The 113,148-nt window shown below is 70.6% G+C and carries 102 protein-coding genes (2 of these 102 only partly in view); 41 read left to right on the top strand and 61 right to left on the bottom strand.

What is annotated here, in order from left to right:
- The 3 genes from OHA58_RS28085 to OHA58_RS28075 form a co-directional block, all read left to right on the top strand.
- Positions 1 to 3,087, top strand: the 3' portion of a protein-coding gene (locus tag OHA58_RS28085) for a DUF6531 domain-containing protein (RefSeq protein WP_405482223.1). The gene continues 921 nt to the left of window position 1, outside the view; the window shows 3,087 of its 4,008 coding nt (coding positions 922–4,008); its start codon lies off the left edge, out of view; it ends in the stop codon at positions 3,085 to 3,087.
- Positions 3,087 to 3,572, top strand: a complete 486-nt coding sequence (locus OHA58_RS28080) for a hypothetical protein (protein ID WP_405482222.1) — start codon at positions 3,087 to 3,089, stop codon at positions 3,570 to 3,572. The genes OHA58_RS28085 and OHA58_RS28080 overlap by 1 nt, the downstream gene beginning before the upstream one ends.
- 66 nt (positions 3,573 to 3,638) lie before the next feature.
- Positions 3,639 to 3,950 (top strand): hypothetical protein, encoded by a 312-nt coding sequence (locus tag OHA58_RS28075; RefSeq protein WP_405482221.1) that lies wholly within the window; start codon positions 3,639 to 3,641, stop codon positions 3,948 to 3,950.
- Between the two features lie 97 nt (positions 3,951 to 4,047).
- On the opposite strand, the gene OHA58_RS28070 is transcribed toward OHA58_RS28075, so the two are convergent.
- The 5 genes from OHA58_RS28070 to OHA58_RS28050 form a co-directional block, all read right to left on the bottom strand.
- Positions 4,048 to 4,818, bottom strand: coding sequence for an MBL fold metallo-hydrolase (locus OHA58_RS28070; protein ID WP_405482220.1), 771 nt, complete (start codon positions 4,816 to 4,818; stop codon positions 4,048 to 4,050).
- A 40-nt stretch (positions 4,819 to 4,858) separates the two neighbouring features.
- The gene (locus OHA58_RS28065; RefSeq protein ID WP_405482218.1) at positions 4,859 to 5,473 is read right to left on the bottom strand and encodes a TIGR03086 family metal-binding protein; all 615 of its coding nucleotides are present in this window, start codon (positions 5,471 to 5,473) and stop codon (positions 4,859 to 4,861) included.
- 179 nt (positions 5,474 to 5,652) lie between these two features.
- The gene (locus OHA58_RS28060) at positions 5,653 to 7,047 is read right to left on the bottom strand and encodes a S28 family serine protease (RefSeq protein WP_405482216.1); all 1,395 of its coding nucleotides are present in this window, start codon (positions 7,045 to 7,047) and stop codon (positions 5,653 to 5,655) included.
- A gap of 54 nt (positions 7,048 to 7,101) precedes the next feature.
- Complete coding sequence (locus OHA58_RS28055) at positions 7,102 to 8,265, bottom strand: hypothetical protein (protein ID WP_405482215.1); 1,164 nt, start codon at positions 8,263 to 8,265, stop codon at positions 7,102 to 7,104.
- Positions 8,262 to 9,212, bottom strand: coding sequence for a 5-dehydro-4-deoxyglucarate dehydratase (locus OHA58_RS28050; RefSeq protein WP_405482214.1), 951 nt, complete (start codon positions 9,210 to 9,212; stop codon positions 8,262 to 8,264). The genes OHA58_RS28055 and OHA58_RS28050 overlap by 4 nt, the downstream gene beginning before the upstream one ends.
- A gap of 230 nt (positions 9,213 to 9,442) precedes the next feature.
- Here OHA58_RS28050 and OHA58_RS28045 point away from each other — a divergent pair, with 230 nt between their 5' ends.
- Complete coding sequence (locus tag OHA58_RS28045) at positions 9,443 to 10,252, top strand: NAD-dependent epimerase/dehydratase family protein (RefSeq protein ID WP_405482213.1); 810 nt, start codon at positions 9,443 to 9,445, stop codon at positions 10,250 to 10,252.
- 9 nt (positions 10,253 to 10,261) lie between these two features.
- Here the strand turns inward: OHA58_RS28045 and lysA are convergent, their stop codons facing one another.
- The gene (gene lysA / locus OHA58_RS28040) at positions 10,262 to 11,602 is read right to left on the bottom strand and encodes a diaminopimelate decarboxylase (protein ID WP_405482211.1); all 1,341 of its coding nucleotides are present in this window, start codon (positions 11,600 to 11,602) and stop codon (positions 10,262 to 10,264) included.
- Between the two features lie 14 nt (positions 11,603 to 11,616).
- Positions 11,617 to 11,919, bottom strand: coding sequence for an SAV_915 family protein (locus OHA58_RS28035; RefSeq protein WP_405482210.1), 303 nt, complete (start codon positions 11,917 to 11,919; stop codon positions 11,617 to 11,619).
- Positions 11,920 to 12,349: 430 nt separating this feature from the next.
- Here OHA58_RS28035 and OHA58_RS28030 point away from each other — a divergent pair, with 430 nt between their 5' ends.
- From OHA58_RS28030 to OHA58_RS28005, 6 genes are all read left to right on the top strand, one after another.
- Complete coding sequence (locus tag OHA58_RS28030) at positions 12,350 to 13,111, top strand: DeoR/GlpR family DNA-binding transcription regulator (RefSeq protein ID WP_405482208.1); 762 nt, start codon at positions 12,350 to 12,352, stop codon at positions 13,109 to 13,111.
- Between the two features lie 86 nt (positions 13,112 to 13,197).
- Positions 13,198 to 14,568: an ABC transporter substrate-binding protein gene (locus tag OHA58_RS28025; RefSeq protein ID WP_405482207.1), complete on the top strand. Its 1,371-nt coding sequence runs from the start codon at positions 13,198 to 13,200 to the stop codon at positions 14,566 to 14,568.
- Positions 14,565 to 15,500 (top strand): carbohydrate ABC transporter permease, encoded by a 936-nt coding sequence (locus tag OHA58_RS28020; RefSeq protein ID WP_375995572.1) that lies wholly within the window; start codon positions 14,565 to 14,567, stop codon positions 15,498 to 15,500. Before OHA58_RS28025 ends, OHA58_RS28020 begins: the two co-directional genes overlap by 4 nt.
- On the top strand, positions 15,497 to 16,327 hold the full coding sequence (locus OHA58_RS28015) for a carbohydrate ABC transporter permease (RefSeq protein ID WP_405482205.1): 831 nt from the start codon (positions 15,497 to 15,499) through the stop codon (positions 16,325 to 16,327). Before OHA58_RS28020 ends, OHA58_RS28015 begins: the two co-directional genes overlap by 4 nt.
- Entirely contained in the window at positions 16,324 to 17,313 is a 990-nt protein-coding gene (locus OHA58_RS28010) for a zinc-dependent alcohol dehydrogenase family protein (protein WP_405482203.1), read from the top strand. The genes OHA58_RS28015 and OHA58_RS28010 overlap by 4 nt, the downstream gene beginning before the upstream one ends.
- A 73-nt stretch (positions 17,314 to 17,386) precedes the next feature.
- Positions 17,387 to 18,616 carry a TerD family protein gene (locus OHA58_RS28005; protein WP_405485214.1) on the top strand — a complete coding sequence of 410 codons (1,230 nt, stop codon included), beginning with the start codon at positions 17,387 to 17,389 and terminating at the stop codon, positions 18,614 to 18,616.
- Positions 18,617 to 18,838: 222 nt separating this feature from the next.
- On the opposite strand, the gene OHA58_RS28000 is transcribed toward OHA58_RS28005, so the two are convergent.
- The 3 genes from OHA58_RS28000 to OHA58_RS27990 all read right to left on the bottom strand — a co-directional run bounded on the left by OHA58_RS28000 (position 18,839) and on the right by OHA58_RS27990 (position 20,939).
- Entirely contained in the window at positions 18,839 to 19,066 is a 228-nt protein-coding gene (locus tag OHA58_RS28000) for a CarD family transcriptional regulator (protein WP_116502770.1), read from the bottom strand.
- Between the two features lie 141 nt (positions 19,067 to 19,207).
- The gene (locus OHA58_RS27995) at positions 19,208 to 20,227 is read right to left on the bottom strand and encodes a 1-aminocyclopropane-1-carboxylate deaminase (RefSeq protein ID WP_405482200.1); all 1,020 of its coding nucleotides are present in this window, start codon (positions 20,225 to 20,227) and stop codon (positions 19,208 to 19,210) included.
- 61 nt (positions 20,228 to 20,288) lie between these two features.
- On the bottom strand, positions 20,289 to 20,939 hold the full coding sequence (locus OHA58_RS27990) for a GntR family transcriptional regulator (protein WP_405482199.1): 651 nt from the start codon (positions 20,937 to 20,939) through the stop codon (positions 20,289 to 20,291).
- Between the two features lie 168 nt (positions 20,940 to 21,107).
- Between OHA58_RS27990 and OHA58_RS27985 the strand changes: the two genes are divergently transcribed.
- Positions 21,108 to 22,004, top strand: a complete 897-nt coding sequence (locus tag OHA58_RS27985; protein WP_405482197.1) for a serine/threonine-protein kinase — start codon at positions 21,108 to 21,110, stop codon at positions 22,002 to 22,004.
- A gap of 64 nt (positions 22,005 to 22,068) precedes the next feature.
- On the opposite strand, the gene OHA58_RS27980 is transcribed toward OHA58_RS27985, so the two are convergent.
- Positions 22,069 to 23,535, bottom strand: a complete 1,467-nt coding sequence (locus OHA58_RS27980) for an alkaline phosphatase PhoX (RefSeq protein ID WP_405482195.1) — start codon at positions 23,533 to 23,535, stop codon at positions 22,069 to 22,071.
- 231 nt (positions 23,536 to 23,766) lie between these two features.
- A complete protein-coding gene (locus OHA58_RS27975; protein WP_405482193.1) occupies positions 23,767 to 25,209 on the bottom strand; it encodes a hypothetical protein in 1,443 nt (480 codons plus the stop codon).
- Between the two features lie 216 nt (positions 25,210 to 25,425).
- Between OHA58_RS27975 and OHA58_RS27970 the strand changes: the two genes are divergently transcribed.
- Positions 25,426 to 27,249, top strand: a complete 1,824-nt coding sequence (locus OHA58_RS27970; RefSeq protein ID WP_405482191.1) for an endonuclease/exonuclease/phosphatase family protein — start codon at positions 25,426 to 25,428, stop codon at positions 27,247 to 27,249.
- Between the two features lie 72 nt (positions 27,250 to 27,321).
- Here the strand turns inward: OHA58_RS27970 and OHA58_RS27965 are convergent, their stop codons facing one another.
- Entirely contained in the window at positions 27,322 to 28,065 is a 744-nt protein-coding gene (locus OHA58_RS27965; RefSeq protein ID WP_405482190.1) for an SRPBCC domain-containing protein, read from the bottom strand.
- A 21-nt stretch (positions 28,066 to 28,086) separates the two neighbouring features.
- Complete coding sequence (locus tag OHA58_RS27960; RefSeq protein WP_405482189.1) at positions 28,087 to 28,698, bottom strand: ArsR/SmtB family transcription factor; 612 nt, start codon at positions 28,696 to 28,698, stop codon at positions 28,087 to 28,089.
- 315 nt (positions 28,699 to 29,013) lie between these two features.
- On the opposite strand from OHA58_RS27960, the gene OHA58_RS27955 reads away from it, so the two are divergent.
- The 4 genes from OHA58_RS27955 (at position 29,014) to OHA58_RS27940 (ending at position 32,334) form a co-directional block, all read left to right on the top strand.
- Entirely contained in the window at positions 29,014 to 29,553 is a 540-nt protein-coding gene (locus tag OHA58_RS27955) for a hypothetical protein (RefSeq protein WP_405482187.1), read from the top strand.
- Between the two features lie 66 nt (positions 29,554 to 29,619).
- Positions 29,620 to 30,465 (top strand): DUF4097 family beta strand repeat-containing protein, encoded by an 846-nt coding sequence (locus OHA58_RS27950; protein WP_405482185.1) that lies wholly within the window; start codon positions 29,620 to 29,622, stop codon positions 30,463 to 30,465.
- 67 nt (positions 30,466 to 30,532) lie between these two features.
- Positions 30,533 to 31,543 (top strand): ATP-binding cassette domain-containing protein, encoded by a 1,011-nt coding sequence (locus OHA58_RS27945; RefSeq protein WP_405482183.1) that lies wholly within the window; start codon positions 30,533 to 30,535, stop codon positions 31,541 to 31,543.
- Positions 31,540 to 32,334: an ABC transporter permease gene (locus tag OHA58_RS27940; protein WP_227294048.1), complete on the top strand. Its 795-nt coding sequence runs from the start codon at positions 31,540 to 31,542 to the stop codon at positions 32,332 to 32,334. The genes OHA58_RS27945 and OHA58_RS27940 overlap by 4 nt, the downstream gene beginning before the upstream one ends.
- A 46-nt stretch (positions 32,335 to 32,380) precedes the next feature.
- Here the strand turns inward: OHA58_RS27940 and OHA58_RS27935 are convergent, their stop codons facing one another.
- The gene (locus OHA58_RS27935; protein WP_405482181.1) at positions 32,381 to 32,650 is read right to left on the bottom strand and encodes a hypothetical protein; all 270 of its coding nucleotides are present in this window, start codon (positions 32,648 to 32,650) and stop codon (positions 32,381 to 32,383) included.
- 208 nt (positions 32,651 to 32,858) lie between these two features.
- Between OHA58_RS27935 and dapA the strand changes: the two genes are divergently transcribed.
- Positions 32,859 to 33,761, top strand: a complete 903-nt coding sequence (gene dapA, locus OHA58_RS27930; RefSeq protein WP_405482180.1) for a 4-hydroxy-tetrahydrodipicolinate synthase — start codon at positions 32,859 to 32,861, stop codon at positions 33,759 to 33,761.
- Positions 33,762 to 33,771: 10 nt separating this feature from the next.
- Here the strand turns inward: dapA and OHA58_RS27925 are convergent, their stop codons facing one another.
- The 5 genes from OHA58_RS27925 to OHA58_RS27905 all read right to left on the bottom strand — a co-directional run bounded on the left by OHA58_RS27925 (position 33,772) and on the right by OHA58_RS27905 (position 37,756).
- Positions 33,772 to 35,007, bottom strand: coding sequence for a WD40 repeat domain-containing protein (locus tag OHA58_RS27925; protein ID WP_405482179.1), 1,236 nt, complete (start codon positions 35,005 to 35,007; stop codon positions 33,772 to 33,774).
- Positions 35,004 to 35,564 carry a SigE family RNA polymerase sigma factor gene (locus tag OHA58_RS27920; protein ID WP_405485212.1) on the bottom strand — a complete coding sequence of 187 codons (561 nt, stop codon included), beginning with the start codon at positions 35,562 to 35,564 and terminating at the stop codon, positions 35,004 to 35,006. Before OHA58_RS27920 ends, OHA58_RS27925 begins: the two co-directional genes overlap by 4 nt.
- Positions 35,565 to 35,774: 210 nt before the next feature.
- A complete protein-coding gene (dapD, locus tag OHA58_RS27915; RefSeq protein ID WP_116502754.1) occupies positions 35,775 to 36,776 on the bottom strand; it encodes a 2,3,4,5-tetrahydropyridine-2,6-dicarboxylate N-succinyltransferase in 1,002 nt (333 codons plus the stop codon).
- 54 nt (positions 36,777 to 36,830) lie between these two features.
- On the bottom strand, positions 36,831 to 37,436 hold the full coding sequence (locus tag OHA58_RS27910) for a TetR/AcrR family transcriptional regulator (protein WP_405482177.1): 606 nt from the start codon (positions 37,434 to 37,436) through the stop codon (positions 36,831 to 36,833).
- A complete protein-coding gene (locus OHA58_RS27905) occupies positions 37,436 to 37,756 on the bottom strand; it encodes a multidrug efflux SMR transporter (RefSeq protein ID WP_116502752.1) in 321 nt (106 codons plus the stop codon). The genes OHA58_RS27910 and OHA58_RS27905 overlap by 1 nt, the downstream gene beginning before the upstream one ends.
- A 112-nt stretch (positions 37,757 to 37,868) precedes the next feature.
- Between OHA58_RS27905 and OHA58_RS27900 the strand changes: the two genes are divergently transcribed.
- Complete coding sequence (locus OHA58_RS27900) at positions 37,869 to 38,948, top strand: oxidoreductase (protein ID WP_405482175.1); 1,080 nt, start codon at positions 37,869 to 37,871, stop codon at positions 38,946 to 38,948.
- Positions 38,949 to 39,026: 78 nt separating this feature from the next.
- Here the strand turns inward: OHA58_RS27900 and OHA58_RS27895 are convergent, their stop codons facing one another.
- The 9 genes from OHA58_RS27895 to OHA58_RS27855 all read right to left on the bottom strand — a co-directional run bounded on the left by OHA58_RS27895 (position 39,027) and on the right by OHA58_RS27855 (position 47,167).
- Positions 39,027 to 40,421 carry a hypothetical protein gene (locus OHA58_RS27895; protein ID WP_405482173.1) on the bottom strand — a complete coding sequence of 465 codons (1,395 nt, stop codon included), beginning with the start codon at positions 40,419 to 40,421 and terminating at the stop codon, positions 39,027 to 39,029.
- A 159-nt stretch (positions 40,422 to 40,580) separates the two neighbouring features.
- Positions 40,581 to 40,913 carry a metal-sulfur cluster assembly factor gene (locus tag OHA58_RS27890; RefSeq protein WP_100592412.1) on the bottom strand — a complete coding sequence of 111 codons (333 nt, stop codon included), beginning with the start codon at positions 40,911 to 40,913 and terminating at the stop codon, positions 40,581 to 40,583.
- Positions 40,910 to 41,371 carry a Fe-S cluster assembly sulfur transfer protein SufU gene (gene sufU, locus OHA58_RS27885; protein ID WP_100592411.1) on the bottom strand — a complete coding sequence of 154 codons (462 nt, stop codon included), beginning with the start codon at positions 41,369 to 41,371 and terminating at the stop codon, positions 40,910 to 40,912. The genes OHA58_RS27890 and sufU overlap by 4 nt, the downstream gene beginning before the upstream one ends.
- A 16-nt stretch (positions 41,372 to 41,387) precedes the next feature.
- Positions 41,388 to 42,644, bottom strand: coding sequence for a cysteine desulfurase (locus OHA58_RS27880; protein WP_100592410.1), 1,257 nt, complete (start codon positions 42,642 to 42,644; stop codon positions 41,388 to 41,390).
- The gene (sufC, locus tag OHA58_RS27875) at positions 42,641 to 43,405 is read right to left on the bottom strand and encodes a Fe-S cluster assembly ATPase SufC (protein WP_405482170.1); all 765 of its coding nucleotides are present in this window, start codon (positions 43,403 to 43,405) and stop codon (positions 42,641 to 42,643) included. Before sufC ends, OHA58_RS27880 begins: the two co-directional genes overlap by 4 nt.
- Before the next feature lie 7 nt (positions 43,406 to 43,412).
- Complete coding sequence (locus OHA58_RS27870; protein WP_405482169.1) at positions 43,413 to 43,745, bottom strand: non-heme iron oxygenase ferredoxin subunit; 333 nt, start codon at positions 43,743 to 43,745, stop codon at positions 43,413 to 43,415.
- Positions 43,745 to 44,923, bottom strand: a complete 1,179-nt coding sequence (gene sufD, locus OHA58_RS27865; protein ID WP_405482168.1) for a Fe-S cluster assembly protein SufD — start codon at positions 44,921 to 44,923, stop codon at positions 43,745 to 43,747. The genes OHA58_RS27870 and sufD overlap by 1 nt, the downstream gene beginning before the upstream one ends.
- 61 nt (positions 44,924 to 44,984) lie before the next feature.
- Positions 44,985 to 46,409: a Fe-S cluster assembly protein SufB gene (sufB, locus tag OHA58_RS27860; protein WP_405482167.1), complete on the bottom strand. Its 1,425-nt coding sequence runs from the start codon at positions 46,407 to 46,409 to the stop codon at positions 44,985 to 44,987.
- Complete coding sequence (locus tag OHA58_RS27855; protein WP_405482166.1) at positions 46,406 to 47,167, bottom strand: helix-turn-helix transcriptional regulator; 762 nt, start codon at positions 47,165 to 47,167, stop codon at positions 46,406 to 46,408. Before OHA58_RS27855 ends, sufB begins: the two co-directional genes overlap by 4 nt.
- 172 nt (positions 47,168 to 47,339) lie before the next feature.
- Here OHA58_RS27855 and OHA58_RS27850 point away from each other — a divergent pair, with 172 nt between their 5' ends.
- The 4 genes from OHA58_RS27850 to OHA58_RS27835 are packed head-to-tail and all read left to right on the top strand — an operon-like array spanning position 47,340 to position 50,963.
- Complete coding sequence (locus OHA58_RS27850) at positions 47,340 to 48,134, top strand: aminoglycoside N(3)-acetyltransferase (RefSeq protein WP_405482164.1); 795 nt, start codon at positions 47,340 to 47,342, stop codon at positions 48,132 to 48,134.
- Positions 48,135 to 48,189: 55 nt separating this feature from the next.
- Positions 48,190 to 49,113, top strand: a complete 924-nt coding sequence (locus tag OHA58_RS27845) for an ABC transporter ATP-binding protein (RefSeq protein ID WP_405482163.1) — start codon at positions 48,190 to 48,192, stop codon at positions 49,111 to 49,113.
- Positions 49,110 to 49,880, top strand: a complete 771-nt coding sequence (locus OHA58_RS27840; RefSeq protein WP_405482162.1) for an ABC transporter permease — start codon at positions 49,110 to 49,112, stop codon at positions 49,878 to 49,880. The genes OHA58_RS27845 and OHA58_RS27840 overlap by 4 nt, the downstream gene beginning before the upstream one ends.
- Before the next feature lie 57 nt (positions 49,881 to 49,937).
- Positions 49,938 to 50,963, top strand: a complete 1,026-nt coding sequence (locus OHA58_RS27835; protein ID WP_405482161.1) for a COX15/CtaA family protein — start codon at positions 49,938 to 49,940, stop codon at positions 50,961 to 50,963.
- A gap of 22 nt (positions 50,964 to 50,985) precedes the next feature.
- On the opposite strand, the gene OHA58_RS27830 is transcribed toward OHA58_RS27835, so the two are convergent.
- From OHA58_RS27830 to OHA58_RS27820, 3 genes are all read right to left on the bottom strand, one after another.
- Complete coding sequence (locus tag OHA58_RS27830) at positions 50,986 to 52,116, bottom strand: amidohydrolase family protein (RefSeq protein WP_405482160.1); 1,131 nt, start codon at positions 52,114 to 52,116, stop codon at positions 50,986 to 50,988.
- Positions 52,117 to 52,211: 95 nt separating this feature from the next.
- Positions 52,212 to 52,553: a hypothetical protein gene (locus tag OHA58_RS27825; RefSeq protein WP_405482158.1), complete on the bottom strand. Its 342-nt coding sequence runs from the start codon at positions 52,551 to 52,553 to the stop codon at positions 52,212 to 52,214.
- Positions 52,554 to 52,648: 95 nt separating this feature from the next.
- On the bottom strand, positions 52,649 to 53,602 hold the full coding sequence (locus OHA58_RS27820) for a heme o synthase (RefSeq protein WP_326713584.1): 954 nt from the start codon (positions 53,600 to 53,602) through the stop codon (positions 52,649 to 52,651).
- A 312-nt stretch (positions 53,603 to 53,914) separates the two neighbouring features.
- On the opposite strand from OHA58_RS27820, the gene tkt reads away from it, so the two are divergent.
- Genes tkt through pgl form a run of 5 tightly spaced genes read left to right on the top strand, consistent with a single transcriptional unit; the run spans position 53,915 to position 60,568 of the window.
- Entirely contained in the window at positions 53,915 to 56,017 is a 2,103-nt protein-coding gene (gene tkt / locus OHA58_RS27815; protein ID WP_405482156.1) for a transketolase, read from the top strand.
- A gap of 34 nt (positions 56,018 to 56,051) precedes the next feature.
- On the top strand, positions 56,052 to 57,170 hold the full coding sequence (gene tal, locus OHA58_RS27810) for a transaldolase (protein ID WP_405482154.1): 1,119 nt from the start codon (positions 56,052 to 56,054) through the stop codon (positions 57,168 to 57,170).
- A 4-nt stretch (positions 57,171 to 57,174) separates the two neighbouring features.
- Positions 57,175 to 58,707, top strand: coding sequence for a glucose-6-phosphate dehydrogenase (gene zwf, locus OHA58_RS27805; RefSeq protein ID WP_405482153.1), 1,533 nt, complete (start codon positions 57,175 to 57,177; stop codon positions 58,705 to 58,707).
- Positions 58,704 to 59,789 carry a glucose-6-phosphate dehydrogenase assembly protein OpcA gene (opcA, locus tag OHA58_RS27800; protein WP_405482152.1) on the top strand — a complete coding sequence of 362 codons (1,086 nt, stop codon included), beginning with the start codon at positions 58,704 to 58,706 and terminating at the stop codon, positions 59,787 to 59,789. Before zwf ends, opcA begins: the two co-directional genes overlap by 4 nt.
- On the top strand, positions 59,789 to 60,568 hold the full coding sequence (pgl, locus tag OHA58_RS27795; RefSeq protein WP_405482151.1) for a 6-phosphogluconolactonase: 780 nt from the start codon (positions 59,789 to 59,791) through the stop codon (positions 60,566 to 60,568). Before opcA ends, pgl begins: the two co-directional genes overlap by 1 nt.
- A 126-nt stretch (positions 60,569 to 60,694) precedes the next feature.
- On the opposite strand, the gene OHA58_RS27790 is transcribed toward pgl, so the two are convergent.
- The 5 genes from OHA58_RS27790 to OHA58_RS27770 all read right to left on the bottom strand — a co-directional run bounded on the left by OHA58_RS27790 (position 60,695) and on the right by OHA58_RS27770 (position 67,604).
- Positions 60,695 to 61,618, bottom strand: a complete 924-nt coding sequence (locus OHA58_RS27790; protein WP_405482149.1) for a carbohydrate ABC transporter permease — start codon at positions 61,616 to 61,618, stop codon at positions 60,695 to 60,697.
- Positions 61,615 to 62,991: an ABC transporter permease subunit gene (locus OHA58_RS27785; RefSeq protein WP_405482147.1), complete on the bottom strand. Its 1,377-nt coding sequence runs from the start codon at positions 62,989 to 62,991 to the stop codon at positions 61,615 to 61,617. The genes OHA58_RS27790 and OHA58_RS27785 overlap by 4 nt, the downstream gene beginning before the upstream one ends.
- Positions 62,992 to 62,996: 5 nt before the next feature.
- Complete coding sequence (locus OHA58_RS27780; protein ID WP_405482146.1) at positions 62,997 to 64,319, bottom strand: ABC transporter substrate-binding protein; 1,323 nt, start codon at positions 64,317 to 64,319, stop codon at positions 62,997 to 62,999.
- 72 nt (positions 64,320 to 64,391) lie between these two features.
- On the bottom strand, positions 64,392 to 66,059 hold the full coding sequence (locus tag OHA58_RS27775) for a glycoside hydrolase family 13 protein (RefSeq protein ID WP_405482145.1): 1,668 nt from the start codon (positions 66,057 to 66,059) through the stop codon (positions 64,392 to 64,394).
- A gap of 270 nt (positions 66,060 to 66,329) precedes the next feature.
- Entirely contained in the window at positions 66,330 to 67,604 is a 1,275-nt protein-coding gene (locus tag OHA58_RS27770; protein WP_405482144.1) for an ABC transporter substrate-binding protein, read from the bottom strand.
- Positions 67,605 to 67,728: 124 nt separating this feature from the next.
- Here OHA58_RS27770 and OHA58_RS27765 point away from each other — a divergent pair, with 124 nt between their 5' ends.
- The 3 genes from OHA58_RS27765 (at position 67,729) to OHA58_RS27755 (ending at position 71,430) form a co-directional block, all read left to right on the top strand.
- Entirely contained in the window at positions 67,729 to 68,244 is a 516-nt protein-coding gene (locus tag OHA58_RS27765) for a PadR family transcriptional regulator (RefSeq protein WP_405482142.1), read from the top strand.
- Entirely contained in the window at positions 68,241 to 68,999 is a 759-nt protein-coding gene (locus tag OHA58_RS27760) for an ABC transporter ATP-binding protein (RefSeq protein ID WP_405482140.1), read from the top strand. The genes OHA58_RS27765 and OHA58_RS27760 overlap by 4 nt, the downstream gene beginning before the upstream one ends.
- Before the next feature lie 136 nt (positions 69,000 to 69,135).
- The gene (locus OHA58_RS27755; RefSeq protein WP_405482139.1) at positions 69,136 to 71,430 is read left to right on the top strand and encodes an ABC transporter permease; all 2,295 of its coding nucleotides are present in this window, start codon (positions 69,136 to 69,138) and stop codon (positions 71,428 to 71,430) included.
- A gap of 33 nt (positions 71,431 to 71,463) precedes the next feature.
- Here the strand turns inward: OHA58_RS27755 and OHA58_RS27750 are convergent, their stop codons facing one another.
- The 12 genes from OHA58_RS27750 to uvrC all read right to left on the bottom strand — a co-directional run bounded on the left by OHA58_RS27750 (position 71,464) and on the right by uvrC (position 86,481).
- Positions 71,464 to 71,949, bottom strand: coding sequence for a DUF2087 domain-containing protein (locus OHA58_RS27750; protein ID WP_405482138.1), 486 nt, complete (start codon positions 71,947 to 71,949; stop codon positions 71,464 to 71,466).
- Between the two features lie 88 nt (positions 71,950 to 72,037).
- Positions 72,038 to 73,687 (bottom strand): glucose-6-phosphate isomerase, encoded by a 1,650-nt coding sequence (gene pgi / locus OHA58_RS27745; RefSeq protein WP_405482137.1) that lies wholly within the window; start codon positions 73,685 to 73,687, stop codon positions 72,038 to 72,040.
- 156 nt (positions 73,688 to 73,843) lie between these two features.
- On the bottom strand, positions 73,844 to 74,179 hold the full coding sequence (locus OHA58_RS27740) for an RNA polymerase-binding protein RbpA (protein ID WP_003976875.1): 336 nt from the start codon (positions 74,177 to 74,179) through the stop codon (positions 73,844 to 73,846).
- Between the two features lie 204 nt (positions 74,180 to 74,383).
- Positions 74,384 to 74,614 carry a preprotein translocase subunit SecG gene (gene secG / locus OHA58_RS27735; RefSeq protein WP_362905724.1) on the bottom strand — a complete coding sequence of 77 codons (231 nt, stop codon included), beginning with the start codon at positions 74,612 to 74,614 and terminating at the stop codon, positions 74,384 to 74,386.
- A gap of 269 nt (positions 74,615 to 74,883) precedes the next feature.
- A complete protein-coding gene (gene tpiA / locus OHA58_RS27730) occupies positions 74,884 to 75,660 on the bottom strand; it encodes a triose-phosphate isomerase (RefSeq protein WP_405482134.1) in 777 nt (258 codons plus the stop codon).
- Between the two features lie 5 nt (positions 75,661 to 75,665).
- Positions 75,666 to 76,877 carry a phosphoglycerate kinase gene (locus OHA58_RS27725; protein ID WP_405482133.1) on the bottom strand — a complete coding sequence of 404 codons (1,212 nt, stop codon included), beginning with the start codon at positions 76,875 to 76,877 and terminating at the stop codon, positions 75,666 to 75,668.
- A gap of 107 nt (positions 76,878 to 76,984) precedes the next feature.
- Complete coding sequence (gene gap / locus OHA58_RS27720; protein WP_116502732.1) at positions 76,985 to 77,995, bottom strand: type I glyceraldehyde-3-phosphate dehydrogenase; 1,011 nt, start codon at positions 77,993 to 77,995, stop codon at positions 76,985 to 76,987.
- A 236-nt stretch (positions 77,996 to 78,231) separates the two neighbouring features.
- Positions 78,232 to 81,192, bottom strand: coding sequence for a M14 family zinc carboxypeptidase (locus tag OHA58_RS27715; protein ID WP_405482132.1), 2,961 nt, complete (start codon positions 81,190 to 81,192; stop codon positions 78,232 to 78,234).
- A 243-nt stretch (positions 81,193 to 81,435) separates the two neighbouring features.
- Positions 81,436 to 82,425, bottom strand: a complete 990-nt coding sequence (gene whiA, locus OHA58_RS27710; protein WP_100592386.1) for a DNA-binding protein WhiA — start codon at positions 82,423 to 82,425, stop codon at positions 81,436 to 81,438.
- Positions 82,416 to 83,453: a uridine diphosphate-N-acetylglucosamine-binding protein YvcK gene (gene yvcK, locus OHA58_RS27705; RefSeq protein WP_405482131.1), complete on the bottom strand. Its 1,038-nt coding sequence runs from the start codon at positions 83,451 to 83,453 to the stop codon at positions 82,416 to 82,418. The genes whiA and yvcK overlap by 10 nt, the downstream gene beginning before the upstream one ends.
- Positions 83,450 to 84,445 (bottom strand): RNase adapter RapZ, encoded by a 996-nt coding sequence (rapZ, locus tag OHA58_RS27700; protein ID WP_405482130.1) that lies wholly within the window; start codon positions 84,443 to 84,445, stop codon positions 83,450 to 83,452. The genes yvcK and rapZ overlap by 4 nt, the downstream gene beginning before the upstream one ends.
- Positions 84,442 to 86,481, bottom strand: coding sequence for an excinuclease ABC subunit UvrC (uvrC, locus tag OHA58_RS27695; RefSeq protein WP_405482129.1), 2,040 nt, complete (start codon positions 86,479 to 86,481; stop codon positions 84,442 to 84,444). Before uvrC ends, rapZ begins: the two co-directional genes overlap by 4 nt.
- A gap of 199 nt (positions 86,482 to 86,680) precedes the next feature.
- On the opposite strand from uvrC, the gene OHA58_RS27690 reads away from it, so the two are divergent.
- Positions 86,681 to 87,631 (top strand): hypothetical protein, encoded by a 951-nt coding sequence (locus OHA58_RS27690; protein ID WP_405482128.1) that lies wholly within the window; start codon positions 86,681 to 86,683, stop codon positions 87,629 to 87,631.
- Between the two features lie 35 nt (positions 87,632 to 87,666).
- On the opposite strand, the gene OHA58_RS27685 is transcribed toward OHA58_RS27690, so the two are convergent.
- Entirely contained in the window at positions 87,667 to 88,092 is a 426-nt protein-coding gene (locus OHA58_RS27685) for a Rieske 2Fe-2S domain-containing protein (RefSeq protein ID WP_405482126.1), read from the bottom strand.
- 356 nt (positions 88,093 to 88,448) lie between these two features.
- Between OHA58_RS27685 and OHA58_RS27680 the strand changes: the two genes are divergently transcribed.
- A complete protein-coding gene (locus OHA58_RS27680; RefSeq protein ID WP_405482125.1) occupies positions 88,449 to 89,492 on the top strand; it encodes a LacI family DNA-binding transcriptional regulator in 1,044 nt (347 codons plus the stop codon).
- Between the two features lie 164 nt (positions 89,493 to 89,656).
- Here the strand turns inward: OHA58_RS27680 and OHA58_RS27675 are convergent, their stop codons facing one another.
- The gene (locus OHA58_RS27675) at positions 89,657 to 91,036 is read right to left on the bottom strand and encodes a glycoside hydrolase family 32 protein (protein WP_405485210.1); all 1,380 of its coding nucleotides are present in this window, start codon (positions 91,034 to 91,036) and stop codon (positions 89,657 to 89,659) included.
- Positions 91,037 to 91,218: 182 nt separating this feature from the next.
- Between OHA58_RS27675 and OHA58_RS27670 the strand changes: the two genes are divergently transcribed.
- Together OHA58_RS27670 and OHA58_RS27665 are read left to right on the top strand one after the other, a co-directional pair.
- Positions 91,219 to 92,991 carry an oligosaccharide MFS transporter gene (locus OHA58_RS27670; RefSeq protein ID WP_405482123.1) on the top strand — a complete coding sequence of 591 codons (1,773 nt, stop codon included), beginning with the start codon at positions 91,219 to 91,221 and terminating at the stop codon, positions 92,989 to 92,991.
- An 84-nt stretch (positions 92,992 to 93,075) separates the two neighbouring features.
- Positions 93,076 to 94,002, top strand: coding sequence for a carbohydrate kinase (locus OHA58_RS27665; RefSeq protein ID WP_405482122.1), 927 nt, complete (start codon positions 93,076 to 93,078; stop codon positions 94,000 to 94,002).
- A 42-nt stretch (positions 94,003 to 94,044) separates the two neighbouring features.
- On the opposite strand, the gene OHA58_RS27660 is transcribed toward OHA58_RS27665, so the two are convergent.
- Positions 94,045 to 94,908: a helix-turn-helix domain-containing protein gene (locus OHA58_RS27660; protein WP_405482121.1), complete on the bottom strand. Its 864-nt coding sequence runs from the start codon at positions 94,906 to 94,908 to the stop codon at positions 94,045 to 94,047.
- Positions 94,909 to 95,009: 101 nt separating this feature from the next.
- Here OHA58_RS27660 and OHA58_RS27655 point away from each other — a divergent pair, with 101 nt between their 5' ends.
- Complete coding sequence (locus OHA58_RS27655; RefSeq protein ID WP_405482119.1) at positions 95,010 to 95,591, top strand: YceI family protein; 582 nt, start codon at positions 95,010 to 95,012, stop codon at positions 95,589 to 95,591.
- Positions 95,592 to 95,669: 78 nt separating this feature from the next.
- Here the strand turns inward: OHA58_RS27655 and uvrA are convergent, their stop codons facing one another.
- A complete protein-coding gene (gene uvrA / locus OHA58_RS27650) occupies positions 95,670 to 98,723 on the bottom strand; it encodes an excinuclease ABC subunit UvrA (RefSeq protein WP_405482118.1) in 3,054 nt (1,017 codons plus the stop codon).
- 221 nt (positions 98,724 to 98,944) lie between these two features.
- Here uvrA and OHA58_RS27645 point away from each other — a divergent pair, with 221 nt between their 5' ends.
- Both OHA58_RS27645 and OHA58_RS27640 read left to right on the top strand, forming a co-directional pair.
- Positions 98,945 to 99,634 carry a maleylpyruvate isomerase family mycothiol-dependent enzyme gene (locus tag OHA58_RS27645; protein WP_405482116.1) on the top strand — a complete coding sequence of 230 codons (690 nt, stop codon included), beginning with the start codon at positions 98,945 to 98,947 and terminating at the stop codon, positions 99,632 to 99,634.
- A gap of 9 nt (positions 99,635 to 99,643) precedes the next feature.
- The gene (locus OHA58_RS27640; protein ID WP_405482115.1) at positions 99,644 to 100,300 is read left to right on the top strand and encodes an MBL fold metallo-hydrolase; all 657 of its coding nucleotides are present in this window, start codon (positions 99,644 to 99,646) and stop codon (positions 100,298 to 100,300) included.
- A 58-nt stretch (positions 100,301 to 100,358) separates the two neighbouring features.
- Here OHA58_RS27640 and aroQ read toward each other — a convergent pair whose 3' ends face one another.
- The 7 genes from aroQ to OHA58_RS27605 all read right to left on the bottom strand — a co-directional run bounded on the left by aroQ (position 100,359) and on the right by OHA58_RS27605 (position 109,268).
- Positions 100,359 to 100,832 carry a type II 3-dehydroquinate dehydratase gene (aroQ, locus tag OHA58_RS27635; protein ID WP_405482114.1) on the bottom strand — a complete coding sequence of 158 codons (474 nt, stop codon included), beginning with the start codon at positions 100,830 to 100,832 and terminating at the stop codon, positions 100,359 to 100,361.
- Positions 100,833 to 100,917: 85 nt separating this feature from the next.
- Positions 100,918 to 102,018, bottom strand: coding sequence for a calcium:proton antiporter (locus OHA58_RS27630; RefSeq protein ID WP_405482112.1), 1,101 nt, complete (start codon positions 102,016 to 102,018; stop codon positions 100,918 to 100,920).
- A 183-nt stretch (positions 102,019 to 102,201) separates the two neighbouring features.
- Positions 102,202 to 103,218 carry a TerC family protein gene (locus OHA58_RS27625; RefSeq protein WP_405482111.1) on the bottom strand — a complete coding sequence of 339 codons (1,017 nt, stop codon included), beginning with the start codon at positions 103,216 to 103,218 and terminating at the stop codon, positions 102,202 to 102,204.
- A 243-nt stretch (positions 103,219 to 103,461) separates the two neighbouring features.
- Positions 103,462 to 105,444: a TerD family protein gene (locus OHA58_RS27620; protein WP_405482110.1), complete on the bottom strand. Its 1,983-nt coding sequence runs from the start codon at positions 105,442 to 105,444 to the stop codon at positions 103,462 to 103,464.
- Between the two features lie 48 nt (positions 105,445 to 105,492).
- Positions 105,493 to 106,095, bottom strand: a complete 603-nt coding sequence (locus tag OHA58_RS27615) for a TerD family protein (RefSeq protein WP_227294093.1) — start codon at positions 106,093 to 106,095, stop codon at positions 105,493 to 105,495.
- 178 nt (positions 106,096 to 106,273) lie between these two features.
- Entirely contained in the window at positions 106,274 to 108,421 is a 2,148-nt protein-coding gene (uvrB, locus tag OHA58_RS27610) for an excinuclease ABC subunit UvrB (RefSeq protein ID WP_405482109.1), read from the bottom strand.
- Between the two features lie 40 nt (positions 108,422 to 108,461).
- The gene (locus OHA58_RS27605; protein ID WP_405485207.1) at positions 108,462 to 109,268 is read right to left on the bottom strand and encodes an MHYT domain-containing protein; all 807 of its coding nucleotides are present in this window, start codon (positions 109,266 to 109,268) and stop codon (positions 108,462 to 108,464) included.
- A gap of 303 nt (positions 109,269 to 109,571) precedes the next feature.
- On the opposite strand from OHA58_RS27605, the gene OHA58_RS27600 reads away from it, so the two are divergent.
- The 3 genes from OHA58_RS27600 (at position 109,572) to OHA58_RS27590 (ending at position 112,555) form a co-directional block, all read left to right on the top strand.
- Positions 109,572 to 110,447, top strand: coding sequence for a glycerophosphodiester phosphodiesterase (locus tag OHA58_RS27600; RefSeq protein ID WP_405482107.1), 876 nt, complete (start codon positions 109,572 to 109,574; stop codon positions 110,445 to 110,447).
- An 80-nt stretch (positions 110,448 to 110,527) separates the two neighbouring features.
- Positions 110,528 to 111,112, top strand: coding sequence for a methylated-DNA--[protein]-cysteine S-methyltransferase (locus OHA58_RS27595; RefSeq protein WP_405482106.1), 585 nt, complete (start codon positions 110,528 to 110,530; stop codon positions 111,110 to 111,112).
- Positions 111,113 to 111,280: 168 nt separating this feature from the next.
- Positions 111,281 to 112,555, top strand: a complete 1,275-nt coding sequence (locus OHA58_RS27590; RefSeq protein WP_405485205.1) for an MFS transporter — start codon at positions 111,281 to 111,283, stop codon at positions 112,553 to 112,555.
- A 48-nt stretch (positions 112,556 to 112,603) separates the two neighbouring features.
- On the opposite strand, the gene OHA58_RS27585 is transcribed toward OHA58_RS27590, so the two are convergent.
- Positions 112,604 to 112,969, bottom strand: coding sequence for a cupin domain-containing protein (locus OHA58_RS27585; protein WP_382511843.1), 366 nt, complete (start codon positions 112,967 to 112,969; stop codon positions 112,604 to 112,606).
- A 150-nt stretch (positions 112,970 to 113,119) separates the two neighbouring features.
- Between OHA58_RS27585 and OHA58_RS27580 the strand changes: the two genes are divergently transcribed.
- Positions 113,120 to 113,148 carry the beginning of a GlsB/YeaQ/YmgE family stress response membrane protein gene (locus tag OHA58_RS27580; protein ID WP_366119540.1) on the top strand. The gene runs 271 nt beyond the window's last position, so only the first 29 of its 300 coding nucleotides appear in the window; the start codon lies at positions 113,120 to 113,122; its stop codon lies beyond the right edge, outside the window.

Genomic DNA, 113,148 nt, shown 5'->3' with positions numbered 1-113,148 from the left:
GGCATGCGCATCGACGTGGAGCGTGACGGCGAGGGCATCCCCGTCGGCCTGCGCCACTCCGGCGGCTACTACGTCGCCGTGGACACGGACGGCCCGCGCATCACGGCCCTGCGCCTGCTGGACCACGCTCCCGACGCGTACGCAGCCGACGCCTCCCGTGAGGGCGGCACGACCGTCATGCGCTACGGCTACGACGAAGCGGGCAACCTCACCGAGGTCATCAACTCCAGCGATCTGCCTCTGCGGTTCGAGTACGACGACCAGGGCCGGATCACCAAGTGGACCGACCGCAACGGGACATGGTTCTCGTACGAGTACGACGAGCGCGGCCGGGTCGTCCGGACCGAGGGCATCGACGGGATCCTCTCGGGGACGCTGACGTACGACGACGCGGCGTCCACGACGAAGTACACCGACTCCCTCGGCCACGTCTCCACCCACCGCCACAACGCGGAGGGGATGGTCGTCGAGGAGACCGACCCGCTCGGCCACACCACCCGCACCCAGTGGGACGAACGCGGCGACAAACGGCTCAGCGTCACCGACCCCCTGGGCCGCACCACCCGGTACACCTACGACGAAGCCGGGAACCTGACGCACGTCGCCCTCCCGGACGGCTCGTCGGCACAGGCTGCCTACAACGGCTTGGGCCTGCCGACGGAGGTCGTCGAGCGGGGCGGCGCGACCTGGCGGCACACGTACGACGCACGCGGCAACCTGCTCACGACCACGGACCCGCTCGGCGCCGAGACCCGCCACGCCTATGACGAGTCGGGCCACCTGACCACGCTCACGAACGCGCTCGGCGACGCCCGCACCGTCAACGTGAACGCGGCCGGTCTCCCTATATCCCTCACCGACGAGCTGGGCCACACGACAACCGTCCGCCGGGACACCTTCGGCCACGTCGTGGAGGCGACGGACCCCCTCGGCCACAGCACTCGCATGGTCTGGACGGTCGAGGGCAAGCCGGGGTGGCGCGAACACCCCGACGGTACGCGCGAGTCGTGGACCTGGGACGGCGAAGGCAACCTCCTCGCCCACACGGACCAGGCGGGCAACACCACGCACCACTCCCCCGCCGCCTTCGACGTCCCCGCCACCCGCACCGACCCCGACGGCGCGGCATACGCGTTCACCCATGACACCGAACTCCGCCTCACCTCCGTCACAAACCCACAGGGCCTCACCTGGTCATACACCTATGACGAGGCAGGGCGGCTCATCGGCGAGTCGGACTTCAACGGCCGCACCCTCACCTACACCCACGACGGGGCGGGAGCCCTGCGCTCGCGCACCAACGGCGCGGGCGAGACACTGCGCTTCACGCGGGACACGCTGGGCCGGATCACGGAACAGCTCGACGACACGGGCGTCGCCACGTCCTACACGTACGGCCCGGACGGCCAACTGACCCGGGCGACCAACCCCGACGCCGACGTCACCATCGAACGCGACGCGCTCGGCCGCACGCTGACGGAAACCGTCAACGGCCGCGTGAGCACATACACATACGACGCCCTCGGCCGCCGCGCTCGCCGCACAACGCCGTCCGGTCTGGCTTCGCATTGGACGTACGACGCGGCGGGCCGACCGCTCGGGCTCCGCTCAGCCGCCGGACAGTTGTCCTTCACCTACGACGCGGCGGGCCGCGAGACGGAACGTCGTATCGGCACAGGCGTCACCCTCTCCCAAACCTGGGACACGACCGACCGCCTCACGGCCCAGTCCCTGGGGGCTCCCGACGCGACGGATGCCCGCCGCCTGCTCCAGCACCGCACCTACGCCTACCGCGCCGACGGCTACCTGACCGAGATCCGCGAACTCACCTCAGCGACAAGGAAGTTCGATCTCGACCCGCTAGGCAGGGTCACGGGCGTACGCGCCCACGGCTGGACGGAAACGTACGCCTATGACACAACGGGCAACCTCACCCACGCCACGGCCCCGGCCCACGAGGTGCCCGGCGGCCGCGAGTTCGAGGGCACACTGATCCGCCGCGCGGGCAGCACCAGGTACGAACACGACGCGCAGGGCCGACTCGTCCACAAGACCCGCAAGCTGCTCAACGGTCAGCGGCGGACCTGGACGTACACCTGGAACGCGGAGGACCGGCTCACCGAGGCGACCACCCCGGACGGCGAGCGCTGGCGCTATGCGTACGACCCCCTGGGCCGGCGCATATCCAAGTCTCTTCTGAACGACGACGGTTCAGAGACATCCCGTACTGATTTCGCCTGGGACGACACCCGTCTCGCGGAACAGACAACCCCCAACGGCCGTGCCACCACCTGGGACTACGCCCCGGGCACCCACCGGCCGCTAACCCAGACCGACCACCGGCCGACGCTCGGCACCCCCGGAACGTCCTTCCTCGCCCAACTGGCCGAAGACACATCGGCCGACCACGCCACCCGCTTCCACGCGATCGTCACGGACCCGGTCGGCACTCCGACGGAACTCGTTACCGCCGACGGGCAGGTGTCCTGGCAGCACCGCACCACGCTCTGGGGGACCCTCCTCCCCGGCCCCGCGGACGACTCGGACTCCGCGGAGTGCCCACTCGGCTTCCCCGGCCAGTACGCCGACCTTGAAACCGGGCTGAACTACAACTACTTCCGCTACTACGACGCCGAGACGGCCCGGTATCTCAGTCAGGATCCTCTCGGCCTGTCCCCGGGACCCAACCCCGTCGCGTACGTCTCCTCTCCTCACACATGGTCCGACGCACTCGGCCTGGCCCCGTACAACATCCACGCCTCAGTGGCGTTCCAGGACTGGGGCACCAAGGGCGCCCACATTCACGTCGGTAATAATGAGGTGCGTATCTTCCCGGACGACAACGGGGGCATCGGTGCTGAGCCGATCAGGCTCAAATCCGGCACCGCCAGCGAGCGGGACGTTCAGAAGATACTGGCCGAGATCAATTCCAACCAGTCCCTTCGGAACGACATCATCAGCAAGGCGACATCGGCACGCAACAGCATGAACAAGGGAGAGTTCGGCATGTCCCAGAACAGGGCGGCCGAGATGCACTTCCTCGTCAAGAACCTCGAGAAGATGAACAAAGGATCAGGGGCCCCATAATGCCGGAAGTCGAGTTCTACGTGGACGCCACGCTGCGGAAGCGAATTCTTGACGTCCCCCTGAGCGCCTCACCCAAGGCGTGGGAAGACAGTCTGGGCGAGGACTTCCTGGACGACGTGCAGAAATCAAGAATGCGCCGCGACTACGGACTCGTCGAAATCTCCTTTGTCAGGCGTAATGAACGCTGGGAGAGCACCACGGTGTCGCTGCAGATTCATCGCTTGGCGCGCGGCATCGAAGGGCTCGTTCCGCTGCCACTCAGGCAAGCCTATGGAGAATTCTCGGAATCCTTGAAGTTTGAGGCCTTCCGGATTGAGCTCGAACGACGAGGCGGAGCCTTGGAGGACATCACAGATGTCCCCAGAGGGGACTTCATCCACTACCGGGAAAGCAACACAACTTCCTCGGTTTACGTTGCGAAGAAATCGCCACTCGGCGACGCGAAGAACGACGCCCTGTGGTCGATCGTCTTGACTCGGGACTAGCCGAAGTTCAGCCGTAGCCAAAATTTCTCGCCTAGCTCGCCAGCGCCGATTAAGGAAAAACAGAAATTGACTGATGGATTCCTTCTCGCCGCAGGGTCGGACGGCACCTCGCCGGTCATGCTCGTCGTCTTCCTGCTGGGTGGCCTCGCCGCCCTGTGGTGCGGTGTGAACTGGGCGTTTGACATCCGTGGCATCACGACCCGGAGATCCGAACGGATTCTCCGGAAGAACGCGGACACCTGGGCGGCCATGGGCCGTCTCGACGCGTCCCCGACCATCTTCGGCACGCCCGGCTATCTCCGTTTCCTGGGCGCGCTCATGGCACTCGCCGGGCTGCTCATGCTTCTCGCCACGTACGCGCTGTGGCATCTGGGATGAAATTCCGTGTGCCGGTGGCGCCGACCGGGGTGATCTGCTCGCCGTAGAGCACGCCGTATCCGCGCTCGTGCCGTGCGGGCGGCGCACAGGTGATTCGTCAGCGCTTCCGACGGAGGCGGAGAACGTCTCCCTCGCGGGCCTGCGACGTCCGGCCGCCGAAGACCGCCGCAGCGCGGGCCGTCGCCGCCTCGGCGGTGAGCGTGGGGCCGACATGGGTGATCACCAGCTCCCCGACGCCCGCCGCCCTCGCGACGGCCCCCGCGTCCTCCGGGGTCAGATGGACCGGCTCACCGTCCCGCTGCCGGTCGATGTCGGCCTCGCACAGGAACAGGTCGGCGCCTGCGGCGAGTTCGGTCAGCTCGGGGCAAGGGCCGGTGTCCCCGGAGTAGGCGAAGACCACACCCTCGTACTCGGCGCGCAGTCCGTACGCCTCCACTCCCCCGTGCGCGACGCGCCTGCTCTCCAGTACCAGGCCGCCGCCCAGGTCTGCCCGGTGTCCGTCGCCCAGGTCGCGGAAGTCGAAGACCGCCGCGAGCTGCGACGGGTCGTCGCTTCCGAAGAACCCGGCCAGCCTCCGCGCGCAACCCGCAGGGGCGTGGACCGGCAGGGGCGCGGGCACGGTGAGGCCGCCGTCACCGATGCCGGCCTCCGCCGCGATGAGGTCGGCCCAGTGGTCGGAGTGCAGGTGCGAGATCCAGACAGCGGTCAGCGCCTCCGGGGTGGTGTGCCGCTGAAGTGCGGCGAACGTGCCGGGGCCCGCGTCCACCCAGACCCGTACGTCCCCTGCCGCCAGGAGGTATCCGGAGCAGGGGTGTCCGGGCCGCGGGTGGGGCGATGCGGTGCCGAGGACGGTGAGAGTGAGCGCCATCCGGGCACCCTACGGTGCGCGCCGAGTGGGTGGACGGGGTTCAGGGAGCGGGCCTCCACTGCGGTTCGCGGCCGCTCAGCCCCACGACCCGGTCCAGAAGCGGCGCCTCGTCCGGGACGGGGACCACGGGGCCGAAGATGGGCGGGCGGTCCGGGCCCGTGGCCTGGGCGAGGAACGCCTGGGCGGCGTTCAGGGCGGCCTCGTCGGGGGCGTACTCCTGGCCCGTGGCCCTCGCCAGGTCCCAGCCGTGCACGACCAGTTCGTCCAGGGCGACGAGGCCCGCCACCCCGCCGGGCAGGTCGACGCCGCCCGCGCGGGTCATGCCCTGCCAGGCCTGCGGGTCGCGCCACGTCTCCGCGAGTTCGTCGAGCGCCTTGGCCAGCGTGTCGCGCCAGCCGTCCGTGATGTCGGGCAGGGACGCTCCGGGGTTCGTGTCGGTCGTCGGGCCCAGGTCCTTGCGCCCGGCGTCGCGGAAGGCGACGGTCAGTCCGAGGACGTGCCCGAGCAGGTTGTGCACCGCGTACTCCGGACACGGGGTGGCAAGGCCCAGCTGGTCCTCGCCCACGCCGTCCGCCAGGCGCGCGATGAGGCGGGTCTGGGGGCCGAAGTCCACCATCGGGACGGCCGGGCCGGTCTGATCGGTCGCGTCGGTCATGCGGGGCTCCTCACGTACGGACAGGTGTGACCTGTGCGGGGTCTATATGAGAGGTAGACCCCGGCCCCGGCCGGAAATCATCGCCGCCCCGCCCCAAGGCGTCCGCACGATTCCGCGACCGGGACCCTAGAGCCACGCTGACCTGCCATGACTCCCACTGCACGGGTCTTTCGGGACGCCTACTGCACGCCGGCCCAGCGCTTGACGGTGGCGATCGCCTCGGCCTGCTCGGCGGCGGGCAGCTTGGCGATGGACGCGCCGTGGTTGGAGCCGGGCACGACGTAGCGGTACGAGTCGTGCCTGCTCGGGGTGAACTTCTCGGCGCTCCACGGGTCGTTCTGCCCGTACACGAACATCATCCGCTCGCCGCGCGTCCTGACCCACTTGTCGACGCCGGAGATCGCGGAGCCGTCGTAGGTGCCGCGCATCGCGGCGGGCAGGACCGAGTTGGGCTGGTAGATGTCCGGGTAGTGGCGGACGTCCTTGAGGTGCTTGAACTTGAGGTCGGCCCAGCCGAGTTGGGTGGCGGCCTGCCGGTAGTAGGGCCCGGTGCCGTTCGTGCCGAGGGTCTCATCCTGGTAGACGCTGAAGCCGTGCCCCTTCGACCAGGTGTAGAGCTCGTCGTCGGTGGCCTTCTTGGCGTCGGGCACGGTCGGGCAGTCGTCGATCGTGCCGCTCTGCCAGAAGTTCCACACCTGGTCGAGCACGGCGAACTCGTAGGCCCTGTCGGTGGTTCCGAGGGTCTCCTCGAACGTGTCACCGGCCGCCGCCGCGTCGGCTTCGAACTTGGGGATGAGGGTGTCGCGGCGCACCAGCATCTCTCGCTGCACGGCGTTCAGGGCGGCACGGCACTCGGGCGTGCCGACGGTCTTGAAGAAGTCCTCGTAGCCGCTGTCGTCGTTGTTGTTCGCGTCGTTCGGCGCGACGAAGGCGACGACCGCGTCGAGGTCGTCCGGGTAGAACCGCTCGTGGTACGTGGCGGTCATGCCGCCCTTGCTGCCGCCCGTGCCGAGCCACTTGCCCTTCTCGATGGTGCGCAGGGCCTGCGTGACACGGTGCTCGTCGCCGGCCTCCTGCCAGACCGTGAGCTTGGACCAGTCGTCGCCCGCCGCGCCCTTGGGGCGGGACTCGGCGAAGTAGCGGTGCTCGATGGAGACCTGGTTGGCGTCGAGCAGCTTGGTGATCTCGCGGGTGCTGGAGGAGAGCGTGTAGCCGCCGGTGTAGAAGACGGTGGGCTTGGCGGCCGCCTTGTGCCAGAGCGTGAGGCGCTGCGTGAACGTGCCGGCCTTCGGGTTGCTGTGGTCGACCGGCTGCGCGTACGTGAGCGTATAGAAGGGGTAGCCCTCCTTGTCGGTCACCGAGACGACCGACATGCCCGGGATGGCCGCCAACTGGGCCTGGATGTCCTCCTGTTCGGCGACGGCACCGGCCACGTCCCCCTGCGCCGCCGCCGCGGGAACCGTCCCGCCGAGCACCGCCGCGCCCGCCATCACCCCCGCGCACAGCAGCGCGGCTGCCCCCTGACTCCGAACCTGTCTGCGACCCTGGCCCCGCCCCTGGTTACGCACGCGCACCTCGTGTCCCCTCCGTAGGAAGCGTCGATTGTGGTGCGCGGATGGTAACCGCTTTCAGGCGAGGTCCGACAGGCCCTCCGCGATCAGCTTCAGATCGCTGTCCGACGCCAACCCCGCGTGATAGAGCCGCAGTTCGTTCGCACCCAGCTCGGCCGCGTGCCGGGCGTCGGCGGCGAGCGTGCCGGGGCTGCCGCCCATCCCGGCGACCACGGTGAGGTTGGCGGCCACCACTCCCCTGCCCTGAGCGGCGAAGGGAGCTATCAGTTCCGCGCCGCCCGTGCACGGCACGACCACGCCGTCCGCGACCGCGAGGATGTGCGCCGGGTCCACGCCCGCGTTCGCCCCGCAGTGGTACGACGCCGGGTCGGCGTGCAGCAGGATGCGGAAACCGTCCGGGGCCTGCGCACGGACCGCGGCGACTGCGTCCTCCTGGAGGCTACGGGCGACGCCGTCGCGCCACGCGCGCGTGCCCGCCGCCGCGCGCGCCCCGAGCAGCTTCTCCACTGCCGCCCAGCCACCGTCCGGGGTGCCGTGCCCGCGCCACAGGGGTTCGAGCGCGCGCCGGACGTCGGCCGCCAACCCCTCGACGTCCAGGCCCTGTCGGCCGTATCCGTCGCGGCACGACGGGCAGAAGCAGAGCGACATCAGGTACTGGCCCGCTTCCCCCAGACCGACGCCCGCGGTCTTGTCGTGGGCGTGCAGATGCGCGAGCCCGTACCAGCCGAGGGATTCGAGTTCGGTGCCCTTCGCGCCGGGCCGCACGGCCGCCTCCGCCGCCAGGTCGACGAGGTACGCGCGCGTGGCGGGCTGTGCGATGCAGGGGGCCCACGGGTAGCGGTCGCCGTAGGCGTTGACGACGGAGGTGTTCGGGCTTTCCGCACCCAGGCGGGAGTTGTGGGCGAGGACGACCCAGGTGTGGACGTCGAGCCCGGCGCCCGCGAGCGCGTCGGCGGCCTGCCCGAAGGCGTCGCCGGGTGCCCAGTCCCCCGCCTCGTACGGCCGCAGGTCCCGTCCCTGCCAGCGGTCGCCCGGCGGGTAGAGGACCGCGGCGTGTTCGGCCGTCACGACGCGGTGGCTCGGGTGACGGGGGGTCAGGGCGCGGGTGGAGTGGTAGGCGGAGGCCAGGGTGACCTGCTGGACGCCGAGGCCGGCGATGCGGCCGGCGGCTTCGGGGTCGCCGTTGACGTCCCAGGGGTAGACGAAGGCGGATGCCCTCACGCCTGGTCCCCCGTCTCCGCCAGGAGCGCGCGGCCGCGCTCGACGATGCCGGCGAGCCGCTTGACGTGCTCGTCGGTGGGCTCGTGCAGGGGCGGGCGGACCTCGCCGACGTCGAGGCCGGTCAGCCGGACGCCGGCCTTGACGAGGGAGACGGCGTAGCCGCGGCCCTCGTTGCGGAGTTCGACGAGTGGCCGGTAGAAGCCGTCGAGGAGGCGGTTGGCGGTGGCGTCGTCGCCGGTGCGCAGGGCCGTGTGGAAGGCGAGGGCGATGTCGGGCGCGAAGCAGAACACGGCGGACGAGTAGAGGCCGATGCCGATGCCTCGGTAGGCGAGGCCGGTGAGTTCGGCGGTGGGCAGGCCGTTGAAGTAGAGGAAGTCGGTGAGTCCCTCGGCGCGTACGGCGCTGATGGTGCGCTGGAGGAGGTCGAGGTCGCCGAGGCCGTCCTTGAGACCGAGGATCTTCGGGTGGCGGGCGAGGGCGACGACGGTCGCGGGCGTGAACACCGCGTTGTCGCGCTGGTAGACGATGACCTCCAGGGAGGTCGCGTCGGCCAGCTCGGAGTAGTGGCGCAGCAGGCCCTCCTGGCCGGCGACCACGAGGTAGGGCGGCATCGCGAGGAGCCCGTCGGCGCCGGCTTCCTCGGCGAGGCGCGCGTAGCGCACAGCGAGGGCCGTGCCGTACCCGGCGCCCCCGACGACCGGCACCCGTCCCGCGGTCTCCTCGACGGCCGCGGCCACGCACGCCTGGAACTCCTCGGGGGTCAGGGCGTGGAACTCGCCCGTTCCGCAGCACGCGAAGACCGCGGCGGCCCCGGCCTCGACGCCCTGGCGCACATGGGTGCGGAAGGTGTCGAGGTCGAGGGTGCCGTCGGATCCGAAGGCGGTGACCGGGAAGAACAGCGGCCCGCTGGGGATGCTGAGTCGAGCGGCGAGAGGGGCTGACGTCACGGGCTCTCCCTTGGCGTGCACGGTTCTGATTTACGTCTATATTTCTGAACGCGCTCACGCTAATCCGCCCCCAGGGCGTGGGTCAAGCACGCTAACTCCCATCCTGGCAGCGGATTTCGAGCCTCCGCGGGAGACTTGACTGCGCCCGGCGGCAATCCTTAGCGTGTCCACGGATGTGAATACCGTGCATGAATACGGCCATCTGGCTGACTATTCGAGGAGACTCCCGCATGCCCGCTCCCCGCACCGTCCTGCTCACCGGAGCCGCCGGCGGCCTCGGCACCCTGATGCGCGGACTGCTTCCGGCCTACGGCTACGAGCTGCGCCTCCTAGACGCCCGGCCGATCGAGGGCGAGCCGGACGCGATCACGGCCGACCTCGCCGACCGGGACGCCCTGCGCGAGGCCGTGCGCGGCGTCGACGCGATCGTCCATCTCGCGGGCATCTCCCTGGAGTCCACCTTCGACAAGATCCTCAAGGCGAACATCGAAGGGCTCTACAACCTCTACGAGGCCGCGCGTGAGGAAGGCGTGCGCCGCATCGTGTTCGCCTCGTCGAACCACGCGATCGGCTACACGCCCCGCCCCACGGACAGTGACCCCCGCGTGCCCGTCGACACGCCCCGCCGCCCCGACACCTACTACGGCCTGTCGAAGTCGTTCGGCGAGGACCTCGCGCAGTTCTACTGGGACAAGTTCGGCCAGGAGACCGTGTCCGTGCGCATCGGGTCGTGCTTCATGGAGCCGACGAACGTACGGATGATGTCCGTGTGGCTGAGCCCGGGCGACGGCGCGAGGCTCTTCGACGCCGCGATCAGGGCCGAGGGCGTCGGGCACACCGTCGTCTACGGCTCGTCCGACAACACCCGCGTGTGGTGGGACCTGTCCTCCGCGCGGGCGCTCGGTTACGAACCGCAGGACGACTCGGAGCAGTTCGCAAAGAAGCTGCTCGCCGAGTTCGGCGAGCTGGACCCGGAGAACCCCGACCACACGCGGATGGGCGGGCACTTCGTGACGAACCCGCCCGTCTGGCCGTACTGAGGCGGCGGTTCAGAGCCCTACGTCGCGGCTCCTGAGGTCCTCGGCCGACTCGCGGCGCACCAGGAGCCTGGCCCGCCCGTCCGCCACGGCGACGACGGGCGGCCGTCCGACCAGGTTGTAGCCGGACGCCATCGACAGGTGGTAGGCGCCCGCCACGGGCACGGCGAGGAGGTCCCCGGGCCGTACGTCGTCCGGCAGCGGCACGTCCGAGGCCAGGACGTCGCCCGCCTCGCAGTGCCGGCCGACGACCGTGAAGGGGCGCATGGCCGCCGTGGAGCGCCTGCCGACGAGGCGGGGCGCGTAACGGACGCCGTAGAGCGCGGGCCTCGGGTTGTCGCTCATGCCTCCGTCGACGGCGACGAAGACGCGGGCGCCGGTGCGCTTCACGGCGAGCACCCGGTACAGGGCCACGCCCGCGCGGGCGACGACGGCGCGGCCCGGCTCGACGGCGAGGCGCGGCACGGGAAGGTCCGACTGGGCGCAGGCGTCGGCGAGTTCGCGGCGCACGCGGCGGGCCAGCTCCGGCACGTCGAGCGGGTGCTCGCCCGGCCGGTGGGCGACCGCGTGGCCGCCGCCGATGTCGAGTTCGGGCAGGGTGATCCCGTGCCGGTCGCGGATGCGGGCCATCAGGCCGACGAGGTGCCGCACTGCGACGACGTACGGCTTCACGGTGTCGATCTGCGAGCCGATGTGGCACTGCAGTCCGGTCAGCTCGAGCCCCGGCTGCTCGGCGAGGCGTGTCACGGCGTGCATCGCGGAGCCGTCGGCGATGGACAGGCCGAACTTCTGGTCGTCCGTCCCGGTGCGGATCGCGGCATGCCCGCCCGCGGCGACGCCCGGCACGACGCGCGCCATGACGCGCTGCCGGGTGCCCTGGGGGACGTACGCGGCGAGGCGGGCGATCTCGGAGGTCGAGTCGACGACGATGCGCCCCACGCCGTGCCGCAGGGCCGCGCGCAGGTCTTCGGGGCTCTTGGCGTTGCCGTGGAAGACGATCCGCTCGGGCGGCAGGCCCGCGATGACGGCGAGTTCCAGCTCGCCCGCCGAGCACACGTCGAGCCCGAGGCCCTCCTCGTGGACCCAGTGGACCATCGCGCGGCACAGGAAGGCCTTGGCCGCGTAGAGGACGTCGGCGCCGGGGAAGGCGCTGCGGTAGGCGCGGCAGCGTTCACGCACGTCCGTCTCGTCGAGTACGTAGACGGGGGTGCCGAACTGCTCGGCCACATCGAGGAGTTCGACCCCGGAGACGGTCGGGTCGCCGTGCGGGCCCCGGACGGTGGTGGCGGGCCAGACGGAGAGATCGTCCGGCGCCTGGGCCGGGATGGCGGTGGCTACGGTCGTGACGGCCATGTGGACCGGCCCCTTCAGCCGCGGTGGCCGGCGGGCGCGGCCGCCGGGCGCGGGTCGACGGTGAGCTCGGTGACGCCCACCGGTCCCGTGAGGGCCCGCAGGGCGGGTTCGGCGAGCCTGATCCACGGCTGGCCGGGGCCGAGCACGTCGACGAGGAGGCGCTCGCTGGTGAAGCCGACGGCGGTGCGGCCGCCGCACGCGGTACGGAAGAGGCGGGTCGCGCAGGGCCCGGGTCCCGGCCGGACGGGGACGAACAGGGGTCCGGCCGGGGTGGGTTCGCAGGGCTCGGCGTCGTCGGCTTCGATGCGGTCGTTCACGGCTGCTCCTGGGTGGTGACAGAAGAGTGCTGACGGAAGCGTGCTGACGAAAGAGTGCTTCGGCAGTGACGTTATGCCCGCCCGCCCCCACTCCGGCCCCGCCGATGACGCACTGTTGACGCCTTCTCGGCACTCCTTGACGCAAAGCGAACGCGGCAGGCGGGCAGCGAACGGGCGGCCGCGGCGCCCCGAACGGGCATCGCCGTGCCCGCTTGCGCACACCGCCCCAGGTCCGCGGCGGGCAGGCGCCGGTGTGAACGGGCACAGACGGGCAGCATCGGACCGGTAACGAACCTGGTCACGGCCGCGGGCCCGCTGTACAAATTTCCCAGAGTCACCGCACGGGCCCGAACGGGCGGCGGGACCGGACACCGGGCAGGCCCCCACGGCCCGCAACGCACAGCCAGAACCGCACAGAGAGGTGCACAGCATGAGCGCGGAGGAACGCCAGCGGGAGATCGTGCGCGCCGCACGCCGCAGCGGCTCCGTCGACGTCACCGTGCTCGCGGCCGAACTCGGCGTCGCGAAGGAGACCGTGCGGCGCGACCTGCGGGCCCTGGAGGACCACGGCCTGGTGCGGCGCACGCACGGCGGCGCCTATCCCGTGGAGAGCGCCGGGTTCGAGACGACGCTCGCCTTCCGCACCACCATGCACGTCCCGGAGAAGCGCCGGATCGCCGCCGCGGCGGCCGAGCTGCTCGGGGACGCGGAGACCGTCTTCGTCGACGAGGGGTTCACGCCCCAGCTCATCGCCGAGGCCCTGCCGCGGGACCGGCAGCTCACCGTGGTCACCGCGTCGCTGGCCACGGCGGGCGCACTCGCCGAGGCGGAGAACACGACGGTGCTGCTGCTCGGCGGCAGGGTGCGGTCCGGCACGCTGGCCACGGTCGACCACTGGACGACGAAGATGCTCGCCGGGTTCGTGATCGACCTGGCGTTCATCGGCGCCAACGGCATCTCGCGCGAGCACGGCCTGACCACGCCCGACCCCGCGGTCAGCGAGGTCAAGGCGCAGGCCGTGCGGGCCTCCCGGCGCACGGTGTTCGCGGGTGTGCACACCAAGTTCGGGGCGGTCAGCTTCTGCCGGTTCGCGCCGGTCTCCTCGCTGGAGGCGATCGTGACCAGCACGCAGCTGCCCGCGTCCGAGGCTCACCGCTATGCGTTGCAGGGGCCCCAGGTCATCCGCGTCTGACACCCCTGCCTGCGTACGCCGACGGGTTCCGCACACCCCGGCGTACCCCTTTCCTCACCATTTGCCTCATACGTTCAGGAGCATTCATGCGAACCCAGAGCCGACGGAGGCCGCGCGCGCTGTGCGCCGCGGCCGCCGCAGGGACGCTGCTCGCCCCGCTGCTCTCCGGCTGCTGGGCCGGTGCCGGCGGGACCGGCTCGGGCGGTGACTCCATCAACGTCCTGATGGTGAACAACCCGCAGATGACCGAGTTGCAGAAGCTGACCGCCGCGCACTTCACCAAGGAGACCGGCATCAAGGTGAACTTCACCGTCCTGCCGGAGAACGACGTCCGCGACAAGATCAGCCAGGACTTCGCCAACCAGGCGGGCCAGTACGACGTCGCGACGCTGAGCAACTACGAGATACCGATCTACGCCCGCAACGGCTGGCTGCACGAGCTCGGTTCGTACGCGCGCAAGGACACCGCGTACGACGAGCGGGACATCCTCAAGCCGATGCGCGAGTCGCTCACCGGGGACGACGGGAAGCTCTACGGCCAGCCGTTCTACGGCGAGTCGTCCTTCCTCATGTACCGCAAGGACGTCTTCGCCAAGAAGGGCCTGCGCATGCCCGCGCACCCCACCTGGCAGCAGGTCGCCGACCTCGCCGCGAAGGCGGACGGCGCCGAGCCCGGGATGAAGGGCATCTGTCTGCGCGGCCTGCCCGGCTGGGGCGAGCTCATGGCGCCGCTGACGACGGTGGTGAACACCTTCGGAGGCACCTGGTTCGACAAGAACTGGAAGGCGCAGCTGACCTCGCCCGGGTTCGAGAAGGCGACCCGCTTCTACGTGGACCTCGTCCGCAAGCACGGCGAGTCCGGAGCGGCCCAGTCCGGCTACGCGGAGTGCCTCAACAACCTCACCCAGGGCAAGACGGCCATGTGGTACGACGCCACGGCCGCCGCCGGTTCGCTCGAATCGGCGAAGTCCCCGGTCAAGGGCAAGATCGGCTACGTATCCGCGCCGGTCGAGAGAACGGAGAGCTCGGGCTGGCTCTACACCTGGGCCTGGGGGGTGCAGCACGCCTCACGCAACCCCGACAAGGCGTGGAAGTTCGTCTCCTGGGCGTCGGGCAAGGGTTACGAGAACCTGGTCGGCCGGCAGATCGGCTGGTCGAACGTGCCGGCCGGCAAGCGCGCCTCGACGTACACCAACCCGGAGTACCGCAAGGAGGCCGCCGCCTTCCAGGACGTGACGCGCGCGGCCATCGAAGGGGCCCGCCCCCGCGACCCGGGCGTCCAGCCGCGGCCCGCGCCCGGCATCCAGTTCGTCGGCATCCCCGAGTTCACCGATCTCGGCACCAAGGTCTCGCAGGAGATCAGCGCGGCCATCGCCGGACGTCAGTCGGTCGACACGGCCCTGAGCAAGTCCCAGAAGCTCGCCGACGAGATCGCGAAGGAGTACGAGGGACGATGACCGCGACCACGACCGTTCCCGTCGCCCACGCGCGCGTGGGCACCGCCAAGTCCCCCGGCCGGCTGCGCGCCTGGGCCACCAGGGCCCCGCTCCTGCCCGCCCTCGTGTTCATGATCGTGGTGACCCAGCTGCCCTTCGTGGCGACGCTGGTGATCTCGTTCTTCGACTGGAACGCCCTGTATCCGGACGCCCGCCGCTTCACCTGGTTCGCCAACTACGGCGAGGTGCTCACCGACCCGGACCTGCGCAAGTCCGTCCTGACGACCATCCTGCTGACCGCGACGGTCGTCATCGTGAGCCTGGTCGTCGGACTCGGCCTCGCGCTGCTCCTCGACCGGAAGTTCCGCGGCCGCGGCCTCGTGCGCACGCTCCTCATCGCGCCGTTCCTGCTGGTCCCCGTCGCTGCCGCGCTGCTGTGGAAGCACGTCCTGTACAACCCCGAGTACGGGCTCCTCAACGGCCTGCTGCACTACGTCGGCGGCCCCCAGCCCGACTGGATCTCCAACACCCCGCTGCTCGCCGTCGAGACGGCCCTGGTGTGGCAGTGGACGCCGTTCATGATGCTGATCCTGCTCGCGGGCCTGCAGTCGCGCTCTCCCGAACTCATCGAGGCGGCCCGGATGGACGGCGCGGGCAACTGGCAGGTCTTCCGGTATCTGACGCTGCCCCACCTGCGCCGCTACCTCGAGCTGGGCGCCCTGCTCGGCTCGGTGTACATCGTGCAGAACTTCGACGCCGTCTTCACGATCACCTCGGGCGGCCTCGGCACCGCCAACCTGCCGTACACCGTCTACCAGAGCTTCTACCAGGCCCACGAGAACGGCCTCGCGTCGGCCGCCGGCGTCCTGGTCGTCATCGGCTCGATCATCATCGCGACGTTCGCGCTGCGCGTGGTGTCGTCGCTGTTCCGCGAGGAGGCGTCCCGCGCATGAATCTCCGTCCACCGCGTGTGAAAGGGCTCGGGCTCGTCGCCTGGCTCGCCGGCATCCTGTTCTTCCTGCCCATCGCCTGGATGGTGCTGACGTCCTTCCACTCGGAGGAGAACGCCGCCACCAACCCGCCCTCGTTCGCGGCGTCCCTCACCCTCGACGGCTACCGCGACTTCTTCGGCACGGCGGGCGGCGCGAGCCCGTGGCCCGCGCTCGTCAACTCGACGGTGGCCTCGCTCGCCTCGACGCTGTTCGTGCTGGTCCTGGCCCTGCCGGCCGCGTACGCGCTGTCGATCCGGCCCGTGAAGAAGTGGACCGACGTCCTGTTCTTCTTCCTGTCGACGAAGATGCTCCCCGTCGTGGCGGGCCTCCTGCCGATCTACCTGTTCGCCAAGAACGCCGGGATGCTCGACAACATCTGGCTCCTGGTCATCCTCTACACCTCGATGAATCTGCCGATCGCGGTGTGGATGATGCAGTCGTTCCTCGCCGAGGTGCCGATCGCGGTCATCGAGGCCGCGCGGATCGACGGGGCGCGCCTGCCGACCCTCCTCGCGCGCGTGGTGGCCCCCATCGCCATGCCGGGCATCGCCGCGACGGCGCTGATCTGCTTCATCTTCAGCTGGAACGAACTCCTCTTCGCGCGCGTGCTCAGCGGTGTCGTCGCGCAGACCGCGCCCGTCTTCCTGACCGGCTTCATCACGAGCCAGGGCCTGTTCCTGGCGAAGGTGTGCGCCGCGTCCCTCGTTGTCTCCCTGCCGGTACTCGCCGCGGGATTCGCCGCCCAGGACAAACTGGTCCAGGGCCTGTCGTTGGGAGCTGTGAAATGAAGGCCGCCGTCATCGAGTCCGTCGGCAAGGCAGTGGTCACGGAGGTCCCCGACCCCACGCCAGGACCGCGCGACGTCGTCGTGGAGGTCGCGGCGTGCGGGCTGTGCGGCACCGATCTGCACATCCTCCAGGGCGAGTTCGCGCCGACCCTGCCGGTGGTGCCCGGTCATGAGTTCGCGGGCGTGGTCGTCGGCCTCGGGCGTGACGTGCGCGAGGTGTCGGTCGGCGACCGCGTCGCCGTCGACCCGTCCCTCTACTGCTACGAGTGCCGCTACTGCCGCTCGGGCCACAACAACCTCTGCGAGCGGTGGGCCGCGATCGGCGTCACCACCGCGGGCGGCGCCGCCCAGTACGCCGTCGCGCCCGTGGCCAACTGCGTACGCCTCCCCGACCACGTCCGCACCGAGGACGCGGCCCTCATCGAGCCCCTGTCGTGCGCCGTACGCGGCTACGACGTACTGAACTCGCGCCTCGGCTCCCATGTGCTGATCTACGGCTCCGGGACGATGGGCCTAATGATGCTGGAGCTCGCCAAGCGGACCGGCGCCGCGAGCGTCGACGTCGTGGACCTGAACGCGGACCGGCTCGCCACCGCCCGGAAGCTGGGCGTCTCGGGGTCCGGGGGATACGCGGACGAGCTCGACCGGCCGCAGGGCTGGGACGTCGTCATCGACGCGACGGGCAACGCGGGCGCGATCCAGGACGGTCTGGAGCGGGTCGCGAAGGCGGGGACGTTCCTCCAGTTCGGCGTCGCGGACTACGCCACGCGCGTGTCCATCGATCCGTACCGGATCTACAACCAGGAGATCACCATCACCGGCTCGATGGCCGTCCTGCACAGCTACGAGCGGGCCGCCGAGCTGTTCGCGGGCGGTGTCCTCGACCCGGACGTGTTCATCAGCGACCGGCTGCCCCTCGACGCGTATCCGCAGGCGCTCGACCAGTTCGCGTCCGGGGTGGGGCGCAAGATCGTGGTGGTGCCCTGAGCCATCGGTGCGAAGTCATCGGCAGGTAAGGGAACGGCAAAGCGGTATCGCTCGTTACCCCGGCATGACCGCTATGACCCCCGGCTCGAACATCCCGCTGTCCACCGCCCGCGTGGCGGTGGACGTCGCCGCCCCGGTACGGCTCGACGTCTCGGGCCTGCTGCTCACCGCCGACGGCAAGGTGCGTTCCGACGACGACTTCATCTTCTACAACCAGCCCTCGGGCCCGGGCGTGAGCTACCGCTCGGGCGGCGGCACGGCACCGGACGCGATCGTGGTGGACACGGCCGCCGTGCCGCCGGGCATCGAGAAGATCGTCGTCACCGCGAGCCCGGACGCGGCCGGCCAGACCTTCCAGGGCATCGAGCCCACGGCCACGATCAGGGGCGTCGACGACGGCTCCGTGCTCGCCACGTTCACGCCGCCGCAGCTCGGCACCGAGACGGCCCTCGTGATCGTCGAGATCTACCTGCGCAACGGCGCGTGGAAGGTGCGCGCGGTGGGCCAGGGCTATGCGAACGGCCTGGCGGGCATCGCCACGGACTTCGGCGTGAGCGTCGAGGAGCCCGCGGCCCCGGCCCCGGCCCCCGCGCCGGTACAGCCCGCACAGCCCGTGCAGGCCATGCCCGCGCCGACGGCTCCCCCGGTCGACCCGCGCGTGGCGCCGCCCGCGCCGGCCCCCGCGGTTCCGGCCGCCGCGCCCGCGGCCCCCGCTCCGGGCGCCGGGAAGATCAATCTGGACAAGGGGCGCGTCAGCCTCCAGAAGAACCAGACAGTGTCCCTGGTCAAGGGCGGGCAGCCGCTGCTCTCGCAGGTCAAGATGGGTCTCGGCTGGGAGCCCGCGTTCCGCGGCAAGGACATCGACCTGGACGCGTCGGTCATCGCCTTCGGCCCCCAGCGCAACCACGTGGACAGCTGCTACTTCGGCAAGCTCTCGATCGTGAACGGCGCGATCAAGCACTCCGGCGACAACCTCACGGGCGAGGGCGGCGGGGACGACGAGGTCATCGTCGTCGACCTGGGCCGGCTCCCGCAGGACGTGACGGGCCTGGTGTTCACGGTCAACTCGTTCTCGGGCCAGAAGTTCACCGAGGTCGCCAAGGCGTACTGCCGCCTCATCGACGCGGCGACGGGCGAGGAGCTGGTCCGCTTCGACCTGACGAACGCGGAGGCGCAGACGGGCGTGATGATGGCGAAGCTGATCCGCCAGTTCTCCGGCGAGTGGGACATGACGGCCATGGGCGACTTCGTGAAGTCGCGGACGGTACGCGGCATGGTCAAGCCGGCGGCACAGGCGCTCTGAGAAGGGCCTGCGGCACAGGCTCCCCGAGGACGACGGTCCCTCGCTCATGCGAGCGAGGGGTTGCCACCGGGATCCGGGGCGTCACGAGGGGTGACGGGCGGATACGACAGAGGCGGCCGGCGGCACGGGTTCCCGTGCTGCCGGCCGCCTCATGGCGTCAGCCTCCGAAGCCGTGGACACGACCCCCGAATCCAGGGCGCCGGTTCCGAAGAGTCGGATACGTCAGAGCTTGGACAGCTTGGAGAACGGGCTCAGGAATCGGCCCTGCTGCCCGGCGAAGTCGATGAGCACGGCTTCGTCGCCCTCGACCCCGATGATCCTGCCGAGGCCGTACTGATCATGGGAAACGCGGTCGCCCACGGCGAACTGCTCGACCGGCGGAGCGGGCTTTGCCGGAACGTTGAAGGGGCTGCCCGGAAGGTGGCGGCGCGTACTGGGGGGCCTTGTCATTCAACGAGTATGCGCCCCGCGCACCCACGGACACCACGCCTACGTCCTCACACTTCGGTGACGATGTCCGTGAAACACCCCTCGCGACCTGCGCTCACCTGCGCCTGAGCCCTCCGGAACGGGGTATTGCAGCGACACAGATCACTGGAACAACGCGCTGTAGGCGTTCAGGGCGGGCTGGCCGCCGAGGTGGGCGTACAGGACGGTCGCGTCGGGGCCGATCTCGCCCCGGGCCACCAGGTCGATCATCCCGGCCATCGACTTTCCCTCGTACACGGGATCGGTCACCATGCCCTCGGTGCGGGCGGCCAGCCGCATCGCGTCGAGGGTGACCTGGTCGGGGACCCCGTACGTCCCCGCGTGATAGCGCTCGTCGAGCTCGACGTCGTCCTCCGTCAGCTCCCTCCGTACGCCGATGAGCCGGGCCGTGCCCCGGGCGATCCGCAGGATCTGCTCGCGAGTGCGGCCCGGCTCGGCGGAGGCGTCGATGCCGAGGATGCGGCGGGGGCGGCCGCCGGACTCGACGAGCGCCGCGCATCCCGCGATCATCCCCGCCTGGGTCGACCCGGTGACCGAGCAGACCACGACGGTGTCGAAGAAGACGCCCAGCTCCTGTTCCTGTTCGGCCAGTTCGAAGGCCCACTGGGCGAACCCCAGGCCGCCGAGACGGTGTTCGGAGCATCCGGCGGGGATCGCGTACGGGCGGCCGCCCGCCTCCTCCACCTCGCGGACCGCCTGCTCCCAGCTCTCCTTGACGCCGATGCCGAACCCGGCCCGCACCAGGCGCACCTCCGCGCCCGCGAGCCGGGAGATGAGGATGTTGCCGACCTTGTCGTAGACGGAGTCGGGCCACTCGACCCAACTCTCCTGCACGAGAACGCACTTGAGCCCCGCGCGAGCCGCGACGGCCGCGACCTGGCGGGTGTGGTTGGACTGCACCCCGCCGATCGACACGAGCGTGTCGCAGCCCTGCGCGAGCGCGTCCGCGACCAGGTACTCCAGCTTGCGGGTCTTGTTCCCGCCGTAGGCGATCCCGGAGTTGCAGTCCTCCCGTTTGGCCCAGAGGGCGGCCCCGCCGAGGTGCGCGGTGAGCCGGTCCAGCGGGTGCACGGGCGAGGGGCCGAAGAGCAGGGGGTAGCGCTCGTACGCGTCGATCGTCACGGGACCTCCCGGGGTCGGTTCAGGGTCGCGGGTGCGGGGACCCGCCTTGCGTGCCGGCCGGCTACGCCTCCTCGTCGGCCAGTTCCTCCAGTACGCGCCAGATCTCCGTCGTGACCCGCACCGCGCCCGTCACGTCCCCCGCGGCGCAGGCGTCGATGAGGCGGGCGTGCGGCTCGGCCGAGCCGCACGCGGCGCCCTGGCCGAAGCGGCGCCGCTCCAGGCGGCGGATGAGGGGCGTGTAGCGGGCGACGGTGTCGGCCGCGGCGCGGTTGCCCGAGGCGCGGACCGGGACGCCGTGCAGTTCGTCGTCCGCGCGCAGGGCCGCGTCCACGTCACCGGCCGCGACGGCGGCGGCGAACCGCCGGTTGGCCTCGCGCATCGCGTCGGTGTCGGCGCGGGTGAGGCGGGGCACGGCGGTGCGGACGGCGAGCTCGTGCATGGCGCGTACGACGGCGGCCGCGTCCCGGACGTCGGCCGCCACCAGGGGGGTGACCCTGGTGTGGCTCTGCGGCTTGGTCTCCAGGAGCCCCTCGTCCACGAGCCGTGAGAACGCCGCGCGGACCGGCGCGCGGGACAGGCCGAGGAGTTCGGCGAGATCCGCGTCACGCACGACCGCGCCGGGCGCGATGTCCCCGCCGACGATGGCGTCACGGATCGCGGTGCACGCCTGGTCTCTGAGGAGGGTGCGCTGCACCCGTCGGATGGCCGCCATGAACTGAAATGTTAGATACCAATGGCGTTCGCGGGAACCCCCCGGTGGCTGCCTGGCGTCGCAGTGATCGTCGGCGGCTCTCGGCGGCCCGGGGCTTCCGGGCGTCCCTGCCCGCCGGCGGCGAGCCGCGGTACCGCTGTTCGAAGCCGTACAGGAGGATGGCGTTCCATGGTGCGTCTCGCGGATTACCGCCTCGTCAGTCAGCTCGGTGACAGCGGCACGGGGACCGCCCACCTGGCGCGCTCCCCCGCGGGCCAGGTCGTGGTGGTCAAGACGGTGCGGGAGCCTCTCGCCGCCGAGCCGCTGTTCAGGGCGCGGTACCGGTGGGAGACGGAGGCGGCGCGGGCCGTGCGGGGGCCCTTCACGGCGGCGGTGCTCGACGCCGATCCCGAGGCGGCGATGCCCTGGCTCGCGGCCGAGTTCTGCGTGGGCCCCTCGCTGTCCGAGGCGGTGGCGGCACTCGGCCTCCCGGACCCGGGTGCTCTCGCCGCGATCGGCGCCTCGCTCGCCGGGGCGCTCACGGCGATCCACGCGACGGGGCTCGTGCACGGCGATCTCAAGCCGGCGAACGTCGTCGTGACGCCGGCCGGGGTCAAGGTCATCGACTTCGGTGTCGCGAAGGCGGCGGTCCCGGGTGGCGGGACGCCCGGCATCGGCGAACCGGCCGCCGAAGCGGTCGGCTCCCCCGGCTTCATGGCGCCCGAGCAGATCACCCACGCCGTCCCGGCCGGCGCGCCCGCGGACGTGTTCGCGCTCGGCGCGCTGCTCGGCCTCTGCGCGACGGGCCGCAATCCGCACGGCGCGGGCAACGCCCCGCACGTCATCCACCGCACACTGCACGAGCCGCCGGACCTCGTCGGCGTCCCGGACCAGGAGTGGGAGGCGTTCCTCGCCCGCTGCCTGGCAAAGTCCCCGTACGCCCGTCCGACGGTCCCCGAAGTCCTGGCGTGGTGCGTCGCGCGGGCGACCCCGTATCCCTGGTGGGAGCAGGAGGAGGTCGCGGCTCTCATCCACGTGCACGAGGAGTCGCTCGCGGAGCGGCTGTCGGCACAGGAGCAGGACTGACCCGGAACGACCGCGGCCGGCGCGCACGACAGGTACGTGCGCGCCGGCCGGAGGGTGAACGCGCTCAGTTCGAGCGCTGGCGCTTCCACGGCCCCGTGATGGCGAGCATGATGCCCGGGGTCTGGATGTTCGCGTACAGGGTGTGGCCGTCGGGCGAGAACGTCACACCGGTGAACTCGCTGTACTCCGGCTCCGCTTCGGTGCCGATGTTCAGCTCGTTGCGCGCGATCGGGTACGTGCGTCCGCTGTCGGTCGCGCCGAACAGGTGCTGAATGCCGTTGCCGTCCTCGGCGATGACGAGGCCGCCGTACGGGGACACCGTGATGTTGTCCGGGCCGTCGAAGGCGCCGTCCTTGGACGGGTCCGCGTTCACGCCGAGCAGGACCTTGAGCGTCAGGGTGCGGCGCTTGGGGTCGTAGAACCAGACCTGTCCGTCGTGCTGGACGGGGCTCTCCTCACGGGCGAACGAGGAGACGATGTACGTGCCGCCGTCGGCCCACCACATGCCTTCGAGCTTGCGGGCGCGGGTGACCTCACCGTCGGCGAACTGCTTGCGCACCGAGACGGTCTTGGCGTCGCGGTCCGGGACGTCGACCCAGTCCACGCCGTAGACCGTACCGATCTGCGTGGCGCGGGACAGGTCGTCGACGAAGCGGCCGCCGGAGTCGAAGCACTTGGTGGCCTGGAGGACGCCCGCGTCGGCGGCGAGCGTACGGAGCTTGCCGCGGCCGTGCTGGAAGCCCTGCGGCGGGGTCCAGCGGTAGAGCAGGCCGTTGGGCTTCGACGCGTCCTCGGTGAGGTAGGCGTGGCCACGCTTGGGGTCGATGACGACGGCCTCGTGCGCGTACCGGCCGAAGGCCTTGATCGGCTGCGGGGCGCGGTTGGCGCGCCGGTCCGCGGGGTCGACCTCGAAGACGTAGCCGTGGTCCTTGGTCATGCCGTTGGTGCCGGCCTTGTCCTCGGTCTCCTCGCAGGTCAGCCAGGTGTCCCAAGGGGTGCGCCCGCCCGCGCAGTTGGTGGCGGTGCCGGCGATGCCGACCCACTCGGCGACCTGTCCGTCGCGGCGGACCTCGACGACCGTGCAGCCACCGGCGGCAGCCGGGTCGTAGACGAGACCCTCGGTGAGCGGGACCGGGTGCGCGGCCTGGGTGCGGGGGCCGCCGATCTCGTGGTTGTTGACGAGCAGCGTGGCGCCGCGCGGCCCGTCGAAAGTGGCGGTGCCGTCGTGGTTGGACGGGGTGGACTCGCCGGACTCCAGGGTCGTCTTCCCCGTGTACGTGATGACGCGGTACGAGAATCCGGCGGGCAGCGCGAGCAGGCCCTTCGGGTCGTCGACGAGCGGGCCGTAGCCGACACCGTGGTGGTGCCCGTCGTGGCCCTCGTGGCCCTCGGTGTGGGCGATGTCCCCGTATTCACCTTCGGCGGCCAGCGCACCGGGAGCGGTGGCGAGCGCGCCGACGGTGCCGGCCAGGGCGATGCCCGCGCCCGTGGCGGCGGAGCGTCTCGTGAAGTCCCTGCGGGTGAGCGACATGGTGTCTCCTGTGACCGGATGGCTGTGGCGGTGGAGCGGGCTGTGATGCTGTTTCGGCCACACGGTCCCTGCCATGCCTGAACGGCGGCTGAACTCCGCACGACGTCGGCAGAGCGAACACGTTCACGGTCGTCGGCGGGCGGGGCGGAGGGTGGGTGAGACGGGCGGTACGCGAAAGGGGGCGGGGCGCCCTCGCGCCCCGCCCCCTCCCTGTCCCGGCGTCGTTGTCCGCTATCCGCCCTGCGCGGAACGCGCCTTGAACGCCGCCTTGCGGGCCTCCTTGGCCACCTTCTTGTCGGGGTGCAGACGTCCCATCGCCTCCAGGACGTCCGCCGTCGCCGGGTGGTCCACCTTCCACGCCGCCGCGAAGAACCCGCGGTGCTGCGCCGCAAGCCCCTCGACCAGGCCCTGGAGTTCGTCGGAGTTGCCCTCAAGGGCGAGCTGCGCGGCGATCGTGTCGACGGTGAGCCAGAAGATCAGGGACTCCGGCGGCGCGGGCACGTCGCCCACCCCGTGCTCGGCGAGCCAGACCCGCGCGAGACCGCCCAGCTCCGCGTCGTCGAGGACCTCCCTGAGCGCCGGCTCCGCCTCGCCGCCCACGAGGGACAGCGCCTGCTGGCAGCGCAGCCGCCGCAGCGGCGCCCCCGCGTCCGCACCGCGCGCCGCGGCCAGCAACTCCCGTGCCGCCACGAGCGGTTGGCGTCGGGCGAGCCACTGCTCGATCTCGGCCTGCGCCGCGGCCTGCGGGAACGACGACGTGCCGTCGAGCAGCGTGTCCGCGCCCTTGTCCGCGAGGTCGCCAACGACCGGCGCGTCGAGACCGGCGTCGATCATGCGCGCGCGGACGCCGTAGAGCCCGAGCGGGGTGAGCCGCACCATGCCGTACCGCGTGACGTCCGAGTCGTCGAAGGCGTCGGGCTCGGTGCCCCCTTCGCCCTCCTCGATCTCCGCCATCAGCGCCTCGTCGACCGGCTGGAACTCGACGAGTCCCACCGGGACGAGCAGCCGGAACTGGTCGTCCAGCTTCAGCATCGCGTCCGACACCTGCTCCAGGACGTCGTCCGTGGGCTCGCCCATGTCGTCGGGCACGATCATCGACGCGGCGAGGGCGGGCAGCGGGACGGGCTCGTCGGCCGGGCCGCCCTCGGAGGCGGTCAGGAGATAGAGGTTGCCGAGGACGCCCTCGAGGAACTCGGCCTCCGCCTCGGGGTCCCAGTCGAGCTGCGAGAAGTCGACCTCGCCGGTCTCCTCCAGGACGTCGACGAGGTCGTCGAGGTCCGGAACGCTCGCGTCGGCGAGCGCGGTGTCCAGGGCGCCGAGCCAGAGGGCGAGGATGTCCTGCGGGCTGCCGGAGGCGACGACGGCGAGGTCCTCGCCCGCGGCGACGGTGCCCTCCTCCTCGTCCACGATCTCCACGAGCCCGGTGTCGACCGCGGCCCGCCAGGCCTCGCTCGCGTCCGCGGCCCCGTCGGCATCGGCGGCGAGCCCCAGTTCGAGCGCCGCGGCGGGCAGCTGTTCGTCGACGAGTTCGCCGCCCGCGCCGACCCGGGTCGTGGGTCCCGCCCAGCGGGCGAGCCGCACCGCGCGGGAGAGCAGCGGGGTGGCGAGGGCGTCGCGCGCGAGCTCCGCTTCGGAGCGCAGCCTCGCCGGCGGCAGGGGGGAGCTGTCTGACATCGCCTTGTTCTCCTCCGGACGTGTTGTGCGACCGCTCAGCCTAGACGGATTTGGCAGCATGCCGCCCGGTTCATGTACCCGTCAGGAACCGTACACCGCTGAAACCTTGACAACTCCCCTTGCTCCACAAGACATTTACGCGCGTAGAAGAGCACGGAGCGGCCCGCTCGCTCCACCCTCGTCCCGGCGCATCACGCACGTCCCCGGAGGGACCCCTTGCCGAGCAAGAACTCGTCGCGCCTCGCCGCGCTGACCGTCGCCGCCGTCTGCTCCACCGTCTCCGCCGTCGTCCTCACCTCGCCCGCGCATGCGGACGCGATACGCATCCATGACATCCAGGGCGTGACCCGGACGTCCCCGCTGGCCGGGAAACAGGTCACGGACGTGGCCGGTGTGGTCACGGGCGTCAGAACCTACGGCTCGTCCAAGGGCTTCTGGATCCAGGACACGGCGCCCGACGACGACCCCGCCACGAGCGAGGGCGTCTTCGTCTTCACCAGCTCGGCCCCGAAGGCCGCCGCCGGCGACGCGGTGACGGTCTCGGGCACGGTCTCGGAGTACGTCCCCGGCGGCGCCTCGTCGGGCAACCAGTCCGTCACGGAGATCACCAAGCCGACGGTCACGGTCGTCTCGTCGGGCAACGCGCTTCCGGCCGCCACCGTCATCGACGCGAAGTCGGTCCCCGCCGCGTACGCCCCGGCCGGCGACCCGGCGGCGAACGGCTCGGTCAACGCGCTGCCGCTCCGCCCGGCGCAGTACGCCCTCGACCTCTACGAGTCCCTCGAGGGCATGAACGCGCGGATCGGCTCGTCCCGCGTCGTCACCGCCTCGGACGCCTACGCCGAGCTGTGGGTGACGGTGAAGCCGCACGAGCACCCCACCCGCCGCGGCGGCACCGTCTACGGCTCGTACGACTCCCAGAACACCGGCCGCCTCCAGGTCCAGTCCCTGGGCACGGTCGCCGACTTCCCGAAGGCGAACGTCGGGGACACCCTGGCCGGGACGACCGAAGGCCCCCTGGACTACACCCAGTTCGGCGGTTACACGCTGGTCGCGCGGGAGCTCGGCACCCTGGACAAGGGGGGCCTGGAGCGGGAGACGACGCGGAAGCAGAAGCGCAGCGAGCTGGCCGTGGCCACGTACAACGTCGAGAACCTGGACCCGGCCGACGGCACGTTCGCCGCGCACGCGGCCGCGATCGTCGACCACCTCCAGTCGCCCGACGTCGTGTCCCTGGAGGAGATCCAGGACAACAACGGCGCGAAGGACGACGGCACGGTCGCCGCGGACGTCACGGTGAACAAGCTGATCGACGCGATCGTCGCCGCCGGCGGCCCGAAGTACGACTGGCGCTCCGTCGACCCGGTCAACGACCAGGATGGCGGCGAGCCCGGCGGCAACATCCGCCAGGTGTTCCTCTTCAACCCCGAGCGCGTCTCGTTCACCGACCGCGCGGGCGGCGACTCCACGACCCCCGTGGGCGTGACCGGGACGCACGGCCGGGCGGCGCTGACCGCGTCCCCGGGCCGGATCGCCCCGGCCGACGATGCGTGGAAGAACAGCCGCAAGCCGCTCGCGGGCGAGTTCGTCTTCCGCGGGAAGACCGTCTTCGTCATCGCCAACCACTTCACGTCCAAGGGCGGCGACCAGGGCCTGACGGCGCAGTACCAGCCGCCGGCGCGCAGCTCGGAGACCCAGCGCCACGCGCAGGCGGACGCGGTGAACGGCTTCGTGAAGGAGATCCTCAAGGCGCAGAAGAACGCCGCCGTCGTCACGCTCGGCGACATCAACGACTTCGAGTTCTCCGGCACGGCGCAGCGCCTGGAGGACGGCGGCGCCCTGTGGTCGGCGATCAAGTCCCTGCCGAGGAGCGAGCGTTACACGTACGACTACCAGGGCAACAGCCAGGTCCTCGACCAGATCCTGATCAGCCCGTCGATCCGGCACGACGACTTCGCGTACGACAGCGTGCACGTCAACAGCGAGTTCAACGACCAGATCAGCGACCACGACCCGCAGGTGCTGCGGTTCCGTCCGTAGCACCTGCGGGCGCGTCCACAGCACCGGTGGGCCTGTCCGCAGCACCCGCGGGTTGTCCGGCGGGCGGGGTCGTCAGGCGAAGACCCCGTCCAGCCAGCCGCGCCAGGCCGTCTCGTCCTGCGCGGCGTCGGCGTCCGGCGCGAAGTCGTGGACGACGATGCCGACGGGCGCGCCCCAGCGGCCGCGGCCGAAGACGCGGTACATGGCGTCGTCGGTGCGCAGGCCGATGAAGTACGGGTTGCGGTAGTCGAGTACGGCTTCCAGGGTCTCGCCGCCGGGGCCCCGGACTCGCAGCTTGGTGCCCTCGGCGGCGTCGTCGGGCAGGCCGAGGGCGCGGCCGACGGCGGCGAGGGCCTCGGGGTTCGCCGACGCGGCGGGCCCGTCGAACATGGCGAAGGCGACGGGGCGGCCCGCGAAGTGCGTCAGGTACTGGCGCAGCGTGTGCAGGTAGAAGTCGGTGTGCTTGTCGGCGCCGTCGTAGTAGTCGTCCCAGTTGTCGACGAAGATCCCGCTGTGGACGTAGCGGACCCAGGCGCGGCTGCCGCCGTCGCGGGCCTCGATGACATGGTCCAGCTGGTTGAGGGTCTGGAACGGGGGCAGCGCTTCCGGGTCGTCCGAGCGGGCGGTGAGCCGGTGCTCCGGGTCCCAGGCGGTGATCGTGGCGCCGTGTGGGCCGCGGCCGCCCTCCTTCGGCTCGTACTCCATCGGCCACAGCCAGCCGCCGGTGCCCGAGGTGAGTGCCTCCCAGACCTGCTCGGGGGTGGCGTCGACCTCGAACTCGCGGGCGATCTCGAATTCCCTGGGTTCGTTCGTCATGGCGGTAACTCCTTGGTGCGGTCAGTCTTCGAGGGGCGGTAGGGGCTGCGGATCCTTCACCGAGGGATGCACGGCGATCACCACCCGGTGGTCGCGGCCGCCCTCGGCGGATCCGTCGTGGTATTTGCGGACGAGCGCGCCGACCCCTTGGGTCAGTTCCTCGATGAACGCGGCCCGGTCCGCGGCGGACGCGAACCTGACCTCGCCGTCGAGCGCGTAGGTGGCCAGGCGCTTCTTCGCCTTGGCGGCCCCGGTGAGCAGCGCTCCCACGTCCTGTACGAGACGTGCCGCGACGGCGAGCAGCCAGCGTGCGGAGAGCTGGTCGCGGGCCCGGTCCGGGTCGGGCCGCACGGCGCCGAGCGCGACCGGTGAGATCACGTACGAGGCGGCCGTGGCCCGCATCAGGCGCTCGGTGACATTGCCCTTGCGCCGCTCCCCCGCCAACTCGACCAGGCCGTGCTTCTCCAGCGCCTTGAGGTGGTAGTTCACCTTCTGGCGCGGCAGGCCGACCTTGGGGGCGAGCATCGCGGCGGATGCGGGTCCGGTGGCCAGCTCCGCGAGCAGCCGGGCCCTGATCGGGTCGAGGGAGACCGCGGCTGCCGCCGGGTCCTCGATCACGGTGACGTCCAACATGACCCCACCGTCCCACCGAAAACTTTTTTTGTCCAGGCGAGTCGATTGTTCGGCGAGTCGAGGAAGTCGAGGAAGGGGACCACTTGCCCTGGCATGGACTGGCATGGACAGGCCCCGGTGACACCACGTGGCACCGCATGGCACCACATGGCACCACCAGAGGCGCAAGAGCGGACGAGGTTCCACGTGGCACCGCATTGACACAACTCGATGTCACCACGTTTTCGCAGGTCAGAGCCGACTGGTCAACCCTGAAGCGCATTCGCTTTCCTCACGCGCTTGCGCATGGCGCCAAAGTGGTGCCACTATGACGTCATGGACCTCACGCCGTATGTCGACAACCTCCGCCGCGAACTCGCGGTGGCCGCCGAAGCCGGCGGCGAAGAAGCCCGCGAGCTGGCCGAGCGGCTCACCGCTCCCCTGGAGTCGGCGACCCGCCTGACGATGCTCAACGTGCTCTCCGCCGCGATGGACGAGATCACCCGTGAACTCGCCCCCGGCTCGGTCGACGTACGGCTGCGCGGGCTCGACCCGGACTTCGTCGTGACGCGGCCGCCGGCCGAGGAGGCGTACGAGGACAGGAGCGGGCCCGCCGAGCCGCTCAAGGCCCCGGCCCCGGCGCCCGCCGACGGAGACGACGGTGGCACCGCCCGCGTCAATCTGCGCCTGCCCGCCCATCTCAAGACGCGCGCCGAGGAGGCCGCGGGCCGCGAGGGCCTGTCGGTCAACGCGTGGCTGGTACGAGCCGTGTCGGCCGCGGTCGACGGCGGCACCCCGTCACGTACACCGGGAAGCGCCCAAGCCACCCGCACCACCCGCACCGTCGGACAGAGCTTCACGGGCTGGGTGCGCTAGCCGCGCATCCCGCCCGCCCGAATTCACCCGGAACTTCACCCTGAGACCCAAGAGGACGGGACAGCCATGCCTTCTTTCGACACGCCCCAGCCGATCTCGGTCATCGCCAACGTGGCCGCCGGTTCCATCCAGTTCTCCGCGAGCGACCGCCTCGACACGGTCGTGGAGATGCGGCCCCGCGACCCGAAGAAGGACAAGGACGTGCGGGTCGCCGAGCAGACCGAGGTCACCTACGCGAACGGCGTGCTGACCATCAGGACACCCAAGGGGCGCTACCTCGTCGGGCCCACCGGCAGCGTCGACGTGACGGTCGAGCTGCCCACCGGCTCCCGCATCGACACGACCGGCTCCTGGACCCAGGTGCTCGGCGAGGGCCGGCTCGGCGAGGTCCGCGTGAAGACGTCGTCGGGTGACGTCCGCCTGGACGCGACGGGCCCGCTCCAGCTGACCGCGTCGCACGGCTCGATCACCGTGGACCGGGTCGAGGGCCTGGCCGAGATCACCACCAGCTCCGGCAGCCTGCGCGTCGGTGTCGTGGACGGCCCGGCCGTCCTGAAGAACTCGCACGGCTCCACGACCGTCGGCACCGCGATCGGCGATCTGCGGGTGAGTGGCGCCAACGGCGACATCGACATCCGGCGCGCCGAGAGCTCGGTCACCGCGACCACCGCCCACGGCACTCTGCGCGTGGGCGACGTGGCCCGTGGCACCGTCCAGCTGGAGACCTCCTACGGCGCCATCGACGTCGGCATCCGCGAGGGCACGGCCGCCTGGCTCGACGCCGGCTCGGGCAACGGACAGGTGCGCAACACGCTCACCGCGTCCGACAGCCCGGAGAAGAGCGAGGAAACGGTCGAGGTCCGCGCCCGGACCAAGTTCGGCAACATCGACATCCGCCGCGCCCGGGCCTGACCGCCCCAAACCCCTTATGCCACACACCACTTCACCCGCTCACCACGCCTTCGAATGGGAGGGCCCCATGCCTTCATCTGTCATGACCACGTCCAGGTCGGGCAACGGTCAGCAGCCGCCCGCCGCCGTCTCCACCGTCGGTCTGCGCAAGTCGTACGGCGACAAGACCGTCCTCGACGGCATCGACCTGCACATCCCGACCGGCACCGTGTTCGCCCTGCTCGGCCCGAACGGCGCCGGCAAGACCACCGCCGTGCAGATCCTGTCCACGCTCATCTCCGCCGACGGCGGCCAGGCCCAGGTCGCGGGCCACGACATCGCCACGTCACCGGACGGCGTACGCGCCGCGATCGGTGTCACCGGGCAGTTCTCCGCCGTCGACGGCCTGATCACCGGCGAGGAGAACATGCTCCTCATGGCCGACCTGCACCACCTCCCCAAGTCCGAGGGGCGGCGCGTCGCCGCCGAACTCCTCGAGCGGTTCGACCTCACCGGCGCAGCGAAGAAGCCCGCCTCCACCTACTCCGGCGGTATGAAGCGCCGCCTCGACATCGCCATGACGCTGGTCGGCAACCCGCGGATCATCTTCCTCGACGAACCCACCACCGGCCTCGACCCCCGCGCCCGCCACAACATGTGGGGCATCATCCGCGCACTGGTCTCCGACGGCGTCACCGTCTTCCTCACCACCCAGTACCTGGACGAGGCCGACGAACTCGCCGACCGCATCGCCGTGCTCAACGACGGCAAGATCGCCGCCGAGGGCAGCGCCGAGGAACTCAAGCGGCTCATCCCCGGCGGACACATCCGGCTCCGCTTCACCGACCCGGACGCCTACCGGTCCGCCGCCCTCTCACTGCGCGAGGCCCACCGGGACGACGAGGCCCTCGCGCTGCAGATCCCCAGCGACGGCAGCCAGCGCGAGCTGCGCTCCATCCTCGACTGGCTGGACTCGGTCGGCATCGAGGCGGACGAGCTGACCGTGCACACCCCCGACCTCGACGACGTGTTCTTCGCCCTCACCGGCAGCGCCACCGTCCCCAACCAGCCCAACCAGCCCAAGGAGGAAGCCCGATGAGCTCCCTGTCCCTCGCCGTGCGCGACTCTTCCACGATGCTGCGCCGCAACCTGCTGCACGCGCGGCGCTACCCCTCCATGACGCTGAATCTGCTGCTGACGCCCGTCGTGCTGCTGCTGCTCTTCGTCTACATCTTCGGCGACGTGATGAGCGCCGGCATCAGCGGCGGCGGCGCCGACCGCTCCGCGTACATCGCGTATCTCGTCCCGGGCATCCTGATGCTGACCATCGGCGGCACCACGATCGGCAGCGCGGTGTCCGTCTCCATGGACATGACCGAGGGCATCATCGCCCGCTTCCGCACGATGGCGATCCATCGCGGATCGGTGCTCATCGGGCACGTCGTCGGCAGTGTTCTGCAGTGCGTGATGAGCGTGGTGCTCGTCGGGGCCGTCGCCGTGGCCATCGGATTCCGCTCCACGGATGCCACCGCCCTGGAGTGGATCCTGGCGGTCGGACTGCTGGCGCTCGTCTCCCTGGCGCTCACCTGGATCGCGGTCGGCATGGGCCTGTCCAGCCCGAACGCCGAGGCGGCCAGCAACAACGCGATGCCGCTGATGGTCCTGCCGCTCCTGTCCAGCGCGTTCGTGCCGGTCGACGCGATGCCGGGCTGGTTCCAGCCGATCGCCGAGTACCAGCCGTTCACCCCGGCCATCGAGACCCTGCGCGGACTGCTCCTCGGCACCGAGATCGGCAACAACGGGTGGCTGGCCGTGGTCTGGTGCGTGGCACTGGCCGTGCTCGGCTACACCTGGTCGCGCTCGCTCTTCAACAACACCGGTAAGCGCTGATCAACAGCACCACCGCTCTTTGACACCGCACACGAGGGCGGGGCGTTCACTCACCGGCAGGGAGTGAACGCCCCGCCCTACTGCTGTCCGCCGAGCCGCGCGCGGCGCTGCGCTCCGCCTCGGCGAGGATCGCGTACCGGTCGGCCACGATCGCCTCCGCGTCGGCCACCGCCCGTTCGGCGGCGAGGCGGCGCCCGGCATGTGAGTGCGGGTCCGGCGCGGGGTGCCTGCGGCGCCACCAGACGTCACACGCGGCGTAGCTGCCACTCGCACAGATCAGCAGAGGAACGGCGAGGGCCAGGACGATGTCACGCACCACGGGATCCTTATACGTTTAATACGTCTACGCATACGTGCAACTTCTTCCTGATAACTCGGAATCCCGGCGCCCTTTCTGAAGGTCGCCCCTCGGCCAATATCCCGTCGGAACTCGGCCACGCACCCCCGACTGCTCAGCAAGGCTTGCCACTACCTCGTAGAAGAATTAAGTGGAGCTGCGCGGTCGGGGCGCCGAGACTGCGCATATGAGCCTCGCGAACTCCCCGCACCCGCCCTTCGGCCGCGCCCTGTGTGCCATGGTCACGCCGTTCGCCGACGACGGCGCCCTTGACCTGGACGGCGCCCAGCGCCTGGCGGCCCACCTGGTCGCCGAGGGGTGCGAGGGACTCGTCCTGTCCGGCACCACCGGCGAGTCCCCCACGACGTCGGACGACGAGAAGGCCGCGCTCGTGCGAGCCGTGAAGGACGCGGTCGGGGAGCGGGTCCCCGTCGTCGCGGGCGTCGGCACCGCGGACACCCGGCACACCGTGGAGCTTGCCGCCGGGGCCGAAAAGGCGGGCGCGGACGGCCTGTTGGTCGTCAGCCCGTACTACAGCCGCCCGCCGCAGGACGCCCTGGAGGCGCACTTCCGCGAGATCGCGGACGCGTCGGGACTGCCGGTGATGCTGTACGACATCCCGGGCCGCACCGGCACGCGCATCGAACCGGACACCCTGATCCGGCTCGCGTCCCACCCCCGGATCGTGGCCGTCAAGGACTGCGCGTACGACATGCTCGGCACACAGAAGGTGCTCGGCGCGACCGGTCTCGCGTACTACGCGGGCTGCGAGGAGTTCGCGCTCCCGCTGTACGCGGTGGGCGGGGCGGGCTTCGTGTCGACGGTCGCGAACGTGGCGCCGCGTGCGCTGCGGGCCGTCCTGGACTCGTTCGACGCGGGCGACACCCGGGGGGCGGCCCGGCGCCAGCAACTGGCCGCCCCCCTCGTGGAGTTGATGATGGCGTCAGGCCTGCCGGGCACGGTCACCGCGAAGGCGCTGCTCGGCGCGCTCGGCCTGCCCGGCGGCCCGGTCCGCGCACCGCTGAGGCCCGCGGGCCTGAAAGAGGCCCGCAGGCTGCTCGCGGAGCACGAGCGGCTGGTGGCCGCCTGACCCGGCTTCCCTAGCGGGCGGCGAAGATCGGTGTCCAGCGGCCGTCCGCGCCGTCGTTTCCCTTGCGGGAGCCGCTCAGCGGAACGGTCTTGTCGCTGCCGATCGTGACGAGCACGAGCCCGTTGTGGAACTCGTTCGCGCCCTTCTCGATGTCCCAGGCGATGAGCCGCTTGTTGTCGACCCAGGCGAGCAGCTGCTGGCCGCGGATCCTGTGGAGGTGCTTGCCGGAGTACGGGTCGTTGATCCAGGAGGCCGTCGTCTTGGCACCGCCCGCGAAGTCGCCCGCGGCGAGCTTGCCATCCGGGGAAAGGCCCGCCTCGACGGCCCAGTGCAGGTGCTTCTCGTTCGCGGGCTTGCCGACCTCGTTGCCCTTGAAGTCGTAGTACTGCATGTGGGGTGCCGAGGTGAGCCCGGAGTAGACCAGCTTGCCGTCCTGGCTGAAGCCGAAGTCCTGGCGGGCGTTGATGTCAACGCCGAAGCCCCCCTCGGCGGACGGGACCTCGACCTCGTTCCAGGAGCCGTCGCCGGAACCGACGTCGAGGACGTAGAAGCCGGTCCGGGCCGAGTTGCTCATGTCCGGCATCCAGTCGTTCTTCTTGCCGTCGCCGTCCGCGTCGTAGTCCGCCCGGAGCCGCAGGTCGGGGTTCTTGCTGTACGTCGTCGCGACCAGCTTGCTGCCGTCCGGCGAGAACTCGACGCCCGCGACGGCATGGTCGACCGGGATCCAGCGCTCGACCTCGCCGGTGAGCAGGTTGAGCAGACCGATGCGCTTGGCGGGCAGGTCCTGCTCCAGTACGGCGGCGGTGCGCATGCCGGGGGCGACGTCGAGGAAGGACCACTTGGTGGTCTTCACGTACTTGCCGGTCTTCTGGTTCAGCAAGTGGTACGTGCGCCGGGAGACGCCGCGGTCGGCGGTCTCCTTGACGGTGGCCTGGGTGTAGTACGCGGCCAGCGCGGTGTTCCCCGCGGCGATCAGGTCGCGCGGCGGCGTCTGGTCCGGGTGGGCGATGATGTCGCTGCCGTCCGCCTGGCTGGCGAGCTGCGGCTGGTCCCGGCCGTCGTTCATGGCCGGCACGGCCACCCCGACGGCGACGGCGACCGCTGTGGCCAGGGCGGCGCCGGCGAACGTGCCGTTCCTGCGGCGACGACGCGCGGCGAGGACCCGGTTCGCGAAGTCGGGCGGCGCGGTCGTGGCGTCGGCGGCCTGCTCGTGCAGGGCGTCGCGGACGAGCTGGTCCATGTTCACGGACGTACCTCCACAGGCAAGAAGTCACGGGACTCGAGCTGTTCACCGTCGGCGGCGGTGACGAGCGTGGACAGCTCCGGCGCGAGGGCGCGCAGCTTGGCGAGCGAGCGGTGCGTGGTGGACCGCACGGTCCCCACCGAACAGCCGAGAATCCGGGCCACATCGGCCTCGGGCAGGTCCTCGAAGTAGCGCAGTACGAGGACGGTGCGCTGGCGCGCGGTGAGCCGGGCGAGGGCGCCCCGCATGACGAGACGCAGATCGATCGCGCTCGCGCCGTCCGCCGCGGCAGTGCCCTCCGGCAGTTCGGGGACGCTCAGTTCGCGCCTCGGCCACTTCAGGCGCCAGCGGCTGACCTGCTGCCGGTAGAGAATCTGGCGCACATACGCTTCGGGTTCGTCGATGCGCCGCCACCGCCCCGCGGCCTTGATCAGCGCGTTCTGCAGCAGATCCTCGGCCGCGTGCCGGTCGCCGCCGCTGAGCAGCACCGCCGTCTTGAGCAGCGCACTCGACCTGCTCGTCACGAACTCCCGGAAGCTCTCTTGCTCTTCCGAATCCATCGTCACCTTCAGTTCCTCGGGGATCCCCCCGTTCCCGGGACCCGCTACTCCTTGGGACGCGCGTGGCTGCGCCCCGCTATGCCTGTGCCGGGCCATGTACTTATCGCCCGGCCGGCCCTTCCCCCGAGCCCGTCCGCCCCCGGCCGGGCCCAAAAGCCGAGCGCCCTTCCCCGGTCCGGGGAAGGGCGCTCGGCGAACCGCAGCTGAAGATCAGTTGTGGCTGTGCAGAACCTCGTTCAGGCCGCCCCACACCGCGTTGTTCGGGCGGGCCTCGACGGCGCCGGTGACCGAGTTGCGGCGGAAGAGGATGTTCGAGGCGCCGGACAGGTCGCGGGCCTTGACGATCTCGCCGTCGGGCATCGTGACGCGCGTACCGGCGGTGACGTAGAGACCGGCCTCGACGACGCACTCGTCGCCGAGGGCGATGCCGACGCCCGCCTCCGCGCCGACGAGGCAGCGCTCGCCGATCGTGATGCGGACGTTGCCGCCGCCGGAGAGCGTGCCCATGGTGGAGGCGCCGCCGCCGATGTCGGAGCCGTTGCCGACGACGACGCCGGCGGAGATGCGGCCCTCGACCATCGACGTGCCGAGCGTGCCGGCGTTGAAGTTGACGAAGCCCTCGTGCATGACGGTGGTGCCCTCGGCGAGGTGCGCGCCGAGGCGGACGCGGTCGGCGTCGGCGATGCGGACGCCCTTCGGCGCGACGTAGTCCGTCATGCGGGGGAACTTGTCGATGGACGTCACGGCGAGGTGCAGGCCCTCGGCGCGGGCGTTGAGGCGGACCTTCTCGACGTCGTCGACGGCGACCGGGCCGAGCGAGGTCCAGGCGACGTTGGCGAGGAGGCCGAAGACGCCGTCCAGGTTCTGCCCGTGCGGCTTGACCAGCCGGTGGGACAGCAGGTGGAGGCGCAGGTAGGCGTCGTGCGCGTCGAGCGGCTTGTCGTCGAGCGAGGCGATGACCGTGCGCACGGCGACGGTCTCCACACCGCGGCGGGCGTCGGTGCCGATGGCCTTCGCGGCGCCCTCGCCGAGCAGCTCGGCGGCGCGCTCGGCGGAGAGCCGCTCGGTGCCGGCCGGGCCCGGCTCGTCCTGGAGGGACGGGGCGGGGAACCAGGTGTCGAGGACGGTGCCGTCGGCGGTGAGCGTGGCGAGGCCTGCGGCGACGGCGCCGGTGGTGCGCTGAGCGGTGGTGCTGGCGGGAGAGTCAGACATGGGTGAAACCTAACCGGAGGTGCGCCGCGGGGGCGAACCGGTACGGCCGGTGTCTCAGGTGCCGGGCGCCCCACGCTCCCCCGACGGGTCGGCCGCGGCGCCGTCCGCGTCGTCGCCGGGGGCTCCGTCGATGACCCGCGCGAGCATGTCGCGCGCGTACTCCTCCTCGTAGACGGCGTCCGTGAGCAGCACCTGGAGGCAGATTCCGTCCATCAGGGCGACCAGCGCGCGGGCCGTGACCGGGTCGGTGCGGCGCGCGAGCTCGTCGGCGACACCTGCGCACCACTCGGCGGCGACGGGCCGCAGCGCGGGCCTGCGCAGGGCGGCGAGATACAGCTCGTACTCGAGCTCGACGGCGGTGCGTTCACCGGCGAGCCACTCGCCGAGGACCGCGGCGAGCCCGGCGGCGAGCGCGGAGCGCGGCGCCTCGAAGACGTCGCTGCCGGCCACGACCTTCGCGAACCCTTCATTGGTCTGGCGAAGTGCGGCGACCAGCAGTTCGTCGAGGGTCTTGAAGTGATAGGTCGTCGAGCCGAGCGGCACGTCGGCCTCGGCGGCGACGCTGCGGTGGCTGAGCCCGCCAATGCCCTTCTCGCCCACCACGCGGATCGCGGCGTCGATGATGCGCTGCCGCCGTTCGGGGTCGTAGCGCCGCGCCATCAGTGGGCGCCGCCCAGGTTGAGCAGCACCACGCCGCCGATGACGAGGGCGATGCCCGCGAGCCGGGCCGCGGTCATCGCCTCGCCGAGGAAGAGCATGCCTATCCCGGCGATGACGGCCGTGCCGACGCCGGCCCAGATCGCGTACGCGGTCCCGACCTGCACGGTCTTCAGCGTCTGGGCGAGCAGCGCGAACGCGATCAGATAGCCGGAGACGGTGATCAGGGAGGGCCAGAGCCTGCTGAATCCCTCGCTGTACTTCATGGCGGTGGTGGCGGCCACTTCCGCCGCGATGGCGCCGGAGAGCAGTACGTATCCCATGTGTACGAGTGTACGCAACGTTGTGTACGGCCGTACATAGCGCGGTCGGGCTATGGTGTCGCGATCACTGTGGGGGGCCACAGGGACGAACTACTCCCGGGAGTGCGGCGAGATGACGGACATGTGGGGACAGGGGCCGGGTCAGGGACCCGGATACGGACCGGGCGGCTACGGCTGGGGCGGTGCGTGGACCCCGCCGCCGCCCCCGCCGCAGCCGGGCGTCATCCCGCTCGCCCCGCTCGGCGTCGACCGGATACTCGGCGGCGCCTTCACCACGATGCGCCGCCACGCGAAGCCGCTGTTCGGCACCGTCCTCATCGTGTACGCGGTGCTCGCCGCGCTCATGGCGGGCGCGCTGGCGCTCGCCTACGCGGCCGTCTCCGACGACGTACGGGCGCTCCTGGACCGGCACAGCGAGTTCGAGTGGAGCCACGCGCGGCCGGTGTTCACCGCGTTCGGCGTGGTGTGGGCCGTCGGCATGCTGGCGCTCACGGTCAGCACGGCGTTCATCCAGTCCGCGTGCACCGTGGTGCTGCGCGAGGCGGTGCTCGGCCGTCCCGCACGCTTCGGGGCGGTGTGGCGGCACGCCTGGTCCCGCACCCCTTCGGTACTCGGCGTGGGCCTGTTGATGGGCCTGATCGCGCTGATCCCGGCGGGCGTGGCCGTGGCGTTCCTGGTGTCGGTCTTCGTCATGCTGCTCACGCAGTCGGTCGCGCCGGTCGGCATCCTGTTCCTGCTCATGGCGGTGACGGTGCCGCTCGTGGTCTGGGTCTACGTCCTGTTCCTGTTCGGCCCGGCGGCCGCCACGCTCGAGGAGGCCGGGCCGATCCAGGCGCTACGCCGCTCGGCGCGCCTGGTGCGGGGCTCCTGGTGGCGCACGTTCGGCATCTCGCTGCTGGCCGGCGTGATCATGGTGGTTGTGTCGGCCGCGGTGCGCGTACCGCTGCAGATCGCGATGCCCGACCCGACTCCGCAGGCGTACGCGCCGGGCGAGAGCCCCTCCGACGTGTTCGAGGCTATGCTCCCGAACCTGGGTGCCGCCATGGTCCTGTCCATGGTCGGCAACCTCGTGGTGCAGCTGGTGAGTTCGGTCTTCCTGCCCCTGGTCACGTCCCTGCTCTACATCGACCAGCGCATCCGCAAGGAGGGCCTCGCCCACACGCTGGAACTCGCGTCCCGGTCGGACGCCTAGCCTCCGCCTGTCACGGTCACGGTCTGCGTCTGCCTCTGCGTCTCACTCTCCGTCTCCGCGCCCGCCGTCCGGGTGGGATCAGCCGGTGACGCCGAACCAGGTGGCCCTGGACTTCTTCCACTCCGGGTGCGTGAGGTCCTTGGCCTCGGTGCCGTCGCCGTAGAGGTCGGCGGAGCCGTTGTCGGTCAGGAGCTGTGCGCGGGCGCCGGACTGCGTCAGGTCGGGCACGCTCACCACGGCCTCCCAGCCACCGGGGTCGCTGGTCGGCAGGTCCATCCGCTTGACCGGCGCGTGTCCGGCCACGCCGTCCCACTGGTACAGGGCGTACGGGTCGGAGTTGTCGTCGGCGGCCCAGCTGCCGGCCACGATCAGGTACTGGTTCGCGGCGTTCTTGCGGATGTCGCGCACGGAGAGCCCGCCCAGGTCCAGCTCGATGGGCGTCCCGAACACGGGCTTCGTGCCGCTCGCCACGACCTTGTCGAAGTTGGTGACGGGCACGATGAGCGCCCGGCCCCCGTCCTTCGGCGGCACGAGCGGCGCGCGGAACCCGATGTACGCGGTACTGGTCGACCCGGGCGCGAATTCGAGGCCCTCGACGTTGAACCCGTCGACCTGCTTGGGCACCTGCCCGGCCTCGGTGCCGGCGGCGAACCCGTAGCGGTCCCCGTTCGCCTCGTCCCAGGCGACCAGGTCGTCCCGCAGCTTCTTGTACGCCTTGCCGTACGACAGCTGCGTCGCGGCCCCGCTGCCGCTCACGGTGGTCGTGAAGACCGTGTTCCGGGGCGACTTGTACTCGCCGTCCTTGTTGTTGCCGAGGGAGCCTGTCCAGTAGACCGTGTCGCCGACGCGCGTGGCGCCCTCGATGTCGACCTCCTTGGACACCCCGAGCTGCGAGCTGAAGTCCCAGGTCTTCACGGGCGCGCCGGAGACCGAACCACTGTAGAGGCGCAGGACGTTGGACTCGTCGTCGGCGACCAGGACGTAGCCGCCGCCCGCGTCGACGGCGGCGGACGCGTCACTGGAACCGGTGAAGTAGCGGGTGTCGGGGCCCTGTTGGACGGCGGCCGAGGCGGCGTAGTGGAGCGTCTTGGTGGCGGTCCTGCCGTCCACGCCGGTCACCTTGAGGGTGAGGTCGGTGTAGCCCCGGCCCTGCGCGGCGACGGACACCTGCCGGGTGGCGCCCGATCCGGTGACGGTGACGTTCCCCGTGCCGGCGACGGACGACTTGCTGCTCGCGGACGCGGCCACGGTCAGCGCCGACGCGTCGGCACCGCTCTGGCCGACGGTGACGGTCACGACCGGGTCGCCCGTGGCGCCGACCGCCCCGGAGACGTACTCGGCGGAGAGTGCGATCGTCGGCGTCCCGTAACTCGCGGCGCCCGCCGGGCTGTTGAGCCCCGCGAGGGCCAGCGTGAGCACTCCGCCCGTGACGGCGACGGCTCTGCGGCGGGACGGGAAGGAGATGTGCTGCATGAGGGCCTCTCATCGGGGCGGATGTCGACGAGAACCTTCGGCCACGTGCGCCAACTACAGGCGTACGCCCCGCGACCGGGGGGCGAACAGCAAACAGCACGGCCCCCCGTGCCGGGAGCACAGGGGGCCGTACAGGTATGGCAGACCGGGGAGGACCGATCAGACGTTGAAGCCGAGCGCGCGCAGCTGTTCGCGGCCCTCGTCGGTGATCTTGTCGGGGCCCCACGGCGGCATCCAGACCCAGTTGATCCGGAGCTCGTTCACGATGCCGTCGGTGGCCGACTTCGCCTGGTCCTCGATGACGTCGGTCAGCGGACAGGCCGCGGACGTCAGCGTCATGTCGATCGTGGCGATGTTGGCGTCGTCGATGTGGATGCCGTAGATCAGGCCGAGGTTGACGACGTCGATGCCCAGCTCGGGGTCGACGACGTCGTAGAGGGCCTCGCGGACCTCTTCCTCGGACGCCGGCTTGGTGGTCACAGTCTCGCTCATGCCGTCTTCCTCTCCGCGCCGTCCAGCGCCTGGGCCGTCGCGTCCTTCCACGCCATCCAGCTCAGGAGGGCGCACTTCACACGGGCCGGGTACTTGGAGACACCGGCGAACGCGACCGCGTCCTCCAGCACCTCCTCCATCGCGTCGTCGGGCTCGATCCTGCCCCGCGACTGCATCAGCTCCAGAAAGGTCTCCTGGATCTTCTGCGCCTCGGCCAGGTCCTTGCCGACGAGCAGCTCGTTCAGAACAGAGGCCGAAGCCTGGCTGATCGAGCAGCCCTGGCCCTCGTACGAGACGTCACTGATCGTCGAGCCGTCGTACTTCACGCGCAGCGTGATCTCGTCGCCGCACGTCGGATTGACGTGGTGCACCTCGGCGTCGCCATCGCGCAGACCGCGCCCGTGCGGGTGCTTGTAGTGGTCCAGGATGACGTCCTGGTACATCGAATCCAGCTTCACGTTCCCAGCCAGCCCCTCAGCCGAAGAAGTTCCGTACGTGCTCCAGGCCGTCGATCAGCGCGTCGATCTCGCCGGGCGTGGAGTACAGATAGAACGACGCTCGCGTGGTCGCAGGAATTCCGTAGCGCAGGCAGACGGGGCGGGCGCAGTGGTGACCCACGCGGACCGCGATGCCTTCCTCGTCCAGGACCTGGCCCACGTCGTGCGGGTGGATGTCACCGAGCGTGAACGAGATCGCGGCGCCGCGGTCCTCGGCCGTGGTGGGGCCGATGATCCGCAGGTCCGGGACCTCGAGCAGCCGCTTCACCGCGTACTCGGTGATCGCGTGCTCATGCTGGGCGATCTTGTCCATGCCGATCGAGGTCAGGTAGTCCACGGCCGCGCCGAGGCCGACGGCCTGGGCGATCGGGGGCGTACCCGCCTCGAACTTGTGCGGCGCCGGCGCATACGTCGACGAGTGCATGGAGACGGTCTCGATCATCTCGCCGCCGCCCAGGAAGGGCGGCAGGTCCTCGAGGAGCTCCTGGCGTCCCCACAGGACGCCGATGCCCGTCGGGCCGCACATCTTGTGACCGGTGAAGGCCACGAAGTCGGCCTGGAGCGCCTGCACGTCGAGCACCATGTGCGGGGCGGCCTGGGACGCGTCGATGAGGACGAGGGCGCCGACCTCCTGGGCGCGGCGCACGATGGCCTCGACCGGGTTGAGGGTGCCCAGGATGTTCGAGACGAGGACGAACGAGACGATCTTCGTCTTCTCGGTGATGATCTCGTCGATGTTGGAGAGGTCGAGGCGGCCGTCGTCGGTCAGCCCGAACCACCGCAGCTTCGCGCCGGTGCGCTGCGAGAGCAGCTGCCACGGCACGATGTTGGAGTGGTGCTCCATCTCCGTGATGACGATCTCGGTCTCGTGGTCCACGCGGTAGGGCTCGTCGGCCCAGCCCAGCATGTTCGCCACGAGGTTGAGCGACTCGGAGGCGTTCTTGGTGAAGATGACCTCGTCGCGGCTCGGCGCGTTGATGAAGGCCGCGACCTTGTCACGCGCACCTTCGTACAGCGCCGTGGCCTCCTCGGCGAGCACGTGCACGCCCCGGTGGACGTTGGCGTTGTGCTGTTCGTAGTACTCACTGAGCGTGTCGATGACCTGGCGCGGCGTCTGCGAGGTCGCCGCGTTGTCCAGGTACACGAGCTTCTTGCCGTCGTGAAGTACCCGGTCGAGGATCGGGAAGTCCTTGCGGATCGCCTCGGTGTCGAGGAGGCCCGGCAGCTGTGTCACGCGGATGCGCCGCCCTTCGTGTATGCCTCGTAGCCCTCGGCCTCGAGCTTGTCGGCGAGCTCGGGGCCGCCGGACTCGACGATCCTGCCCTGCGAGAAGACATGGACGAAGTCCGGCTTGATGTAGCGCAGGATGCGCGTGTAGTGCGTGATCAGCAGGGTGCCGACCTCGCCGGTCTCGCGGACGCGGTTGACGCCCTCGGAGACCTGGCGCAGCGCGTCGACGTCGAGGCCGGAGTCGGTCTCGTCGAGGATCGCGATCTTCGGCTTGAGGAGCTCCATCTGGAGGATCTCGTGGCGCTTCTTCTCACCGCCGGAGAAGCCCTCGTTCACGTTGCGCTCGGCGAAGGCCGGGTCCATCTGGAGCTGCTCCATCGCACCCTTGACCTCCTTCACCCAGGTACGCAGCTTGGGGGCCTCGCCGCGGATCGCCGTCGCCGACGTGCGCAGGAAGTTGGAGACCGAGACGCCGGGGACCTCGACCGGGTACTGCATGGCGAGGAACATGCCGGCGCGGGCGCGCTCGTCGACGGACATCTCGAGGACGTCCTCGCCGTCGAGGGTGACGGTGCCCTGGGTGATCGTGTACTTGGGGTGGCCCGCGATGGAGTAGGCGAGGGTCGACTTGCCGGAGCCGTTCGGGCCCATGATGGCGTGCGTCTCGCCCTGCTTCACGGTCAGGTCGACGCCCTTGAGGATCTCCTTGGTGGAGTTGTCGGCCTCGACGGTGACGTGCAGGTCCTTGATTTCAAGCGTTGCCATGGGTGCCTCAGGACTCCTGGGAGAGGGAGACGAGCACGTCGTCCCCTTCGATCTTTACGGGGTAAACGGGGACGGGGCGCGTCGCGGGAAGGCCGGACGGCTTGCCGGTGCGGAGGTCGAACGCGGAGCCGTGCAGCCAGCACTCGATCTGGCAGTCCTCCACCTCGCCCTCGGAGAGCGAGACGTTCGCGTGCGAGCAGATGTCGTTGATCGCGAACACCTCCCCCTCGGTGCGGACGACCGAGACCGGCGTGCCGTCGAGTTCCACCCGCTTCGGGGTGTCCTCCTCCAGCTCGCTCAAGCCGCAGACCCGAGTGAATCGGGCACGGTCGAAGGCCATCAGACGGAAGCCTCCAGCTCGGCCTCGATCTTGTTGAGCAGCCGCTCCTGGACGTCCGGCAGGCCGATCTTCTGGATCAGCTCGGCGAAGAAGCCGCGGACCACGAGGCGACGGGCCTCGTCGGCCGGGATCCCGCGCGAGCGCAGGTAGAAGAGCTGCTCGTCGTCGAAGCGGCCGGTGGCCGAGGCGTGGCCGGCGCCGACGATCTCGCCGGTCTCGATCTCCAGGTTCGGGACCGAGTCCACGCGGGCGCCGTCGGTCAGCACGAGGTTGCGGTTCAGCTCGTACGTGTCGGTGCCCTCGGCGGTGGCCTCGATGAGGACGTCGCCGATCCAGACGGCGTGCGCGTCCTGGCCCTGGAGCGCGCCCTTGTAGGCGACGTTCGACTTGCAGTGCGGGGCGGCGTGGTCGACCAGGAGGCGGTGCTCCTGGTGCTGGCCGGCGTCGGTGACGTACAGGCCGAGCAGCTCGGCCTCGCCGCCGCTGCCCGCGTAGTTGACGCGCGGGTGCAGGCGGACGAGGTCACCGCCGAAGGTGACGACGACAGACTTGAAGGAGGCGTCGCGGCCGATCAGCGCGTTGTGCTGCGCGACGTGGACGGCCTTCTCGTCCCAGTCCTGCACGGAGACGACGGTCAGCTTGGCGCCGTCGCCGAGCAGGTAGTCGACGTTGGCGGCGAGCACCGCGTCACCGGTGTGGTCGATGACCACGACGGCCTCGGCGAACGCGCCGAGCTCGATGACCTGGTGCGCGAAGGCCGTACCGCCCTCGCCGTGCACAGCGATGCGAATGGGCTCCGTGAGCACCGTCTCCTTGGGGACGGACACGACCGAGGCCTTCTCGAAGGACGAGAACGCCTGGGCGGCGACGCGGTCCACCGGCTTGCCGGCCTTGCCGACGCGGGCGTCGTCGCGCCCGACGGTCTCCTGGGTGACGCCCGCGGGGGCGCTCACCTCGACGCGGAGGCCGCCCTGGGCGACCGCCGTCCCGTCGTGCAGCCCGCGCAGCCGCTCGAGCGGCGTGAACCGCCACTCCTCCTCACGGCCGTGCGGGACGGGGAAGTCCGCGACGTCGTAGGACGGGGGCGCGCTCATGCGCGTGGCGACGGTCGACTCCGCGGCCACCGCGATCGAGCCGGAGGTGGTGGAACCCACCGGGATGTTCTGAGCCTCAGCCATGGCTGTCGTTGTGCTCTCTTCCTACGTCAAGAAATCTGGCGGCTGCTTTTCGGGCGGCGGGTCAGCCGACCGCGCCTTCCATCTGCAGCTCGATCAGCCGGTTGAGCTCGAGGGCGTACTCCATGGGCAGCTCCTTCGCGATCGGCTCGACGAAGCCGCGCACGATCATGGCCATCGCCTCGAACTCCGTCATACCGCGGCTCATCAGGTAGAAGAGCTGGTCGTCGGAGACCTTGGAGACGGTCGCCTCGTGGCCCATGGACACGTCGTCCTCACGGACGTCGACGTACGGGTACGTGTCGGAGCGGGAGATCGTGTCGACGAGCAGCGCGTCGCACAGCACGTTCGACTTCGAGCCGTGGGCGCCCTCGCCGATCTCGACCAGACCGCGGTACGAGGTACGGCCGCCGCCACGGGCCACCGACTTCGACACGATGTTGGAGGAGGTGTTGGGCGCCATGTGGACCATCTTGGAGCCGGCGTCCTGGTGCTGCCCCTCGCCTGCGAAGGCGATGGACAGGGTCTCGCCCTTGGCGTGCTCGCCCATCAGGTAGACGGCCGGGTACTTCATGGTGACCTTGGAACCGATGTTGCCGTCGATCCACTCCATGGTCGCGCCCTCGTACGCCACGGCGCGCTTGGTGACCAGGTTGTAGACGTTGTTCGACCAGTTCTGGATGGTCGTGTAACGGCAGCGGGCGCCCTTCTTCACGATGATCTCGACCACCGCGGAGTGCAGGGAGTCCGACTGGTAGATCGGCGCCGTGCAGCCCTCGACGTAGTGGACGTAGGCGTCCTCGTCGACGATGATCAGCGTCCGCTCGAACTGGCCCATGTTCTCCGTGTTGATACGGAAGTAGGCCTGGAGCGGGATCTCGACGTGCACGCCCTTGGGGACGTAGATGAAGGATCCGCCGGACCACACGGCCGTGTTCAGCGACGCGAACTTGTTGTCGCCGACCGGGATGACCGTGCCGAAGTACTCCTTGAAGAGCTCCGGGTGCTCCTTCAGGGCCGTGTCGGTGTCCAGGAAGATGACGCCCTGCTCCTCCAGGTCCTCGCGGATCTGGTGGTAGACGACCTCGGACTCGTACTGGGCCGCGACACCGGCGACGAGGCGCTGCTTCTCCGCCTCGGGGATGCCGAGCTTGTCGTACGTGTTCTTGATGTCCTCGGGCAGGTCCTCCCAGGACTGGGCCTGCTTCTCGGTGGACCGCACGAAGTACTTGATGTTGTCGAAGTCGATGCCCGACAGGTCCGAGCCCCAGTTCGGCATGGGCTTCTTGTCGAAGAGGCGCAGGCCCTTGAGGCGGAGCTTGGTCATCCATTCCGGCTCGGACTTCTTGCCCGAGATGTCGCGGACGACGCCCTCGTTGATGCCGCGCTTGGCAGAGGCACCGGCGGCGTCGGAGTCGGCCCAGCCGTATTCGTACTTGCCCAGACCCTCGAGCTCGGGGTGGGCAGTCTCCTCGATGGGGAGCGTCATGCGGGGTTCCTCCCGGCGGTGCTTGCAGATGCGTTTGTGTCGTTTTTTGGGGCGGTGGACTTGGGTGCGATCTTCGGAATGAAGGTCGTACACACCCCGTCGCCGTGGGCGATGGTGGCCAGCCGCTGCACATGTGTGCCGAGCAGCTGGGAGAAGATCTCGGTCTCCGCCTCGCACAGCTGCGGGAACTGCTCGGCGACGTGTGCGACCGGGCAGTGGTGCTGACACAGCTGCTCGCCGACCGGTGCGCTTCGCGCCGTAGCAGCGTACCCGTCGGCACTCAGGGCCTTGGCGAGGGCTTCCGCACGCTCCTCGGGGGCGGCGGACTCGACGGCCGCCCGGTACGCCCCGGCCTGCTCGGCGATCCTGGCGCGGGCGAAGGCGATGACGGCTTCCTCCCCGCCCTCGCGCTGCGCGATCCAGCGCAGGGCGTCGGCGGCGAGCGTGTCGTACGACTGGTCGAAGGCGTCCCGGCCGCAGTCCGTCAGGGCGAACACCTTGGCGGGGCGGCCGCGCGTACGGGCTCCGTAGATCTTCTGTTCACGTGCTTCGACGACCTCGTCGGCGGCCAGCGCGTCCAGGTGGCGGCGCACGGCGGCCTGAGTGAGACCGAGGCGGCCGGCCAGATCGGCGACGGTGGACGGGCCGTGGTCCAGGATGGAGCGGGCGACCCGGTTGCGCGTCGAGCGCTCACCGGTCGCGATCTCCTCCTGCGGGGCTCCCTGGGGAGCCTCCTGAGCCTCGCCGACGTATTTCACAACGCCATTGTTGCGTAATTCCTCAAGGCCTGACAAGCGGGGTCCGGAACGATCTCCGGTGCACTGCATCACTTAGGCAGACCTAAGTAGACCCCGCGGCTGACCTGCGAAAACGATCTTTGATCGATCAATTCGGTGGTGCCGCCACGCCCTTCCGAGGAGACTGCGGGCCATGCCCGTACCCCCTCCCACCGGCCCACTTGTCACACGCGGCACCCTCGTCACCGACCTGCGCGCCCTCGGCGTCCGCCCCGGCGAGACCCTCCTCCTGCACTCCTCCCTCAGCGCGCTCGGCTGGGTCTGCGGAGGGGCCGTTTCCGTGGTCCAGGGTCTGCTCGACGCGCTTGGCCCGAACGGGACGCTCACCGTCCCCACGCAGACCGGCAGCAACTCCGACCCCGCCCGGTGGCGCAGGCCTCCGGTACCTGAGGAGTGGTGGGCCGAGATCCGCGCGTCGATGCCTGCGTACGACCCGGCCGTCACGCCCGGTGACGGCATGGGCGCGATCGCCGAGACCGTGCGCCGCTGGCCGGGGGCCCTGCGCAGCGCGCACCCGCAGACGTCGTTCGCGGCGCTCGGGCCGCGGGCCGCCGCGATCACGGACGGCCACGCCACCGACTGCTCCCTCGGCGAGCACAGTCCGCTGGCCCGCCTGGAGGAACACGACGCGCGCGTGCTCCTCCTCGGCACGACCTTCGCCACGTGTACGTCGTTCCATCTCGCCGAGTACCGGAACGCCTCCCCAAGGACAGAGATGGGACGCGCGGTCCGCACCCCCGACGGCCGGCGCTGGGAGACGGTGACCGACGTCGACGTCAGCGCGGACGGCTTCGACGAACTCGGGGCGGCCTTCGCCCGCGACTGCGGGGTCGTCCGCGGGCGGGTCGGCGCGGCCGACGCCCTGCTCTTCCCCGTGGCCGACGCCGTCGCGTACGCCGAGGGATGGCTGGCGAGGCACCGGTCCTGAGCGCCATGGGCCCCGCCCGCCGGGGCCGCGCGGCGCGTCCCTAGACTTGGCGCTCATGCGAAGCGAGCCCGTCGTCCGGATCCAGAGTCTGGTCAAGCGGTACGGAACCAAGACCGCGGTCGACGGCCTCGATCTGGAGGCCTCGGCCGGCATCACCGCCGTCCTCGGCCCCAACGGCGCCGGAAAGACCACCACGATCGAAACCTGCGAGGGCTACCGCCGTCCCGACGCGGGAACGGTCCGGGTCCTCGGCCTGGATCCCGTCGGCCAGTCCGGCGAACTGCGCCCCCGGATCGGCGTCATGCTCCAGTCCGGAGGCGTCTACTCCGGCGCCCGCGCGGACGAGATGCTGCGCCATGTGGCGAAGCTCCACGCGCACCCCCTGGACGTGGACGCGCTCATCGAGCGCCTTGGCCTCGGCAGCTGCGGCCGCACCACGTACCGCAGGCTCTCCGGCGGTCAGCAGCAGCGCCTCGCGCTCGCCATGGCCGTCGTCGGCCGCCCCGAGCTCGTCTTCCTGGACGAGCCGACCGCCGGCCTCGACCCGCAGGCACGCCGCGCGACCTGGGACCTCGTACGGGATCTGCGGGCCGACGGCGTCTCCGTCATCCTCACCACGCACCACATGGACGAGGCGGAGGCACTCTCCGACGACGTCGCGATCATCGACGCGGGCCGCGTCATCGCGCAGGGCTCCCCCGAGCAGCTGTGCCGGGGCGGCGCCGAGAACACCCTGCGCTTCTCCGGACGCCCCGGCCTCGACGTCGCCTCGCTCCTCAAGGCCCTCCCGACGGAGTCCGCGGCCGCCGAGCTCACCCCGGGCTCCTACCGCGTGAGCGGCGAGGTCGACCCGCAGCTGCTCGCCACGGTGACGTCGTGGTGCGCGCAGCACGGTGTGATGCCGGAGAAGATCTCGGTCGAACGCCACACCCTCGAAGACGTCTTTCTGGAAATGACCGGCAGGGAGCTGCGCGGATGAGTGTCGCCGGTACGTACATGCCGAAGTCGGGGGCCGCGCCGCTGTCCCGCATGATCGGCGCGCAGGCCGTCCTCGAGACGAAGATGCTGCTGCGCAACGGTGAGCAGCTGCTGCTCACCGTCATCATCCCCACCCTGCTGCTCGTCCTGTTCAGCGCGGTCGACATCGTCGACACGGGCGACGGGAAGGCCGTGGACTTCCTGACCCCGGGCATCCTCGCGCTCGCCGTGATGTCGACCGCCTTCACCGGCCAGGCCATCGCGACGGGCTTCGAGCGCCGCTACGGCGTGCTCAAGCTGCTCGCGTCCTCGCCGCTGCCGCGCTGGGCCCTGATGACGGCGAAGACGCTGTCCGTGCTGGTCACCGAGGTTCTCCAGGTGATCCTCGTAACGGTGATCGCCTTCGCGCTCGGCTGGTCCCCGCACGGCAACCCGCTCGCGGCACTGCTCCTGCTCGTCCTCGGCACGGCCGCGTTCTCCGGGCTCGGCCTGCTGATGGCGGGCACGCTCAAGGCGGAGGCGACACTGGCCGCCGCGAACCTGGTCTTCCTGCTCCTGCTCGTCGGCGGCGGCGTCATCGTGCCGCTCGACAAGTTCCCGGACGCGGCCCAGTCCGTCCTCGGCCTGCTGCCGATCTCGGCGCTCTCCGACGGGCTGCGGGACGTTCTCCAGCACGGCGCTGCGATGCCGTGGGGCGACCTCGGGATCCTCGCGGTCTGGGCAGTCCTCGGCCTGGGCGCCGCGGCGCGCTTCTTCCGCTGGGAGTAGTCCGTACGGCACGTGCGGGGCGTCACAATCGTCCCGGATCGGCCCCCTCGTGAAGGCATGCACAAGCGGCGCCCTACGATGGGCCCCGTGCCAAACGTGACCCCGGCCGACGCCGCCCAAGCCGTGCGCAACCCGCTCGCCTTCATCGCCGAACGCTGGACCCCCGCTCAGCGGACGGTCCGGCGCGCCGCGCTCTCCGCCGTCGTCATGACGGTGGTCATCGTGGTCACCGGCGGCGCGGTGCGCCTGACCGGCTCGGGCCTCGGCTGCCCGACGTGGCCCAAGTGCACCGACCAGTCCCTCACCGCGACGAGCGAGATGGGCTTCCACGGAGCCATCGAGTTCGGCAACCGCATGCTGACGTACGTCCTGTGCGCCGCGGTCGGCTGGGCGATCATCGCCGCCCGTTCGCAGAAGCCGTGGCGGCGCGGCCTGACCCGGCTCGGCTGGACCCAGTTCTGGCTCGTCATGGGCAACGCCGTCCTCGGCGGCATCGTCGTCCTCGTCGGCCTCAACCCGTACACGGTCGCGGCCCACTTCCTGCTGTCCACCGCGCTGATCGCGGTCGCCACGGTGATGTGGCAGCGCACCCGTGAGGGTGACGCCGAGCCGCGTCCCCTCGTCGGCAAGGCGGTACGGCAGCTCGTCTGGATCCTGACGGCGGCCACGGTGGCGCTGATCATGGTCGGCACGGTGGTGACGGGCTCGGGCCCGCACGCCGGCGACTCCAGCGACGTGGCGCGCATGCCGCTCGACTGGGAGACCATCAGCAAGGCGCACGCGGTCCTGGCCTGGATCGTGGTGACGCTGACGTTCGCCCTGTGGTTCGTCCTCAAGGCGGTCGACGCCCCCAAGGGCCCCCTGCACCGCACCCGCGACCTGTTCCTCGTACTGCTCGCGCAGGGCGTCATCGGCTACGTCCAGTACTTCACCGACCTGCCCGAGGTCCTCGTCGGCCTGCACATGCTGGGCTCGGCCCTCGTGTGGATCGGGGTCCTGCGGGTCCTGCTGTCGCTGCGGGAGCGCCCGCTGGGCACGCCGGAGGTCCCGGCCCAGGCGGACCCGGCCCTCTCCCGCGTCTGAACCGAACAGCCCGTGGCCCGGGTCAGCCGCCCCGCGCGGCGCCCGTGCCGCTGAGGCCGTAGACCCGGTGGGCCGTCACCGAGCCGATCATCCCGGCGACCCGCTGCGCGTCCGCGAGCGACCACGCGCCCTCCGCGACCCAGCCGCCGAGCACCCGCCCGAGCGCCTCGCGGAACAGCCGCGCCCCCACCACATGCAGCTCCGGCAGGCCGTGCGCGCCGCTTGAGAACAGCAGCTTGCCGAACGGGGCGAGTTCGAGGATCTCCGCGAGTACCGCCGCCGCGCGGGCCCCGGTACGGGCGAGCGCCGGGCCGAGGTCCGCGTACACGTGCGGGAAGATGCCGGCGAGGTGCGCCGCGTGCCGGTGGTACGGGTAGCCGTGCAGCAGGATCAGGTCGGTGCCGAGTCCCGCCGTGGCGCGGGCGAAGTCGGTGAGCAGGACCGGGTCGGTGCGGTCGAGGCGCAGGCCGGGTTCGCCGAGGCCCGCGTGGAGTTGCAGCGGCCGGCCCGAGGCCACCGCGATCCACAGAAGGTGGCGAAGGAGCACGGGGTCGGTGAGGGGTCCGCCGACGCGGCGGGCGGCGAGCCAGCGCCCCGCCGCCCCCCGTACTTCGCCGGGTCCCGGCGGTTGTGGCGCGAGCGCGAGGCCGTGCCGTACGCCCGCCACGGAGGTGAACGCGACGGCGTTCGCGGCGGCGGCGTGCACGGACTCGGCGAGGTTGGCGAGGAACGACTCGACGGTGCCCGAGGTGTCGGCGACCTGCTCGGCGAGGAGTTCGAGGCGGACGATCTCGTGCGCGTCGGCGTCGCCCGCCGAGGCCATCTCGCGCGGCCCGGTGAGGTCGCCCGGCAGTCCCGTGTCGACCAGATACGTGGTGATGCCGCTGCCCCGCAGCAGTCTGCGGCCCGACTCCACGACGCCCAGCTCGCGGCGGCGCGCGAGGTAGCGGGCGGGTGGGCAGTGCGGCTCGAGGCCGAGGAGCGGCGGACACCAGCGGCGTACGGCGAAGCCGGTCTGGGTGTCGAAGAAGGTGGTGCCGGGGGCGGGCGGGCGGTCGCCCCGGCCGAGATGGGCCTCGAACGTGCCGAGGCCGAGTTCCGTCCGCAGTACCCCGTGGCAGTACTGGTCCACGAGGGATGGCGTATCGATCATCCGGGCTCCCGTAGATGGACCGTGCTTCTACGGTCCTAACGGGTGAAACCCGCGTCAGGTGTTGGTCTCGTACACCTGACGCATTGGACGGGCGGCTACTTGTTGCTCGGGCCCTGGATGCCCGCCATGCGGGTCCACTCGTACGGTCCGGTCTTCACCTTGGCGGCCATTTCGCCGTCGAAGTCCTCGCGGACGGTGATCCCGGCCTTCTCGACGGCCTTGCGGGCGATGGCGTCGGAAGGTGCCACGAGGTTGCCCCAGCCGCCGTCCTCGCCGACGAGCGCGATGAGCGTGCCGCGCTCCCCGAGGTACGCGAGCTGCCCCTCGGCCCCGCCGTGCTGCTTGGAGAACGTCCCGATCTCCCGGGCGAGCCGGGCGGCCCTGCGCTCGTCCTTCGCCGCCGGCTTCGGGTCGTCAACCGCTTGAGTGTCTGCCATGGACAGGATGCTACTGAGAGGTAGATCAACTGGCGACGGGCGGGGGGCGTGGCCTTGGCCACTCCCCCCGCCCGTCGGAAAGGTTCCTGGGTGGGTCAGCGCAGGAAGGGGTCCACCGCGACCGCCACGAAGAGGATCGAGACGTAGGTGATCGACCAGTGGAACAGGCGCATCTCCTTGAGCTTCGCGCCCGCCACCTCGGCCTTGGCCCGGTTCTGCAGCCCGTGCGCCTCCCACAGCCAGAACCCGCCGGCGAGCAGGGCGACCGCGGTGTAGAACCAGCCGGTGTAGCCGAGCGGCGTCAGGAGCAGGGAGACGGCGACCATCACCCAGCTGTAGATGACGATCTGCTTCGCGACCACCTTGTTCGAGGCGATGACGGGCAGCATCGGCACGCCCACGCGCGCGTAGTCGTCCTTGACCTTCATGGACAGCGGCCAGTAGTGCGGCGGCGTCCAGAAGAACATGACGAGGAAGAGGATGACCGGGGCCCACGACATCGAGTTCGTGACCGCGGACCAGCCGATGAGGACCGGCAGGCAGCCGGCGATGCCGCCCCAGACGATGTTCTGCGAGGTGCGGCGCTTCAGGATCATCGTGTAGACGACCACATAGAAGAGGAGCGCGCCGAGCGAGAGCCAGGCGGACAGCCAGTTGACGGTCAGCCCGAACAGCAGCGTGGAGATGACCGCGAGGGCGATGCCGAAGGCGAGACACTCCCGGGGGCTGACCATTCCGGTGACCAGTGGACGCTGCGACGTGCGCTCCATGAGCGCGTCGATGTCACGGTCGATGTACATGTTCAGCGCGTTGGCGCCGCCCGCGGAGAGGTAGCCGCCGAGGCAGGTGAGGAACACCAGCTTCAGGTCCGGCACACCCTGCTGCGCGAGGAACATGACCGGAACCGTGGTGATCAGCAGCAGTTCGATGATCCGCGGCTTGGTCAGCGCCACGAATGCCTTGACCCGGGCCCCGAACGGCCGTTGGCTCGGGCTGATGCTCGTCCCGAGTTGCCCCGCTGGACGGGATTCGACGGCCGTCACGCACACCCCTGACAGAGACTCCCAGCAAGCCCCCGGATGTGAAGTCCCGGTAAAGGCTCGCGCGTACCACGCCACTGTAGACGTTGCCTATACCTGGCTCTTCGTGGGGGTGGGTTCGTGTTTCGGAGCACCCCAGATGAGCGGTCGCGCATTCACTTGTCGAGCGGCGCGGATGCCTGTCAGGAGGCGGATTCCGGCACGGCCCGGCAGTCTGGATTGAGTCGAAAAAATGCGCGTACTCGCAGGGGTAGGCTCGACAACAGCCGGTGAGCCCATCATCACCGGCATTCGACATGTGGAGAGGAGCCCTGACCCAGGGTGAGCACCAAGCCGACCACCACAGACCTCCAGTGGACCGAGTTGGACCAGCGGGCCGTTGACACCGCTCGTGTCCTGGCCGCGGACGCCGTACAGAAGGTCGGTAACGGCCATCCGGGTACGGCGATGAGCCTGGCACCGGCCGCGTACACCCTCTTTCAGAAGGTGATGCGGCACGACCCGGCGGACGCCGACTGGGTCGGGCGCGACCGGTTCGTACTGTCCGCGGGACACTCGTCCCTGACCCTTTACATCCAGCTGTACCTGGCCGGTTTCGGTCTCCAGCTCGATGACCTGAAGGCGTTCCGCACCTGGGGCAGCAAGACCCCGGGGCACCCGGAGTACGGGCACACCACGGGCGTGGAGACGACGACCGGGCCGCTCGGCCAGGGTGTCGCCAACGCCGTGGGCATGGCGATGGCCGCCCGTTTCGAGCGCGGACTGTTCGACCCGGAGGCGGCCCCCGGCACCTCCCCGTTCGACCACCACATCTTCGCGATCTCCGGCGACGGCTGCCTCCAGGAGGGCATCTCCGCCGAGGCGTCCTCGATGGCCGGGCACCAGAAGCTCGGGAACCTGGTCCTGCTGTGGGACGACAACCACATCTCGATCGAGGGTGACACGGAGACCGCGGTCTCCGAGGACACCGTGAAGCGGTACGAGGCCTACGGCTGGCACGTGCAGCGCGTGGAGCCGAAGGAGAACGGCGACCTGGACCCGGCGGCCCTGTTCGCCGCGATCGAGGCCGCGAAGGCCGAGACGGAGCGTCCGTCCTTCATCGCGATGCGCTCGATCATCGCCTGGCCCGCGCCGAACGCGCAGAACACCGAGGCCGCGCACGGCTCGGCGCTCGGCGACGACGAGGTCGCGGCCACCAAGCGTGTGCTCGGCTTCGACCCGGAGAAGTCGTTCGAGGTCGCCGACGAGGTCATCGCGCACACGCGTGAGGCCCTGGACCGCGGTCGCGAGGCGAAGGCCGAGTGGGAGAAGTCGTACGCCGCCTGGCGCACGGCCAACCCGCAGCGCGCCGCCGAGTACGACCGCATCGAGGCGACCGACCTGCCCGAGGGCTGGGAGTCGCACCTGCCGACCTTCGAGACCGGCAAGGGTGTCGCCACCCGCGCCGCGTCCGGCAAGGTCCTCCAGGCGCTCGGCCCGGTCATCCCCGAGCTGTGGGGCGGCTCCGCCGACCTGGCGGGCTCGAACAACACGACGATCGACAAGACGTCGTCGTTCCTGCCGGCGGACAACCCGCTGCCGGAGGCCGACCCGTACGGCCGCACGATCCACTTCGGCATCCGCGAGCACTCGATGGCCGCCGAGATGAACGGCATCGCGCTGCACGGCAACACCCGTATCTACGGCGGCACCTTCCTGGTGTTCTCCGACTACATGCGCAACTCGGTCCGCCTGTCGGCCCTGATGCACCTGCCGGTCACGTACGTGTGGACGCACGACTCGATCGGTCTGGGCGAGGACGGTCCGACGCACCAGCCGGTCGAGCACCTGGCGGCGCTGCGCGCGATCCCCGGTCTGAACGTCGTCCGCCCCGCGGACGCCAACGAGACCGTGATCGCCTGGCGCGAGATCCTCAAGCGGTACACGAAGGTGTTCGGCAAGGGCGCTCCGCACGGCCTCGTGCTGACCCGTCAGGGCGTGCCGACGTACGAGGCGAACGAGGACGCGGCCAAGGGCGGTTACGTCCTGCTCGACGCCGAAGGGCCCGAAGGGCAGAGCGCCGCGCCGCAGGTGATCCTCATCGGTACCGGTTCCGAGGTGCAGCTCGCCGTCGAGGCGCGTGAGCAGCTTCAGGCCGAGGGGATCCCGACGCGGGTCGTGTCCATGCCGTCGGTGGAGTGGTTCGACGAGCAGGACCAGGACTACAAGGACTCGGTCCTGTCGCCGTCGGTCAAGGCGCGCGTCGCGGTCGAGGCCGGTATCGGTCTGACGTGGCACCGCTTCGTCGGTGACGCCGGACGGATTGTTTCGCTGGAGCACTTCGGTGCTTCCGCCGACGGCAAGGTCCTCTTCCGGGAGTTCGGCTTCACTGGTGACGCCGTGGCCGCGGCCGCCCGGGAATCCCTCGCCGCAGCCCAGCGCTGACGCTCATATACGACACGTAGGAGATGCATTTTCCATGACAGACGCACTGAAGCGCCTCTCCGAAGAGGGCGTCGCGATCTGGCTGGACGACCTGTCGCGCAAGCGGATCACCTCCGGCAACCTTGCCGAGCTGATCGACCAGCAGCACGTCGTGGGCGTCACGACCAACCCGTCGATCTTCCAGAAGGCGATCTCGCACGGTGACGGTTACGAGCAGCAGCTCGCCGACCTCGCCGCCCGCAAGGTCACCGTCGACGAGGCCATCCGCATGATCACGACGGCGGACGTCCGTGACGCCGCCGACATCCTGCGTCCGGTCTTCGACGCGACCGAGGGCCAGGACGGCCGCGTGTCGATCGAGGTCGATCCGCGCCTTGCCCACAACACGGCGGCCACGATCGCCGAGGCCAAGCAGCTGGCCTGGCTGGTGGACCGCCCGAACACGCTCATCAAGATCCCGGCGACGAAGGCGGGCCTGCCCGCGATCACCGAGGTCATCGGCAAGGGCATCAGCGTGAACGTGACGCTGATCTTCTCGCTGGAGCGCTACCGCGAGGTCATGGACGCGTACCTGGCGGGTCTGGAGAAGGCGAAGGCCGCGGGCCTGGACCTCTCCAAGATCCACTCGGTGGCGTCCTTCTTCGTGTCCCGTGTGGACTCGGAGATCGACAAGCGCCTGGACGCCCTCGGTACCGACGAGGCCAAGGCGCTCAAGGGCAAGGCCGCCCTGGCCAACGCCCGGCTGGCGTACGAGGCGTACGAGGAGGTCTTCTCCTCCGACCGCTTTGCCGCGCTCGACAAGGCGCAGGCCAACAGGCAGCGCCCGCTGTGGGCGTCGACCGGCGTGAAGGACCCGGCGTACAAGGACACCCTGTACGTCGTGGACCTGGTCGCGCCCGGCACCGTCAACACCATGCCGGAGGCCACGCTCGACGCGACCGCCGACCACGGTGAGATCACCGGCAACACGATCGCCGGGACGTACGACCAGTCCCGCACGGAGATCGCGGCTGTCGAGAAGCTCGGCATCTCGTACGACGACGTCGTGCAGGTGCTCGAGGACGAGGGCGTCGACAAGTTCGAGGCGTCCTGGAACGACCTGCTCAAGTCGACCGAGGCGGAGCTCCAGCGCCTCGCCCCTTCGGAGGGCTGAGATCTTGACCCCAGTTCATGGAGCGAACCCGCTCCGTGACGCCGCAGACCGACGGCTCCCGCGTATCGCGGGGCCGTCGGGCCTGGTCATCTTCGGTGTCACGGGCGATTTGTCCCGTAAAAAGCTGATGCCCGCCGTTTATGACCTCGCCAACCGGGGTCTGCTTCCGCCGGGCTTCTCACTGATCGGCTTCGCCCGACGCGAATGGGAGGACGAGGACTTCGCGCAGGAGGTGCACGACGCGGTCAAGGAACACGCGCGTACGCCGTTCCGCGAGGAGGTCTGGCAGCAGCTCGTCCAGGGCATGCGCTTCGTCCAGGGCAACTTCGACGACGACGACGCCTTCGAGCGCCTGAAGACGACGATGCAGGAGCTCGACAAGGCGCAGGGGACGGGCGGCAACTTCGCCTTCTACCTCTCCGTGCCCCCCAAGTTCTTCCCGCAGGTCGTGCAGCAGCTGAAGAAGCACGGCCTCGCGGACGCGCCCGAGGGTTCGTGGCGCCGCGCGGTCATCGAGAAGCCGTTCGGCCACGACCTGGAGTCGGCCAGGGAACTGAACGCGATCGTGCACGAGGTGTTCGCCCCGGACCAGGTGTTCCGGATCGACCACTACCTCGGCAAGGAGACCGTCCAGAACATCCTGGCCCTGCGCTTCGCCAACACCATGTTCGAGCCGATCTGGAACCGGTCGTACGTCGACCACGTGCAGATCACGATGGCCGAGGACATCGGCATCGGCGGCCGCGCCGGCTACTACGACGGCATCGGCGCCGCCCGTGACGTCATCCAGAACCACCTCCTCCAGCTCATGGCGCTCACCGCCATGGAGGAGCCCGCCTCCTTCGACGCGGACGCGCTCGTCGCCGAGAAGGCCAAGGTGTTCGGCGCCGTCCGGCTGCCCAAGGACCTCGGCGCGCACACGGTCCGCGGCCAGTACGCGGCCGGGTGGCAGGGCGGCGAGAAGGCCGTCGGCTACCTCCAGGAAGACGGCATCGACCCCAAGTCGAAGACCGACACCTACGCGGCCATCAAGCTGTCGGTCGACAACCGCCGCTGGGCGGGCGTCCCCTTCTATCTGCGCACCGGCAAGCGCCTCGGCCGCCGCGTCACCGAGATCGCCGTCGTCTTCCAGCGCGCGCCCCACTCCCCCTTCGACCACACGGCGACGGAGGAGCTCGGCCAGAACGCGATCGTCATCCGCGTCCAGCCGGACGAGGGCATCACGGTCCGCTTCGGCTCCAAGGTGCCCGGCACCTCCATGGAGATCCGGGACGTGTCGATGGACTTCGCGTACGGCGAGTCGTTCACGGAGTCGAGCCCGGAGGCGTACGAGCGGCTGATCCTGGACGTCCTGCTCGGCGACTCGAACCTCTTCCCGCGCACGGAGGAGGTCGAGCTGTCCTGGAACATCCTCGACCCGATCGAGAAGTACTGGGACAAGCACGGCAAGCCGGCCCAGTACCCGTCCGGCACGTGGGGGCCCGCCGAGGCGGACGAGATGCTCGCACGAGACGGACGGAGCTGGCGCCGGCCATGAAGATCGACCTCACGGACACCACGTCCAGCAAGATCAACAAGGCGCTCATGGAGGGCCGCCGCTCCATCGGCACCCCCGCCGTCGGCATGGTGCTCACCCTCGTCATCGTGACCGACGAGGAGAACGCCTACGACGCGCTGAAGGCCGCCAACGAGGCGTCCCGCGAGCACCCCTCGCGGACCCTCGTGGTCATCAAGCGCGTCTCCCGTTCGCCGCGCGACCGCACGACGTCGAGGCTCGACGCCGAGGTGCGGGTCGGCGCGGAGGCGGGGACCGGCGAGACGGTCGTCCTGCGGCTGTACGGCGAGGTCATCAACCACGCCCAGTCGGTCGTCCTGCCGCTGCTCCTGCCGGACGCCCCGGTCGTGGCCTGGTGGCCGGTGAACGCGCCGCTCGACCCGGCCAAGGACCCGCTGGGCGCGCTCGCCCAGCGCCGCGTGACGGACACGTACGCGGCGGAGCAGCCCAATGACGAGCTGGAGGCCCGCGCCGGCGCCTACACGCCCGGTGACACGGACCTGTCGTGGACCCGGATCACGCCGTGGCGCTCCATGCTCGCCGCCGCTCTCGACCAGGTGGTCTGCAAGGTCAACTCGGTGGAGGTGGAGGGCGAGGAGTTCAACCCGAGCTGCGAGCTGCTCGCCATGTGGCTCGCGGGCCGGCTCGACGTGCCGGTCAAGCGGTCGCTGTCGTCGGGCCCCGGCCTGACGGCCGTGCGCATGCAGACGGACTGCGGCGCCATCGTGCTCGACCGCCCGGACGGCTCGCTGGCCACGCTGTCGATCCAGGGCCAGCCGGACCGCGCGGTGGCGCTCAAGCGCCGCGAGACGTCCGAGCTGATCGCGGAGGAGCTGCGCCGTCTCGACCCGGACGACACGTACGCGGCCGCGCTGAAGTTCGGCGTGGACCGGCTCGGCGACCCGGCGGACCGGGCGACGGCGACGGACGGGCAGGAGCCCGCGGCCGACGCGGCCGCACCGGCCACCACGTCCGCTCCCGCCCCCGCGAAGAAGGCGGCGGCCAAGAAGGCGCCCGCCAAGTCCGCCGCCAAGAAGTCCGCTTCGAAGGCGGCCGCCAAGTGATGACCACGGCACCCCAGTTGGTGGTGCACCGCGACAAGGAGCTGATGGCGCAGGCCGCCGCGGCCCGGCTCATCACGAAGATCGTGGACGCCCAGGCCGCCCGCGGCTACGCGTCCATCGTCCTGACGGGCGGGCGCAACGGCAACGGACTCCTGGCCGCCCTCTCGGCCGCTCCCGCCCGGGACGCGGTCGACTGGACGCGCCTCGACCTGTGGTGGGGCGACGAGCGGTTCCTGCCGGACGGCGACCCCGAGCGGAACTACACGCAGGCGCGCGAGGCGCTCCTCGACTCGGTGCCGCTGAACCCGGACCGGGTGCACCCGATGCCGGCTTCGGACGGCCCGTACGAGGTGGACGCCGCCGCGCAGGTGTACGCCGCCGAACTGGCCGCCGCAGCGGGGCCGGAGGACCACGGTCCGGTGCCGACGTTCGACGTCCTGATGCTGGGGGTCGGCCCGGACACGCATGTCGCGTCGCTCTTCCCCGAGCTGCCGGCGGTCCGGGAGACCGAGCGCACCGTCGTCGGTGTGCACGGTGCGCCGAAGCCGCCGCCCAACCGCATCTCGCTCACGCTCCCGGCGATCCGGGCCGCGCGCGAGGTGTGGCTGCTCGCGGCGGGCGAGGACAAGGCGGAGGCCGCGGCGATCGCACTGTCCGGCGCGGGCGAGATCCAGGCGCCGGCCGCGGGCGCGTACGGCCGCTCGCGCACGCTGTGGCTGCTCGACTCAGCGGCGGCCTCGCAGCTTCCGCGCTCGCTGTATCCGCCGGCGTCGGCCTGACAGCCGGCGTCGCCGCGGGAACGTACACGCGCCGCGGCCCGGTCCTCCTCCACGAGGACCGGGCCGCGGCGCGTTGCCGCCTGCGGGCAACTCCCGTACGTGAGGGCAACTCTCGTATGCGCGGGCTTACTTGACGGAGCCCGCCATCACCCCCTGCACGAAGTGCCGCTGGAACGCGAAGAACACGACCACCGGAACGACCAGCGAGACAAACGCACCGGGCGCGAGCACATCGATGTTGCTGCCGAACTGCCGGATCTGCGACTGCAGTTCCACGGTCAGCGGCTGCGACGAACTGTCGGCGAAGAGCAGGGCCACCAGCATGTCGTTCCACACCCAGAGGAACTGGAAGATCGCCAGGCTGGCGATGGCCGGACGCCCCACCGGCAGCACGAGCTGCGTGAAGATCCGCCACTCGGTGCCGCCGTCCATCCGCGCCGCCTCCAGCATCTCCTTCGGCATCTCGGCGAAGTAGTTGCGCAGCAGGAAGACGGCGAACGGCAGCCCGTAGGCCACGTGGAAGAGCACCACGCCCGGGATGGTGCCGAACAGGCCAAGGGCACCGAAGAGCTTGGCCACCGGCAGCAGGCCGATCTGCATCGGCACCACGAGAAGCGCCACCACGAGCAGGAACAGCGCGTCCCGGCCTGGGAACTCCAGCCACGCGAAGGCGTACGCGGCGAGGGCCGCGATGACGACGACGAGGACGGTGGCGGGTACCGAGATCAGGACGGTGTTCCAGAACGCCTTCGTCATCCCGGCATTGGCGAGCAGCGCCGAGTAGTTGTCGAAGGAGAGCTGTGCCGGGCTGCTCAGGGAGGTCCACCAGCCGCCGCGCGCGGTGTCCTGGGCGGAGCGCAGCGAGGAGAGGAAGAGGCCGGCGAGCGGGGTGATCCAGATCAGCGCGATGACGACGAGGAACGCCTGGACCAGGCCGCTGCCGAGCCACCGGCCGATCCGGCCCTTGGAGCGGGGGCGTGCGGCGGAGGCGACGGCCGCCCGTTCCTTGTCCGGCGCCACGGCCTGCCGGTCGGGAGTGGTGACGGTCATGACTGACTCCTGCGGAAGCGGCGGACGTTGAACACCATCGCGGGGATCACCAGGAGCAGCAGAAGCATGCCGAGGGCGCTGCCGAGGCCCTGGTTGTTGCCGCCGCCGAAGGAGACGAGCCACATCTGGGTGGCGAGGACCGTGGCGTCCTCCTGCACGGGCCCCGGCGCGATGATGTAGACGAGGTCGAAGACCTTCATCACGTTGATCACCAGGGTCACGAAGACCACGGTGAGGACGGGCGCGAGCAGCGGCACGGTGATCCGGCGGAAGACCTGCCACTCACTGGCGCCGTCCATCCGGGCCGCCTCCAGGGCGTCGCGCGGCAGCGCGGCGAGCCCGGCGCCGATGAGCACCATAGCGAAGCCCGTCCAGATCCACAGATACGCGCCGATGATGGCCGGGGTGACGAGGGCGGGGCCCAGCCAGGAGACGCCCTCGTAGGGCGGCGCGAAGTTCTTCGCGGGCAGCCGCACGGTGTACGTCGCCCCGGGGTCGAGCCCCTTGAAGGCGAAGGAGCCGTCGGCCCCGGTGGTGGCGCTCGCGACCGCCTTCCCGTCCTGCACCGCCTCGACCTTCAGCCGCGGCAGCCCGCTCTCGCCCTTGTCGGTCTTGCCCTGCTCCCCTCCCCCGCCGGGCGTGAAGTCCAGGTAGACGACACCGCGCAGCTCACGCGCGCCGGCCGTCCGCCCGGCCGCCGCATACGCGGGCTCGGCGCCCTTGGGCAGGTCCTTGGGTGCCACACCGACGAGCCCGAGACCGACCGTGTGGCCGGGGGAGGCCGTGGCGGTCGTACGGTACGAGCCGTCGGTGCCCCTGGTCAGGCCCTGACCGTCGCGGGCATGCGCGGTCGGGTAGGAGGAGGTGCCCTTGAAGGCGTCGTGCACGCCGACCACGGCGGCGTTCAGGACCCCCTTGTCGGGGTCCTCGTCGTACGCGAGCCGGAAGATGATGCCCGCGGCGAGGAACGAGACCGCCATGGGCATGAACAGCAGCAGCTTGAACGCGGTGGCCCAGCGGATCTTCTCGACCAGGACGGCGAGGATCAGACCGAGCCCGGTGAGCAGGGCCGGGGCGACGACAACCCAGATGACGCTGTTGCGCAGGGCTTTGAGCGTGGCCGGGTCGCGGAACATCTCGGTGTAGTTGTCGCCGCCGACGAACTTCGTCCCGGAGGCATCGAAGAAGCTGCGGCCCGCCGAGAACAACACGGGGTAGACGACGAGGGCGCCGAGCAGGAGCAGCGCGGGCAGGACGAAGGCGACGGCGACGATCCGCCCGCGGCGCCTGCGGCTGCGAGCTTTCACGGCCGGGGCGCTGTGGGGACTCGGGGGGCCCGAGGTGCTCGGGGCTTCGACGGGAGTGGCGGTCATGGCGATCAGCCCTGGTACGCCTTGGCCGCCGCGGCTTCGAGCTGTTGCGCCGTGGCCTTCGGGTCCGACGGGTCGCGCAGGAAGTCCTGGAGGAGCTTCCACTCACCCATGCCCTTGGTGCCGCCGAAGGCCGCCGGGGCCTGGTCTGACATGTCGAAGCGGACCGAATCCCCGGCGCCGACAAGGGACTTGGCGGTCTCGCGGGTGATGCCGTCGCCGTACGAGGCGAGGTCGAGCTTCTTGTTCGGGGAGAGGAAGCCGCCCGCCTCGGCCCAGACGGCCGCCGCCTCGGGGGTCGCCAGGTACTCCAGGAACTTCATGGCGCCCTTCTGGTTCTTGCCGTCCTTCAGGACGACCGCCGCGTCACCGCCGCTGACCACGGGCGCCTTGCCGCCGTCGACCGGGGGGAAGGGGAAGAAGTCGGCGTCCTGGCCGATCTTCTTGCCGAACTGGTCCTTGGCGACACCGGCCACGAAGTCGCCCTCGTAGACCATGCCTGCCTTGGGCTCGGGCCCGAAGACCTTCTCGACGGAGCCCGGGAAGTCGGTGCTCAGGGCCTGCTTGCGGCCGCCCGCGATCAGCTGCTCGTCCTTGAAGAGCTTGCCGAGGGTGGTGAGCGCCTCGACCACGGACGGGTCGGTCCACTTGATCTCGTGCGCGGCGAGCTGGTCGTACTTCTCGGGCCCGGCCTGCGAGAGGTAGATGTTCTCGAACCAGTCGGTGAGGGTCCAGCCGTCCTGTCCCGCGACAGAGAAGGCGGCGAGGCCCGAGTCGGAGACCGTCCCGCCCGCCTTGAGCATCTCGTCGTACGTCTTCGGGGGCTTGACGCCGGCCTGGTCGAGGGCGTCGGGGCTGTACCAGACGGTCGACTTGTGCGCGGCCTTGAAGTACAGGCCGTAGAGGGAGCCGTCGACGCTGCCGTACTTCTTCCACACGCTCGCGTAGTTGGTGTCGACGGCCTGCTCGGTCGTCTTGGAGAGGGGCTTGAGCCAGCCCTTCTTCGCGAACTGCTGGAGGACGCCGACCTGCGGGACCATCACCACGTCGGGGGCGTTGCCGCCCTCGATCTTGCTGCCGACGACGGTGGAGACGTTGTCACCGGTGGAGACGAACTGGACCTTGGCCCCGGTCTTCTCGCCGAAGGCGTCGAGCACCTTCTGGAAGTTCTTCTGCTCACTGCCGGACCAGACGCCGGCGACGTTGATCGTCTGGCCGCCGAGCGACTTGTCACCACCACCGGCGGTGACCTCGCCACCGCCGCAGGCGGTGGCGCCCATGGCCAGGGTGAGGGCGGTGCAGCTCGCGAGCGTGATACGTCGTCGCATCATCGTTGATGTCCCTTCGGGGGCAAAGGAGTTGACGGGCTGAAGGAGTTGACCGGGTGTCGCATCGGTCGACGGTCAGGGGTTGGTGCAGTCGCTGATCCACCAGGCGGCGGTGGAGCCGGGAAGGACGCCGGTCGGGCACGGCCCGCTGGACAGCAGCGGGGCGCCGGAGACGGGTGCGGGCACCGGGGCGGTACCGAAGTTGACGGCGCAGACGAGGCCGTCGCCGCGGACGAAGGCGAGGACCTCGGGCGGCGTGTCCAGCCAGCGCAGGGTGCCCTCGCCCAACTGGGGCAGCCCGGCGCGCAGTTGGAGGCCGTCGCGGTAGAGGTGCCAGAAGGAGCGGGTGTCGGCGAGCGCGCGGTCGGTGGCGTGCTCGGCGAACCACGCGGGCTGCGGCAGCCACGGCTTGGCGCTCTCGGCCCCGGAGGTGAAGCCGAACGGGGAGCTGTGCCCCGACCACGGCAGCGGCACCCGGCAGCCGTCGCGGATCCGGGCCCGGCTTCCGGTGCGGTGGAAGATCGGGTCGGTAAGGACCTCGTCGGGCAGATCGTCGACCTCGGGAAGGCCGAGCTCCTCGCCCTGGTAGATGTACGCGGCTCCGGGCAGCGCCAGCATCAGCAGCGCCGCGGCCCGGGCGCGAGTGGCGCCGAGACCGCTGCCCTCGGTGCCGGACTCGCCGTACCGGGTGACCGTGCGGACCTGGTCGTGGTTGTTGAGCACCCAGGTGACCGTGGAGCCCGTGCCCGCGATGTCCCGCATCGCCTCGTCGATGACCTTGTGGAAGGCGTCCGCGTCCCAGGGCGCGCCCAACAGGTCGAAGAAGAACGCCTGGTGGAGTTCGTCGGGGCGTACGTACTGGGCGTGTTCGCGGGCGGTCGGCACGGAGACCTCGCCGACGAGGAGGCGCTCGCGGCCGTCACGGGCGGTGTACTCCTCGCACACCGCCCGCCACTGCCGCCACACATCGTGCACCTCGGGCTGGTTCCAGGCGAGGGGGTTGACCGAGTCGCGGGTGCGGGCGTCGGCCTCGGGGTCCGGCGAGTCCGGCAGGTCGGGGTGTTTGAAGAGCCCGGCGGCCACATCGATGCGGAAGCCGTCGACGCCCCGGTCCAGCCAGAACCGCAGCGCGTGCTCGAAATGGGCGCCGACCTCGGGATTGCGCCAGTTCAGGTCCGGCTGCTCGGGCGTGAACATGTGCAGGTACCACCGGCCGGGGGTGCCGTCCGGCTCGGTGACGCGGGTCCAGGCGGGGCCGCCGAACATGGCGTGCCAGTTGTTGGGCGGCTCGTCGCCGTGCGGGCCGCGGCCCTCGGCGAAGTGGAAGCGGGCGCGCGCCGCGCTGCCGGGCTCCGCGGTGAGCGCCTCGCGGAACCAGTCGTGCTCACTGGAGCAGTGGTTGGGGACGATGTCCAGGAGCACCCTGACGCCCAGGCGCCGCGCGTCGGTCATCAGCAGGTCGAACTCGGCGAGGTCGCCGAAGAGCGGGTCCACGTCGCAGTAGTCGGCGACGTCGTAGCCGTGGTCGTGCTGGGGCGAGGGGTAGAAGGGGCTCAGCCAGATGCCGTCGACGCCGAGCTTCTTCAGATACGGCAGCCCTGCCCTGACGCCGGCGAGATCGCCGACGCCGTCCCCAGTGCTGTCCAGAAAGCTGCGGACGTACACCTGATAGATCACTGCGTCCCGCCACCAGTGGTGCGTGTGGAGGCGCGCGAGGCCGTCGCCGGCCGGGGCTGTGAGCATGACCCGTTGACCTGTCTACGTGAAGTGCTGGGAAGTGCGCGAAGACGCGCGAAGGTGCGCGAGGGGGTGTACGGCCGAGAGCCGACGGACCCGAGCGGTTATGCATGCATGTTAAGTAGACGTGTCGCAGGGGTGTCAACGAGTAGGCAGAAAGCGGCGATGAGTTGTGCCGTAATGTCCGGAGTTTTGAGGCCCTTGGAGCCTCTGAGGCCCGCCTCGGATACCTAACATGTAACTAGCCGAGCGAGGCCGGCCCCTGAGAGTCGCGCTTCAGCCCCGGTGCGAGATGTCCGCAAGCTCCCGGGCAAGGCGCCGCACCGCCGCCTCGGGCGTCTGGTGCCCGGTCATGGCGTCATGGACGACGGCCTGCACGGCCAGACTCACCTGGTCGTAGCGAGGGCTCTTGGGGCGCGGCGCCGCCGAGAGCACGCTCGCGCGCAGTGTCGGCAGATACGGGAACTTCCGGACAAGGCCGGGGTCCCGGTAGAGCGCGGCCCGCACGGGCGGCAGCGCGCCGCGCGTGAGCACCTGCCGCTGCACCCGGTCGCTGGTGAGATACGCGATGAGGCGGGCGGCCGAATCGGCGTTGCGCGCATGGGAGTTGACGGCTAGGTTCGAGCCGCCGAGCACACTCATCCCGGGCCCGTCGGGCCCCGGCAGCGGTACGGCGCCGACCTTCCCCGCGACCTCGGAGTTCCGGCCGGACGCGCTCACGTACGCGTACGGCCAGTTACGCAGGAAGAGCAGCCGGCCGGACTGGAAGGCCTGCCGGGACTCCTCCTCCTTGTACGTCAGGGCCTGCTTCGGGATCCAGCCCTCGCGCACCCCGCGGGCGAGGAAACCGATGCCCTCGCGGGCCGCCGTGGAGTTCACGGTGACGCGCTCGCCCTCGTCGCCGAGGATCGTGCCACCCGCCGAGTAGACGGCCTCGGCAGCGTTGACGGTGAGCCCTTCGTAGGGCAGGAACTGACCCGCGTATCCGTCGAGTCCGTACTTGGGGGCGATGGTCCTCGCCGCCCGTTCCAGCTCGGCCCAGGTGCGCGGCGGCGCGACGTCCTCCTTGGCCAGGACGTCCTTGCGGTACAGGAGCAGCCCGGCGTTGGTGACGTAGGGCACCGCGTACAGCTTTCCGTCGTACGTCGCCGTGTCCACGACCGGCGGCAGGAAGCTCTTCAGCGGGAAGCGGTCGCGCCGCAGCGGGGAGATCCAGCCCGCGGCGGCGAACTCCGAGGTCCAGGCGACATCGATGTTGAGCACGTCGAAGCGGCTGTCGCCCGAGCGCAGATCGGTGGCCATCTGCGCGTGGGTCTCGTCGGCGGAGTCCGGGAGTTCGACGAGGGTGACCTTCTCGCCGGGGTGTGTGCGGTTCCAGCCTTCGAGCAGCGGGCCCAGATAGCCGGTGAGGTCTCCCGCGGTCGCCAGCGTGAGGGGGCCGCGCCCGCCGCCACGCGCCCCGTCGGCGGCCTGGGTTCCCGAGGTGACGTACCCGGCCAGGACCACGGCGGCAACGAGGAGGCCCCTACCCGCGGCACGTATCCACCGCATAGGTTCCTCCCTGTACACCGGCGCCCGGCACCTTCGCCATGCGTCAGGGGCCATGTATACCCGTTAGGTATGGGCGATACTAGGGCCTGGAGCACAATACGAGGATGCGAGGAGGAGAGCACGAGTGCGGCTGCCCCTCCTGGCTCTCCTGGCCCGCGGACCGGCCCATGGCTACGAGCTCAAGCAGGACCTTGAGCAACTCCTCGGCTCCGCGTACCCTCAGCCGAACGTCGGCCAGATATACGTCACGCTCGGCCGCCTCGAGAAGTCGGGACTGATCGAGGGCGAGGAAGTCGAGCAGTCGAGCCGGCCCAACAAGAAGATCTACCACCTCACCGATGCCGGGCGCGAAGCGCTGCACGCCTGGTACGAGGAGACGGCGGACGAGCCGCGGGTACGGGACGAGTTCTTCATGAAGCTCGCGCTCGCCCCGCAGACCGGTCTCGCCGACCAGATCGCCCTGATCAACAAGCAGCGGCGCCAGTACCTCAACACCATGCGCACCCTGTCGAAGCTGTCCGCGGCCGAGAATCGGGACAACCGCATCTCCCATCTGCTGATCGAGGGCGCGATGCTGCATCTGCAGGCCGATCTCGACTGGCTCGAGCGGTGCCAGGAAGAGCTGGAGGAGCTGGAGTGAACGACAGCCCTTCTGCTCTGCCTCCCCTGCTTGAGGCCGAGGGCCTGGTCAAGACCCACTACGGCGAGGGCTCTCCCGCCTATGCCGTACGTGGTGTCGATCTCTGCGTACGGCAGGGCGAGTTCGTCGCCGTCACCGGACCTTCCGGCGCCGGGAAGTCGACACTGCTGCATCTGCTCGGCGGGCTCCAGCGGCCGGACAGTGGCAGCATCCGCCTCGGCGGCGAGTCCACCGACTCCTACAGCGAGGCGCGCTGGGCGGTGGAGCGCCGGCGCCGGATCGGCATCGTCTTCCAGTTCTTCAACCTCGTCTCCAACCTGTCGGTAGCCGACAATGTCGAGCTGCCCGCGCTGCTCGCCGGGACCTCGCCGAAGCAGGCGCGCGCCGAGCGCGAGAAGCTCCTGGCCGAGCTGGGCTTGGAGGGCAAGGAGCGCAGCATGCCGGGCGAGCTGTCCGGCGGCGAGCAGCAGCGCGTCGCGCTGGCCCGGGCCCTGGTCAACCACCCGTCCCTGCTCCTCGCCGACGAGCCCGCAGGCAGCCTGGACAGCAAGGGAAGGCGCGAGGTGATGCGCCTGCTGTCCCGCTTCCACCAACGCGGTCAGACGATTGTGCTGGTCACCCATGACGCACGGCTCGCGAGCGCCGCGGACCGGGTGATCAGCTTCTTCGACGGCCGGATAGCCGACGACGCCGAGCTGGGCGGCACACCGCCACGCGGCACCGGCATCTCCGGCGTACTGGAACTGAAGGACTGACCCCAGGTGCCCACCCACCCCCCGACGAGCCACTCCGCCGCGCCCGGCCACCCACCGACGAGCCCCCGGGCCGTGCGTAGCCTGCTGAAGGCGCGCCGCCCCGTCGTACGCGATCTCGGGCCGAGGGGCTGAGGGCGTGCGGGCCACCCTGCGCTGGGCGCATGCCGATCTGCGTACGCATCGTGGTGAGGCGCTGTTCATCGTGCTCGCCACCGCCGGGATCGTCACCTCGCTGCTCCTCGCCGCGGCCCTCTTCGGGTACGCCACCAACCCCTGGCAGCGCGTCTTCGCCCAGTCCCGGGGCGCCCATGTGTGGATCCACACCGGAGCCTCCAGCGACGCGGGCAGCCTGGCGCGGCTTGCCGGCGTCGAGTCCGTCTCGGGGCCGTACCGGAGCGCCGCGGCGACCGTCGAGTCACGCGGCACCCGAGCCTCCGTCGAACTGCGCGGCGCCGCCGGCGGGCCACCCACCACCGGGCGCCCGCTGCTCACCTCGGGCCGCTGGCTGGACCCGGGCACACCGGACGGAGTCGTCCTCGAACGCGGCCTCGCCCGCGCGCTGTGGGCCGAGCCCGGCGACACCCTGACGCTGCCCGGCACCGCGCGGACCCTGACCGTTCTCGGCATCGCCGAAAGCGCCGAGCCCGGCTACAGCCCCGGGGAGCGGTCCGGCCTCGTCTGGGCGCCACCGTCCGTCGTCCGGCGGACCGACGGGCGCGCGGGCCAGGTCATCGGGCTGCGCCTCGCCGACCCCGACGACACGGACTACGCGGTGCAACGCGCCGTCACGACCCTGGGCGCCGGAGCGGTCACCCAGGTCTCCAACTGGCAACAGGCCCGCGCCGAGGCGCAGGGCGGCAACCGGCTGCTCGGCCAGGTGCTCGGCCTCTTCGGCCTGGGCGCCCTGGTCGCCGCCGCGCTCGCCGTGTACGGCGCCATCGAAACCCGTATCCGCGGCCATCTGCGCGACATCTCGGTCCTGAAGGCCATCGGCTTCACGCCCGCCCAGGTGGTGCGCATCTTCCTCATCCAGCACCTGGCGTACGCCCTGCTCGGGGCCGCGGTGGCCACGGCCCTCACCCAGACGCTGGGCAGCCGCGTCCCGGGACGGCTCGGCGACGCGGTCGGCATGTGGCAGGGGCTGCCGGGGCACACGACGGCCCTGTTCGGGGTGCCGGCGGCCGCGGTGCTGTTCATCGGTGCCATGACGGGACTCGCCGCGTGGCGGGCCGGGCGGGTGCCTTCGGCGCCGGTGCTGCGGGCCGCGGCGCCGCCGGGCGGACGCCTGTCCGGCGTGGCGCGCGGGGCACTGGGGCTGCGGCTGCCGCCCGCGCTGGTCCTCGGCTGGCACAAGGCGTTCACGCGGCGGCCGCGCTCGCTGTCCACCATCGCCCGCCTCGCGCTACCGCTGCTCCTGATCGTGGTCGCCCTGAGCGCCTGGACGACCATCGACCGGTTTCACGACGAGCCGCAGCAGCTCGGCCTCGCCGCCGCGCTCACCGCCCGCGCCGACGAGGGCCTGGGCGATTCCGGGGCACGGGCCCTGCTCGCCGGGAACCGGCAGGTCGCCGCCGTCCATCCGGGCATCGAGGTGACGGCCCTCGTCCCGGGCCAGACCGGCACGATCGCGCTGCGCGGCCTGGGCACGAACCGGAACCCGTACCCCTTCACGCTGGCCGAGGGCCGCCCGGCGCGCGGCCCCGACGAGGCGGTGGCCGGACAGGGGCTCCTCGACGCGCTGGACGTACGCGTCGGTGACTGGGTGCGGATGACGGTGGGCGGGCGCCCTCAGATACTGCACATCGTGGGCCGCAACATCGAGCCGGAGAACGGTGGCCGGACCATCTCCACCTCGCTCGACACACTGCGGGAGAACGATCCGCAGCTGCGGCCCACGCTCTACCAGCTCCAGTTGCGCCCCGGCGCGGATCCCGCCGAGGTCGGTGCCGAGCTGGCGGAGTCCTCACGGGGACGCCTTGACGTCCACTCCGTGACCAACCCGGCCAACGGGCTCTCGCCGCTGCGCGGAGTGGTCATCGGGCTGATCGCCGTCCTCGCCCTGATCGGGCTCATCGAGCTGCTGACCGCGATCGGCGGCACGGTGCGCGAAGGGGAACGGGATCTGCTCGCCCTCAAGGCGATCGGCCTGTCGCCACGGCAGATCACGGCGGTCGCGGTGACGGCGACGGGGTGCACCGCCCTGGCCGCCGCGCTCACCGGTACGGCCCTTGGTCTGCCCCTCGGGCACTGGCTGATCGACGCCCAGGGACGGTCGAGCGGCATCGGCGCCGGAATCGCCCGGTCGCCGTCCCCCGCTCTGCTCGTGCTGTTCGGCGCGGCCGCGGTTCTCGGTGCCGCCGCGCTGGCCGCGCTCCCGGCGGCGCGGGCGGCCCGGCGCCGCCTCGCGGACACGCTGAGCGCGGTCACCTGACGCCTCGGGCCGCTGCGGCTGCGTGCCCCGGGCCTACGCGGCCGCGCGACGGTAGCTGCTGCCGTCCCGCTCCCGTACGAGCAGGCCGTCGCTGACGCAGTATCTGCGCAGCGCGGACGTGTCCTCGTGGACCGTGCGGAAGGCCTCGTTGACCTCGCCCTCGGTGTAGGTACGCCGGGCGTCGAAGAGCGTTCCCGTGAGGTGGACGAGGAGCTCGTGGCGCACCGTGGAGCGGACCGGGATCGACGTGAGGCGGCCCTGGGCGAAGAATCCCGTGAGGCGGCGCGGAACGGCGGGGTGTGCCTCGGCCGGGCGGTCGCGCTCGCGGCGGAACACGGCAGGGTCCGCCCACAGCGAGCCGTCGGGCCGGCGCTCGACGAGGCCCGCCGCGACGAGGCGCCCCAGATGCTTGCGGGCGGCGGCGGAGTCCTCGTGGCGCGGCGGCAGCTCGTCGAGCACGATCCGCGCGTACAGCTTCAGTCGTTCGGGGTCGGCGAGCGCGGCCATGAGCTGGTCCATGGGGTCCTCCCGGCAGGTGACAGAACCGGAGCAGTGTCACCCGCCGGAAGGCGGCCACGCATCCCAATTAGGCCCCGTCGGTGACGTTCTAACGGCCGCGCAGCTCCCGGTACTTGGCCACGAGGGCCTGGGTGGACCCGTCGAGCCCGGGCACGTCCGCACCCTCCGTCAGGGCGGGTTCGATGCGCTTGGCGAGGACCTTGCCGAGTTCGACGCCCCACTGGTCGAAGGAGTCGATGTTCCAGACGGCGCCCTGGACGAACACCTTGTGCTCGTAGAGGGCGATGAGCTGGCCGAGGACGAACGGCGTGAGCCTCTTCGCGAGGATCGTCGTCGTCGGGTGGTTGCCCTGGAACGTCTTGTGCGGCACGAGCTCCTCGGGCACACCCTCGGCGCGGACCTCGGCCGGGGTCTTGCCGAAGGCGAGGGCCTGCGTCTGCGCGAAGAAGTTGGCCATCAACAGGTCGTGCTGTGCGACGAGTCCCGGCAGCAGGTCCGCCACGGGCTCGGCGAACCCGATGAAGTCCGCCGGGATCAACTTCGTTCCCTGGTGGATCAGTTGGTAGTAGGCGTGCTGCCCGTTGGTGCCGGGGGTGCCCCAGACGACCGGGCCCGTCTGCCAGTCCACCGGGCGGCCCTCGCGGTCCACCGACTTGCCGTTGGACTCCATGTCGAGCTGCTGGAGATAGGCGGTGAACTTGGACAGGTAGTGCGAGTACGGCAGCACCGCATGCGACTGCGCGTCGTGGAAGTTGCCGTACCAGATGCCCAACAGGCCAAGGATCAACGGCCCGTTGGACTCGGCGGGCGCGGTGCGGAAGTGCTCGTCGACGAGGTGGAACCCGTCGAGCATCTCGCGGAACGCGTCCGGGCCGATCGCGATCATCAACGACAGACCGATCGCCGAGTCGAACGAGTAGCGGCCACCGACCCAGTCCCAGAACTCGAACATGTTGGCCGTGTCGATACCGAACTCGGAGACCTTCTCGGCATTCGTCGACAGGGCCACGAAGTGCTTGGCCACGGCCTCCTGACCGGCCCTCAGACCGGTGAGGAGCCAGCTGCGCGCGGAGGTCGCGTTGGTGATCGTCTCGATGGTCGTGAACGTCTTCGAGGCGATGATGAACAGCGTCTCGGCCGGGTCGAGGTCACGGACGGCCTCGTGCAGGTCGGCGCCGTCCACGTTCGACACGAAACGGACCGTCAAGTCCCGGTCCGTGAAGGAGCGAAGCACCTCGTACGCCATCGCCGGGCCGAGGTCGGAGCCGCCGATGCCGATGTTCACGACGTTCTTGATGCGCTTGCCGGTGTGGCCCGTCCACTCCCCCGAACGGACCTTGCCCGCGAAGACGGCCATCTTGTCCAGCACGGCATGCACCTGCGGGACGACATCGACACCGTCGACCTCGATCACCGCGTCACGCGGGCCCCGCAGCGCCGTGTGCAGCACGGCCCGGTCCTCGGTCGTATTGATCTTCTCGCCGCGGAACATGGCATCCCGCAGCCCGAAGACGTCGGTCGCGGCGGCGAGCTCGCGCAGCAGGCGCAGCGTCTCGTCCGTGACGAGGTGCTTGGAGTAGTCGACGTGCAGGTCGCCGACCTGGAGTGTGTAGTCGGAGCCGCGCGCCGGATCGGCGGCGAACAGCTCACGCAGCTGCACGTCTCCGAGTTCTTCCCGGTGCTTGGCGAGCGCCGTCCACTCGGGCATCTGATTCAGCCTACGGCTTTCTGCGTTCATCTCGGACTTCAGCCTTCTCTCGTACCTGAGTACGTACCTTGCCCCACTGCTTGACCAACCTAATGGAGCAGGGCCCGGTATACGGCATCTGTCCGGACCGCTACGGCCGAACGAGTCCGGCCGGACACTTGGGTGTGTCCGGCCGGTGCTCAAGTCCTAGATCTCGCCCCGCAGTTTGGCGAGCGCCTCCGCGAGGATCGCCTCGCCGTCCGCGTCACTGCGCCGCTCGCGCACATACGCGAGGTGCGTCTTGTAGGGCTCGGTGCGCGGCGGGTCCGGCGGGTTGTCCCGGTCCTGCCCGGCAGGGAAGCCGCAGCGCGGACAGTCCCAAGTCTCCGGCACCTGCGCGTCGGAGGCGAAGCTCGGCTGCGTCTCGTGCCCGTTGGAGCACCAGAAGGAGATGCGCAGACGCGGCGCGGACTCGCCGCGCTCGGCCTCGCCCATCGGCCCCGCCCCGACCCGACTTCCTCGGATCGCGTTGCCACTTGCCACGGTCGTAACTCCCTGCGTGATGGTGCCGCGGAGCTTGTCGGCGTCTCACTCCGCCGCGGGCGCCTCAGTCTACGTAAGGCCCAACGCGCGTCCAGTGATTGGAGTTACATCCCCGCCCCTAGACGCAAGCCCCATGATAGGCCGCGCCGGAGGGCGCGTACCGAACATGGGGCCTTATGTGCGCGATGTGCAGGTGTGACGGCGTCAGTTGTTGACCTTCATGAGCAGGCCGAGCACGACAATGCACGCGAACCACAGCAGAGCGAGCACGATGGTGATGCGGTCCAGGTTGCGCTCGGCGACCGACGAGCCGCCGACGGACGACTGCATGCCGCCACCGAACATGTCGGAGAGACCGCCACCCTTTCCCTTGTGCATCAGCACAAGGAGCATCAGCAGCAGGCTGAAGACGATCAGGGCGATCGAGAACCCCATAACCACGGCTGGTCCCTACTTCCTGGCAATTCTCTCGGACTGAACTGATACGTACTGCGATGTATCCGTACTGCGATGTATACGTGCTGCGGGGGCCCGGTGGAAAGCCACCCGGCCCCCGCAAGGGTACGACGTAACGCCGCTACCGCCTACTCGCAACCTGTTCGTTCGCCTCCGGGGCGCTCTGTGTCGGTGTCGAGTGGCCGACCGTGCTCAACCCTTCGGGCCTCCGCGCGCTCGCCCTCTCGACACCGACGCGCCCCTGCGGCTCACTGGTCGCGGAACCGGATGATCTTGACGAACTCCTCGGCGTCGAGCGCCGCGCCGCCGACGAGGGCGCCGTCGACGTCGGGCTTCGACATGATCTCCGCGACGTTCCCGGACTTCACCGAGCCGCCGTACTGGATGCGGACCTTGTCGGCCAGCTCCTGGGAGTACAGCTCGGCGAGCTTGCCGCGGATCGCCCCGCAGACCTCCTGGGCGTCGTCGGCGCCGCAGACCTTGCCGGTGCCGATCGCCCAGACCGGCTCGTACGCGATCACGACGGTCTCGGCCTGCTCGGCCGGGATGTCCTTGAGACCGCCCTCGACCTGCGACAGCGTGTGCGCGACGTGGCTGCCCGCCTCGCGGACGTGGAGCTCCTCGCCGACGCACAGGATCGGGGTCAGGCCGTGCTTGAAGGCGGCCTTCACCTTGGCGTTGCAGACCTCGTCGGTCTCGTCGTGGTACTGCCGGCGCTCGGAGTGGCCGACCGCCACGTACATGCACTTGAGCTTGGCGAGCATCGGGCCCGAGATCTCACCGGTGTAGGCACCGGAGTCGTGGGCCGAGATGTCCTGGGCGCCGTACTTGATCTTGAGCTTGTCGCCGTCGACCAGGGTCTGTACGGAGCGCAGGTCGGTGAAGGGCGGCAGGACCGCGACCTCGACGGCGTCGTAGTCCTTGTCGGCCAGCGCGAAGGCGAGCTTCTGGACGTGGGCGATGGCCTCGAGGTGGTTGAGGTTCATCTTCCAGTTGCCCGCCATCAGCGGCGTGCGGGTGGTCATTGAGGTCAGTCCTCCAGTGCGGCAAGGCCGGGGAGCGTCTTGCCCTCAAGGTATTCGAGGGAGGCGCCGCCGCCGGTCGAGATGTGGCCGAATGCATTCTCGTCGAAGCCGAGGAGCCGGACGGCCGCGGCGGAGTCGCCACCGCCGACGACCGTGAAGGCCGGGGAGTCGAGGAGCGCCTGGGCGACCGCCTTGGTGCCCTCGGCGTAGTCGGGGTGCTCGAAGACGCCCATCGGGCCGTTCCAGAAGACGGTCCCGGCGTCGGCGAGCTTCGATGCGTACAGCTTGCGGGTCTCCGGACCGATGTCGAGACCCTCCTGGTCGGCCGGGATGGCGTCCGCGGCGACGGTGGTGGGGTTGGCCGGGGCCTTGGTCTTGAGGTCGGGGAAGTCCGGCGAGACTAGGACGTCCACGGGGAGCACCAGCTCGACGCCGTTCTTCTCGGCGCGCTCGATGTACTCCTTGACGGCCGGGATCTGGTCCTCCTGAAGGAGGGAGATGCCGACCTCGTGGCCCTGGGCCTTGAGGAAGGTGTAGGCCATGCCGCCGCCGATGAGCAGGCGGTCGGCCTTGCCGAGCAGCTGGTCGATGACGGCGAGCTTGTCGGAGACCTTGGCCCCGCCGAGCGCGACGACGTACGGCCGCTTGACCTCGTCGGTGAGCCTCTTCAGGACGCCGACCTCGGTGGCGATGAGGTAGCCGGCGTAGTGCGGCAGGCGGGCCGGCAGGTCGTACACGGAGGCGTGCTTGCGGTGCACCGCGCCGAAGCCGTCGCCTACGTAGACATCGGCCAGGGCGGCCAGCTGGTCGGCGAACTCGCCGCGCTCGGTGTCGTCCTTCGACGTCTCGCCGGCGTTGAAGCGGAGGTTCTCGATGACGGCGACCTGGCCGGGCTCCAGGCCGTCCACCGCGTCGTAGGCGGCGGGGCCGACGGTGTCCTGGGCGAACGCGACCGGCTTGCCGAGGAGCTCGGCGAGGCGCTCGGCGGCCGGCAGCAGCGAGAACGCCGGGTCCGGGGCTCCCTTGGGGCGGCCCAGGTGGGAGGCGACGATCACCTTGGCGCCCGCGTCGGCCAGGGCCTTGACGGTGGGCAGGACGGCGCGGATGCGGCCGTCGTCGGTGATCTGGCCGTCGGCGAGAGGCACGTTGAGGTCGGCGCGGACGAAGACCCGCTTGCCCTCGACCCCTTCGGCGAGAAGTTCGTCGATCGTCTTCATGGCTGGACTCCTGGACTTCTTGGTTGGGCTGACGCACAACAGGGCCCGGACGGCGCGGCGTTGCGCGGTCCGGACCCTGTGCTCACATCGAGATGCCGGCTCTGGATCTAGAGCTGGCCGCCGACGAAGACCGTGAGGTCGACGAGACGGTTGGAGTAGCCCCACTCGTTGTCGTACCAGCCGAGGATCTTCACCGAGTTACCTTCCTGAACCATGGTCAGGGAGGAGTCGAACGTGCAGGACGCCGGGTCGCCGACGATGTCGGAGGAGACGATCGGGTCCTCGGTGTAGGACAGGTAGCCCTTGAGGTCGCCGTCCTCGGAGGCCTTCTTGAACGCGGCGTTGACCTCGTCCTTGGTGGTCTCGCGCGCCAGGGTGACGACCAGGTCGGTGGCGGAGCCGGTCGGGACCGGGACGCGCATCGCGATGCCGTCGAGCTTGCCCTTGAGCTGCGGGAGGACCAGGGCGGTCGCCTTGGCGGCACCGGTGGTGGTCGGAATGATGTTCTCGGCGGCGGCACGCGCGCGGCGCAGGTCCGAGTGCGGGAAGTCCAGGATGCGCTGGTCGTTCGTGTACGCGTGGACCGTGGTCATCAGGCCCTTGACGATGCCGAAGTTCTCGTCGAGAACCTTGGCCATCGGCGCCACACAGTTCGTGGTGCAGGACGCGTTCGAGATGACGTGGTCCGTCGCCGGGTTGTACTGGTCCTGGTTGACGCCCATCACGATGGTGATGTCCTCGTCCTTGGCCGGAGCCGAGATGAGGACCTTCTTGGCGCCGCCGGCGATGTGCTTCTCGGCGTCGGCCTTCTTCGTGAAGATGCCGGTCGACTCGATGACGATGTCGACGCCCAGCTCGCCCCACGGGATGTCGGCGGGGTTGCGCTCGGAAAGGACCTTGATGCTGTGGCCGTCGACGGTGATCGTGTCGACAGTGTGCGTGACCTCGGCCTTGAGGCGGCCGAGGATGGTGTCGTACTTCAGAAGGTGTGCGGTGGTCGCGGTGTCACCGAGGTCGTTGACAGCCACGATCTCGATGTCTGCACCCTGCTCAAGCAGCGCGCGGAAGTAGTTACGCCCGATGCGGCCAAAGCCGTTGATGCCTACGCGGATCGTCACGAACCGATCTCCTCGTTGGTACGCCGGTTTTAGACGCCGGCGAGTTGTATGGGATGTCCCCGACCGCCTCCGACCCTACCTCTCCGAAGCCCTCCGGGTGACATTGAGTGGACCCTTGTGCGGCCCGGCGGCCCGTACCGCCCAGTAGGGGTACGGACCGCCGGGATTCCCGCTCATCTGGCGCTTTTTGCGAAAAGTGAGCGGGGTATTTTGTCTGGTTTTCGGCTTGGTGGTTTTCAGCTCCTCAGGGAGGCCAGCGCCTTCCCCACGAGCACGCTCCGCTCGGCCGCCGTGGCGACGTGTTCGAGACCGAATCCGAGGAGCACGGTGTCCTTGGTGCTGACGGCTCCGTATGTCTTGAACAGTTCACCCGCGCGGGCCCAGTCCTTGGTGACGACGGGGCTGCCCGGGGGCGCGCCCGCGACCTTCCAGGCGCCGAACGACGACTCGAAGCCCTCGGTCTCCTTGGCGGCGCCGCCGATGACGACGGACGCGTTGTCGGCGAGGACGCCGTGGCCGCCGCTGCCGGGGTCGGTGATGTAGCTGAGCGAGACCTCGACCGTCTTGCCCGCGTAGGCGCTCAGGTCGAAGGTCACCGGCTTCCAGCCGTCCGAGGCGCCCGTGAGGCTGTTCCAGGAGCCGGAGGTGCCGGTGGCCGTGCAGCCCGCGCTGCCGGGCGTCAGGTAGCGCTTGAGCGCCGGGTGCTCCTTGATCAGGAATCCGGCCTCGCACTCGGCGGGGACGGCGTTCGTGGTGGCGCCGCCGGCCTCGGGCAGCGTCGTCCAGTCCTCGGCGCCCGCCGTGTGCGCCTCAAGCACCGCGTGGTCGTAGCCGGGCTCGGTGTCCCACAGGAGCTGGAACTTCAGGGACGGCTTGTCGGCAGCGGAGACGCTGGTGAGGTCGATGGTGCGGGTCAGGCGCTTCCAGGCGTCGTCCGTGTGCACGGCGGCGGCCATGGAACTGCCCTCGAACGGGCTGTACGGGTTGGGGGTGCCCGCGTACTCACCGGCGCCCGCGCTCGTGAACTGCGGGTAGTCGGCCTTGGACAGCACGTCGGAGGTGGCCTGGTAGGTCGCGGCGATGTTCAGCGGGTTGCCGGGCGCGTCGCCGAGGCCCGCGGCCGCGCCGGTGAGCACGCCGGATCCGGCGAACTTCGTGGCGCCGGGTGTCGACGTACGCGAGTACGCGCCCAGGTAGTACTGACTGAAGTCGTTCGTGGTCGTGTCGCCGATGGCGACGGAGCCGCCCGCCTGCTCACCGGCCTCGATCAGCTTGCCGCCCTCGTTGAGGTAGTCGCGCAGAGCGAGCTGGGTGGTGAGGCCGGGGCGGTCGGCGCCCGTGTAGTGGACGACCGTCCTGAAGTGGTCGAGTACCGCGAGTGCGTCCGGGGCGCCCTGGGTGGCGACGTTCCACACGAGCGGGGTGCGGCCGTTCGCCTTCAGCGCGTCCACGTAGGCCTTGGTCTGCTGGCCTGTGGCGTCGTTCTCTGCGACGACGAGGGTGTCGGCCCTGGGTCGCTCGGCCACGGTGTACGTGAAGTGCTCGCTGGAGGTGCGCTTCCCGGACTTGCCGCGTCCGGTGAACCAGACCTCGACCTTGTCGCCCGGGTCCGCGCCCTCGATCTTCGCGCGGTACGCGTCGAAGTGGAGGTTGTCGTCGCCGCCGTAGGTCTCGCCGCCCTTCCAGGCGCGCAGGTCCTCGTCGTGCGTACGGCCGCCGCCCACGCGGTAGTTGAGCTCCTTGTCGCGCACCGACTTGCGGGCGGTGACGGAGACCTCCTGGTCGGCGCCACGCGCGTACGACGTCGGGAACGTGGCCGGGGTGAAGTCGGGGGCCTCGATGCCGACCGAGGAGGACGGCCGGTCGGGGTGGGACGCGGTCTCGGCGACGGAGAGCGCGAACGGGATGTTCTTGGTGAACTCGTCCTGGATCAGCTTCTCGTCGTCAGGGAAGGTGAAGACGGACTCGCAGTCCTCGGGGCGCCACTGGTCGTTCGGGTCGATGGCCGATGCGGTCTGGCACTCGCTCATCTCGGGCGTGAACATCCCGATGCCGTTGACGTTGCCCGCGTGCCCGTCCGCCTCGCCGTTGGTGGTGTACAGCTCGGAGGAGACCTGCGGGTGGTAGCCGGGGATCGCGGAGTTCTCGGGGGTCCCGGCGAGCGCCTTGTAGAGCACGTCGTCCGGCGTCGGCGTGGCCACCTGCCAGCCCACTCCGTAGAGCAGCAGCTCGGCCGCGGAGTGGTAGTTGATGGCGTACCGGAAGCCGATGCGCTTCTCGAAGGCGTCGAGGGCCTTCGTCTCGGGCTCGGAGCCGGGGCTCGCGCCGCGGTAGGTCTCACTGGCAGGGCTCGGGGACGAACCCTCGTCGTCGTAGCCCCACTTGTAGGCGAAGTTGCGGTTGAGGTCGACGCCGTCGCCCGTGGTGATCGCGCCGTCGCCGTTCACGTCCCGCATGTTCTTGCGCCACTGGCGGTCGCCGTCGGGGTTGAACGTCCAGTCGTACCCGTCGGGGTTCGCCGACAGGACGAACCACATCTCCGTGGAGTCGACGATCTTCTTGATGCGCTTGTCCTTGGAGTAGTTGTCCAAGTAGTAGTGCATCAGGCGGCGGGTCATCTCGGGGGTGATCCACTCGCGGGCGTGCTGGTTGGACATGTAGAGCACGGACGGCTTCGAGCCGTCCCGGGTCGTACGGGCGCCCTTGGTGAGCTTGACCGCGAGGATGTCCTTGCCCTGGAGCGTCTTGCCGATGGAGACGACCTTGGTGAGGCCGGGGTGCGCCTGGCCCGTCCTGACGATCTCCTCCTGGAGATTGCCCTTGCCGCTGTAGGGGCGGAACACGCCGTCACCCGCGGCCGCCACACGGGCTCGCGCCTTGGCGGAGAGCGTGTGCTCGGTGAGTTCGACGCCCTTCTTCTCCAGCTGCTTCGCCTGCTTGTCGGTGAGGTAGACCTCGACCTCGGCCTTCCCCTTCTCGGGGGCCTGTTCGCCGAGTTCGTGCCCGTCCTGCCCGGCCGCGAGGAGCAGGGGTACCTGCTCCTTCGTGACCTCGGCACGGAACACCTTGACCGGATCGGCGTCCGACCGGGGTGCACCGCCGCTCTCCGCCTGGGCGACGGGTGTCAGTCCCGCGCCTCCCAGCCCGCCCAGAATGAGTGCCGTGGTGGCGAGGATCGATCTCGCTCTTCGTCTCATGAGCCCCCCTTGCAGTTGTGTACCGCAGAAGCAGGTGAGTACCGCAGAAGCTGTGGTGTGCCGCAGAAGTCGCGGTGTACCGCAGAAGCGAACAGACGCCAGACTCATGACAGTTCATGGTCAAGTCAAGGGCGCGTCAAAGGGGTTCCGTCAGACCCCGCGTGGTCCCCATGCGCAGCGAAAACGCCGGTGCCCGTGCCCTGGCAGGGCGCCGGCACCGGCGTGAGTCATTCCGCTCCGGGGTCAGCCGGCGAGGTTGTCGGCCATCTCCTCGGAGATGTTCGACTCCGTGCCCGGGATGCCCATGTCCTGGGCCCGCTTGTCGGCCATCGCGAGCAGCCGGCGGATACGGCCCGCGACGGCGTCCTTCGTCAGCGGCGGGTCGGCGAGCGCGCCCAGCTCCTCCAGGGAGGCCTGCTTGTGCTCCATGCGCAGCCGCCCGGCGGCCGCGAGGTGCTCCGGCACCTCGTCGGCGAGGATCTCCAGGGCGCGCTGCACGCGGGCCCCGGCGGCGACGGCGGCGCGCGCCGATCGGCGCAGGTTCGCGTCGTCGAAGTTGGCCAGGCGGTTGGCGGTGGCGCGGACCTCGCGCCGCATCCGCCGCTCCTCCCAGGCGAGCACCGACTCGTGCGCCCCCATGCGGGTGAGCAGGGCGCCGATGGCGTCCCCGTCCCGTACGACGACCCGGTCCACCCCGCGTACCTCACGGGCCTTGCCCGCGATCTGGAGCCGGCGTGCGGCGCCGACCAGGGCGAGCGCGGCCTCCGGGCCGGGGCAGGTCACCTCCAGGGAGGAGGAGCGGCCCGGCTCGGTGAGCGAGCCGTGCGCCAGGAAGGCCCCGCGCCAGGCGGCCTCGGCGTCGCAGGTGGCCCCCGAGACCACCTGCGGCGGGAGACCCCGGATCGGGCGGCCGCGGCCGTCGACAAGGCCGGTCTGGCGGGCCAGCTGGTCACCGCCGGCCACGACCCGTACGACGAAGCGCGAGCCCCGGCGCAGCCCGCCGGGCGCCATCACGATCAGTTCCGAGCTGTGCCCGAAGATCTCGAGGATGTCCCGCTTCAGCCGTCGCGCCGCCATCGCGGTGTCCAGCTCCGCCTCGATCACGATGCGGCCGCTCACCAGGTGGAGCCCGCCCGCGAAGCGCAGGATGGCCGAGACCTCTGCCTTTCTGCAGCAGGTCCGGGTGACGGGAAGCCGGGAGATCTCGTCCTTCACCGCTGCCGTCATCGCCATGGGCCGATCCTTCCATGCATCCGAAAAATACGGTCGTACGCGGCGGCCAACAGCTCCGGATCGTGCCTCGGAGTCCCGTCGGGCCTGGCCACAGGCGCCAGCTCGACCGCAGCGCCGAAGCCCTCCTTGGCGGCGTCGGTCAGGGACTCGCGATCGGGCACGGCGGCCTCGTCGGCCAGCACCACGTCCAGGGCGAGTTTAGGGGCGTGTCGTCCCAAAACCTCCAAATGACGCTGCGGTGAGAACCCCTCGGTTTCTCCGGGCTGCGGCGCGAGGTTCAGCGAGAGGACCCTGCGGGCCTTCGTCGCCGTCAGCGCGTCCAGCAGCTCGGGGACCAGCAGATGCGGGATGACGGAGGAGAACCAGGAGCCGGGGCCGAGCACCACCCAGTCGGCATCGAGCACCGCGGCGACCGCCTCGGGGACGGCCGGCGGGTCGTTCGGCACGAGGTGCACGGACTGCACCTCGCCCGGGGTGAGGGCCACCGTGGCCTGGCCGCGCACCGTGTCTATGTCGTCGGGGCGGGCCGGGTCGTGCCCCTTGACCAGGGCCTGGAGCTCCAGCGGGACCGCGGACATGGGCAGGACGCGGCCCTGCGCGCCGAGCAGCTTGCCGACCAGGTCGAGGGCCTGCACATGGTCGCCGAGCTGCTCCCACAGGGCGACGATCAGCAGATTGCCGACGGCGTGCTCGTGCAGGTCGCCCTGGGACTGGAAGCGGTGCTGGATGACGCGGGCCCAGGTCTGGCCCCAGTCGTCGTCGCCGCACAGGGCCGCGAGGGCCTTGCGCAGGTCGCCGGGCGGCAGGACGCCCAGCTCGTCACGGAGCCGGCCGCTGGAGCCGCCGTCGTCGGCGACGGTCACCACGGCGGTGAGGTCGCCGGTGATGCGCCGCAGGGCCGCCAGGGACGCGGACAGGCCCATGCCGCCGCCGAGGGCGACGACCTTGGGCTGGGCGCCGCGCCGGCGGCCCGTGGGAGGGGTGACCCGGCGGAGCCTGCTGCCGAGCCGGAGTGTGCGACCGGTCATTCGCGGCCCATGTCCCGGTGGACGACCACGGTCTCCACGCCCTCCGCCGCGATGCGCGCGGCGAGCTTCTCCGACATGGCCACCGAGCGGTGCTTGCCTCCGGTGCAGCCGACCGCGATCGTCACGTACCGCTTGCCCTCGCGGCGGTATCCGGCCGCGATGAGCTGGAGGAGCTCGGTGTACCGGTCGAGGAACTCCTTGGCGCCGGGCTGGCCGAAGACGTAGTTCGCCACCTCTTCGTTCAGGCCGGTGAAGGGGCGCAGCTCGGGGACCCAGTGCGGGTTCGGCAGGAAGCGCATGTCGACGACCAGGTCGGCGTCGACGGGCAGGCCGTACTTGAAGCCGAACGACATGACCGTGGCCCGCAGCTCGGGCTCCTCGTCGCCGGCGAACTGGGCGTCCATCTTGGCCCGCAGTTCGTGCACGTTCAGGCTGGAGGTGTCGATGACCAGGTCGGCGTCGCCGCGCAGCTCGCGCAGGAGCTCGCGCTCGGCCGCGATGCCGTCGACGATGCGGCCGTCGCCCTGGAGGGGGTGCGGGCGGCGCACCGACTCGAAGCGGCGCACCAGGGCCTCGTCGGAGGACTCCAGGAACACGATGCGCCGGGTGACCTGGCGGGACTCCAGGTCGGCGAGGGACTGGTGGAGGTCGGTGAAGAACCGGCGGCCGCGTACGTCGACGACGACGGCGATCCGGGCGACGTTCCCCTGGGAGCGGGCGCCGAGTTCCACCATCGTGGGGATCAGCGCGGGCGGCAGGTTGTCGACGACGAACCAGCCGAGGTCCTCCAGACACTTGGCGGCCGTGGAACGCCCGGCACCGGACATCCCGGAGATGATCACCAGCTCGGGGATGGCCGCATCGGACGCCCCGGCGGTCTCGCTCGTCGTACCCGTACTCACCTGTGCTCCGTCTGTCTCCGTAGCCTGGCCTGCCCGGTCATCGGGGGCCGGCTGTGGTGCTGCCTGTTCGCCCTGCTCGTTCTCGTTCATGGCTCCTGCCCCCGTCGTCCTTCCGAGGTGGCCGCGGCCGTGGCCGTGGGGTCCTCGTCTTCAATGATCTCTCCTGTGGCCGTGTTCACGGCCGGTGCGGCGGGCTCCGCGCGTGCGAAGGCCGCCACGATCGTCTCTGCCGTCTTGCGGCCTATGCCGGGAACCTCGCAGATCTGATCGATTGTGGCCGATCGCAGGCGCTTCACCGAACCGAAGTGCTTGATCAGGGCCTGCTTGCGCGCGTCCCCGAGGCCGGGCACCTCGTCGAGCGGCCCGGCCTTGAAGCGCTTGGCCCGCTTGGTGCGCTGGTACGTGATCGCGAAGCGGTGCGCCTCGTCACGTACGCGCTGCAGAAGATAGAGCCCTTCGCTCGTGCGCGGCAGGATCACCGGGTCGTCCTCGTCGGGCACCCAGACCTCTTCGAGGCGCTTGGCCAGGCCGCACACCGCGATGTCGTCGATGCCCAGCTCGTCGAGCGCCCGCTTGGCCGCCGCCACCTGCGGCTGCCCGCCGTCGACGACGACCAGCTGGGGCGGGTACGCGAACCGCTTGGGGCGGCCGTCGTCCTCGGTGAGACGGGACTCGATCGGGCCGTCCTCGTCCGTCGGCTCGGCGTCGGACCACTCCCCCGACTTCTCCTGCGCCGCCAGATAGCGCTTGAAGCGGCGCGTGATCACCTCGTGCATGGAGCGGACGTCGTCCTGCCCCTCGAAGCCCTTGATCTGGAAGCGCCGGTACTCGCTCTTCCTGGCCAGGCCGTCCTCGAAGACGACCATGGAGGCCACGACGTCGTCGCCCTGGAGGTGGGAGATGTCGTAGCACTCGATGCGCAGCGGGGCGCTGTCCAGCTCGAGAGCCCCGGCGATCTCCTCAAGGGCGCGCGAGCGCGTGGTGAGGTCGGAGGCGCGCTTGGTCTTGTGGAGCGCGAGCGCCTGCTGCGCGTTCCTGTGGACCGTCTCCATCAGGGCCTTCTTGTCGCCGCGCTGCGGGATCCTCAGCGACACGTTCGACCCGCGGCGCGTGGTGAGCCACTCCTGTACGGGCTCCAGGGGCTCGGGCAGCGCGGGCACGAGGACCTCCTTGGGCACGGCGTCCCCGCGCTCCTCGCCGTACAGCTGCTGGAGCGCGTGCTCCACGAGGTCACCGCTGGTGACCGCCTCGACCTTGTCCGTGACCCAGCCGCGCTGGCCGCGCACGCGCCCGCCCCGCACATGGAAGATCTGCACGGCGGCCTCCAGCTCGTCCTCGGCGAGGGCGATCAGGTCGGCGTCCGTGGCGTCGGCGAGGACGACGGCGCTCTTCTCCATCGCCTTGCGCAGCGCCTCTATGTCGTCACGCAGGCGCGCGGCGCGCTCGTACTCCATCTCCTCGGCGGCGTCCGTCATGTCCTTCTCGAGACGGCGGATGTACGTGCCGGTGCGGCCGGTCATGAAGTCGCAGAAGTCCTCGGCCAGTTCGCGGTGCTCCTCGGGCGAGACGCGGCCTACGCAGGGGGCCGAGCACTTGCCGATGTAGCCGAGGAGGCAGGGGCGGCCGGTGCGGGCGGCGTTCTTGAAGACGCCGGCGGAGCAGGTGCGGACCGGGAAGACGCGCAGCAGCAGGTCGACGGTGTCGCGGATGGCCCAGGCGTGCCCGTAGGGACCGAAGTAGCGCACGCCCTTCTTCTTCTGGCCGCGCATGACCTGCACGCGCGGGAACTCCTCGTTCATCGTCACCGCGAGGTAGGGATAGCTCTTGTCGTCGCGGTACTTGACGTTGAACCGGGGGTCGTACTCCTTGATCCAGGAGTACTCCAGCTGGAGCGCCTCGACCTCCGTGGACACCACGGTCCACTCCACGGACGCGGCCGTGGTGACCATGGTGCGGGTGCGGGGGTGCAGGTTCGCCAGGTCCTGGAAGTAGTTGGCCAGGCGCTGGCGCAGGCTTTTCGCCTTCCCGACGTAGATCACCCGGCGGTGCTCGTCACGGAACCTGTACACCCCTGGGGAGTCCGGGATCTGTCCCGGCTGGGGGCGGTAGCTGGAGGGGTCGGCCATGTCAGACACCCTACTTGCGGCCACCGACAGTGAGGTTGCCCACGCGTTTCCCGGAGCGGTCCCGCAGCCCGCCGGACCAGACGGTTGCGCGTCGAGTCTTGTCCGGTGCAGATCAACACGCTTCAATGCCGGGTGAATTGGGGCCGCCGCACGCCCCGGCCGGACGGCCGTTGTGAGGATGCACGGGGGAGGGCCCTGGATGTCGTACGGCACACAGCACGCGGATACCGGCGCGCCCGCACTGGAGACGGCCCTGCGGGCGGGGCCCTTCCATGTCGCCCTGCGGGCCGCGATCACCGCGCGCGGGCTGCCGCTGCACCGCGTGCAGCACCATCTGACCCGCCACGGTGTCACGGTCGGCGTCACCAGTCTGAGCTACTGGCAGCAGGGGGCCAGGCGCCCGCAGCGCACCGAGTCCCTACGTGCCGTGCGCGCGCTGGAGGAGATCCTGGACCTGCCCGACGAGTCCCTGATCCGGCTGCTCGCCAAGGACGACGAGCACGCCGCCCGCCAGCGCCCCTCGACCCGTTCCTACCGCTCGCTCGTCGAGGCCTCGGGCGTCCTCGAACAGCTCCTCGCCGAGCTCGGCTCGCCCCCGGACGGCGGGCTGCACACAGTCGGCCATCACGAGCGGGTGCGGATCGGAGCGCGCCGCGAACTCCTCGGCCTCGACTCCCAGCACATCGTGCGCGCCCACCAGGACGGCGTGGACCGCTACGTGGCCGTCCACCACGGAGACCCGGGATGCAGCACGGATCACGTCTCGGTGCGCGCCCTGGAGAACTGCCGCACGGGGCGGGTGCGGCGGCACCGGGGAACGGGCGTCGTCGTGGCGGAGCTGCTCTTCGACGCGCGGCTGCGGGCGGGCGACACGTTCCTCTTCCGCTACGGCTTCGAGGACGGCACGGCGGGCCCCTCGTCGGAGTACCTGCGCGGCTTCGGCTTCGCGGGCGGGCAGTACGCGCTCCAGGTCAGGTTCACCGAGGGCGTCCTGCCCGTGCGCTGTCACCGCTTCACCCAGCACTCGGCGGCGGCCCCGCGCAGCGGCCGTCAGGACCTGCCGCTCAGCGCCGGCCACCGCGCGGTCCACGTGGTGGAGCCACAGGTGCGGGCCGGGATCCTGGGGATCGGGTGGGACTGGGAGGGCTGATCGGCGGGGTGGGGCTGATCGGGGTCCAGGTCCGGTCAGGCCGCCGGGCCCGCGACGATCTTGCCGTTCTTCACCTCGACCGGCACCTTCGCCAGCGGCTGAGTCGCCGGGTCGTGCAGCACCTTGCCGTTCGTTGCGTCGAACTTGCTGCCGTGGCAGGAGCACGTGAGTTCCGTGCCCTCCAGCATGCTGATGGGGCACCCCGCGTGCGTGCAGATGGTGCTGAACGCGGCGTACTTGTCGGCCGCCGGACGGCTGACCACCACGTTCTCGTCCCGGTACAGCTTGACGCCGCCCACAGGCACCTCGTCGGCCTTGCCGAGGTCGACCGGTGCCGTCGGCGCCGACTCCGCGCGGCCCCCCGACCCGCCCGGCGAGCAGGCGGCGATCCCGAGCCCTGCGGTCCCGGCGAGGGCGGCACCCCGCAGCACGGTTCGGCGGGCGGGCGACGTGCCGGGCATGGGGACTCCAGGGGTCGGTCGGGGCGGGGCAGGGTGGGCCACTGCACGCCAAGGCGCACATCGGTGACAGATCCGACGATACCGGTGGGGCGAATGACGCCTCGTGGGACCCTGGTGCAGGCCACACCCGTACGCTTCCGGGCCGCCTTCTTCTGCACCATGGCCGTCCTGCTTCCGCACGGTCCTGGCCGCCCTTCTTCTTCACCGTCCTGGCCGCCCTACTGCCGCACCATCCTGGCCGCCCTTCTTCTGCGGCATCCTGGCCGCCGTTCTTCTTCACCGTCCTGGCCGTCCCGCTTCTGCGGCATCCTGTACGGACGTCAGACGTCATCCGCCGCCCCGGGAGAGAGCACCACGTGAACCGTCCCACCGCCCGCGACGTGGCCGAACTGGCCGGCGTCTCACGTGCCGCCGTTTCCTTCGTCTTCAGCGGCCGGGCGCAGGGCAACCTCTCCGCCGGGACCCAGGCGAGGATCAGGGCGGCGGCCGACGAGCTCGGCTACCGCCCGGACGAGGTCGCCCGTTCCCTGCGCACCCGCCGCAGCGCGGTCATCGGCATGCTCAGCGACGAAATCGCGACCAGCCCGTTCGCCGGGCGCATGGTGCTCGGCGCCATGGAGGCGGCACGCGCGCGTGGCCACCAGGTGCTGCTCCTGGAATCCCGCAAGGACCCCGCCCTGGAGGCCGAGGCGGTCGCCGAGCTGCGGGCCCGCCGGGTCGACGGAATCGTCTACGCCGCGATGTCGATGCGCAGCACGAGCGTGCCGGCGGCCCTGGCGCCCGAGCGGTGCGTGCTCGCCAACTGCGTGGCGCGTGAGCCCGGTTCGTACGCCTCGGTGGTCGCGGACGAGCGCGGGGGCGGCCGGTCGGCGGTCGACGTGCTGATCCGGGCGGGCCACCGCGACATCGCGCTGCTCGGCGGCGAGACGGACAACATCGCGGCGTCCGACCGGGCCCGCGGCTTCGGCGACGGGCTGCGCGCCGCCGGGCTGAAGGCCCGTTCCGAGTGGACGCTGCGGGTGGGCTGGCAGATCGACGAGGGCTACGCGGGCGCGCTGCGCGTCCTGGACACGGAGGATCCGGACGCGCGCCCCACGGGCATCGTCTGCGCCAACGACCGTGTGGCCACAGGCGTGTTGCTCGCCGCGGCCAGCCTCGGCATCTCCGTACCGGACGACCTGTCGGTGGTCGGCTACGACGACCAGGACCAGATGGCCGACCACCTCGTCCCGGCGCTCACGACGATCGCGCTGCCGCACCACGCGATGGGCGCGGCGGCGGTGGACCTGCTCCTGGACTCGGTGGCCGCGGACGAGGACGTCGACCCCGCGACCCAGCGCGTCCTGGAGTGCCCGGTGGTCGAGCGGGCGTCGGTGGTGGCGCCGGGGCGACGGGGGTGACGGAGGCCGTGGGGGTGGCGGAGGCCGTGGGGGTGGCGGAGGCCGTGGGGGTGGCGGAGGCCGTGGGGGTGGCGGAGGCCGTGGGGGTGGCGGAGGCCGTGGGGGTGGCGGAGGCCATGGGGGTGGCGGAGGCCATGGGGAAACGGGTAGACAACCCTCCGGGATCAGTCCGCGACCGCCCACGCTTCCACCGTCAACTCCCCTGCCCCCTGCGTGACTTCGGCCGACAGCAGGCCGGTCGGAGCCGGGTGGACCTTCTCCGTGAGCATCACCCGCTCGTCCCAGAACGCCTCGATCAGCGGCCCGTCAACGAACACCCGTAGCCGCCCGCCCGGCGACACCCCTCCCGTCACCGCGGTCACCGTGTCCGAACGCCGGTACGGACGCGTGGCCGTCGCCGGAGCGCCGGTCCTGTCGAGCGTGAGGGTGCCCCTGGTGGGGTTCACGCGCAGTGCCACGGCGGGACCGAGCCGCAGTTCGGCCTCGGTGTCCGGCTGTGTCACGGCGACATCGAGTACGACTTCGTACGCCTCCGGGAGTTCGTCGCCGACCCGGACCGGCGTGCCCCGCAGCGCCGCCAGCTCCCGCGCGGGCGCCACCCGCAGCGAGCCGTCCGCGTGCAGCCCGAGCTCACGCGGATACGACAGGCACCCGGCCCAGCCCGCCGCCACGGACTCGGCCTCCGTGCGCGACTCCCAGCTCCACCCCCACACAAGGGTTCGATCGCCCTCGACCAGCGCGGTCGGCGCGTAGAAGTCGCGTCCGTGGTCGAGCACTCCCCCGGACCCCGCCTCCGCGACGAAGCGCAGACCACCGTCCGCGGTGGGGCGCAACTCGCCGGTCAGGTAGCTGGTCGCGTACGTGATGTCGTCGATCCAGAGCGAGAGCAGAAGCACCCAGCGGCCGTCACCCGCGGGCAGCAGGGCCGGGCACTCCCAGGCGGTGGCCGGTGCGGCTCGGCGCGCGGCGACCGGGTCGGTCCCGTCGATCAGCGAACCCGCGTAGGTCCAGGCGGTCAGTGCGTCGACGCGGTAGAGCAGGACGTCGGGCAGGCCACCGCGGTGACCCGCTCCCACGACGGCCCAGCGCTGCCCCTCGTGCGTGAAGACGTAGGGGTCGCGGAACGCGGTCAGGTCGAGGCCGGCCGGCGGGCCGGGGACGACGGGGTCGGGTTCCGCCTTGAACGCCGTGACGTCCGGGTCCGTGGCGCGGGCGAGCATGACGGAACCGATGCCGTCGTGGCGGTCCATGCCGGTGTAGACGGCGGTCGGCACACCGTCGTCGACGACCGCGCAGCCCGACCAGACGCCCAGCTCGTCGCGGGTTCCGGGGGTGGGCGTGAGCGCGATGCCGTGGTCGGTCCAGCGCACCAGGTCGGGGCTTGAGGCGTGGCCCCAGTGAATGTCGCCCCACACGGGCGCGCCCGGGTTGTGCTGGAAGAAGAGGTGGTAGCGGCCGTTGCTGAAGACCGGGCCGTTGGGGTCGTTGCACCACTGTCCCGCGGCGGGCCTGACGTGGTGGCGGGGCACGTTGCGGTCAGCCATGTCGTCGGCCATGTCGTCGGCTCCCTGTTTGCTGAGTCCGGCCGATTGTCATGCCGCCGGAACCTTGATTTAACGAACCTAACACGTGATAGTTGTGGCCATCTAGCACGTGTTAGGTCTCTGCCGGAAGCTCGCGTTCCGGCATCATGAGTCAGCGCGACAGGCGCGAAGGAGCGCAGCAGATGACCGACCAGACGACGCCGGGGCCCGCCGCGGCGGCCCACCTCGTATCCCCCGTCGCCCGTACGGGAACCGGCGCCACGGTCCCCACGACCGCCCCCATTGGCGTCTCCGCCGCAGCCGTCCCCACAGCGGGCGCCACTGGCACCACGGTCCCCGCCACCACGGTCCCCAGCACCTCAGTCCCCACGGGCACCGCACTCCCGGCGGACACCGCCGCCACCCCGGGCGTCACCGGCACCGCAGCCCCCAGCACCGACCTCCCCGCAGGCGCCGCCCCCGCCACCGACCTCCCCGCAGGCGCCGCCCCCGCCACTAGCCTCCCCATAGGCACCGCGCTCCCGGCGAGCACCGCCCCCGACGCAGCCGCCCCCACGGCGGGCATCGCCACCCCGGCCACCGCAGCCCCCAGCACCGACCTCCCCGCAGGCGCCGCCCCCGCCACTAGCCTCCCCACGGCTACCGCCCCCGCACCCGCGTCGGCCTCCGCCCCCACCACCGCAAGCCGGCGGCGTGTGAACTTCACGCTTGTCAGTGCCGCGCTCTTCATGTTCTTCGTGACCTGGTCGCTGTCCTGGTCGCTGTTCTCGATCTGGCTCACCCAGGACATCGGCCTCTCGGCGGGGCGTAGTTCCCTCGTCATCAGTGCCAACGCCGTCGGCTGTCTGCTGACCATGCCCCTCTACGGCTACGTCCAGGACAAACTGGGCCTGCGCAAGAACCTCCTGTACTGGATCGGCGGTCTGATGCTGCTGGTCGGCCCCATGTACATCTATGTCTACGGGCCCCTGCTCAAGACCCACTTCGCGCTCGGCCTCGTCGTCGGCTCCGTCTATCTGGCCATGGCCTTCGCGGTCGCCGTCGCCACCCTGGAGAGCTACACCGAGCGGCTCGGCCGCTTCCACGGCTTCGAGTTCGGCCGGGCCCGCATGTTCGGCTCGCTGGGCTGGGCCGCCGCGACGTTCTTCGCCGGGCGACTGTTCAACATCGACCCCAAGCTCAACTTCTGGGCGGCGTCCGTCTCCGCCGCCGTGTTCGTCGCCCTCATCGCCGCGATCCGTGTCACGGACGGCCGTCGCTCCGCAGCCGTGGACGCCGCCGCCTCATCGGTCTCGCTCGCCGATGTACGTTCCCTGCTGCGCTATCCGGCGTTCTGGGGGCTGCTGCTCTTCGTGGTCGCGGTGACGGCGACGTACAACACGTACGACCAGATGTTCCCCTCGTACTTCTCGTCGCTCTTCAGCACCAAGGCCGAGGGCAACCAGATGTACAGCGACCTGAACTCCTTCCAGGTCTTCCTGGAGGCCGGCGGCATGGCCCTCGCGCCGTTCCTCGTCAACCGGCTCGGCCCGAAGCGGTCACTACTCCTGTCCGGCTTCATCATGGCCACCCGCATCGGCCTCTCCGGCCTGGTCACCGACCCCACGGCGATCTCGGCGGTCAAGCTGATGCACGCGGCCGAGCTGCCGATCATGCTGATCGCGATCTTCAAGTACATCAACCGGCACTTCGAGTCCCGCCTGTCGTCCTCGATCTACCTGGTCGGCTTCCAGCTCGCGGCGCAGCTCGGCGCGGCGATCATCTCCCCGCTGGCCGGCATCGGCTACGACAGCCTCGGCTTCGCGCCCACCTATCTGCTCATGGCGGCGATGGTCGCCGCGTTCACCGCCGTCTCCGTGGCCACGCTGCGTCCCGACGCGAAGGGTCTGCCCGAGTCGGTCCCGGACGTGCCCGCTTCCGGCCGGGGCGCTGTGCCAGAGCCCGCGAGCCTCTAGCCTGTGCCTCGCCCCTGCCCCTCCGATCCACCGCACTCCCGCACTGTCGCACCGCTCCACAGTTCAGCCCGAAAGGAACCACCCGTGATAGTCGTCGCCGGAGAGGCCCTGATCGACCTCGTGCCGCAGGGCTGGGCCGCCGATGACGGTGGCGACCTGCCCGCGCTCGCGCCCCGGCTCGGCGGCGGCCCCTTCAACACCGCGGTGGCCGTCGGCCGGCTCGGCTCCCCCGTGGCCTTCTGCTCACGGGTCTCCCACGACGCCTTCGGCGAGGCACTGCTCGGCGGGCTCGCGCGAGCCGGCGTGGACGTGTCGTACGTCCAGCGGGGCGACGAACCGACGACGCTGGCCGTCGCGTCGATCGCCGCGGACGGCTCGGCCGGTTACTCGTTCTACGTCGAGGGCACGGCCGACCGGCTCTTCTCGGTGCCCGACCGGCTTCCGCCGGGCACGCGCGCGGTGTCGTTCGGCACGTGCTCGCTGGTTCTGGAGCCGGGCGCGAGCGCGTACGAGGAGCTGATGCGGTCGGCCTCGGCCCAGGGCGTGTTCACCGCGCTCGACCCGAACATCCGGGCCGGCCTCATCCCCGACCCGGACGCGTACCGGGCGCGCTTCAAGAGCTGGCTCCCCTCGACCGGCCTGCTCAAGCTGTCCGAGGAGGACGCGCAGTGGCTGGGCGGCACCCCGCAGGAGTGGCTGGCCTCGGGCCCCGCGGCCGTAGTGATCACGCGGGGCGGCGACGGGCTGACAGTCTTCACGCGGGGCGGCTCGCGGTACGACGTACCGGGTGAGCGCGTCGACGTCGTCGACACGATCGGCGCGGGCGACACCGTGAACGCGGCGCTGCTGCACGGTCTGGCCGCGTGGGACGCGCTATCCGTGGAGGCGGTGGCGGGCCTCGCCGAGGACGCGTGGCACCGGCTGCTGCGGTTCGCCGCGCGCGCCGCCGCGGTCACCTGCTCGCGGGCCGGCGCCGAACCGCCGTACGCGTCCGAACTCCCGCCGCTGTAGCGGCCGTTCACCTGACCCGGTCGGCCGTGCACGCCCCGCCGGTCACCCGTTGACCGCACGCAGTGCCCCCGGCCTGCGGCCGTTGAGGCGGTCGAGGGCGGCCGCCGTGGCGTCGTCGGCCGGGAGGTGGACCACGAGGCGCTGACCGTCGGCCTCGGGCATGGCCAGCGTCTCGTACGCCAGGCGGAGCGTGCCGGCCTCGGGGTGCGCGACGACGTCCACGCCGGTGCGCCGGGGCAGGGAGGGGACGGCGGCGAGCCGGTCGGCGAAGGGCGCCCCCGCGGTGACGGTCAGTTCGTCGACGAGCGCGGCGACGTGCGGGTCGTGGATCGATGCCCCGTGCCGGAGGTGGGAGACCTGCTCGTCGGCCACGCGGTCCCATTCGGGGTACGCGGTGCGGGCGCGCTCGTCGGTGAAGACGTACCGCACGGCGTTCGGCTGTCGGGCGTCGAGGATGCCGAGCGGGCGGGCGTAGCGCTCGTAGGCGTCGGTGTACGCGATGACGTCGCCGATCCAGTTGACCAGGACCGCCGGGGTGGGTTCGAGGCGGTCGAGGAGGGCTCGCACTGTGGGGCGGATCGTGCGCGACGGGGGTGCGGCCGTCGCGCCGGCGCAGCACATGGCGCCCCCGTCGGACTCCTTCACGAGGCGGCGGAGCAGGAAGCGCTCGTCGACGGGCAGGAGCAGCGCGTCGGCGAGGGCGCCGAGGACCGGGGGTGACGGGTTGCGGTCGCGGCCCTGTTCGAGGCGGGTGAGGTATTCGACGCTGATGCCGGCGAGCGTGGCCAGCTCGGAGCGGCGCAGGCCCGGGGTGCGGCGCCGCGCGCCGGTGGGGAGCCCCACCTCGGCGGGTGTGACGGCTTCTCGCCGGGTGCGCAGATAGGTGCCCAACTCGTTGTCGCTCACCCGTCGAACGTATCAACGTCAGGGGTCGCTGATCGTGGCCCTGTCACTACCAGTCTTGGCCCGGCCTTCCTCCGGTCCGCCGGTGACCGCAGGGTGGGCGCATGACCTACGACGACAACTCCGCCACCACTGCTACGACTTCGGCCACCGCACTGCCCCTGGCGGCCGGCGACTGGACGCTCGACCCGCTGCACTCGGCAGTGAACTTCACCATCCGGCATCTCGGGATCGCGAAGGTACGGGGGCGCTTCGCGCAGGTGGAGGCCGCGCTGTACGTCGGCGAGAGGGTGGACGACATCAGGGTGAGCGCCACCATCGCACTGGCCTCGATCGACACGGGCAACGCCGACCGTGACGCGCACGTCCGCCAGGCCGATCTGCTGGACGTGGAGCGCCGTCCGACGATGACGTACGTCTCGCACGGGGTATCGGGGAAGGACGACGACTGGTCCCTGGAGGGCGAGTTGACCATCGGTGACGTGACGCGGCCGGTGGCGCTCGCCGTGGAGTTCGGCGGGGTGGTGGACGTGCCGCTGGACGGGAGCCGGCATGCGGGGTTCGAGGCGACGGGCGAGATCCGCCGGAGCGACTTCGGCCTGGACTTCGGGGCCGGTCTTCTTGGTGATGTTGTCAAGATTCAGCTGGACATGCAGTTCGTCGAGCCGCAGGGCCAGGGTGGCTGACAGATGAACGCCCGGCGCCCCACGGGGAGTTCCCGTGGGGCGCCGGTTGTTTTTCGTGCGGTCGCGGACCGCCCGCGCTCAGGCCTTGCCGGCCCGCGTGGACTTGGTCGCGGTCTTCTTGGCGGCAGGCTTCTTCGCCGCGGCCTTCGTGGCCGCCGTGGTGCTGGCCGTGGCCACCTTCTTCGCCGGGGCCTTCGCCGTCGCCGAGACGGTCTTCTTCGCGGCCGCGGCCTTCTTCGCCGCCACCGTCTTCTTCGTACGCGCCGCGGGCACCGTCGCGTCGCTGAACCGGTCGGCGCCGAGGATGTCGCGCAGGAACTTGCCGGTGTGGCTGGACGGTTCGCCCGCGACCTCTTCGGGGGTGCCCTCGGCGACGACGAGGCCACCGCCGTTACCGCCCTCGGGGCCCATGTCGACGACCCAGTCTGCGGTCTTGATGACGTCTAGGTTGTGCTCGATGACGATCACCGAGTTCCCCTTGTCGACCAGGCCCGACAGGACGGTGATGAGCTTGCTGATGTCCTCGAAGTGCAGACCGGTGGTCGGCTCGTCGAGGACGTAGACGGTGCGTCCCGTGGACCGCTTCTGCAGCTCGCTCGCCAGCTTCACGCGCTGGGCCTCGCCTCCGGAGAGGGTCGGCGCGGACTGGCCGAGCCGGACGTAACCGAGGCCGACGTCGTTCAGCGTGCGCAGGTGGCGGGCGATGCCCGGGACCGCCTCGAAGAAGCCGAGCGCCTCCTCGATGGGCATGTCCAGGACCTCGGCGATGGACTTGCCCTTGTAGTGGACGTCCAGCGTCTCGCGGTTGTAGCGCGCTCCGTGGCAGACCTCGCACGGGACGTAGACGTCCGGCAGGAAGTTCATCTCGATCTTGATCGTGCCGTCGCCGGAGCAGTTCTCGCAGCGGCCGCCCTTGACGTTGAAGGAGAAGCGGCCCGGCAGGTAGCCGCGGACCTTCGCCTCGGTGGTCTCGGCGAACAGCTTGCGGACGTGGTCGAAGACTCCGGTGTACGTCGCCGGGTTCGAGCGCGGGGTGCGGCCGATCGGCGACTGGTCGACGTGCACGACCTTGTCGACGAGGTCGTCGCCCGCCACGCGCGTGTGCCGCCCGGGAACGCTCCGCGCCCCGTTCAGCTCGCGGGCGAGGTGCGTGTACAGGATGTCGTTGACCAGGGTCGACTTGCCGGAACCGGAGACACCGGTGACGGCGGTCAGGACGCCGAGCGGGAACGACACATCGATGTCGCGCAGGTTGTTCTCACGGGCGCCGTGCACGGTCAGCCTGCGCGTCGGGTCCACGGGGCGCCGGATGTCCGGCAGCGGGATGGACTTCTTACCCGACAGGTACTGGCCGGTCATCGACTCGGCGTTGGCGAGCAGCTCCTTCAAGGGGCCGCTGTGGACGACGTTGCCGCCGTGCTCACCCGCGCCGGGGCCGATGTCGACGACCCAGTCGGCGACCTTGATGGTGTCCTCGTCGTGCTCGACGACGATGAGCGTGTTGCCCATGTCGCGCAGCCGTACGAGGGTCTCGATCAGGCGGTGGTTGTCGCGCTGGTGCAGGCCGATCGAGGGCTCGTCCAGGACGTAGAGCACGCCGACGAGGCCGGAGCCGATCTGCGTGGCGAGTCGGATGCGCTGGGCCTCGCCACCGGAGAGGGTGCCGGCCGCGCGGTTGAGCGAGAGGTAGTCGAGGCCGACGTCGACGAGGAACCGCAGCCGCTCGTTGACCTCCTTGAGGACCCGCTCGGCGATCTTCTTGTCGCGCGCGTTGAGCTTCAGCTCGCCCAGGAAGTCCGCACAGTCGCTGATGGACATCGCGGAGACCTCGGCGATCGACTTCTCCATCACCGTGACGGCGAGGACGATCGGCTTGAGGCGCGTGCCCTCACAGGTGGGGCAGGGCACCTCGCGCATGTAGCCCTCGAAGCGCTCGCGGCTGGAGTCGCTCTCGGCCTCGCTGTGGCGCCGCTTGACGAACGGGACGGCGCCTTCGAAGGGGGTCGTGTAGACGCGCTCGCGGCCGTACCGGTTGCGGTAGCGGACCTCGATCTGCGTCTTGTGGCCGTACAGGAGGGCCTTCTTGGCACGCTGCGGCAGGCCCGCGAAGGGGATGTCGGTCCGGAATCCCAACGCGTCCGCGAGGGCGCCGATGAGACGCCCGAAGTAGTCCTTGGTGTGCCCGTGCGACCAGGGGTGGATGGCGCCCTCGTCGAGGGACTTGTCCTCGTCCGGGATGATCAGCTCGGGGTCGACCTCCATGCGCGTGCCGATGCCGGTGCAGTCCGGGCAGGCGCCGAAGGGCGAGTTGAAGGAGAAGGAGCGGGGCTCCAGCTCCTCGAAGGACAGGTCGTCGTACGGGCAGTACAGGTGCTCCGAGTACATGCGCTCGCGCTCGGGGTCGTCCTCGGGGAGGTCGACGAAGTCGAGCACGACCATGCCCCCGGAGAGGCCGAGCGCGGTCTCCACGGAGTCGGTCAGGCGGCGCTTGGCGGATTCCTTCACCGTGAGGCGGTCGACGACCACCTCGATGGTGTGCTTCTCCTGCTTCTTCAGGGTGGGCGGTTCCGACAGCTGGATCGTCTGTCCGTCGACCCGGGCGCGGCTGTACCCCTTGGTCTGGAGGTCGGCGAAGAGGTCGACGAACTCGCCCTTGCGCTCGCGCACGAGCGGCGAGAGCACCTGGAAGCGGCTGCCCTCGGGCAGGTCGAGGACCTTGTCGACGATGGCCTGCGGCGACTGGCGCGAGATGGGGCGGCCGCACTCGGGACAGTGCGGCTTGCCGATGCGTGCGAAGAGCAGGCGCAGGTAGTCGTAGACCTCGGTGATGGTGCCGACCGTGGAGCGCGGGTTGCGCGAGGTCGACTTCTGGTCGATCGAGACGGCCGGGGAGAGGCCCTCGATGAAGTCGACGTCCGGCTTGTCCATCTGGCCGAGGAACTGACGTGCGTACGAGGAGAGCGACTCGACGTACCGCCGCTGCCCCTCGGCGAAGATCGTGTCGAAGGCGAGCGACGACTTGCCGGACCCCGACAGACCCGTGAAGACGATGAGCGAGTCGCGCGGAAGGTCGAGCGAGACGTTACGGAGATTGTGCTCGCGCGCGCCACGGACGATGAGACGGTCGGCCACGCCGGTCCGCACCTTTCTTGAGAGAAGCAACAGGGGCGGGGCCCCTGTCTTTCGAGACTAGGGGGGCCACCGTCAGCGATGGACTGTTTTCCATGGTTGGTAACAAACCCGGACCACCAAGAATGCCCGATGCCGCTCCCGAGCTTATAGCACGTACATTCGATTCCTGGTCTCGGTCGGCCGCCTTCACCCGATCGAGTGGCGGCGCTATCGTCTGCGCCATGAGCGATCATGTGCGCGACCTGGCCTCTGTACGTGAAGCGACGGAGCGGCTCCTCACCGCTGTCGGCACGCTGGACAACGCGGCTGTGGCCGAGTCGTCACGGCTTCCCGGCTGGACCCGGGGCCACGTCCTCGCCCACCTCGCCCGTAACGCGGACGCACTCGCGAACGTGCTCGCGGGCCGGCCCATGTACCCGAGCGCCGAGGCGCGCGACGCGGACATCGAGCGGGACGCGCCGCGCGACCTCCGCGAGCAGCTCGAGGACCTGCGGACCAGCGCAGCCGGATTCGAGGCCCAGGCCGAAGTCCCGGCCGACTGGGCGCGCACGGTCGAGCTGCGCAACGGCGTCAAGGACTCCGCCTCCCGGATCCCCTTCCGGCGGTGGGTCGAGGTCGACCTGCACCACGTCGACCTCGGGATCGGGTACGACCTGGAGGATCTGCCGGCGGAGTTCGTCGAGCGGGAGATCGACTTCCTCGCCGAGCGCTTCGCGGGGCACCCGGACATGCCGTCGACCGGTCTGAAGTCGGACGGCGGCCAGGTGTGGACGACGGGCGGCGGCGCCGGGACCGGTCCGGTCGGCGTCGCGGGACCCGCCCCGGAGCTGCTCGGCTGGCTCTCCGGGCGGCGCGACGGCTCCGGGCTCACCGTCGAAGGCGGACGGCTGCCTGTCGTACCCCCGCTATAGGCTGAGTCCATGACGTACAGCGGAGCGGTGAAGGTCGGCGGCCCGGCGGATGTGCACGAGCTGCAGAACCTGATGATCTCCAAGGTCGCGGTCGGCGCGATGAACAACAACGCGTATCTGCTGCGCTGCCGCGCCACCGGCGAGCAGCTCCTCATCGACGCGGCCGCCGACGCGGAGACGCTGCTGACCCTGATCGGGGACGACGGCATCGCGTCCGTCGTCACGACGCATCAGCACGGGGACCACTGGCAGGCGCTCGCCCGGGTCGTGGAGGTCACGGGCCCGCGCACATACGCGGGCCGTTACGACGCGGAGGGCATCCCGGTCCCCACGGACGTGCTCGTCGAGGACGGGGACACGATCACCGTGGGCCGGGTCTCGCTGACCGCCCGGCACCTGGTCGGCCACACGCCCGGCTCGATCGCCCTCGTCTACGACGACCCGCACGGCCACCCCCATGTCTTCACCGGGGACTGCCTGTTCCCGGGCGGCGTGGGGAACACGCGGAAGGACCCGAAGGCCTTCGCGAGCCTGATCGACGACGTCGAATCGAAGATCTTCGGCCAGCTCCCCGACGAGACGTGGGTCTACCCCGGGCACGGGAACGACACGACGCTCGGCGCCGAGCGGCCGCATCTGCCGGAGTGGCGCGAGCGCGGCTGGTGAGTCAACGCCCGGCCGCGCCGGGCGTGTTCACTCCACAGAGCATGAGAGTCCGGCGGTACTAGACCGTGGCCACGCCGGGCTCGGCCAGGGCCGCCACCCGCTCCACCGCGAACGCGTACCCCTGGACACCGCAGCCTGCGATCACGCCGTCCGCCCGGCGGGACACGTAGGAGTGGTGCCGGAACTCCTCGCGCTGGTGGATGTTGGAGATGTGGACCTCGATGACGGGCAGGCCGTCGCACGCGTTGAGGGCGTCCAGGATCGCGACCGACGTGTGCGAGTAGGCGGCCGGGTTGATCACGATGCCCACGTGGTTCTGGCGCGCCTCGTGGATCCAGTCCACCAGCTCGCCCTCGTGGTTGGACTGCCGGAAGTCGACGCTCCCGCCGTGCACGGCCGCGGCCTTGGCGCACAGGGCCTCGACGTCCGCGAGGGTGTCGGACCCGTAGATCTCCGGCTGCCGACGGCCGAGGAGGTTCAGGTTCGGGCCGTTCAGGACCATGATCGGGGCGTTGGCGAGGGTGCGGGGCACAGGGGACCTCCGTGCGTCGGGCGGCTGCTCCCTCACGGTCTATCACGAGGCGTCACGGCGCTGCCGTGCCGTATCACCGCGACCGTCACGGTGTGACGGCCAGCTCCACGTACGCGGCGAACACCACGAGGTGGACGCCGCCCTGGAGCGGGGTGGCACGGCCGGGGACGACGGTCAGCGTGCTCACCAGCATCGTCAGGACCAGCAGCACCATCTGCGTGGCGCCGAGTCCGAGGACGAGGGGCCCCGACAGCCAGAACGACGCGATGGCGACGGCCGGGATGGTCAGTCCGATGCTGGCCATCGCGGAGCCGAGCGCAAGGTTGAGGCTCGTCTGGACGCGGTCACGGCGGGCCGCGCGCAGGGCCGCGATCGTCTCGGGCAGCAGGACGAGCAGCGCGATGATCACGCCGACGACGGAGTGCGGCATCCCGGCTGCTTCGACGCCCGACTCGATCGTCGGCGACACGCCTTTGGCGAGGCCGACGACGGCGACGAGGGCGAGTCCGAGGAAGCCGAGGCTGATCAGGGCGGTGCGGGTGGTGGGCGCGTCCGCGTGGTCGTCGCCGTCGATGACATTGCCCTGCTTGGTGATCGGCAGGAAGTAGTCGCGGTGCCGCACGGTCTGGGTCGCCACGAAGATCCCGTACAGGACGAGCGCGGCGGAGGCCGCGAAGATCAGCTGCGAGGTGGAGAACTCCGGGCCCGGCTTGCTCGTGGTGAACGTCGGCAGGACCAGGCAGAGCGTGGCCAGGGTGGCGACCGTGGCGAGCGCGCCGCCGGTGCCCTCGGACTGGAAGACGGCGACGCGGTGCCGGAACGCGGCGGCGAGCAGGCTCAGTCCGACGATGCCGTTGCAGGTGATCATGACTGCGGCGAAGACCGTGTCGCGGGCGAGCGTGGCGCCCTTCTCGCCGCCGTCGACCATGAGGGTGACGATCAGCGCCACTTCGATGACGGTGACGGCGACGGCGAGTACGAGGGAGCCGAAGGGTTCGCCGACGCGGTGGGCCACCACCTCGGCGTGGTGGACGGCCGCGAGCACGGACGCGGCGAGCACGACGGAGACGACGGCCACGACGGCGCCCGGCAGCGAGCGGCCCCAGGTGAACACCAGCAGGACGACCGCGAGGACGGGGACGACGGCCGTCCATTGCGCGACCAGTCTCCGAAGCCCAGCGATCATGCCTTCGATGGTGCACCGACGGTGCGGGGGCCGCGACTTCGGGACGGGCACGTGTGCGTGGGCCCGAACGAGGGAAGGAGCGCGCGGCCGGCAGCCACGCGCTCCTTCTCTGTGCCGGGCTCAGAGCCGGGCCTTATACCGGGCTCGGTGCCGGGCTCTGTGCCGGGCTCTGTGCCGGGCGGGTCAGGCCTTGATGCTGTCCTTGCGGGCGCCGTCGGTCGCGTCGCCGTCCTGGTCGCCGTCGTCCCCGCCGTCGAGCGCCTGCTTCTGCGCCTGCTTCTTGGAGGCGATGAGGCTGGCGATGGTGGTGACCGCCAGGACGCCGCAGATGACGGCCAGGGAGACCGGGATGGAGATCTCCGGCACGTGCACCCCGGACTCGTGCAGCGCGTGCAGGACGAGCTTCACGCCGATGAAGCCGAGGATCACCGACAGCCCGTAGCTGAGGTAGACCAGCTTCCTGAGGAGTCCGCCGATGAGGAAGTACAGCTGGCGCAGACCCATCAGCGCGAACGCGTTGGCCGTGAAGACGATGTACGGGTCCTGCGTCAGGCCGAAGATCGCCGGGATCGAGTCCATCGCGAACAGCACGTCGGTCGTGCCGATCGCGAGCATGACGACCATGAGCGGCGTCAGGATCCGCTTGCCGTTGACCTGGATGAACAGCTTCGTGCCGTGGTACCGGTCGGCGACGCCGAACTTCTTCTCGATGGACTTGAGGAGGCGGTTCTCCTCGAACTCGTCTTCCTCGTCGTCCGACATCGCTTCCTGGATGAGCTTCCAGGCGGTGTAGATGAGGAACGCGCCGAAGATGTAGAAGACCCACGAGAAGTTGGCGATGACTGCGGCACCGGCCGCGATGAAGATGGCGCGCAGCACCAGGGCGATCAGCACACCGAACAGCAGGACGCGCTGCTGGAGCTGGGACGGCACCGAGAACTTCGCCATGATCAGGATGAAGACGAAGAGGTTGTCGACGCTCAGCGACTTCTCGGTGATGAAGCCGGCGAAGAACTCGCCCGAAGCCTGTGAGCTCCCCCAGATCAGCAGACCGACCCCGAAGAGGGCGGCCAGCACGATCCAGACGACCGTCCAGATTCCGGCTTCCTTGATCGATACGTCGTGGGGCTTGCGCCCGATGAAGAAGTCGACCGCGATCAGGGCGACCAGACCAAGAATGGTCAGCACCCAAAGGGTCATCGATACGTCCACTGCGCCTCCGGCGTCGTACGGCTACTGATCAGCGTCGTCGCTGCCGGAGGTCTCTTCCACCCGGGCGGCCTCAGCTCGCCTCGGGCCGACGCCCCGGGACCGGTGTCGGTCCGTATTGACGGGAACGCCGCGTTCGGGAGTACTCCCCTCCGCTCGTCGGAGCCTACGGGAAACACCCATGAAACGTAAAGCTTTCGGTAAAGATAAGTTCAAAAGCAGTGCTCAGAGGAGTCAGACGCCCCGCCCTTGTCGCGCTCTGGCGACCTCTTCGAGGACCTGCTCCAGGATCCGGCTGCCGGGCGGGACATTCGGCGGCTCGTACGTCCACGCATGCCCCACCCACGGGTCGGCGAGGTGGTCGTCGGGCACCGGAGTGAGCCTCAGCAGCGCCCGCCAGAGCGGGTCGAGGACCGGTCCGTACTCGGCGGCGTCCTCGCGGTCGGCGACCATCAGGAGGTGGACGCCGACGGCGGGGCCCTCGTCGGCGAGGTAGCGCAGCCGGGTCACCGCGCGGTCGTCGAAGCCGTGCGGGAAGTCGTTGACGATCAGCAGCTGCTCGGCGGTGTCCAGGTCGGGCGGCAGCGCGTCGGCCGCTCCGCCACGGACCGCCATCTGTACGAGGTCCACGCGCTGGGTGAGCCGGGCGAGCACCTCGGAGACGCCGGCCACCCCGGCGGCCGGCGGCGCGGCGAGTACTCCGGCCCGCACGAGCGGGGCGAGCGCCCCCGCGGCCGATCCGGCCGGGTCGATGACATGCACGGCGAACTCGCCCGCCGGGTAGACCGCGAGGAGTCGCGCGGCGAACTCGACGGCGCTGCGCATGGCGCGGCGGCGGAGCTCGTCGGACTCGGCCGGCGCGTCCGCACCGGAGCGGCCGCTGTCGATCCACATGCCGCGCTCCAGGGGCAGCCGCACGAGCATCGGGATGCGCAGGCCCACGCTGCGGGACTCGGGCAGCTGGAGGTCACCCAGGCGCAGGGCCATCGGGATCTCCATGGGGCTGCGGTACGCGTGCCAGACCGGGTTGTCCCAGCCCGCGTAGGCCGGGGGCAGGGCGGGCTCGACGACGGCGGACTCGGCGGCCAGCTGGGCGAGGTCACGGTCGAGGACCTCCCTCGCCCGGTCGACGAGCTGTCCGTGTTTGGCCCGGGCGGCCTCGCGCGCGGCGTCCCCCTGGCCGCCGATCCGGCTGCGCGGGTCGGACAGGGCCTTGTCGAGCTCCTGCTCCATACGGGAGTCCGCGAAGTCAACGGCGCTGCGGTACGCGGCGACGCAGCGGGCCAGGTCCTCGAACATGCCCCACACCTGGTTGTAGAGCCGCTCGTCCATGGACCAGCCGGTCGCGTCACCGGCGACGGGCACGGCGGGCTGCCCCGGCTCTCCGGGGGGCGCGGTGGGCGCGGGGGCAGGTGGTGCGGGGGGCTGTCGGCCGGGGTGTGTGTAGTTGACGGGGCCGGTCTGTCCTGAGGGGCGGGCCGGCTGGGGCTCGTGCGCCGGCCGGGGGTCCGGGGATGACTGGGGTTCGGCGGGTGGCTGGGGCTGGGTGGAGCGGGGCGGACCGGCTGGCGGGTGTGTGCCCGGCAATGAGGCGTGGGAGGCCGCGCCCGTCGCGTCCGCCATGGCGCTCGCCGTCCGGGGCGGAGGCGGCGCCACCGTGCGGGCAAGCCCTCGCGCCACCGCTTCGCCGATCTCGCCCGCGAGAGCCCCCGCGTCGGGAAGCCCCTGGTCGGTCAGGAGTGCGCCGAGGCCGCCCGCGTACCCCTGGCCCACCGCGCGCACCTTCCACGCGTCCTGGCGGCGGTACAGCTCCAGGGCTACGACGGCGGACTCGGCGTCGAGGTCGGTGATGGTGTAGCTGGCGACCTCGGAGCCGTCGAGTCCGGTGACGGCGACGAAGGGGGCCGCGACGGCGCCGAAGCGGTCGGGGTCGCCGGGCCCGGTGGGCAGCGCGAGCAGCACGCTGACGCGGTGGGCGGCCTCGGGCACGGCGTCCAGATCGACGGCGAGGCGGTGGTCGGCCGCCGCCTGCCGGGGGACCTCGAGCCCCGGCAGCGCGGGGGCGCCGGGGTGCGCGACCCAGTCGCGGCCGTGCACCCTGCCCTGGTCGTCGCTGAGCGTCGCGCCCGCCACGACCGGCGCTCCCGCCGACACGCGGATCTCCAGACGGGTCTGGGTGAGGGGGTGGTTCTGCCCCCGGACCAGCTCGGCCGTCATCGCCTTCTCCCCCTCGTCCCGTCCGTCTGTTCCTGTGTTCCCGCTACGTCACAGGCCCGGCAGGATCGCCGGCATGAGGTCCTGGAACGTGCGGCCGTTGGCCGGCGAGCCCAGGGCGGTCATCTGCCAGCCGGCGCCCGCGCGGTGCACCTTCGCCATGATCTGGGCGGTGTACTGGCCGCCGCCGTCGAGCGTGTAGCGGGCCAGCTCCTGGCCGTTGGTCTCGTCGACCAGGCGGCAGAACGCGTTCTGCACCTCCTGGAAGGTCTGGCCGGTGAAGGAGTTCACCGTGAAGACGATCTGGTCGATGTGGACCGGGACGCGCTGGAGGTCGACGAGGATCGCCTCGTCGTCGCCGCCCTGGCCGGCGCCGCCGACCAGGTTGTCACCGGTGTGGCGCACGGAGCCGTCGTCGCTGACGAGGTGGCGGAAGAAGACGACGTCCACCGGCTGCTTGTCCGCGAACAGGACCGCCGAGGCGTCGAGGTCGATCTCCCGCGTGCGGGACCCGAAGAGGCCGCGGCGCGGGGCGGCCTGCCAGCCGAGTCCCATTCGGACGGCCGTCAGGGTGCCCCCGTCCTGCTTCTGCAGGCTGATCGCCTGGCCCTTGCTCAGGTTGACACCAGGACCCTTGGAAAAGTTGGCCGTCACGCGTCCGTCCCCTCTCGAACTGTGCTCTTCACCGCCCGTCCGGACGGTTGAGGGAACCCTACGCAGGGCCACTGACAACGCCGCACACAGGCAAGGACTTTGTGTCGGTGTTGCAACACACCGTGCGGCATGCCGGATCCGTCCGGCATGCCGTGGGGCGTGCGGTGTGCGAGAGGCGTCAGGCCAGCCCGGCCTCCTTCATCTGGCGCAGCTCCTTCTTCATCTCCGACACCTCGTCACGCAGCCTCGCGGCGATCTCGAACTGGAGATCCGCGGCGGCCGCCCGCATCCGGTCGGTCAACTCCTCGATCTGCTCGGCGAGTTCGGCCGCGGGACGGTCGGTGGGGACCGTCTGTGCCGCCTTGCCCTTGGTGGCCTTGCCGCCGGTCTTCTTGGCGCCCGCCTTGGCGAGCGCGGGCACGGGCGCCTTGGCACCCTTGCCGTCCTTCGCGCCCTTGCGGTAGCCGGAGCCGAGGAGTTCCTCGGTGTCGACGTCCTCGCGCGCGATGGACGCGACGATGTCGTTGATCTTCTTGCGGAGCGGCTGGGGGTCGATCCCCTTCTCCTTGTTGTACGCGATCTGCTTCTCCCGGCGGCGGTTGGTCTCGTCGATGGCCTTCTCCATCGCCGGGGTGATCTTGTCCGCGTACATATGGACCTGGCCCGACACGTTGCGCGCGGCGCGGCCGATGGTCTGGATCAGGGAGGTGCCGGAGCGCAGGAAGCCCTCCTTGTCGGCGTCGAGGATCGCCACCAGGGAGACCTCGGGCAGGTCGAGGCCCTCACGGAGCAGGTTGATGCCGACGAGGACGTCGTACTCGCCCGCGCGCAGTTCGCGCAGCAGCTCGACGCGGCGCAGTGTGTCGACGTCGCTGTGCAGGTAGCGCACCTGGATGCCGAGCTCCAGGAAGTACTCGGTGAGGTCCTCGGCCATCTTCTTGGTGAGCGTGGTGACGAGGACGCGCTCGTCCTTCTCGGTGCGCTTGCGGATCTCGTGCACCAGGTCGTCGATCTGGCCCTCGGTGGGCTTGACCACGACCTCGGGGTCGATTAGGCCCGTGGGGCGGATGATCTGCTCCACGAAGCCGTCGCCGCGCGCGAGCTCGTACTTGCCCGGGGTGGCCGACAGATAGACGGTCTGGCCGATGCGCTCCTGGAACTCCTCCCACTTCAGAGGGCGGTTGTCCAGGGCGGACGGGAGCCGGAAGCCGTGGTCGACGAGGGTGCGCTTGCGGGAGGCGTCGCCCTCGTACATGGCGCCGATCTGCGGCACGGTGACATGCGACTCGTCGATGACGAGGAGGAAGTCGTCCGGGAAGTAGTCGAGCAGTGTGTTCGGCGGGGAGCCGGGCGAGCGGCCGTCGAAGTGCATCGAGTAGTTCTCCACGCCGGAGCAGGAGCCGATCTGACGGAGCATCTCGAGGTCGTACGTGGTGCGCATGCGCAGCCGCTGGGCCTCGAGCATCTTGCCCTGCTTCTCCAGCTCCGCGAGGCGCTCCCCGAGCTCCTTCTCGATGTCGTTGGCCGCGCGCTCCAGGCGCTCGGGGCCCGCCACGTAGTGCGTGGCCGGGAAGACGTACAGCGACTCGTCGTCGCTGATGACCTCACCGGTGAGGGGGTGGAGGGTGGAGAGCGACTCGATCTCGTCGCCGAACATCTCGATGCGGACGGCGAGCTCCTCGTAGACCGGGAAGATCTCGATGGTGTCGCCGCGGACGCGGAACGTGCCGCGGCTGAAGGCCACGTCGTTGCGCGTGTACTGGATGTCGACGAAGCGGCGCAGCAGCTCGTCCCGGTCGATCTCGTCGCCGATCTTGAGCGACACCATGCGGTCGACGTACTCCTGCGGCGTGCCCAGGCCGTAGATGCACGAGACGGAGGCGACCACGACGACGTCCCGCCGGGTGAGCAGCGAATTCGTCGCGGAGTGGCGCAGGCGCTCCACCTCCTCGTTGATCGAGGAGTCCTTCTCGATGTAGGTGTCCGACTGCGGGACGTACGCCTCGGGCTGGTAGTAGTCGTAGTACGAGACGAAGTACTCGACCGCGTTGTTCGGCAGCAGCTCGCGGAACTCGTTGGCCAGCTGGGCGGCCAGCGTCTTGTTCGGCGCCATCACGAGGGTGGGGCGCTGAAGTTTCTCGATCATCCACGCGGTGGTGGCGGACTTACCTGTTCCGGTCGCACCGAGGAGGACGACATCCTTCTCACCTGCGGTGATGCGCCGCTCCAGGTCGGCGATGGCTGCCGGCTGGTCGCCGCTTGGCTGGTAGGGACTGACGACCTCGAAAGGCGCCACCGTGCGTTCGATCTTGGATACGGGCCGCATGGAATCCACCGTACGACCCCGCACTGACAACGGGGCCGGATCAGCCTGCCCGCCGCAGCGGGCGCACGGTCCGGCCCGCCCTGCTCGCGGCCTCGACGGCGTCCAGCCGGTCGGGCCTGCCCGTCATCATCATCGGGTCGAACACCACCACGACGCCGGCCAGGAGCAGGAAGCACAGGGGGCCGATCATCAGGGGCGCGAGGAGTTCGGCGGAGGTGTCACCGGCCGGGGTGCCGCCGCTTCCGTGCACGTGGACGCTGAGGGCGGCCATTCCGGTGTAGTGCATGCCGGTCACCGCGAGACCCATGACGAGGCTCGCGCCGACGCTCCAGGTGAACCCCCTGACCTGGACCGCGGCCCAGAGCGCGGCGGTGGCGGCTGCCATGGCGATCACCACGGAGGCGCCGACGGTGAAGGTGTTGTACTGAAGCGTCCCGTGTAGGCGCATACCGGCCATACCGAGGTAGTGCATCGACGCGACACCCAGACCGGTGACCGTGCCGCCGGTGAACAGAGCCGCTCCCGTCGCACCCCGGTAGCCGACGATGAAGATCCCGACCCCGACCATGACGATCGCGACGCCCAGGCTCGCGAACGTCGTCAGTTTGTCGTAGTGGATCGGGGTGCCCTGCACGCGGAAGCCCATCATCGCGATGAAGTGCATCGTCCAGATTCCGGACCCGATCGCCGCCGAGCCGAGCGCGAGCCAGCCGGGCCGCCAGGACTGGGTGACGAGCAGCGATCTGGTGGTGCAGCGCAGACCCAGCGCCCCGCCGAGGCAGGCCATGAAGAACCCCACCAGCGGCGTGACCAGTCCATAGCTGAATCCGTCGACCGTGCCCTGCATCCGCCGCAGCCCTTCCGCCCTGATGTTTCTGATGTTTCTGGTGTTCGTGATGTTCGTGATGTTGGTGATGCGTTCCGTTCGCACCCCTGGCAGCGACTGCCGGAGCGACCGCGATGTGAGCAGAGATTAAGGCTCCCGCGAGAACGTCTGACCGATTTTCCGGCAAAGCCTCACGACACCCGCCCGAGGGGTGCACGTCCTCCCACCACTCCGTTCAGTGTGTGGCCATCCTTCACCTGTCTTCCGTTGGCAACCGACTGTCACTCTCGTCCAGTCCTTGATCCCTCGACGCGAGGAGTACACGTGTCCGCACGCGCAGCCACCGCGACCGCCGCCCTGGCGGGATTCGTCGGCGTCCTGGTCCTCCCCACCGCCGCCGAGGCGGCCCAGCAGCACGACACACCCGTAGTCGTCGCACACCGCGGCGCCTCCGGGTACGCCCCCGAGAACACCCTCCAGGCCATCGACAAGGCCGACAAGCTCGGCTTCGACTGGGTCGAGAACGACGTGCAGCGCACCAAGGACGGCCAGCTCGTCGTCATCCACGACACGAATCTGGCGCGCACCACGAACGTCGAACAGATCTTCCCCGACCGCGCCCCGTACAACGTCGGCGACTTCACCGCGGCGGAGATCGCCAAGCTCGACGCCGGCAGCTGGAAGGGCGCCGAGTTCGCCGGCGCCCGCGTCCCGACCCTCACCCAGTACCTGGATCGGGTCGACCACAACCACCAGAAGCTCCTCATGGAGATCAAGGCCCCGGAACTCTACCCGGGCATCGAGAAGGACGTCCTGCGCGTGCTGGGCGAGGAGGGCTGGCTCAACCGCGATCACGTAAGGAACCGCCTGGTGATCCAGAGCTTCAGCGCCGACAGCGTACGGACCGTGCACGAGCGCCGCCCGGACATCACGACGGGCTTCCTCGGCACCCCCGATGTCAGCGACCTGCCCCGGTACGCCCAGTTCGCCGATCAGATCAACCCCAGCAACGGGACGATCTCGGACTGGTACGTCGCAGCGGTGCACGCCTTCAAGGGCCCGCACGGCAAGCGCCTCCAGCTCTTCACCTGGACCGTGAACGACGCGGCGACCGCGCGGCGCGCGGCCGGTCTCGGCGTGGACGGCATCATCACGAACGTTCCCGATGTCGTGCGTGAGGCAGTGGGCGACCGCGAGTAGAGCGGACGACGGGCAGGGGGGAGGCCGAGGCCGGCGGACGGCGCGGCCCGTTGTCAGTGGCTCCCCGTACGGTGGTCGGCATGAACGCCAATGGGCAGAAAGCCACCGGGGACAGTGCCGCAGACGAGGCCGGGCTCACGGTCGTCTGGGCCGTCGTCGGCACGGACATCGGGCCGTTGCTCCTCGCCGCGACGGACGCCGGGCTGGTGAATGTCGTCTTCCACGCCTCCCCCGCCGTGCGGGACCCGGCGGTCGAGCGGCTCGGTTCCCGGCTCGGGACCCAGCCGGTGGAGGCCCCGGACTCGCCGCTCCTGACCGAGCCCATACGTCAGCTGAAGGCCTACTTCGCCGGTGAACGGCGCGACTTCGAGCTGCCGCTCGACTGGTCGCTGATCTCCGGGTTCAACCGGCAGGTCCTGCGCGAGCTGGCGTCCGGCGTCCCGTTCGGCACGGTCGTCGGCTACGGGGATCTGGCGGGCCGCGTCGGGCAGCCGGGGGCTGCGCAGGCGGTGGGCGTGGCCATGGGAGCCAATCCGCTGCCGGTCGTGGTGCCGTGCCACCGCGTCGTGGAGAGCGACGGCGGCATCGGCGGATTCGGCGGCGGCCTGGAGACGAAGCGGCAGCTGCTCGCGCTGGAAGGGGTCCTTCCGCAGCCGCTGTTCTGAGACACGGGAGCTGCTGTTCACAGAAGCGGCCGTTCCGAGGCACGGGAGCCGCTGTTCCGAGGCACAGGAGCCGCCGTTTTGAGCCCCAGGCACCTGGCCGGCGCCGGGCGGCGCGGGGATGCCCGGTGTTCGCGGGTGGGTGCCGGCTGGCACACTGCGCCGGTGCTCATACCCGATTCCGCCGCGCGCCGCCGGCCTTCCGTCCCCGTGACACCCGAGGACCTGGCCGGGCTGCGCCGCCGCGTCACCGCCGTGCTCGTCGCGAGCCAGATACTCGGCGGGCTCGGTGTCGCCACCGGCATCGCGCTCGCCGCCGTGCTCGCCAAGCAGGTCAGCGGGGACGAGGCGCTGTCCGGGCTCGCGCCGACCGCGACGGTCGCCGGGACCGCCCTGCTGTCCGTCCCGCTCGCCGCCCTGATGACGGCGCGGGGGCGGCGGCCCGGGCTCGTCCTCGCGTATCTGATCGGCGCGCTGGGGGCCGGGGTCGTCGTGCTGGCCGCCGCGGTGGGGAGCTTCCCGCTGCTGCTCGTCGGCATGGCCGGGTTCGGCGCCGCCTCGTCGGCCAATCTCCAGGCGCGGTTCGCGGCCGCCGATCTGGCCGAGCCGCAGCGCCGGGCGCGGGCGATCTCGAACGTCGTGTGGGCCACCACGATCGGCGCGGTGCTCGGGCCCAACATCGCGGCGCCCGCGGGCCGCAGCGTCGCCGGGCTCGGCATCCCCGCGGCGGCGGGGCCCTTCCTGTGGGCGGCCGGGGTCTTCCTCGTCTCGGCCGTCATGGTGCAGGTCCTGCTGCGTCCCGACCCGCTCCTGACCGCCCGCGCCCTGGCTCCCGAGGAGGAGAAGTCGGCCGGAGCGCGGTCGATCAGGGCCGGGTTCGCCGCGGTCGCCGCGTCGCCGCGTGCCCGGCTCGCCCTCGTGACCGTCGCCGTCTCGCACACCGCGATGGTGTCGATCATGTCGATGACGCCGGTCGACCTCGGCCATCACGGTGCGAGCATCGATCTCATCGGCCTGGTCATCAGCGGGCACATCGCGGGCATGTACGCGTTCTCACCGGTGATGGGACGGCTGTCGGACCGGCTCGGGCGGCTCTCCGTGATCGGCCTCGCCGTGGGCCTGCTCGCCTGTGCGGCGCTGCTCGCGGGCACGGCGGGCGGCAACCACGGGCAGACCGCCGCGGGGCTGTTCGTCCTGGGGCTCGGCTGGTCCGCGGGCCTCGTCTCCGGTTCGGCCCTGCTGACCGACTCGGTGCCGCAGGCCGCGCGAGCCGCCGCACAGGGCCTGTCCGACCTGACCATGAACACGGCGGCCGGCGTCGGCGGCGCGGCCGCGGGCCTGGTTGTCGCGACGGCGAGCTATGCCTGGCTCAACCTGGCCGCGGCCTGCCTCCTGCTGCCGCTCGCCGCGCTCACCCTCTTCAGCCGGCGGCCCGCGATCAGGTGATCAGGGCGGCGTGACCGCGGCCGGTGACCGCAGTCCATATGACGCCGGTCAGGGCAGCGTGATGTGGTACGCCTTCCGCAGGGTCTCGTGCACGGTCCACGTCGTACGGTCGCCCTCGCGCAGCACCGCCGCGTCGCCGGGGCCCACCTCCAGGGTCTGCCCGCCCTCGACCTCGACCGTGGCGCGGCCGGAGACGACCACGAACAGCTCGTTCGCCTCGGTGTCCGTGACCACGCCCGGCGTGATCTGCCAGATGCCCCGCAGCTGCTTGCCGTCGGCGGACTCCCAGAGCACCTTGCCCGTGACGACGGGGTCGCCCGAGACGATCTGCTCCGGATCGAGGGGCTCCGGTTCGAGTGCAACGTCCGGGATGTGTACGGCAAAAGAAGCAGTGGCCTGATCGTTCGTGGTCATGAACGGTCACTCTAGGCAGCGCCGACCCCTCTGTTCACTGGACGACCCGTACCTCGGTCGCGGCCCGGACTGGACGGCTCGTCAAGGGGAAGAGACCTGGAGACAACGTCCCGGGCGCCGCGTGCCCGGGTTCTAGGGAGTCGTGGGGACATGGAGATTTCCGGCGTCATCAGCGCGAT

Origin of the sequence: Streptomyces sp. NBC_00009, assembly GCF_045040855.1 — a bacterium.
GTDB lineage: Bacteria > Actinomycetota > Actinomycetes > Streptomycetales > Streptomycetaceae > Streptomyces > Streptomyces aureus.
This window is presented reverse-complemented; position numbering and strand designations above follow the sequence as displayed.

Excerpts from the sequence above, each read along its gene's own strand:
- OHA58_RS27825 (WP_405482158.1), bottom strand. The coding sequence starts at position 52,553 with ATGGCAGACACTCAAGCGGTTGACGACCCGAAGCCGGCGGCGAAGGAC.
- tpiA (WP_405482134.1), bottom strand. The coding sequence starts at position 75,660 with ATGACCACCCGCACGCCGCTGATGGCGGGCAACTGGAAGATGAACCTC.
- OHA58_RS27905 (WP_116502752.1), bottom strand. The coding sequence starts at position 37,756 with ATGGGATACGTACTGCTCTCCGGCGCCATCGCGGCGGAAGTGGCCGCC.
- OHA58_RS27840 (WP_405482162.1), top strand. The coding sequence starts at position 49,110 with ATGAGTGTCGCCGGTACGTACATGCCGAAGTCGGGGGCCGCGCCGCTG.
- OHA58_RS27955 (WP_405482187.1), top strand. The coding sequence starts at position 29,014 with ATGGACCTCACGCCGTATGTCGACAACCTCCGCCGCGAACTCGCGGTG.
- OHA58_RS27940 (WP_227294048.1), top strand. The coding sequence starts at position 31,540 with ATGAGCTCCCTGTCCCTCGCCGTGCGCGACTCTTCCACGATGCTGCGC.
- OHA58_RS27830 (WP_405482160.1), bottom strand. The coding sequence starts at position 52,116 with ATGATCGATACGCCATCCCTCGTGGACCAGTACTGCCACGGGGTACTG.
- sufC (WP_405482170.1), bottom strand. The coding sequence starts at position 43,405 with ATGGCAACGCTTGAAATCAAGGACCTGCACGTCACCGTCGAGGCCGAC.
- OHA58_RS27980 (WP_405482195.1), bottom strand. The coding sequence starts at position 23,535 with ATGTCGCTCACCCGCAGGGACTTCACGAGACGCTCCGCCGCCACGGGC.
- OHA58_RS27950 (WP_405482185.1), top strand. The coding sequence starts at position 29,620 with ATGCCTTCTTTCGACACGCCCCAGCCGATCTCGGTCATCGCCAACGTG.
- OHA58_RS27595 (WP_405482106.1), top strand. The coding sequence starts at position 110,528 with ATGAACGCCAATGGGCAGAAAGCCACCGGGGACAGTGCCGCAGACGAG.
- OHA58_RS27675 (WP_405485210.1), bottom strand. The coding sequence starts at position 91,036 with ATGGCTGACCGCAACGTGCCCCGCCACCACGTCAGGCCCGCCGCGGGA.
- rapZ (WP_405482130.1), bottom strand. The coding sequence starts at position 84,445 with ATGAACGAGAACGAGCAGGGCGAACAGGCAGCACCACAGCCGGCCCCC.
- secG (WP_362905724.1), bottom strand. The coding sequence starts at position 74,614 with ATGGGGTTCTCGATCGCCCTGATCGTCTTCAGCCTGCTGCTGATGCTC.
- OHA58_RS28030 (WP_405482208.1), top strand. The coding sequence starts at position 12,350 with ATGAGCGCGGAGGAACGCCAGCGGGAGATCGTGCGCGCCGCACGCCGC.
- OHA58_RS27945 (WP_405482183.1), top strand. The coding sequence starts at position 30,533 with ATGCCTTCATCTGTCATGACCACGTCCAGGTCGGGCAACGGTCAGCAG.
- OHA58_RS27845 (WP_405482163.1), top strand. The coding sequence starts at position 48,190 with ATGCGAAGCGAGCCCGTCGTCCGGATCCAGAGTCTGGTCAAGCGGTAC.
- OHA58_RS28020 (WP_375995572.1), top strand. The coding sequence starts at position 14,565 with ATGACCGCGACCACGACCGTTCCCGTCGCCCACGCGCGCGTGGGCACC.
- OHA58_RS27690 (WP_405482128.1), top strand. The coding sequence starts at position 86,681 with ATGTCGTACGGCACACAGCACGCGGATACCGGCGCGCCCGCACTGGAG.
- OHA58_RS27785 (WP_405482147.1), bottom strand. The coding sequence starts at position 62,991 with ATGACCGCCACTCCCGTCGAAGCCCCGAGCACCTCGGGCCCCCCGAGT.
- OHA58_RS27770 (WP_405482144.1), bottom strand. The coding sequence starts at position 67,604 with ATGCGGTGGATACGTGCCGCGGGTAGGGGCCTCCTCGTTGCCGCCGTG.
- yvcK (WP_405482131.1), bottom strand. The coding sequence starts at position 83,453 with ATGACCGGTCGCACACTCCGGCTCGGCAGCAGGCTCCGCCGGGTCACC.
- OHA58_RS27625 (WP_405482111.1), bottom strand. The coding sequence starts at position 103,218 with ATGACCCTTTGGGTGCTGACCATTCTTGGTCTGGTCGCCCTGATCGCG.
- pgi (WP_405482137.1), bottom strand. The coding sequence starts at position 73,687 with ATGAACGCAGAAAGCCGTAGGCTGAATCAGATGCCCGAGTGGACGGCG.
- dapD (WP_116502754.1), bottom strand. The coding sequence starts at position 36,776 with ATGTCTGACTCTCCCGCCAGCACCACCGCTCAGCGCACCACCGGCGCC.
- uvrB (WP_405482109.1), bottom strand. The coding sequence starts at position 108,421 with ATGCGGCCCGTATCCAAGATCGAACGCACGGTGGCGCCTTTCGAGGTC.
- OHA58_RS28025 (WP_405482207.1), top strand. The coding sequence starts at position 13,198 with ATGCGAACCCAGAGCCGACGGAGGCCGCGCGCGCTGTGCGCCGCGGCC.
- OHA58_RS27655 (WP_405482119.1), top strand. The coding sequence starts at position 95,010 with ATGACCTACGACGACAACTCCGCCACCACTGCTACGACTTCGGCCACC.
- OHA58_RS27640 (WP_405482115.1), top strand. The coding sequence starts at position 99,644 with ATGACGTACAGCGGAGCGGTGAAGGTCGGCGGCCCGGCGGATGTGCAC.
- OHA58_RS27990 (WP_405482199.1), bottom strand. The coding sequence starts at position 20,939 with ATGGCGGCCATCCGACGGGTGCAGCGCACCCTCCTCAGAGACCAGGCG.
- OHA58_RS28000 (WP_116502770.1), bottom strand. The coding sequence starts at position 19,066 with ATGACAAGGCCCCCCAGTACGCGCCGCCACCTTCCGGGCAGCCCCTTC.
- OHA58_RS27630 (WP_405482112.1), bottom strand. The coding sequence starts at position 102,018 with ATGATCGCTGGGCTTCGGAGACTGGTCGCGCAATGGACGGCCGTCGTC.
- OHA58_RS28015 (WP_405482205.1), top strand. The coding sequence starts at position 15,497 with ATGAATCTCCGTCCACCGCGTGTGAAAGGGCTCGGGCTCGTCGCCTGG.
- opcA (WP_405482152.1), top strand. The coding sequence starts at position 58,704 with ATGAAGATCGACCTCACGGACACCACGTCCAGCAAGATCAACAAGGCG.
- OHA58_RS27920 (WP_405485212.1), bottom strand. The coding sequence starts at position 35,564 with ATGGATTCGGAAGAGCAAGAGAGCTTCCGGGAGTTCGTGACGAGCAGG.
- OHA58_RS27685 (WP_405482126.1), bottom strand. The coding sequence starts at position 88,092 with ATGCCCGGCACGTCGCCCGCCCGCCGAACCGTGCTGCGGGGTGCCGCC.
- OHA58_RS27985 (WP_405482197.1), top strand. The coding sequence starts at position 21,108 with ATGGTGCGTCTCGCGGATTACCGCCTCGTCAGTCAGCTCGGTGACAGC.
- OHA58_RS27975 (WP_405482193.1), bottom strand. The coding sequence starts at position 25,209 with ATGTCAGACAGCTCCCCCCTGCCGCCGGCGAGGCTGCGCTCCGAAGCG.
- OHA58_RS28080 (WP_405482222.1), top strand. The coding sequence starts at position 3,087 with ATGCCGGAAGTCGAGTTCTACGTGGACGCCACGCTGCGGAAGCGAATT.
- OHA58_RS27750 (WP_405482138.1), bottom strand. The coding sequence starts at position 71,949 with ATGGACCAGCTCATGGCCGCGCTCGCCGACCCCGAACGACTGAAGCTG.
- OHA58_RS27725 (WP_405482133.1), bottom strand. The coding sequence starts at position 76,877 with ATGAAGACGATCGACGAACTTCTCGCCGAAGGGGTCGAGGGCAAGCGG.
- OHA58_RS27605 (WP_405485207.1), bottom strand. The coding sequence starts at position 109,268 with ATGCAGGGCACGGTCGACGGATTCAGCTATGGACTGGTCACGCCGCTG.
- OHA58_RS27900 (WP_405482175.1), top strand. The coding sequence starts at position 37,869 with ATGACGGACATGTGGGGACAGGGGCCGGGTCAGGGACCCGGATACGGA.
- OHA58_RS27670 (WP_405482123.1), top strand. The coding sequence starts at position 91,219 with ATGACCGACCAGACGACGCCGGGGCCCGCCGCGGCGGCCCACCTCGTA.
- OHA58_RS27645 (WP_405482116.1), top strand. The coding sequence starts at position 98,945 with ATGAGCGATCATGTGCGCGACCTGGCCTCTGTACGTGAAGCGACGGAG.
- OHA58_RS27965 (WP_405482190.1), bottom strand. The coding sequence starts at position 28,065 with ATGACGAACGAACCCAGGGAATTCGAGATCGCCCGCGAGTTCGAGGTC.
- OHA58_RS27890 (WP_100592412.1), bottom strand. The coding sequence starts at position 40,913 with ATGAGCGAGACTGTGACCACCAAGCCGGCGTCCGAGGAAGAGGTCCGC.
- lysA (WP_405482211.1), bottom strand. The coding sequence starts at position 11,602 with ATGGCCGTCACGACCGTAGCCACCGCCATCCCGGCCCAGGCGCCGGAC.
- OHA58_RS27850 (WP_405482164.1), top strand. The coding sequence starts at position 47,340 with ATGCCCGTACCCCCTCCCACCGGCCCACTTGTCACACGCGGCACCCTC.
- OHA58_RS27790 (WP_405482149.1), bottom strand. The coding sequence starts at position 61,618 with ATGACCGTCACCACTCCCGACCGGCAGGCCGTGGCGCCGGACAAGGAA.
- pgl (WP_405482151.1), top strand. The coding sequence starts at position 59,789 with ATGACCACGGCACCCCAGTTGGTGGTGCACCGCGACAAGGAGCTGATG.
- uvrC (WP_405482129.1), bottom strand. The coding sequence starts at position 86,481 with ATGGCCGACCCCTCCAGCTACCGCCCCCAGCCGGGACAGATCCCGGAC.
- OHA58_RS27620 (WP_405482110.1), bottom strand. The coding sequence starts at position 105,444 with ATGACGGCCGAGCTGGTCCGGGGGCAGAACCACCCCCTCACCCAGACC.
- sufD (WP_405482168.1), bottom strand. The coding sequence starts at position 44,923 with ATGGCTGAGGCTCAGAACATCCCGGTGGGTTCCACCACCTCCGGCTCG.
- OHA58_RS28005 (WP_405485214.1), top strand. The coding sequence starts at position 17,387 with ATGACCCCCGGCTCGAACATCCCGCTGTCCACCGCCCGCGTGGCGGTG.
- OHA58_RS27585 (WP_382511843.1), bottom strand. The coding sequence starts at position 112,969 with ATGACCACGAACGATCAGGCCACTGCTTCTTTTGCCGTACACATCCCG.
- OHA58_RS27910 (WP_405482177.1), bottom strand. The coding sequence starts at position 37,436 with ATGGCGCGGCGCTACGACCCCGAACGGCGGCAGCGCATCATCGACGCC.
- tal (WP_405482154.1), top strand. The coding sequence starts at position 56,052 with ATGACAGACGCACTGAAGCGCCTCTCCGAAGAGGGCGTCGCGATCTGG.
- sufB (WP_405482167.1), bottom strand. The coding sequence starts at position 46,409 with ATGACGCTCCCCATCGAGGAGACTGCCCACCCCGAGCTCGAGGGTCTG.
- OHA58_RS28045 (WP_405482213.1), top strand. The coding sequence starts at position 9,443 with ATGCCCGCTCCCCGCACCGTCCTGCTCACCGGAGCCGCCGGCGGCCTC.
- OHA58_RS27780 (WP_405482146.1), bottom strand. The coding sequence starts at position 64,319 with ATGATGCGACGACGTATCACGCTCGCGAGCTGCACCGCCCTCACCCTG.
- OHA58_RS27835 (WP_405482161.1), top strand. The coding sequence starts at position 49,938 with ATGCACAAGCGGCGCCCTACGATGGGCCCCGTGCCAAACGTGACCCCG.
- OHA58_RS28010 (WP_405482203.1), top strand. The coding sequence starts at position 16,324 with ATGAAGGCCGCCGTCATCGAGTCCGTCGGCAAGGCAGTGGTCACGGAG.
- dapA (WP_405482180.1), top strand. The coding sequence starts at position 32,859 with ATGAGCCTCGCGAACTCCCCGCACCCGCCCTTCGGCCGCGCCCTGTGT.
- OHA58_RS27870 (WP_405482169.1), bottom strand. The coding sequence starts at position 43,745 with ATGGCCTTCGACCGTGCCCGATTCACTCGGGTCTGCGGCTTGAGCGAG.
- OHA58_RS28065 (WP_405482218.1), bottom strand. The coding sequence starts at position 5,473 with ATGACCGACGCGACCGATCAGACCGGCCCGGCCGTCCCGATGGTGGAC.
- OHA58_RS27715 (WP_405482132.1), bottom strand. The coding sequence starts at position 81,192 with ATGAGACGAAGAGCGAGATCGATCCTCGCCACCACGGCACTCATTCTG.
- whiA (WP_100592386.1), bottom strand. The coding sequence starts at position 82,425 with ATGGCGATGACGGCAGCGGTGAAGGACGAGATCTCCCGGCTTCCCGTC.
- OHA58_RS27775 (WP_405482145.1), bottom strand. The coding sequence starts at position 66,059 with ATGCTCACAGCCCCGGCCGGCGACGGCCTCGCGCGCCTCCACACGCAC.
- OHA58_RS28070 (WP_405482220.1), bottom strand. The coding sequence starts at position 4,818 with ATGGCGCTCACTCTCACCGTCCTCGGCACCGCATCGCCCCACCCGCGG.
- OHA58_RS27895 (WP_405482173.1), bottom strand. The coding sequence starts at position 40,421 with ATGCAGCACATCTCCTTCCCGTCCCGCCGCAGAGCCGTCGCCGTCACG.
- OHA58_RS27960 (WP_405482189.1), bottom strand. The coding sequence starts at position 28,698 with ATGTTGGACGTCACCGTGATCGAGGACCCGGCGGCAGCCGCGGTCTCC.